Below are 110,172 nucleotides of genomic sequence, written 5' to 3'. Positions count from 1 at the left end.
CGGCTACATGAACGGCACCCCCAAGCACGTCGTCACCACGACCCTGCGCACGGCGGAGTGGCAGAACTCCTCGATCGTGCAGGGCGATGTCCCCGCCGCGCTCAAGGAGCTCAAGGAGCGGCCGGGCAAGGACATCTCGATCACCGGCAGCCCCACGCTGGTGCGCTCGCTGCTGCGCGACGGCCTGCTCGACGAGCTGCGCCTGCTCATCCACCCGGTCGTGGTGGGCTGGGGCGCCAAGCTGTTCACCGACGGTGACCAGGTGCCGCTGCGGCTGCTCTCCGGCCGCACCCTGGAGACCGGCGTCATCCACGCGATCTACGGAAGGGCCTGACCATGCCGACGACCACCAGCACCAAGACCGTCGCCGCCAAGCTCCTGGTCAAGCCCGGCGCCGCCGTCTGGGTCTCCGACCCGGCCCACCGGAGCCTGCTCGAGCCGCTGCCCGAGGGCGCTCGTCACGCCGAGAGCCTCGGCGAGGCGGACGTCGCGGTGGTCTTCGCCGCCGACGCCGCCTCGGCCCGCCGGCTGCTGGACGCGCACCGCGACGCGCTGACCGGCCCCTCCGTGCTGTGGGTGGCCTACCCGAAGGGCAACCGGTCCGACGTCAACCGCGACACGCTGTGGCCGATCGTCGGCGAGTACGGCCTGCGGCCCAACGGGCAGGTGGCCGTGGACGAGGTCTGGTCGGCGCTGCGCTTCCGTCCGCTGAAGGAGGGCGAGGCGCCGTTCACGGGTGGCCGCTGAGCGCTCCGCCCGTACGGCGGAACGCTCGTACGGAGGCGCCGGGTCAGGGCGCGAGGGAGCGCAGACGGGAGCGGATGGCCGTGGCGGTGGCCGAGCCGGCCTCCCAGCTTCCGTCCAGCGGGGTGATGGTCACGTCGCCAGCCGCCAGCAACGTCCGGTCGGCGTCCTGCACCGGGTCGGGGCCGGGGTCGGCGATCGGGACGATGCGGTAGCACAGGGCGCACGCCTCCGGCGCGGGCGTGTAGCCGGCGCCGTACGGCAGCGAGGTGCCCAGGTGGGCGATGCTGACCGTGCCGTTGGGCGTGACGGGGTAGTTGACGTTGAGCGCGGTGCGGGCCGGCAGCACGGGGCCGCCGTTGGCGGTGGCCGCCAGCCGGTTCACCAGTCGTACGGTGAACTCGATCGAGCGGGCGGCGCTGGGCACGGAGCTGCCGTCGCGGGCGACGCTCAGCGCGATGGCGGGGACGCCCGCGACGACGGCGGTGATGGCGGCGCCGACCGTGCCGGAGTAGGTGGCCGCGGCGGCGACGTTCTCGCCCGGGTTCGGGCCCGAGACGACCAGGTCGGGCAGGTCGCCGGCGAAGGGGACGCGGGTGCCGAAGGAGACGGCGTCGCTGGGGCTGCCGCCGACGGCCCAGCCGTCGTCCCGCTTGGCGGCCTCGATCGTGCTGCCGAACCTGGCGTTGATCATGGTGCCGGAGGCGCTGGCGTCGGCCGCCGGGGCGACGACCGTGACCTCGTGCCCGGCGGCCTGCAGGGCCTGCCGGAGCTGGTGGAGGTAGGTGGAGGAGTAGCCGTCATCGTTGGTCAGCAGGATGCGCAGGGGCTGCCGGTGGAGCGCCTGCGCCGGGGCGGTGCCCGTGGCCAGGAGCGCGAGGAGGAGGAGGGGGACGAGGGTGAGGCGTTTGAACACGTGGATCTCCTTGCCGAGCACCGTTGCCAACACGTAGCAGAGCTCGCCTACGTGACGGCTTGGACGGTATGCGCGGCCCACCCCGCCGGACCACCTGCAAACCCCCTCAACCAACCCCAGATGAACCCCCGGTGAACCCCGAGTGAACGCCCGCCGGGTCGCCGCTCAGCCGAGGGCGCGGTCGACGGCCGCGACGTACCGGTAGAAGGCGTCCGTGCGGTTGGCGGGGTCCTCGACCCATGCGCGGTTCAGCTTGCCCTCCTTGAAGAACCGCTCCCGCTGGCCCCGGCTGATCTCCAGTTGCACCCCCATGCCCCTGCGGTTCCGGTTGGCGATGTTGTCGGGGCTGTCGCCGCCGATCTCCTCGGGCACGGCCGCCGAGACGTCGAACCCGGCGGCGCGCAGCTCGGCCTTGACCTTCCGGATCAGCGCGGTGTCCCGGCCGCCGACGTAGGTGGTGGCCTCGGCGCCCGACGCCGCGTGCCAGGAGACGGTGCGCTCGACCCCCGCCACGACCTTCAGCCCGCGGGGTTCGTCGAAGTGCGTGGAGGTGATGTGCAGGGCGCTGTTGCCGGTGGCCTTGATGCCCTCGAACGCGTAATAGGCGTACCGGCGGCCCGCGGCCTGGTCGGCGAGCTGCGACGTCGGCGCCTCGATGGCGCCGCCGTGGATGGCGATGTGCGCCACCTTCGCTCCCCGGGGGACGCGCACGACGCGCCGGTAGTCCGTGCCCTCGACCTCGTGGGCGGAGAGCTCGGCGTAGCCGGCGTAGACGTCACGCGCGCCCGCGGACGACGCCGGCCGCGCGGACACGGCGAGGGCGGCGGGGGCGGCGGGGGCGAGGCCCACCACGAGCACGTTCGCGACGGCGATGGACAGGATTCTCTTCACGGGGGCACCTTTCCGATGATCTTTCCGACCGCCATCATGCCGCCTGCCGCGGCGCGTCGCTCCCCGTCCCGGCAACCTCAGAGGTCCCAGCGCGGCTCGTCGCTCTCCAGCACCGCGCCCACGGCCGTGAAGATCAGATAACGGTCGAAGGCCGCGGCGAACCAGCGGTCGTGGGTGACGGCCAGCACCGTTCCCCGGTAGGCGGCCAGGCCCTCCTGCAGGGCCTCCGCACTGGCCAGGTCGAGGTTGTCGGTGGGCTCGTCGAGCAGCAGCATCGTCGCCCCGGACAGCTCCAGCAGCAGGATCTGCAGCCGGGCCTGCTGGCCGCCCGACAGCGTGGCGAAGTCCTGGCTCCAGGCCGGGGCCAGCTCGTAGCGGGCCAGGGCCGCCATGGCGTCGTTGCGCTCCAGCCGATGGTCGGTCATGACGATCCCGGCGACCGTACGGCCGCGCAGGTCGGGGCGGGTGTGGGTCTGGGCGAACAGTCCGGGCCGCACCCGCGCCCCCAGTGAGACGCGGCCGGTGTGCGCGACCGGCTCGCCGGCCAGCAGTCGCAGGAAGTGCGACTTGCCGGTGCCGTTGAGGCCGAGCACCCCCACCCGCTCGCCGTACCAGACCTCGGCGTCGAAGGCATGCGACAGGCCGGTCAGCCGCAGCCCCGCGCAGGTCAGCGCCCGCTTGCCGGTGCGGCCGCCGCTTAGCCGCATGCGGACGTTCTGCGGCCGGGGCGCGCGCCGCGGCGGCCCGGCCTGCTCGAACCGCTCCAGCCGCGTCCGCGCGGCTTGGTAGGCGCCGGACAGGGCGTCGTTGCGGGCGGCGCGCTGCCGCAGGGTGTGGACGGTGCCGCGCAGCCGGGCCCGTTCCTCCTCCCAGCGGCGACGCAGCTCGCCGAGGCGTTCGGCGCGGTCGCGGCGCGCCTGGGCGTAGCTGGCGAAGCCGCCGCCGTGGACCCACACGCCGCGGTCCTCGACAGTGACGAGCCGGTCGGCGGTCTCGGCCAGCAGCCGGCGGTCGTGCGAGACGAGCAGCACGGTCTTGGTGGTGCCGCGCAGCTCCCGCTCCAGCCACTGCTTGGCCGGCACGTCGAGGTAGTTGTCGGGCTCGTCCAGCAGCAGCACCCGGTCGGGGCCGCGCAGCAGCGCCTGGAGCATGAGCCGCTTCTGCTCGCCGCCGGACAGGGTGTCCAGGGGCCGTTCGCGCACCTGCTCGTACGGCCTGCCGAGGGCGAGCTGCGCGCACACGTCCCAGACCACCTCCAGCTCGTAGCCGCCGGCGTCGGCGTGGTCGGCGATGGCCTGGGCGTAGGCGAGCTGGGTGTCCTCGTCGTCGCGGGCGGCGATGGCGGACTCGGCCCGGGTCAGCGCCGCGGCGGACCGCCGGACCTGCGGGGGCGCCACGGCCAGCAGCAGGTCGGCGACCGTGCCCGGGGCGAGGAACTGCGGCATGACGCCGATGCCGCCCGTGACCGCGACCCGGCCGGAGGCGGGCCGCAGCTCCCCGGAGACCAGCCGCAGCAAGGTGGTCTTCCCCGCGCCGTTCGGCCCGACCAGCGCCGCCTTGGCCCCCGATCCGATCTTGAACGACACGTTCTCCAGGAGCGGGCGGCCGTCGGGCAGCAGGTACGTCAGTTCCCTCACATCGATATGGCTCACCGTTCCATTACTAGACCATCGATCCGGTCGGCGTACAGCGTATTATCGGCGCATGGCGGGAGAGAGTGTGTGGCTGCGGCCACGCAGGCGGGAGCGGCAGACGCTCACCCTGGACCGGATCGTGGCCGAGGCCGTGGCGCTGCTGGACGAGGAGGGGGAGGCCCGGCTCACGATGCGCCGGCTGGCCGAGCGGCTCGACACCGGCTCCACCACCCTGTACTGGCACGTCAAGACCAAGGACGACGTGCTGGACCTGGCGCTGGACGCCGTCTTCGGCGAGGTTCCGCTGCCCGCGCCCGAGGGCGGCTGGCGGGAGCGGGCCGCGGCCCTGGCCGCCGCCTGGCGCGCGGCGCTGCTGCGCCACCCCTGGACGACGGGCCTGCTCGACCGGCCCATGATGGGCCCCAACGCGCTCAGCCGCACCGAGTTCCTGTACGCCACGCTGGCCGAGGCCGGCTTCGGCGCCGCCGACCTGCCGGCCGCGGCCTTCAGCCTGTCCACCTACGTCACCGGCTCGGCCACCATGCAGGCCCGCGCCCAGGACTCCAGCGGGGCGGCGCTGCGCGAGCACCTGCGCGCCCAGCGCGAGGCGTACCCGGTGCTGGCCGCGCACGGGCTCGACCACGACTGGGACGTCACCTTCGCCCGCGGCCTGGCCTACCTCCTCGACGGCATGGCCGACCGCCTAGGCTGAGGCGCGTGATCAGCACGCGTGAGCTCAACCGGGCGACCCTGGCCCGCCAGCTGCTGCTCCGGCGGCACGCCATGCCGGCCCTGGAGGCCGTGGAGCACCTCGTGGGCCTGCAGGCCCAGGCGCCCTTCCCCCCGTACTTCGGCCTGTGGTCGCGCCTGGACGGCTTCACCCCGGACGAGCTGGCCCGGCCGCTGCTGGAGCGGGAGGCGGTGCGCATGGTGCTCATGCGCGGCACCGTCCACCTCGTCACCGCCGCCGACGCCCTGACCTTGCGCCCGCTCACGCAGCCGCTCCTCGACCGCTACCTGAACGCGGCCTTCGGCCGTTCCCTCCAGGGCGTGGACGCCGACCAGCTCGCCAAGGCCGGCCGCGAGGCCCTGGTGGAGCGGCCCCTGACAGCCGCCGAGCTGGGCGCGCACCTGGCCGAGCGCTTCCCCGGCGCCGCGCCGGGAGACCTCGCGCTGGCCGCGCGCTGCCTGGTGCCGCTGGTCCAGGTGCCGCCGCGCGCCGTGTGGGGCAAGGCCGGGCGCACCGCGTACGCGCCGATGGAGGACTGGCTGGAACGGCCGCCGCACCCCGACCCGTCGCCGGAGCGGCTGGTGCTGCGCTACCTGGCCGCCTTCGGGCCGGCCACGGTCGCCGACGCCCAGGCGTGGTCCGGCCTGACCGGGCTGCGGGAGATCGTCGAGCGGCTGCGTCCCCGGCTCGCCGTCTTCCGCGACGAGCAGGGGCGCGAGCTGTTCGACCTGCCGGACGCGCCGCGTCCCGGCGCGGACGTGCCCGCCCCCGTACGGCTGGTCGCGCCGTTCGACAACGTGCTGCTCGGCCACGCCGACCGCACCCGGATCATCTCCGACGAGCACCGCAAGACGGTCATCACGATCAACGGGCAGGTGCTGGGCACGGTGCTGGCCGACGGGTTCGTGCGCGGGGTCTGGAAGCGCGAGGGGCCGGTGGTCACGATCGAGCCGTTCGCGCCGCTGACGCCGGGGCAGGAGGAGGAGGCCAGGGCCGAGGCGCTGGCGCTGCTCGCCTTCGCCGAACCGGCCAAGGCGGACCGGCACGAGGTCAGGGGGATCGGCTCATGAACGGTGCGCCGCGTACGGGCGGGGCCGGGGGACAGGGGTGAGCGGGGCCCGGATGGGAGCGGCCGTACTGGTCGCCGCGCCGCCCGAACGGGTCTTCGCCGTGCTCACCGACTGGCCGCGCCACCACGAGTGGATGGTCCTGACCACCGCCCGGCGCAGCGGGCCCGACCAGGTGGAGGCGTTCACGGGGCTGGGCCGGCTGGGGTTCCTCGACACGATGACGATCACCCGCTGGGAGCCGCCGGGGCTCGTGCGGGTGCGCCACACCGGGCGGCTGGTGCGGGGCGAGGGCGTCTTCCGGGTCCGCCCGTACGGGGGCGGCAGCCGGGTGATCTGGGCGGAGGACCTGGACCTGCCGCTGGGGGCGGTCGGGCGGCTGCTGTGGCCGCTGGCCCGGCCGTTCGCCGACGCGATGGCGCGGCTGTCGCTGCGCCGCCTGGCCCGCCTCGTCGAGTGATCCCGCCCCGCGCCCGGGACGGCCTTCGGCCCCGCTTCCGGCGCGCGTCGAGTGACCCCACACCGCGCTGGAGGCGGCCTTCGACGGCGCCGCGCGCGAGCCGCGCCGCCCCGTCAGGCCGACTTCTCGTGCGGTCCCGCGTCGCGGCCGCCGGGCTCGCGCGGCACCAGGGTCGGGTTGACGTTGCCGAGGACGGTCTCGCGGGTCACCACGACCCGGGCCACGTCGTCGCGTCCCGGCACCTCGTACATGACGTTGAGCAGCACCTCCTCGACGATCGCCCGCACGCCGCGGGCGCCGGTGCGGCGCAGCAGCGCCTGCTCGGCGATCGCCTCGACCGCGCCGCGGGTGAAGTCCAGCTCCACGCCGTCCATCTCCAGCAGCCCGCGGTACTGCCGGAGCAGCGCGTTGCGGGGCTCGGTCAGCACGCGCACCAGCGCCTCGCGATCCAGGGGCTCCAGCGTCGCCGTCACCGGCAGGCGGCCGACGAGCTCGGGGATCAGCCCGTAGGCGACCAGGTCGGACGGCATGACCCCGGCCAGGGAGCCGGCGCCGGGCTCGGCGCGGGCGCGCGGGACGGCGCCGAAACCCGCGCCGCCGTGTCCCGTCCTGGCCTCCACGACCCGCTCCAGCCCGTCGAAGGCGCCGCCGCAGATGAACAGCACCCCGGTCGTGTCGATCCGGACGTGCTCCCGGTCGGTGTGCTTGCGCCCGCCCTGTGACGGCACGCTCACCGTCGTGCCCTCGATGATCTTCAGCAGGGCCTGCTGGACGCCCTCGCCGGAGACGTCGCGGGTGATCGACGGGCCGCCGCCCCTGCGGGCGATCTTGTCGATCTCGTCGATGTAGACGATGCCGGTCTCGGCCCTGGCGACGTCGTGGCCGGCCGCCTGGAGGAGCTTGGCCAGGATGTTCTCGACGTCCTCACCGACGTAGCCGGCCTCGGTGAGGGTGGTGGCGTCGGCGACGGCGAACGGGACGCCCAGCACCCGCGCCAGGGTCTGGGCCAGGTACGTCTTGCCGGAGCCGGTGGGGCCGATCATGAGGATGTTGGCCTTGCCCAGCTCCAGCTCGGCCGACCGGCCGTGCCGGACGCGCTTGACGTGGTTGTGGACGGCCACGGCCAGGGCGGTCTTGGCGGCCGTCTGGCCGATGACGTACTGGTCGAGGAAGGCGTGGATGTCGCGCGGCGCGGGCGGCGGCGCCGCGCCGGCGGCCGTCTCCGCGGCCTCCGCGCGGGCCTCGTCGCGCAGCAGCTCGGTGCATCGCGCGACGCAGCCGTCGCAGATGCAGATCTGCGCGGGCCCAGCGATGAGCTTCCTGACCTCGGCCTGGCTCTTGCCGCAGAACCTGCACGTCAGCCCGGGAGCCATCCGCGCGCCTCCTTGCCTCTCCCTCGGTCTCCAAGATCAGATGATGACATCATCTGAGTGGCGACGGTATCTTGGTTTCCCTACGGGGCGCAAACGCGCGGACGGGGAGGACGATGGCCCGGCTCAGCAGGGCGGAGCTGCAACGGCTCAACCGCTCGAAGGTGCTCGAGGCGGCGCGAGGGGAGTTCGCGGAGCGGGGCTTCGGCGGCGCCACGATCGACGGCATCGCCGAACGGGCGGGGCTGACGCGGGGGGCCGTGTACTCCAACTTCCCCGGCAAGCGGGCCCTGTACTTCACGGTCCTGGCCGAGCTGTCCCGCGCCGCCGAGCCCGTCACCGGCGAGCCCGTCACCGGCGAGCCCGTCACCGGCGAGCCCGTCACCGGCGAGGCCGTTCGGGCGCGCACGGCGAAGGAGGCGCTGGGAGCGTTCGCGCGGGCCTGGGTGACGCGGCTCCCGCTGGCGAGCGGCGACCTGGGCGGCCCCGAGGGGCGCCTGCCGGCGGACCTCATGCCGGAGGTGCTCGCCGACGAGCGCCTGCGGGCCGTGGTGTCGGGGCTGCGCCGGCTCGACGCGCTGCTGCTCGGACTGGCCCTGGAACGCATGGAGGCCCTGGAACGCGGCGGTTTCCCGGAAGCGGCGGCCGGAGCCGGAGGGCACGCCGGAGCCGAGGGGAGCGTCGGGGCTGTCGGGAGCGTCGGGGCCCACGGGAGCGTCGGGGCCCACGGGAGCGTCGGGGCGGCGGGAGGCGGGCGCCGGGTGCGGGTGGCCGAGGCGGCGCTGATGACGTTGAGGGGGGCGAGCGAGCTGGCCGTCGCCGCGCCTGGCTTCGTGGAGCCGTTCGACCTGGTCGTGGTGTGCGAGGAGCTGGCGGGACTGGACCTGGACGACCGGTGGACCTCGCCGCCGGCCTTCCCTCCCGTCCAGCCGGCCGACGCCCCGTGGCCGGCGGGCGCCCCGTGGCCTGCTGACGTCCTCTGGCCTGCTGACGGCTCTTGGCCGGCTGACGGCTCTTGGCCGGTCGGCGCCTCGTGGCCGGGCTCCACGCCGGGCGTGGCGGCGAACGACGGTGCGGCGGCGGCGAACGACGGTGCGGCCGTGGCGGAGGACGGTGTGGTGGCGGTGCTCGGGCCGCTGGAGGCCGGCGCCGCGGAGGAGGCCGTGCGCGCCGCGCCGCCCGGCGTGCCGGTGACCGTGGCCCTGGTCGGCGCGGATCCGGCGGAGCAGGCGCCGCTGGCGCGGCTGATGCTCGCCGGCGTGACCCGTTGCCTGCGCGAGGCCTTCCCGCCCGGGGCGTGGCCCCGGCTGCGCGTGACGTACGACGACACGGGAGCGCTGGCGGCGGCGGCCGGAGTGCCCTCCGTCACGGACGGGACGGTGGCGGCGGTGCGGCTGCGGGACGGCCGGATCGTCGCCCGCGCCGACGGCCCGGGCGCCTGCCACGCGATCGCCTCCAGCGTCCGGCTCGCCGCCGTGTGAGCGGTTCCCCGGGCTCCACCGTCCCGGGGCCCTCCGGCCGGCTGATATGATCTCTTCCATCACTTGAGCCTTCTCGGCCCGGACCACGTCCGCCGAGGAGGCTTTTTTGCGTGTCCGAAACCGGGCGTCCCCGGTCGTGGCCGTGAACCGGCCGCCTTTCCGCGACTCTCGCACCAAGGAGATCCATGCTCGACAGCAACACCGTGTCCGCGGCCGCCGCGGGCACCTGGAAGCTCGGCGACCTGACTGTCAACCGCGTCGGGCTCGGCGCGATGCGCCTGACGGGCAGCGCCCCGTTCGACATGGGAGCGCCGAGCGACCGCGAACGATCCATCCGCGTGCTCCGGCGCGCGGTCGACCTGGGCGTCAACCACATCGACACCGCCGCGTTCTACTTCTCGTCGCTGCGCTCGGCCAACGAGCTCATCAACCGGGCGCTGGCGCCGTACCCGGACGACCTCGTCATCGTCACCAAGGTCTGGCCGGGCCGGAACACCTCGGGCGAATGGTGGTGGGCCACCCCGGAGCAGCTGCGCGGCCAGGTCGAGGAGAACCTGCGCCAGCTCGGCCGCGATCACCTCGACGTCGTGAACCTGCGCGTCCCCCCGAGCCGGCGGTCCGGCTCGATCGCCGAGCACTTCGGCGCCCTGGCCGTCCTGCGCGACGCCGGACTCGTCCGCCACCTGGGAGTCTCCAACGTCACGCCCGAGCAATTGGCCGAGGCCCGCTCCATCGCCCCGGTGGTCTGCGTCCAGAACCCCTACGGCATCGGCGCGTCCGCGGAGGACCAGGAGTTCGTCCGGGCGTGCGGGGAGCAAGGCGTCGCCTTCGTGCCGTTCTTCGCGATCGCGGGCGCGGGGGCCGAGGCGGGCGCGACCGGAACCGACAGCGAGACGGTGCTCGCCGTCGCGCGGGCGCATGACGCGACGCCCGCCCAGATCCGGCTGGCGTGGACCCTGCGGCAGGGACGCCACGTGCTGGCCATCCCCGGAACGAGCGACCCCGACCACCTGGCCGCCAACGTCGCGGCGGGTGCTCTGCGGCTCTCGGACGCCGAACTGGCGCTCCTGTCGACCGGCCGCTGAACCGCGGCGGGCCGCCTGACTTCGTGCGTGCCGTCCGGCCCGCCGGCCTCCGCGGTGCACCGGCTCGGCCCGGGGCCGGTGGCGAGGTGGCCACTCATCGGCCGCCGCCCGGGGCCGGCGGCGAGGTGGCCGCTCGTGGGCCGGTCACGCCTGGCGCGTCGGCAGGACCACGAGCTGGCGGAGGTTGACGTGGCGCGGGCGGCTCGTCGTGTAGGCGATCAGGTCGGCCACGTCGTCCGCCGCCAGCGCGCCGATCGCCGACACCATCCCGTCGAGCTGGCCGCTCAGCTCGGTGTTGTCGATGTGGTCGGCCAGCTCGGTGGAGGTCAGGCCCGGCTCGATGTTGGTGACGCGCACGTCCCGCCCGCCCAGCTCGGTGCGCAGCGTCGCCGACAGGTGCGTGAGCGCCGCCTTGGTCGCCCCGTACACCGCGTAGTTCGGGAAGCTCACGTGGGCGCCGATGGAGGAGACGTTGACCAGGTCGGCGGTCCGGCCGCCGGCCGCCGCGGCCACGAGGTCCGGGACGAAGGCGCGGATCACGCGCAGCGCCCCGCTCAGGTTCGTGTCGATCATGCGGGCCCACTCGTCCTCGCGGCCCTCGGTGATCGGGTTGGGCAGCATGACGCCCGCGGAGTTCACCACCAGGTCCACCGGCCCGTACGCCTCGTGGATCCGGTCCGCGGCGGCGGCGACGCTGCCGGAGTCGGTGACGTCGGCGGTCACCGCCAGCGCCCGCCCGCCCTCGGCGGTGATCTTGGCCGCCAGGTCGTCGAGCCGCTCGGCGCGGCGGGCCAGCAGGGCCACGCGGGCGCCGTGGGCGGCCAGGAGGCGGGCGGTGGCCTCGCCCATGCCGCTGGCGGCCCCGGTGACGACGGCGGTACGGGTGGAAAGAGCGTCGTAGCTCATGATCAGGTGCTCCTCTTCGCAAGGTGTCGCGTCCGCCGGGCCTCGTCGCCGGCCGACGTGACGATCGTGCGGCACCCGCGCCGCCGTACCCAGGGTGAGGCTCATCCTGGGTCTGGCAGTACCAGGTTGGACGCTCCGGAGTTTGCCTAGGCTGTGTCCCATGAGTAGTGATCTGGGCGATTTCCTGCGTTCGCGGCGGGCGCGCATCCAGCCGGAGGAGCTCGGCCTGCAGCCGTACGGGCGCCGCCGCGTGCCCGGGCTGCGGCGCGAGGAGGTCGCGCAGCTGGCGGGGGTGAGCGTCGACTACTACATCCGCCTGGAGCAGGACCGCGGGCAGAGCGTGTCGGACGCGGTGCTCGACGCCGTCGCCCGGGTGCTGCGGCTCGACGAGGTGGAGCAGGCGCACCTGCGCGACCTGGCCCGTCCGCAACGGCAGGACCCGCCCCAGGAGAGCCGCACCCGTACGGGCGGGCAGCGGGTCCGGCCGGCGATGCGGCTGATCGTGGAGTCGGTGAGCGGACCGGCGTTCCTGCTGGGCCGCTACGGGGACGTGCTGGCCTGGAACGCCCTGGGCGACGCCGTGGTGGGCTTCTCCGAGCGCCTGTCCCGCTTCGGTGAACGCGGGCTCAACCAGGTGCGCGATGCCTTCCTCAACCCCGCCACGCGCGAGTTCTACGTGGACTGGCCCGCGGTGGCCGCCGACACCGTGGCCTTCCTGCGGCTGGAGGCGGGGCGGCGGCCGCGCGACAAGCGGCTCGCGGCGCTGGTCGGCGAGCTGTCGCTGGCCAGCGAGGAGTTCGGCCGCCTGTGGGCCGACCACCAGGTGAAGGAGAAGACGTTCGGCGTCAAGCGGATGCTGCACCCGGTCGTGGGCCGGCTCGACCTGGGCTACGAAGCGCTGACGCCGCCCGGCGACCCGGACCAGATGCTGATCGTCTACACGGCCACGCCCGGCTCGGAGGCCGCGGAGAAGCTGGCGGTCCTAGCGAGCTGGTCGGCCGCCCCCTCCCTCCCGGCGCCGTGATCGCCCCGCCCCGGTACGGTGTCCCGGCGAACCCTCTGGACGGAGGACGGCATCGTGAAGGGCGGAAGAGCGTGGGTCGGGACACTGTGACGGCGGGCGGTGACGGCGCCGGAGCGGACGGCGGCGTCGTGCGTGGGGGCCGCGGGCTCGTGAAGGCGGCGGCGTGAGCGCGCACCGGCTGTGGCCGGGAGAGACCGGCGAGCGGATCACCGCGTACCCGGTGCGGTCGGAGCGGCCCGCGCCGGCCGTCGTGGTGCTGCCGGGCGGCGCGTACATGCGCCTGGCGGAGCACGAGGGCGAGCCCGTGGCGCGGTGGCTGAACACGCTGGGCGTGGCCGCGTTCGTGCTGCGCTACCGGGTCGCGCCGCACCGCCACCCGCTGCCGCTGCTGGACGCGGCCCGCGCGGTGCGCTGGGTGCGGGCCCACGCGGCCGACCACGGGGTGGACCCGGAACGGGTCGGCGTGCTGGGCTTCTCGGCCGGCGGGCACCTGGCGGGGCTGCTGGCGACCGAGACGGGACCCGCGCTGGCGGAGGGCCCGCACGACGAGGTGGACGCTCAGGAGGGGCGCCCGGACCTGGCGGTGCTGTGCTACCCGGTCGTCACGCTGACCGGGCCCGCCGCCCACGCCGGGTCGGCGGCGTCCCTGCTCGGGCCCGAGCAGGAGGCCGGGGATCCGGCCGAGCTGTCGATCGAACGGCGGGTGGGGCCGCACACGCCGCCGGTGTTCGTGTGGCACACCGCCGACGACGCCTCGGTGCCGGTGGACAACACCCTGCTGCTGGCGAGCGCGCTGGCCCGCCACGGGGTGCCGGTCGAGGCGCACGTGTACCCGTCGGGCGCGCACGGGCTGGGACTCGCCGGCAGCGACCCGGTGGTGGGTGACTGGACCAGCCGGTGCGCCGTCTTCCTGCGGTCGCGCGGCTTCACGAGCTGAGAGCCGTGACGATGCGGCCGGATGCCCGGTGAGGCCGCAGGCCGAGGGGTCTCGACCCGTCGGCCTGCGGCGACCATGTGGCTGATCAGCGGGCCGGCAGGGCGCGGGTGCGTCCCCGCCGGCCCGCGCTGATCAGCGTCCGGCCGGTGGCGGCGCCTGGTAGCGCAGCACCACCACGCCGCCTTCGCCGTTCTCGTCGGCCCGGGACGCGTCCTCGTCCGCCGGCGAGGTGTCCTCGTCCTGCTGGGACGGGCCGTCGTCGCACAGCTGGAAGCCGGCCTTCTCCAGCACCCGGATCGACGGCGGGTTGGACGGCTCCACGGTGGCGTGGACGCTCCTGACGCCCGGCGCGGCGTACGCGAACGCGGTCAGGGCCTCGACGGCCTCGGTGGCGTAGCCGCGTCCGCGCCGGGACTCCACGATCCCGTACCCGAGCTCCAGCGCGCCGTCGGACGGCGGCCAGAACAGGCCGATGGACCCGACCACCAGACCGCCGTCACGCTCGACGACCTGGCGGTGGCCGTAGGGGCCGAGCCAGGCGGGGTGCCCGGCGAACAGCCCGGCGATCACGTGGTCGCCCTCGGCGGGGAAGTCGGCGGCCCAGTGGGCGAGCCGCTCTCCGCGCAGGACGGCCTCGACCTCGGCCGCGGTCCAGGACCGCAGGATCAGGCGGGCGGTGGTCAGGTCGGGAACCGGCTCGGCGGCGGGCGCGGGGGACTCCCCGGAGGACGCCGCGGACATGGCGGAGGACTGCGTGGATGAAGACATGGTGACACTCCTGGTCGTGATCGAACGACCGGCCCGCGTCCTAGATGCGCGGTGCCGGGATGAGGGCATGCCGACGACGGCCTGTGGCGGCCATATTCATCAACCTCCTCCGTCCCGAAGCGCACGCGTGCCTCGCGCCGCGGCGACCCTAACAGCCTCCGACGATCACGGCAAACCGCCGGCGCGGTGGGCGGCGCCGGGCGGCCTGGGGCTCACGCGGGGCGGTGACGCGCGGGTCAAAGGCCGCGCAAAGCTACGGACCGTAGCCACATCGTCACCCATATGATCCTTACGTGGCCGACGCGGTGAATCACGAGCAGGACACTGACCGACCCCCGTCGGCGTCGCGACGGGTGACGCCCGTGCCGCCCTTCCCGGTGTACGAGCCGGAGCCGCGGCGCGGCATGGACCGGGTCACGGTGGCGACGCTGGCGGTCACGGCCGTGTCCGTCGCTCTGGGGGCCTGGCTGGGGATGTACCCGCCGGGTGCGGGCGCGCCGGACGCGCAGGCGAGGGGCTCGGGTACGGCCACGCTCGCGTCGCCCGCCGTACCGGGGCCCTCGGAGGGTGACGGCGCCGGCCGGGAGGCGTCGGACGGCCGGGCGGGCACACCCGGGGCGCGGGCCGGCGCCGGAGCCCGGCGGCACCACCGGGCGCACGGCCCGGCTCGTGGCCGGGGCCGGCGCGACGCCCGCGCCGGCGGAGGGGACGATCGCGGGCGTGCCGGAACCGACGGCCGTCGGGGAGGCGCCCGTGCCGGAGGGAGCGACGCCCGTGGAGGCGCCCGTGCCGGAAGGAGCGACGCCCATGGAGACGCCCGTGCTGAGGGCGGCGCCACCCGCGGGGCCACCCATGGGGCCGCCCGCGGGGGCGTCCGTGCGGGCGATCACGGGGGTGCTCGTGCCGGCGGGACCGGTGCGCGCCGGAACGGCTCCGCCGATGACGGTGCGGCGCGTGAGGGCGGCCGTGCGAAGGACGTCCGTTCGGGAGACGGGCGCCCCGCCGTCCAGGAGGTGGCACGGGACGGCGGGCGTGGTCGGCGCTCCTTCGTTGCGCGCGGGGTGACGCCGTCGCCCCGGCGGCAGCCTTCCCCCGCTCCCCAGGCCGCCGCGCATGGCGGGACGAGCGCGTCCCCGGGCCAGGGACGCGCGATCGCGCCGTGGGCCCAGGGGGTGACGGCCGCACCCCGGGAGCAAGGAAGCGTCCCCATGCCTCGGAACGCGGGGGAGGATGCCGCGCTCCCGGGGCGGGCGCGCGGCGTCGCGCTCCGCGACCCGGGGAAGGGTGGCGGGCAGCGGCAGGAGCGTGGCGTGCGCGGGGGGAAGGGGGCTGAGCGGCACGGGAGCGGGCGCGGGCGGCGCGCCCGGCGTGACGACGGCGGGATGGCTCACCTGTCCAGGGCGCGGAAGGGACGCCGCGGTCAGGCGTCGCCGTCGGCGTCGCCCTCCGGCGCGTCCGCGCGGCCGGGGGACGTCAGGGAGCTGGCGCGGCGGTGGTGCGACGACAACATGAGCTGGGACGGCGTGCTGTGGCGGTCCTGTCACGCTTATATCGAGCGGCAGACGACAATGTGATCACCTTTCGTCATTGCTCGACTACGCAGCGTGAAGAATGGCGCCAGCGGGTGTCCGGCGACACGCCGGGCGGTAAGTCGAGAATGGCGCCCGACATCCGCCCGGCGATTGTTCGCGGAAGTGTGTCTTCGATGTGACGTGTGGCGGCGCAGTGGCCGCCCTGTCGATCCTCTGAAAACGCGGAACGCCGCATTCTCGCCCCGTCTCCGCGGAACCCTCGGGCGGCCGTGATCGTATCGCCGCTTCGCGGAAAGAGTCCGTTTCATCGGGCGAACAGATCCCGATATATCCACTCATGTACGCAGGTCAGCGGCATGATTGGCGGCACAGCTCAAAACGGCCGGCCATTCCCGTGGAAGAACACATGCCCTTTCGCGTCGATCCGGAAGAAAAGAGGAATGGAATTCGCGTCGGACGCGCGTATCGCCGTCCGCCGTTATCCGCATTTCCTGGACAATGGCCGATCCGGGCTCGTGGCGTGCGGCGGGGCGGGATGCCACACTCGGGCCAGGGAAAAGCTGAACGCCGGGAGGGCAGCGTTATGGCCACATCCACGTCACCGTCCGCCACGTCATCCGCTTCGCCCGCGCGAGACGTCGGCGCCGCCGTCACGGCCGCGCACGCTCGCGGCAGGTTCGCCGCGCGCAGGGGCCGGGGGCGCGCCCCGTCCCGGAGCCGGCGGCGGAGGGAGCGCGCGCCGGGCGAGCAGGCCGTGCCGTGGACGGTGGTGTTCGTCGGCGTGCTCGTCACGTACGTGACGTTCGTGGTGATGCTGCTGCCGCAGGGCTACAGCCTGTGGGTCGTGCTCGGCGCGGCCACCACGACCTGCGTCGTGGCCGGACAGGTGACGCGGGCCGTGCGCCTGGCGCTGGCCGGGGAGCGGGTGGCCGGGGCGGGGGCGCACCGTTCGCTGCTGGGCCGGGCGGTGGCCGCCTGGATCCGCGAGGCCGTCGCCGAGGAGCCGACGGAGCCCGGCGGCCGGACGGACGGCCGGGAGTCCGGCGGTCCGGAGCGCGGTGGCCGGACGGACGGCCGGCAGTCGGGCGACGGAGGGGATGGCGGCCGGGCGGGAAAGCCGGTGCGCGAGCCGGACCCCGTCGACTAGGGCGTGTATCGAAAGTGGATCTTTGACGTGAGACGATCTTGATTCGTGTCGCGTGGAGATCTGACGGATGCACAACGGGCCCGCCTGGAGTTGCTGCTGCCCATAGGCAACAGGCCGGGGCGCCCGCCGAGATGGGCGAAGCGGCAGTGATCGACGGCATACGCTGGCGGACCCGCACCGGGACGCCGTGGCGAGACGTCCCGGAGCGGTACGGGCCCTGGGGCCGGGTGTACGACTTGTTCAGGCGCTGGCAGCGAGACGGCACCTGGCAGCGGCTCTTTATCGACCTGCAGGCCCAGGCGGACGCCAAGAATCTGATCACCTGGGAGATCGACGTCGACTCCACGGTATGCCGGGCCCACCAGCACGCCGCTGGGGCGGGGAAAAGGGGGACCTGCAGAAAGAGCCGCCCGGCGGCCTCACCACCGAACCGGACGACCATGGCCTCGGGCGCTCTCGCGGTGGCCTGACCACCAAGCTGCACCTGGCCGTCGAGCAGGGCCAGAAGCCAGTGTCGATTGTGATCACAGCCGGACAGCGCGGGGATTCCCCGCAGTTCGAGCCCGTCCTGAAGAAGATCCGTGTCCCTCGCCTTGGGCCGGGCAGGCCCCGCACCCGGCCGGACCGCGTCCGCGCCGACAAAGCGTACGCCTCCCGCAACAACCGCGCCTACCTACGCCGTCGCGGGATCCGCGGCACCATCCCGGACAAGGCGGACCAGGTCAGCAACCACAAGAAGCGCGGCTCACGCGGCGGCCGGCCGCCGAAGCTCGACCAGGTCGACTACCGCGAGCGCCACGCGGTGGAGTGCGGGATCAACCGCCTCAAGAGGCACCGGGCGGTAGCCACCCGCTATGAGAAACTCGCCGTCCGGTACGAGGCCACCGTCCTTGTCGCGGCCATCAACGAGTGGCTATGACTTGCGCCGTGGCAGGGCAAGCTCATAGCGGCTGACCCAGGTGAGCGGACCCTCCTCCAGTCGCTGACCAGGAGCACCCCCCACCGGCACGTCTCCGCGGTGGACGAAGCCGTGGGCCTCGTAGTAGGCACGCAGCCGATCATTGGACTTTACGCAGTCCAGCCGCAGAGAGTTGGCGCCCTGCTGCCGTGCGGCATTGGCTGCCCAGTCGAGAATGCGGGCCCCGAGCCCCGCCGCCCATCGACGCACGGCCATGCGGTGCACGTATCCCGCCGCGCCGTCGGCATCCGCCCACAGTGGATCCGACCAGTCCATGGTGACTGTCCCCGCCACCTTGTCCCCGGTGGCCACCAGCCACGTCTCGCCCCGAGAGAGGGCCTCCTCAACCCATGCGGCCTCGAAACGCACAGGCCACTGACCGATCCCACGTGCGTTGAGCCATCCCGCCGCCTCATCGAGCACGCTCAGCACCTCGTCCACACGGTCGACGCCGACACGCTGGAAGACGACCTCCATGCCGTTCCAATCAGCTGTCATGGCCTAGATGTTCCCACCACTTCCGATACACGCCCTAGGGCGCGATCGCCATGCCCCTTCCGGGTGACGGACCAATAACTGCAACGTACTCCAAATTTGGTTTGGACTTCATCGTTGGAGTCCGTTACGCTCCGGTGCCATGACAGAGGGGCTGCGGGAACGCAAGAAGCGGCAGACGCGGCAGCGCATCTCCGAGGTCGCGACCGCGCTGTTCGTGGAGCGCGGGTTCGACCACGTGACGATCGCCGAGGTCGCCGAGGCGGCCGAGGTGTCGGTCAACACCGTCTACAACTACTTCGCCTCCAAGGAGGACCTGGTCCTGCCGCCGGAGGAGGCGTCCCCGCAGCGGCTGGCCGACATGGTGCGGGCCCGCCCTCCGGGGCAGCCGGCCGTACGAGCCGTGCTGGAACACCTGCGTGAGGAGGTGCGCCGGCGCGAGCGGCGGCTGGGGCTGACCGAGGGGTTCGGCCGGGTGCTGGAGATGATGCGGGCCACGCCCACGCTGACGGCGCGCCTGGAGGACCTCGGCCGCGAGATGACCGACGCGCTGGCCGCGTGCCTGGCCGAGGAGACGGGGGCCGCGCCGGACGATCCGCTGCCGCGCGTGGTGGCCTGGCACGTCGGCTGCCTGCACGCGCTGCTGCTGACCGAGATCGCCCGGCGCACCGCCGCCGGTCAGGACACCGGCGAGATCGCCGGGGAAGTGCTGCGGCTGCTGGACGTGGCCGAGGACGTGCTGGGCGAGCGGATGCTCGGCTATGCCGTACGAGAGGGGGAGACATGTTCCGAGTGACGATCTCCGGCGCGTTCGCCGGACTGGACGAGGCGGGCCGGGCCGCGGTGCGGGCGGCGGGCGGGGCGGCGTTCACGGAGGCCGGGACGTTCACGTTCGACGACAGCGTGTCGGCGTTCACCTTCCGCTGCCAGGTGCCGGCGGGGCCGGACGACGGCGAGGCGGAGGCGACGCGCGGCGCGTTCGCGGCGCTGGACGCGCACGGCCACCCCTACCGGGTGCTGCGCACGGCGGTGACCGACATGCGCGACATCAAGATCCGCCGCCGGGGGCGCCCGGCCTGAGGGGCTGGTACGCGCGCCCCACCCATCCCGGGGGTTCGGTGACGAGCCAGGCCTTCTGAGAGGTTCGGCAAGCGAACCCGCCATCCTCTGAGGGGTTCGGTGAGCGAACCCGCCCACCTGGTGAGGGTTCGGTGCGCGAGCCTGTCCGTCCTGTGAGGGTTCGGCGCGCGAGCCCGCCGCGTCCGGGTCGGGAGGCGGCGTCAGGCGGGTTCGTCGGCCCAGTCAGGTGGGGTGACGGTGCCCGCCAGCCAGTCCCGGCGCAGGATCGCGTAGCCGACCGCGTCGCGGCGGGTCCCGTCGGGTGCCGGCCACGCCTCCCGGTAGTGGGCCTCCTTGGCGAACCCGCTTCGGCGCAGGACGGCCCGCATGGCCAGGTTGTCCTGGCGGGTGGTGGCCTCGATCCGCGTCACGCCGGGCAACTCGGTGAACAGGTGGCGGGTGAGCCAGGCGACCGACGCCGTGCCGAGCCCCCGGCCGCGCCAGGCGGCCCGTACGCGCAGGTCGAACATGGGCGTGTCGTCGGCGAGGTCCTGCAGCCTGACCAGCCCGGCGCGCTCGCCGTCGGCGAGCACCCAGAAGGTCCGCGTCTCCTCGTCGTCGTAGCCGCCCTCGGCCGCGCGCCGCCTGACGGCCTCGCGGTCCTGCGTGCCGGCGTGGTACGGCCAGTCCTCGCCCGCCAGGAAGTCGGCGAGCGCGTCCGCGTCACCGGCGGCGATCCGGGCGAACTCGATGCGCATCCACCGAGGATGGTCACCGGCTCGCATCCCGGTCAACCGCTTTTCCGCGCCCGAGGCCGCCGCCGGCCGCCCGCTTCAGCCCGCGGATTCAGACCGCAGCCCCAGGCAGCGGCTTCAGACGGCGGCTTCAGACGGCGGCTTCAGTCCGCGGCGAGGAACTCACGGATCTTCGCTGCGACGCGGGGATATCCGGGGCCGAACCAGATCATGTGACTGTCGGCCCGGCTGTCGACGAGTTCGGCGTTCGGAATCGCCGCGGCCAGGGACTCGGCGTGGGCGAAGGGCACCGACCGGTCGTGCCGGGTGGCGATGACCAGCGCGGGCCGGCTGACCTGCGCGGCGCAGTCCGGTACGGGCAGCAGGTCGGCGACGAAGCCCCGCCCGGAGCGCATCACGGTGAACAGCCCGGCCAGCGTGGCCCGCTCGGCGGCGGACAGGCCCGCGAGGACCTTCCGCGCGGGCAGGACCGAGAGGTCGCGCAGCAGCAGGCGCAGCCCCAGGGACGGCGCGCGCCGGACCAGGAACCGCAGGACCGCCCAGGTGCTGGTCTCCACCCGGGGGCCGAACACCGCCCGGCCGCCCAGCCGGGTCCGCCGGTCGGGCCACGGCAGGAACCCGACCGCGCTCAGCAGGATGACCCGTTCCACCAGGGACGGGTGGCGTGCGGCCATGGTCAGCGCGGTACGCCCGCCGGCTGAGATGCCCACGACCGCGGCGAGGCGCTCGATCCCCAAGGTCCGGCACAGCTCGGCGGCGGCGTCGGCGAACCCGGCCGGCGTGGTGCCCGTGGTCAGCGGCGTACGCCCGTAACCGGGCCGGGAGAGCGCCAGCACCCTGAACCCGGCGTCGGCGTAGACCTCCTCGCCCAGCGCCAGCCCCGCCCGCATGTGACCGCCGTGGAGCACCAGCACCGTCCGGTGGCCGTCGCCCTCCAGCCGGTACTCCACCGCGCCCGAGGGCAGGCGGGCGACGTCGGTGGCGCGCTCGGCGAAGACCGCGGGGGAAGGGGGCATCGTGGTACCTCCTCGCGTGAGGCACCGGAAGCGGTGACCATCGAACGCCTCCGGCCGGGATCAACAGACGATCTTGCCGACCAGACTTCCCGGCGCACCGCGCTCACCCTAACAGCGGCGGTGTCAGGGCGACAGACGTCTCCCGGCGAGTACCAGGAGGATCAACCGTCGCCTCTCTTCCCGCCCCAGGTGAGGTCCATCGCTCTGGATCGCACCCAGGCAAGGGAACTCGGCGCCGGCTGGTGTCACCTGCCGGAGACGGAAGGCCCTGCTTTCGGGCGATGCGCTGTGCCATCAGAACACCTGGCCAGGCGGCCATGGCGGGATCACCGCCTACAGCGGCGTCCTACTTATTGAGACGAGTTGGCGCCGGTCGGTGAGTGTCTGCGATGTGCGCGCGCCCGGGGTCGTGTCCCGGCGACGGTAGAGCTCGGCTCCGTGGTCACCGGGCCCAATCCGCAGTGGCAGCGGAGCGTACAGCTCGCGCGGCCGGCCACTCCGAGCGATCTTGCCGACCTTTCCTACGCCACCCCTCGGATTCGTGCCGCCCTCAGCACGAGAGATCAGCGGTCTCGCGGTTCAGGTGGAGAGCCCCCAAGAGCTCAAGATCCTTATCCGATCATCAGCCCAGGCGGCCCCTGTTCGCGCACGCTCGGGTTCCATGGCAGGACGAGCGGGCCGAAGCTCAACCGCTGCGGCGCAGGTGTCGACGTCTCCACGGGCGTTGGTCTTCTGATGCGTGTGTGGGTCAGACCCAGGTGTAGTTGGCGTCGGTCACCGCTGGCAGCGCCGCGTCGGTGATGGCGGCGTGGGGATGGGGCAGCACGGCCAGTGCGGGCCCGAGCGGCGGGAAGATCGGCAGAGTGGCGGTCTCGCGGTAGTCGATCCACTTGATGATGCCCAACTCGTGGCCACCGCCGGGCTGCTGATCGAACTCGCAGGCGGCCAGCTTGGCCCGTATCTGTGCGCTGATGTGCAGACGGTAGATCAGGTGGAGTTTGCGGGGTGGCGGTGTCGGGCCGGGACGTGAGACGCGCTGGTCGACCATCCACAGCAGTTGCGGCGGGCTGGCGTCGGCCAGGTTGAGCGCGAGCTCCTCGGCCAGCTCGCGGGCCAGCGCTTGATACAGGTCCTCGCCCGGTTCGACGTTGCCGCCGGGTGGGGTGTAGTGCGTCGAGTCGGCTCGGTCCCGGCGGATCAGGGCCACGTCGTTGCCGCAGAAGACCAGGGCACCGGTGCGGATCTTGAGATGGGTGAAGGGGGCGGGACCGGGGTCGGGGATCCTCGTCATGGGCGAAGTATCCCCGGCCGGCGGTCCGGCACCCGAAACCCGGGTCGCACGGGTCGGACGAGGGGTGATGATGGCTGGTCGGCTCTGCTGGAGTCCTCGGAGTTCTCGGAGTCCGAGGAGTCCGGCGCGTAGGCGTGCGGCACGTGCCGGACCGCGAAGCCGTTCGGCCTCGTCAGGGGTGACCCATCGGTGCTCGGCGATGTCGGGATCCGGGGTCGTGAGGTGCGTGGTAGCTGAATCGATGATTCCAAGGTCGAAGAGAAGGGTCTGGGTCGGGTGATCCCAGCCGGGGCTGGGATGCTCGAACCTGGGCGGACGAGGAGGATCCGGCCGGCTTGGTCACGGACGAGGGCGTTGGCACCGACGTGCCGGCGCGGCGGACTGTGCTGCCCCTCATCAACGTCCCGGAGCGGTTTCGGCAGGACGGCCCGGCGGACCAGGCCGAGGGCTTCCTCGCTGACGGCCGACAGGGCGTCCGCGTGCCGCCAGGTGTGGTCGTCGTGGGCAGGCGACAGGACGACGTCCGTCGCGTCCACGCGGGCGGTGAACACGAGCTGCCTGGTGTGCGGCCCGGGCGACGTGGTCGAGCTGTCCCGGGGCATCGCGGTCGGCTCCGACGGTGGACAGGGTGGCATCGGTCCTGAGCCCTTCAAGCGCGATGTCGCAGCGGCATGTGGTCGCCTCGCCACCCCGGCCGCGCATATCAGGCCATGATGGCATTGCTGCCGCCAGTGACGCCGGTGATCTGTGAGCGGCGCGTTATGGTGGAGCGTCGTTCGCAGGCTTCGGCGTTCCTTACCCAGGCCCGCGGCTCGAGTGGCAGGTTCGACCGCGTGAGAACGGATGGTCATCCATGGTGGGTAAGCCGAATCGTCAGGTCGCTGTGTTCGGCGCCGGGTACATCGGGCTGGTGACGGGTGCGTGCCTCGCCGAGCTCGGCCACCGCGTGGTGGTCCGCGACATCAGCGCGGACAAGATCAGTCTCCTGAAGGCCGGTGACGTCCCGATCTACGAGCCGGGCCTGGGCGACATGATCGCCCGGAACAAGGAGCGGTTGACGTTCACGCTGGATCTGCGTGAGGCCCTGGACGGCGCCGAGGTGGCGTATGTGTGCGTGGACACGCCGCCGTCCGCGTCCGGGGACGCGGACCTGTCCAAGGTCTGGTCGGTGGTGAGGTCCCTGGAGGGCGCATCGCATCTCAAGGCGGTGGCGGTGAAGTCGACCGTGCCGGTGGGCACCGGCACTCGCGTGCGGGCGGCCCTGGATGCTGCCGGCCTCGCCCACGTCGGGTACGCCGCGAACCCGGAGTTCACCGCCGAGGGCACGGCGGTGAACGACTTCATGCACCCGGATCGGATCGTCGTCGGCGCTTCCGACGAGGCGACGGCACGCTTGATCGCGGAACTGCACGAAGGCGTCGACGGGCCGGTCGTCGTCATGGACGTCCGCTCGGCCGAGATGGTGAAGCTCGCCTCGAACGCGCTGCTCGCCACGAAGATCAGCTTCATCAACGAGATCGCCACCTTGTGCGAGAAGACCGGCGCCGACGTGGAGGACGTCGCTGGCGCTGTGGGCCTGGACCACCGGCTCGGCCGCCACTTCTTGCGGCCCGGCATCGGCTGGGGCGGCTCCTGCTTTCCCAAGGACTCCGAGGCGCTGCGGCAACTGGCCAACAACACCGGCTATCACCTGCAACTTCTGTCCGCGGTGATCGAGGTCAACAACCTGCAGAAGCGGCGGGCGGTCCAGAAACTGAAGGACGCGCTCGGCGATCTGGCCGGCGCACGGGTTGCGCTGCTCGGGCTGACGTTCAAGCCGGGGACCGACGACATGCGCGAAGCTCCGAGCGCGGTGCTGGCGGCCCGGCTGCTGGCCGAGGGCGCCGAGGTGCGCTGCTGGGATCCGATGGCACGCCCGGCAGAGACGGAGCCGTGGACGTCGACGAGCCGTCACGCGAGTCCGGAAGCGGCCGTGGAGGGCGCGGATGCGGCGATCGTGGTGACGGAATGGCCGCAGCTTCGCGAGGTCGATTGGGCGCAGACCGCCGCGGTGATGCGGCGGCCGGTGATGTTCGACGGCCGGAACATGCTCGACCCGGCCGAGATGCGCGCGGCCGGGTGGACGTACATGAGTGTCGGCCGGCCGTAGCCGCCGCTCAAGCTGCCCCGCACGGCCGGCGTTCTGGACCGTGCGGGGCAGCAGCGCGTTCAGGCGAGGTCAGCGTGGTGAGCGACGATCCTGACGTGCTCGACGTGCTCGACGTGCTCGACGTGCTCGACGCGTTCGACGTGCATCGCGAGCAGGTCGGCAGGTTCGGGGTCGCTGGCGTGCGTGTGCGCCAGAGCGGCCAGGGCCAGCCGAACCGGCTGGGGCCACGGATCGGCCGGCCGGTCGCAGAGGCCAGGCCCTGTCGTCAGGTCAGTGGCATCGCAGCGCGGGCGCGCGGGCGAGCATGCGCGCCCTGCGCACCTCAGGTGTGGTCGATGAACAGCAGCTCAGGCTGCTTGAAGAGGACGCACCCGCCCGGCTCGGGGTCGCCCGGGTTGCGGTGGCAGACCCAGGTCTGCCAGTAGAGCACTCCCCAGGTGTCGGGCTTGCCGACGTTCTTGAGCTTGTTCCAGCCCGCGTCGGGCATGGTGTACTGGCCGTACGCCTTCGTGAAGTTCTTGTACGACGCGTTCGCCGTGTCACTGTCGTACGGCCACGAGGTGTTCTCGTTGCGCAGGGTCTCGTCCCATAACGCCGCCTCCGACGTCGCCCACACGCCCAGGACCTCCAGGTTGATCTCCTGACCGGCCTCGATGGGGGCGAGCTTCTTCGTGGTCATGTTGTAACACATGAGGCGGATGTTGAGGGTGGGCGCCGGGTCGCTGCTGGACATCTCCATCGGCCCGGAGGCGATCGACACCGCGATGCTGCCGGAGGGGCACGGGTTCTGCGGTGTGGCCGTCAGGCTGTCCGCCACGCTCGCGTGCGAGACGGTCGCGGAGGACACCACGGCGGCCGCCGTCAGCAGGGGGAGAAGGAGCTTTCTGGTGATCAACTCTTTTCCTCGCTTCCTGGAGTTGGTCTTCTCGTCGCTTGCATTCACAGGGTGCCGACGAGGTCTTGTCGTCCACTTGGAAGCCAGTGAGTTCGCCTGCGCCAACGGCCTCACGCTCTCGGGTCTGCTCCTCGGCCGCCCAGGTCTCCTCGGCCCGCGCCGGCGTGGCCTCGAGCCGCGCGTACGCCTCGCGGGCCGGACGACGGGGCCCCGGTACGATATGGAGAGCCGCCCCGTTTACGTCACGCGCCGGAGACGACATTGCCCGACGACGACCACGCCGCCGCGCCGCCCGCCCGGCCCCGGCGGGCCGACGCGCGCCGCAACCATGACAGCATCGTGGCCGCGGCCACCACGGCCGTCGCCGAACACGGCGCCGAGGCGTCCCTGGAGGAGATCGCCCGGCGCGCCGGCGTCGGCTCGGCCACCCTGCACCGCCACTTCCCCTCCCGGCAGCGGCTGCTGGAGGCCGTCTTCCGCGGCAAGGTGGAGGCCCTGTGCGCCCACGCCCGCGAGCTGGCCGCCGGCCACGACCCCGGGCCGGCCCTGGTCGCCTGGCTGCGCGCCGTCGCCGCGCATGTGGCCGCCAACCGGGGCCTGGCCGTCTCGCTCCTGCAGGGATCCCAGGACGGCGCCGTGGGAGAGGGGTGCCACGCCATGATCGTGGACGCGGGCCAGGAACTGCTGGACGGCGCCCGCCGGGCCGGCGCCGTCCGGGACGGCGTGGCCATCGCGGACCTGCTGACCCTCGTCAACGCCATCTGCCTGGCCACCGAGCACGAGCCCGACGGGGCGGCCCAGGCCGAGCGGCTGCTGGACCTCGTCCTCGACGGCGTCCGCCCCTCCTCCAACTGACAGCAGCCCGGTCCGGCGCGTACGCCCGCCAGCTCCGGCGCGTACGCCCCCCAGGTCCGGCGCGTACGGCGCCGGACCCTCCCCGTGCCGCGTGAGCTCAGTGTGACGCCACCTGCGGTGTCCGCGTGGTGTCCGAGGAGCGGGCCGCCACGGCCGCGGCGAACGCGGAGATCACCGGGTGCGGGCGGCTGCCGTCGCCGGCCAGCTCCGGCTGGAACAGGGTGCCCAGGAAGAACGGGTGCCCGGGCAGCTCCGCGACCCGGACCGTGCCGTCGTCCCCGGCGTGACCGGAGAAGACCAGCCCGTGCTCGGTCAGGACCCGCTCGTAGCGCTCGTTGAGGCCGTAGGAGCAGTTGTAGGACTCGACGGTCACCGGCGTGCCCATGATCTGCTCGATCAGCGACCCGGGCGCCAGCCGGACCATCGCCTCGTGCCCGGCCAGCGAGCAGCGCAGCGGCATCAGCAGGAAGTCGTCACCGTCGTCGGTCGCCGGTACGTTCTCGGCGTGCGCCACGTCCAGCCCGCACACGTTGCGCGCGTACTCCAGCAGCATGTGCTGGAAACCGCCGCACGTCCCCAGGTACGGGATGCCGTGCTCGCGCGCGGTCCGCGCCGCCTCGACGGCTCCGCTCTCGCTGAGGTACGGGCTGCCGGGCACGACCCAGATGCCGTCGAAGGCGTCCAGGTCGCGGGCGTCGGTGGTGGGGATCCAGTAGGCGTCGAGCGCGACGCCGTCACGTTCGCGCAGTGCCTCCAGCAGCAGCGGGACACGGGTGTGGGCGCGCACGCCCGGGGAACGGTCGCCGACCACGGCGATTCTCAAGCTCGTCATGCCCCCATCGTGGCCCGCGACCCGGCACAAGCGCCAACGATGATGTCTGGACCTGATATAAGCAACACTGATGGACCCTCATCTGCTCCGCACCTTCGTGGCCGTGGCCGAGGCCCGCTCGTTCTCGGCCGCCGCCGAACGCCTCGGCTACACCCAGTCGGCGGTCTCCCAGCAGATCGCCGCCCTGGAGACCGACCTGGGTCTCCCGCTGCTGCGCCGCCGTCCGGTCGAGCCGACCGAGGCGGGCACGCGGCTGCTGGAGCACGCCGGCCCGCTGCTGCTGCGCCTGCGCGCCGCCCGCGCCGACGTGCTGCGCACCGCCGCGCTGCCCGCCCACCGGCTGACCCTCGCCGCCGCTCCGCTCGCCCTCAACCCGGTGCTGTCCGCACGGCTCGCACGGGGACGGGGCGAACAGCCGCGTCTGCGGGTACGGCTGCGCACGACGGACCGTGACCAGGTGGCCGCGCAGGTCGCGGCGGGCGAGGCCGACCTGGGGCTGACGGACGGCATCACCGCTCCCAGCGACCCGCTGCGCCTGCCCGACTCAGGGCCCATGACGCGGATCGGGGTGTCGGAGGAGGAACTGGTGGTGGCGTTGCCGCCGGACCATCCGCTGGCGGGCCGGACGGGGCTGCGGCTGGCCGACCTGGTCGACGCCCGCTGGCTGGCCACGCCGCTGTGTCCGCTGGAGCGGCTGCGCGACCTGGCGGGCGACGGCTTCCGCGCCGGATTGGACCACCAGGGGGAGGACGTGCACACCGTGCGCAACCTGGTGGCCGCCGGGCACGGCCTGACCCTGCTGCCCGCCTCGGCGGGACCCGGCGTGCCGCTGGTGGCCCCCAGGCTGGTGCACCGGGTGGAGCTGCTGCACCCGTCACTGCCGCCGGGCCCGGCCGCCCACCTGGCCGCCGCCCTGTCCCCACCGCCCTCCTGACCGCCACACGCTGATCAGCGTGGCGGGGCGGAAGGGGGTGGGCGGCCGGTCTGGCGCATAGCCCGGTCTGGACCAAATGGTCCGGCCCCACCTGGTGGCTGGTCGGCTGGTCCTCCCTGGACAGCCTCGGTCGTCTGGTGGGTGGGCGGCCGGTTCGGCCGAGCCGGAGGGCCTGCATTGTCGGGTGGCTGGTCGGCTGGTCTCCGTTGTGTAGGGGGTGGGTGGCCGGTTTGGCGGATTCGGATGGCCGGCGTCACCCCGGTGGCTGGTCGGCCGGTCCTGCCTGTTCGGCGGGTCGCCCTCGTCGGGTCGGTGCGGGCGACCCGGCCGGGCGTGCCCGTTGGTTCCGGCCGGGCGGCGGGCGGCGTCCGCTGTCGGTGAACGGGGTCCGCTGTCGGTGAACCCGGCCGGGTGCCGGGCGCCGGAGGTGCTTGGCTGGCGGCATGGAGATCGTGATTCTTGGCGGTACGGCGTGGCTGGGCCGCGAACTGTCCCGGCAGGCGGTGGACCGCGGCCACCGCGTGACCTGCCTGGCCCGCGGCGAGAGCGGACAGGTCGCGGACGGGGCGAGGCTGGTGCCCGCCGACCGGCGTGACCCCTCGGCGTACGAGCCGCTGCTGGATCGCGACTGGGACGCGGTCGTCGAGGTCTCGTGGCAGCCCGGCTTCGTCCGCGAGGCGCTGGACGCGCTGGGCGGCCGGGCCGCGCACTGGGCCTACGTCTCCTCCATCAGCGCCTACGCCTCCCACGCCACCCCCGGCGCGGACGAGTCCGCGGCCCTGCTCCCTCCGACCGACCGGCTGGAGGCCGGCCCGGAGCTGTACGGCGAGGCGAAGGTCGCCTGCGAGCAGGCGTCGGCGGCGGCCGTCGGCGAGCGCCTCCTCATCGCGCGCGCGGGGCTGATCGGCGGGCCGGGCGACCACAGCGACCGCTCCGGCTACTGGGTGGCCCGCGCCGCCCGCGACCCGCGCGGGCCGATGCTGGTGCCCGACGCGCCGGACCTGCCGACCCAGGCGGTCGACGCCCGCGACCTGGCGGCCTGGCTGCTCGACGCCGCGGAGAAGGGCACCACCGGCACCTACGACGCCGTCGGCCCGGTCGTCCCGTTCGGGCAGTGGGTCGAGATGTCGCGTGCCGCAGCCGGGCACACCGGCCCGGTGGTCACCGCGTCGTCGGCGTGGCTGCGCGAGAAGGGCGTGGCCGAGTTCATGGGGCCGGAGTCGCTGCCGCTGTGGGTGGCCGACCCGGACTGGGCGGGGTTCTCGGCGCGCGACGGGTCGGCGGCGCTCGACGCGGGGCTGCGTCACCGGCCCAGGGAGGAGATGCTGGCCGACACGCTGGTCTGGGAGCGCGAGCAGGGCCTCGACCGGGAACGACGCTCCGGCATCGGCGCGCGGCGCGAACGCGAGCTGCTCGACGCCCTCGGCTGATCAGCGGCGTCACGTTCCGGCGGCCCCGGCGAGAACGTCGCTAGTCCTCCCTCGTGCCCCTCGAGGGTCAGGCCCCGCGGCCGGAGAGAGACCTTTCTCGCGCCGGGGGAGTGTCTCGCGGCGTGCCCGGGGAGTTTCCCGCAGTGTGGCCGGGGAGTGTTTCGCGGCGAGCCCGGGGAGTGTGTGGCGGCGAGCCCGGCGAGAGTTCCCGCAGTGTGGCCGGGAAGTGTCTCACGGCATGGCCGGGGAGTTCCCGCCTCGTGTCCGGGGTCTCTCCGGCCTCATGGCCGGAGAGAGGCGGCCTTGCCTGCCCGCGCAAGGCGCGGCCTTGGGGCAGGCAGGGAGGTGGCTTCGCCCGCCCGGCGCCCCTCGACGGGCGCCGGGCGGCGGCGTCTCACTCGGGGGCGTGCTCCCACCCCTCCACCCCGCCCGGCACCGGCGCCTGCGGGTCGTAAGGGGTGCGGGTGAAGACGAAGGTGTTGATGTCGAGGTGGTCGGGCGCCGCCCGCAGCGTCTCGCCCGCGTAGTAGCCCTCCAGCCCCACCCACGTGCCGTCCTCGCGCGGCGCGAACCGCGAGGCCCGGCCGGGGCCGTTCATCGGCGCCAGTGAGAGGACGCGGTCCGGCAGCAGCCGCAGCACGTACGGAGTCGGCCCCCAGTGCCACACGCCGGTCAGCGCCAGCAGCCCGGGGTCGGCCGGGGAGGGACGCCACTGCTCGGGCAGGCGCGGCTCGTGCTCGGCGAGGATGTCGAGCAGGTCCAGCGGCAGCGACCGGCTCACCCCGGAGGTGACGTTGGCCAGGTACAGCACGCCGACCCGTTCGGCCGGGTCGGCCCACACCGTGGCCAGGAACCCGGGCATCGACCCGGTGTGCCCGGCCAGGCGCCGCCCGGCGTGCCGGGTCAGCTGCATGCCCAGGCCGTACCCGCTGGTCCAGGCGTCGCCGTCGTCGACCGTGGCCGGTTCGCGCATCTCGGCGAGGGTGCCGGCCGACAGCACGCCGCCGGTGTCGCCCGCCACGAACGCCGCCCACCGGGCCAGGTCGGCGGCCGACGACCACAGCTGCCCGGCCGGCGCCATCGCCCCGGCGTCGTGCTCCGGCTCCCGCAGCAGCACGTCGGCGTACGGGTGCACGGCGTAGCCGGTGGCGTGGGGCGGCGCAGGCCGGTCGGTGACGGAGCGCATGCCCAGCGGCTGGAGGATCTCCTCGCGCACGGCGCTCAGCCACGGCGCGCCGCGCAGCCGCGCGGCCAGCTCGCCCAGCAGCCCGTAGCCGACGTTGCTGTAGTGGAAGCGGCGGCCGGGCCGGTGCTTGAGGTCGTCGGACGACAGCCGGGCCAGCAGCCCGTCGGCGGGCAGGCCGGGGGTGCGCTCCCACCAGTCGGTGGGCGGCTCGGCGCTCAGCCCGCCGGTGTGCGACAGCAGCTGCGCGACGGTGACCTCGCCGGCGGGCGCCTCGGGCAGGTGCTTGCCGACGGGGTCGAGCAGGTCGAGGCGGCCCTCGTCGCGCAGCCGCATGACCAGCACGGCCACCAGCGACTTGGTGATCGACCCCAGCCGGTAACGGGTGTCGGCCGTGGGCGCCGTGCCGTCGTCGAGGTGGCCCCGCGCGCCGAACCAGGCGAGCCGGCCGTCGCGCACGATGCCCGCCACGATCGACGGCACCCGGTTGCCCGACTGGTCCTCGGCCAGGCGGCGCAGCAGCGCCCGCGCCGCCGCCGGTCCGACCCGCCCTTGCGGGGAGTCGCTGTGGTCGTCCGCCGGGGGGTGGGCCGTGAGGCCGAGCGCATCGTCCATGAGCGCCCACCCTATCGCTCAGAAGGGGGTCAGCTCGGGTCCGATCAGCTCTCCCTGGTGCGGCTGCGGGTGCGCCTGGTCGTGGTAGTAGTGACCGGCGTACCAGACGACGACGTTGACGCCGTCGATGCTCTCGCCGTTCAGCCACCGGTTGATCGCCGCCCGGTCGCGCGGGCCGGGGTTGCCGTCGTCCAGCTCGGCCGGGTGGTGGCGCAGGAACCACAGGTCCGACACCCCGTAGGCGTCGGCCGTCCCGTCGTACGGGCCCGGATGGATGCGGTAGCCGTGGCCGGAGGACTTGTCGCGCACCTGCCAGTACCGTCCCTCGGCCCGCCGCCGCGACGTCTCGCGGATGATCGGCACCGGGTCGGGGCTGATGGGGCCGGGGTCGATCTGCTCCACCACGTCGTCGGCGGCGCCGCCGATGTCGAAGTCGAAGCGCCAGTACGCGTGGTGGCGGTGCACCTTGCACGTCATGGGGTTGGCGGTGGCGGCGAAGCCGAACCTCGGCCGGATGGAGCCGTCGTCGCCGAGCCGCCAGTCGCTGGCGTAGCGGTACCAGCCGGCCGCCAGCTCGCTGACGATGCGCAGCTCCTGCCCGTCGTGGTGGAAGGCCACACCCTGGAAGTTGCCGGAGTCGCTGTCGGTCCGTTCCAGGATCGTGCGCGGCGGTGAGGTGCACAGCCGCCAGCCCCATCCGACCGGGTCGGAGCCGGCGGCGGAGAAGCGGGTCTCGAAGCTCGCGTCGTCGCGGAAGGTCGTGCCCTGCTCGTACTCGACGTTGAGGACGGGCACGTGCGCCTGCCGCAGCGCGAGCCGGCCCCGGTAGCGGACGTTGCGCAGTTCCACGCCGCCGCCCACGCCGGGGTTCTGCGGCGCGGAGGCGCGCGGCCGTACGACCAGCAGGTCCCACAGCACGGTGTCGCCGCGCAGCACCTTGACGTGGACCTGGTCGGGGCCGCCGCGGTCGGCCAGCGCGTCGACGCCCTCGGGCACGGTGTGCTCGCAGTCGTGGTGCATGCGCAGGTCGATGCCGGCCGGCGTCCAGTCGACGGCGCGGTGGGTGAGGTCCACCGCGACGATCCGGTGCCGTACGCCGGTCGGGTCGGAGGGCGTGTAGACGCCGAGGGTGGGGCGGCGCACGGTGGTGCCGTCGGGGTTCTCCAGATCGGCCAGCGGCGGCATCGGCCGGTACACGACGACGTCGTCGCCGCGCGGGAAGGCGGGGTCGGCGCGCAGCACGGCCGCGGCCGCGGTCAGCTCGCCGGAGCCGGGCTGCGGCCGGAACGCGCTGGGCCGCACCTCGGCCTCCTCGGGCCGGTCGAGCGTGCCGCGCAGCTCCACCGCGCGGTTGCCGACCGGGTCGAACACGGTCGCCCGGAACGGCGCCGCCGGTCCGGGATCGTGGCCGAGGGCCGCGGCGTGCGGCACGACCAGCCCTCCGGCGTCGCCCACGCCCAGCTCGGCGAGCACCTGCGGGTGCCCGGCGACGGCCTGGCGTAACCGGTCGGTGCTGAGGCCGGCTCGTGGCACGGCCTCGATCTCGATGCGTACGTCGTCGCTCATGCGCGGTGTTCCCCCGCTTCCGGCTCGAGGTCGGGCCCCCGAGCCTTCATACCGCCTGCCGTGCCCGGCCGGTAGGCCCGATTCGCCCAGGGATCCGGCCTTATCGGGCCGGGGTGGCGTCGAAGGCGTCCAGGATGACCTTGGTCGCGTCGAGGTCGCGGTCGGTGGGGCCCAGGCGGGGCACGCCGGCCGCGCCGGGCCAGGTGTGGCCGGCGCCGCGCAGCGTGTACAGCCGGACGGACGCGCCGCCGCGGCAGCCCGTCCAGCGGTGCAGCCGTACCGTGGCCGCCGGCGCGGAGACGTCGTCCTCGGCGCCGCAGCCGAGCGCCTTGGCCCACGCCCGCGCGCTCCGCTCCACCGGGGGCAGCGTCACGAGCCTGGCCAGAGCGCGCCGCCTGGTGGAGTTCTGGAACGGGTGGCCGCCGCGGTAGGGGACGATCGTGTCGGCTGTGCCGTGGAAGGCCAGGAGGGTGACGGGGGCGGGGTGCTCGCACGGGGGGACGATGTTCAGCCCGGCCACGGCCGCCACCCCGGCCAGCCGCCCGGCGACCGACTCGCCCGTGGTGCCGCCTGTGCCGCTGCCTGTGCTGCTGCCCGTGGTGCTGTCCGTGGCGCAGGCCAGCGCGGCGGACATGCCGGCGCCGAACGACATGCCGGCCGCGAACACCCGGCCGCGGTCCACGCACGCTCCCCGCTCCACCCGCTCCAGCAGCGCCCCGAGGAGACCGGTGTCGTCGGGCCCGTAGGCGCGGGGCAGCGTCCAGCCGAGCCGCCCCTGGGCGACCTGCGGGGTGATGACGACGTAGCCGCGCTCGGCGCCCCGGCGGGGCAGACGGCTGTAGGCGGCCTGGTCAGCGGCGTTGGAGCCCAGGCCGTGCAGGTCGAACAGGACGGGGTGCGGGCCGCGTCCGCGCGGCAGGGCCAGCAGGTAGACGCGGTCGAGCCCGCCGTACCGGATGGTGTTGCGTCCCTCGCGCAGGGTGGGGCCGCCGCCCGTGCACCCGGCGGCCGACACGCCAGGCCCGGGTGACCCGGTACGGCCGCCGGGCTCGGCCGACAGGGACGGGGAGGCGGGCGATGCGGTGGGGGAGGGGGAACGGGGCGCGGGACGGTCCTCGTGCCCGGTGCACCCGGCCGCCACCAGCGCGCAGAGCAACACCACGGCACCCGCCCGCCGCCCGGCCCGCTGCCCAGCCCGCTGCCCGGCCCGCTGCTCGGCCATCGCCCGCTGACCGGCCCGCTGACCGGTTCGTCCGCCCGGCTCTGCGCCCATCACGCCTCCCCTTCCCGTGGTTCTGCCACGCGGACCCGCACCCCACACCCGCGCTCAGCCGTCCGGCTGGATCCACAGCGTGACCGCCAGGACGAGCCCGACGAGGGCCACCAGCGGACGCAGGACCCGGGCGGGCACCCGCCGGGTGACGAGCGGCCCGAGCGTGGAGCCGGCGAACAGCCCCACGCCCAGGGGCACGACCGCCGCCCACTCGATCGGCGTGAAGACGGCGAACGCCGCGGCGGAGACCAGCACCCCGGCGCCGAGCAGCATGTTCTTCAGGGCGTTGGCGGTGGGCAGGCGCGGCTCGGCGGTGATCAGCAGCAGTGCGAGGATCATGACGCCCGACCCGGCGCCGAAGTAGCCGTTGTAGACCGACAGCGCCACCAGCGCCGCGGGCAGCAGCACGCCGCCGTCACCGCGACGGCGAAGGGCGGCCAGGCGCGGCTGGGCGAGCAGCGCCAGCGACCCGGCGGCCACCAGGAACGGCACGACGCGGGCGAACACGCCGGGCGGGGTGGACATCAGCAGCGCCGAGCCGGCCGCGCCGCCGAGCGCCGCGACGGGCACCCAGCGGCGCAGCCACGGCCCTTGCCCGGCCAGCTCGGGCCGCGAGGCCAGGGCCGCGCCGGGCCAGCAGGCGACGGCGGCGACGATGTTGGCGACGTTCGCCGACAGCGCGGGCAGGCCGGCGGCGAGCAGGGCCGGATAGGAGATGAGGGAGGTGATGCCGCCCGCGGTGCCGACCAGGCCGGCGAGCACGCCTGCGGCGCCCAGCAGCAGGGCGTCGCCGACGCCGTTCACGCCGGCCCCCGCTGCCGGCCCGGGATCGAGATGGAGGTCATTGAAGAGATGATGCTTCACGCGCCGGCTCGATGCCTTCCCGGGCTCCCGCGGGTGGCGGGCGTACGAGCTGGTGATCTACTTTGTAAAGGCGGTCGCCCGGTGCGATCCGTGGACGATCACGTCCAGGACCGGTCGAGGAACCCGGCGACAAGGGGAGCGATCTCCGGCAGCTTGTCCTCCAGGGCGAAGTGGCCGGTGTCGAACAGGTGCAGCTCGGCGTCGGGCAGGTCACGCAGGTAGGCGCGGGCGCCGGGCTCGGGGAAGAACGGGTCGTCGCGGCCCCAGACGACGAGCGTGGCCGGCTTGTGGGCGCGCAGCCACGCCTGCCAGGCCGGGTAGCGCTCCACGTTGGAGTGGTAGTCGAAGGCGAGCGCCACCTGGGCCTCCTTGCGCCCGGGCTGGTCGAGGAAGTGCTGGTCGAGGGTCCAGCCGTCGGGCGCGAGCAGGTCGGCGTCGCGCGTGCCGGTCTCGTACTGGCCGCGCGTGCCCTCCAGGGTCAGCAGGCCGCGGATGGTCTCCTCGGCGCCCTCGGTCTCCGGTCGCAGCGCGACGAAGTCGCGGGCTCCCTGGGACAGGCCCTCCTCGTAGGCGTTGCCGTTCTGCACGACCAGACCGGCGATCCACTCGGGGTGGCGCTCGGCCAGCCGGAACCCGACGGGGGCGCCGAAGTCGAAGACGTACATGGCCAAGCGCGACAGTCCGAGCTCGCGCACGAACCCCTCGGTGACGTCGGCCAGCCGGTCGAAGCTGTAGACGAAGTCCTCGGGCGCCCGTGTGTGGCCGAAACCGGGATAGTCGGGCGCGATCAGCCGGTACCGGCTGCCCAGCGCGTCCATCAGCCGGCGGAACTGGTGCGACGCCGACGGGAACCCGTGCAGCAGCAGCAGCACCGGCGCGTCGGACCGCTCCGGCACGGACTCACGGTAGAAGACCTCGACGCCGTCGACGTCGACGCGGCGGTGGACAATGCGGGGAACCAACGGGAACGACATCTCACATGCCTCCTCAGCGGAATGATGCATTAGTTGTAGCGGGAAGCGAGCTAATGTGTCAATCCGTGGATGTACCATTAGGGGCATGAGTGATCTGGTGCCGCTGACCGGCGAGCCGCTGGCTCTGGACCTGGTGAACACCCGTCCTCTGCTGCCGGAGGGCCCGGTCGACCTGCTGGCGACTCCGGCGGGCCTGGCGGGGTGGCTGTCCACGCAGGCCGGTCGGCTGGACGGGGCGGGCGTGCTGGATGCGGGGGTGGACGCGTCGCGCGCCTGGGAGGGGCTCACCGATGACGACGTGGCCGCCGTCCACGCCGTACGCGATCACGTGGCGGTCGCGCTCACCCACGTCCGCCGGGGCGAGCGGCCGCCCGCGGCGGCGTTGGACGGGCTGAACGGGGCGCAGCGGGCCGCGCCCGCGATCCGCGAGCTGACGTGGGAGAGCCAGACGGGGGACGGGGCCGGGGCGATCGCGGTGACCCTCCGGCGTTCCGGCCCGCTGGGCGTCCGGCTGGCCGCCTGGCTCGCCGAGGCCGCCGCCGACCTGCTGGCCGACCCGAAGGTGGGGCGGGTCCGCGCGTGCGAGGCCGACGACTGCGTCATGCTGTTCCTGCCGGCGCACCCGCGCCGCAGGTGGTGCTCGGCGGCCCGCTGCGGCAACCGCGCCCGCGTCGCCCGCTACTACCAGCGGCACAAGGCCACCTGACCCGCCGGGCGCGCGGCGACCGCGGTCACGGCAGCTCCGCCGCGTCCGGCGCCGGCGGCGCGTCGGGTGTCAGCCGAGGGTGGCGGTGTCGATGACGAACCGGTAGCGGACGTCGGAGGCCAGGACCCGCTGGTACGCCTCGTTGATCTGGTCCGCCGAGATCAGCTCGATGTCGGCGCCGAGGCGGTGCTCGGCGCAGAAGTCCAGCATCTCCTGCGTCTCCGCGATGCCGCCGATCATCGACCCGGCGTAGGAGCGCCGGGCGCCGATGAGGGAGAACACGTTGAGGCTCAGCGGCTCGGCGGGGGCTCCGACGTTGACCAGCGTGCCGTCGACGGCCAGCAGGCCGAGGTAGGCGTCCACGTCGATGCGGGCGCTGACGGTGTTGACGATGAGGTCGAACCGGCCGGCGAGCTGCTCGAAGGTGTCCGGGTCGCCGGTGGCGTGGTAGTGGTCGGCGCCGAGCCGCAGGCCGTCCTCCTGCTTCTTCAGCGACTGCGACAGCACGGTGACCTCCGCGCCCATGGCGTGGGCGATCTTGACCGCCATGTGCCCGAGCCCGCCGAGGCCGACGACGGCGACCTTCTTGCCCGGACCGGCGCCCCAGCGGCGCAGCGGCGAGTACGTGGTGATGCCGGCGCACAGCAGCGGCGCCGCCGCCGCCAGGTCGATGCCCTCGGGCACCGAGAGGACGAAGTCCGCGTCGACGACGACGTGCGTGGAGTAGCCGCCCTGCGTGACTGTGCCGTCCCGGTCGGTGCCCCCGTAGGTGGGCACCATCCCGTCCAGGCAGTACTGCTCGTCGCCGTTGCGGCAGTTGGCGCACCGGCCGCAGGAGTTGACCATGCACCCGACGCCGACGCGGTCGCCCACGCGGAGGACGTCGTCGGCGCCGACGGCGCGCCGTTCGACGACCGTGGGCGCCATTTCCCCAGCTCACGGCCGGGCGGGGGGTCTGGTGTACTGGCAGGGCACCCCTGGCCGGCGCAGGAGGCGCGAAGAGCGAGCGGCGCCGTGGCCGAAAAAAGCCGCTCACCTGGACGGTTGCGGCATGCCTCGCGGGAGGGGTACGCTCACATGCTCGATCCAGAACGAGCGGCGCTTCACAGTCCTCCCGTAAGGAGTATACCACGGCATGAGTCAGCGTCAAGATGCTCTCGCGGAAGCCCTGGACAAGGAACAGGCCACTGTTTCGATGCTCTACGGCCGGCTCGACGCGGCCCGGGCCCGCGCGGAGGAGGCGTTGCGGGCGGCGTACCTGAGGTCCGGCGGCACCCGGCAGGCCCGGGTGGAGCGCGAGGTTGTGGCGGCCGAGCAGGCGCGCCGGCTGGCCCGGCTGCGGGCCGTGGAGCGCGGCCTGTGCTTCGGCCGGATCGACGAGGTCTCCGGGCGGACGCTGTACGTGGGCCGGATCGGGCTGCGCGACGACGAGCACGAGTCGGTGCTGATCGACTGGCGCGCCCCGGCCGCCCGGCCCTTCTACGTCGCCACGGCCGGCGACCCCGACGGGCTGGTGCGCCGCCGCCACCTGCACCTGAAGCAGCGCACGGTCGTCGGCCTGGACGACGAGGTGTTCGACCTGGAGCGCATGAGCGACGGCGACCGACGCACGCTCGTCGGCGAGGCGGCGCTGCTGGCCGCGCTGCGCCGGGGCCGCACCGGCCGGATGGGTGACGTCGTGGCCACCATCCAGACCGAGCAGGACCGGGTGATCCGCTCCTCGCTGCAGGGTGCCCTGGTCGTGCAGGGCGGCCCCGGCACGGGCAAGACGGTCGCCGCGCTGCACCGCGCCGCGTACCTGCTCTACACCCACCGTGACACGCTGGAGCGGCGCGGCGTGCTGGTGATCGGCCCGAACGCGATGTTCCTGCGCTACATCGGCCAGGTGCTGCCGTCGCTGGGCGAGACGCAGGTTGTCATGGCGACGCTGGGCGAGCTGTTCCCGGGGGTGCGGGCGACGGCGTCCGACGACCCGGCCGCGGCCGTGGTCAAGGGCGACGTGCGGATGGCGGGCGTGGTGCGGGACGCGGTGCGCGCCCGCCAGCGCGTTCCCCGCGGCGACCTGGAGGTGCCGCTCGACGGGCTGACGCTGCGGGTGCCGCACGAGACCTGTGTGCGGCTGCGCGACCGGGCGCGCGCGGTGCGGCTGAGCCACAACATGGCGCGCAAGCTGTACGTGACCGAGCTGCTCAAGGAGCTGGCCCGGGCCGAGGCGCGGGCGCTGGAGGACTCGCTGCGCCTGGCCGAGATGGAGCTGGAGGACCCCGAGCTGGCCGGGCCGCTCGACCTGGAGGGCGAGCTGGACGAGGTGGACGTCGACCTGGCCGCCCGCCGGCTGTGGCAGGAGCTGCCGGTGCGCGCGGCGATCGACGCGCTGTGGCCCGAGCTGACGCCGCAGCGGCTGATCTCCGAGCTGCTGTCCGACCCCGACACGCTGTGGGAGGTGTGCCCGTCCGGCCTGGACTGGCCCACGCTGGTCCGGCCGGCCTCCGCGCCGTGGACGGTCGGCGACGTCCCGCTGCTGGACGAGGCGGCCGAGCTGCTCGGCGAGGACGACTCGGCCGCCCGCGTCGCCTCCCGCGAGGCCGAGGCCGCGTGGTCGGAGCAGGAGCTCTACGCCCGCGAGGTGCTGGAGTCCACCGGCCTGCTGGAGGAGGGGATCTTCCAGCGGGCCGACGTGCTGGCCGGCCGGCACGCCGGCGACGGCGAGGAGCCGACCACGGCCGAGCGGGCCGCGGCCGACCGCACGTGGGCCTACGGCCACGTGATCGTGGACGAGGCGCAGGAGCTGTCGGCGATGGCCTGGCGGACGGTGATGCGGCGGGTTCCGGCCAAGTCGCTGACGATCGTGGGCGACATCGCGCAGACCGGTTCGGCGGCCGGCGCCCGGTCCTGGGCGCAGGCGCTGGACCCGCACCTGGCGGGCCGCTGGCGGGAGGAGCGGCTGCTGGTCAACTACCGGACGCCGGTGGAGATCATGCGGGTGGCGGCCGACGTGCTGGCGGCGGTGGCGCCGGGGGAGGAGCCGCCCCGGTCGGTGCGCGAGGGCGGGGCCGAGCCGCGGGCGGTGCGGTGCGCGACGGCCGGGCTGCCGGCGCTGGTGGCCGGGGAGCTGGCCGCGGTGGGGGACGGCCGGGTCGGCGTGATCGTCTCGGACGCCCGGCACGCGGAGGTGGCGGCGCTGTTCCCGGGGGAGGACCTGGAGGAGCCGGTGGTGGCGCTGACCGTGACGCAGTCCAAGGGGCTGGAGTTCGACGCGGTCGTGGTGGTGGACCCGGCCGGGATCCTCGCGCAGTCGCCGCAGGGTGGCCAGGACCTGTACGTGGCGGTGACGCGGGCGACGCGCCGGCTGACGGTCGTCCACGAGGGTGACCTGCCGGAGGTGCTGTCACGGCTGCACCGCTGAGATCTACTTTGTAAAGGCGCCGGGCCGGGTCACACCGCGTCGTGCTCCTTGCCGAACAGGTCCTCGGCGACGGCGCGGACGCGGTGGACGACCATGTCGAGGGCGCGCAGCGTGTCGGTGTCGAGGTGTTCGAGGACGCGCCGGTAGTGCTGGATGCCGTCGTCCTGGATCCGCTCGATGAGCGCGGCGCCCTCGGCGGTCAGCTCGACCCGGCGCACGCGCCGGTCGTGGGGGTCCTCGTGCCGGCTGACCAGGCCGTGGGCGACCAGGCGGTCGACGATGCCGGTGACCGTGCCCAGCCCGACGCCGAGATCGTGGGCGAGCTCCTGGCCCGAGGCCGAGCCGTGGACCGCCAGCACCATGACCACCTTGAGCTGACGCATCGTCAGGTTGGAGGTGAACAGGGGTGACTGGTGCCGGGCGAAGGCCCGCCCGAGGTCGCGCTGGATCTGCGTGATCCGGTGGATCAGGTCGTCGCGTTCGTCGTCCACTCTCACCTCTTCGCTTCCTGAGAAGCTTATCAGGAAGCTCGCCTTGTCCTAAATATTCGCATGGGGCGAAGTGTTAGTCTCGGGGCGAACTCTTGGAGGGACCCCTCATGGCCGCATTCGCCCGGTTGAGCCTCGCCAACCGCAGCCTCGTCATCTTGGTCGCGGTCGTGCTCAGCGCATTCGGCGCGTTCACGATCCCGCAGTTGAAACAGCAGTTGCTGCCGTCGCTGGCCTTCCCCGGCGCCTTCGTGATCGCCTCCTACCCGGGGGCGTCGCCGGAGATCGTGGAGGACCAGGTCACCGAGCCGCTGGAGGAAGCCTTCCAGGGGCTCGACGGCATGGAGAAGCTGACCTCGACGTCGAAGGAGGGCCTGGCGCAGCTCCAGGTCTCCTTCGCGTACGGCACGGACGTCGAGGCGTCGGTGAGCAAGATGCAGCAGGCCATCAGCCGGGTGCAGCCCCAGCTCCCGTCGGGGGTGCAGCCGCAGGTCGGCGCGGGCAACACCGACGACATCCCGGTGATGGTGCTGGCGGTGGGCGACGGCGGCGACCCGCGGGCGATGGCCGACAAGCTGCGCGAGATCATGCTGCCGAAGCTGCAGGCCGTCGAGGGGGTACGGGAGGCGACGGTCTCGGGCACCCGCGACGAGGTCGTGACCATCACCCCGGACCTGGGCAAGATGGCCAAGGCCGGGGTGTCGCCGACGCAGATCCCCGAGGTGCTCAAGGCCAACGGCACGCCGGTCCCGGCCGGGACGCTGACCTCCGACGGCAAGTCGCTGACGGTCCAGGTCGGGGCGCGGATCGACAGCGTGGCGAAGCTGAAGGGGCTGTACCTGACGCCCGCCCAGCCGCAGACCTCCGCCCAGGCCGCGCCGACCTCCCAGGCGCAGGCGGGCCGCCCCCAGCCGGGCCAGGCCCAGGCCGGCCGGCCGCAGACGGCGCAGGCCCAGCCGGCCGCGCCCAAGCTCAAGCCGGTCAAGCTGGGCGACGTCGCCACCGTGGAGCGCGGCCTGGCCGACGCCACCTCGATCACCCGCACCAACGGCAGGACCAGCCTCGGCGTGTCGGTCACGATGACGCCCGACGGCAACGCGGTGAGCATCTCCCACGACGTGCGCAAGGAGCTGCCCGACCTGACCAAGGCGCTCGGCGACTCCACCGACACCGCGGTCGAGGTCATCTTCGACCAGGCCCCGTACGTGGAGGAGTCGATCGAGAACCTCACCACCGAGGGCCTGCTGGGCCTGGCGTTCGCGGTGCTCGTCATCCTGGTGTTCCTGCTGTCGGTCCGCTCCACGCTGGTGACCGCGGTCTCGATCCCGCTGTCGGTGGTCATCGCCCTGATCGCGTTGTGGGCCGGTGACTACTCCCTCAACATGCTCACGCTGGGCGCGCTGACCATCGCGGTCGGCCGGGTGGTGGACGACTCGATCGTCGTGCTGGAGAACATCAAGCGCCACCTCGGCTACGGCGAGCCCAAGCTGCGGGCGATCCTGTCGGCGGTGCGCGAGGTGTCGGGCGCGGTGACGGCCTCGACGCTGACGACGGTGGCGGTGTTCGCGCCGATCGCGGTGGTCGGCGGCATGGTGGGCGAGCTGTTCGGGCCGTTCGCGGTCACGGTCGCGGTGGCGCTGATCGCCTCGCTGCTGGTGTCGCTGACGGTGATCCCGGTGCTGGCGTACTGGTTCCTCAAGGCGCCTGAGCTGACCCCCGAGCAGGCCCGCGCCCAGCGCGAGGAGGCCGAGGCCAAGGAGCTGCGCAGCCCGCTGCAGCGCGCCTACCTGCCGGTGCTGCGCTTCGCGACCCGCTTCAAGCTGGTGACGCTGCTCGTCGGGGTCGTCGTCTTCGCCGGCACCATGGGCCTGGCCGGCCGGCTGGAGACCAACTTCCTCGACTCCTCCGGCCAGAACACGATCTCGGTCTCCCAGCGCATGCCGGCCGGCACCGACCTGGCCACCACCGACGCGGCGGCCAAGAAGGTCGAGGCCGTGCTGGAGGACCTGGACGGCGTCGAGTCGTACCAGGTGACGGTGGGCGGCGGCAACGCGCTGCAGGGCGGCTTCGGCGGCGGCGCCGGCGCGGACCGGGCCTCGTACTCCCTGACGCTGGCAGAGGAGGCCGACACGCCGAAGGTGGAGCAGGCGCTGCGTGACCGGCTGGCCGGCATGAGGGACGTCGGAGAGGTCCGCGTCGGCGGCTCGGGCGGCGGCGGGTTCTCCTCCGACACGGTCGACGTGATCGTGCAGGCGCCCGACCCCGCCGCGCTGAACGCGGCGGCCGACCAGGTCAAGGCGGCCATGGGCGAGGTGTCGGGCCTGCGGGACGTCACCTCCAACCTGGAGGCCAGCGCGCCCCGCGTGGACGTGCGGGTGGACCGGGAGAAGGCGGCGGCCAAGGGGCTGACGGAGGCGCAGATCGGCCAGAGCGTGGCCCAGGCCTTCCGCGGCGCGCCCCTGGGGCAGCTCACCCTCGACGGGCGGGCCAGCGACCTGGTGCTGCGGGTCGGCGACGCCCCCGACGACGTCAAGGCGATCGAGAACCTCAAGCTGGCGACGGCGTCCGGCATGGTCAAGCTGTCGTCGGTGGCCGAGGTGGAGCAGGTGGCGGGCCCGACGCAGGTCACCCGCATCGACGGCGACCGCTCGGCCACCCTGTCGGCCAAGAGCACGAGCAGCGACCTGGGCAGCGTCACGCAGGCGCTGAAGACCCGCCTGGACCAGCTGAAGCTGTCCGGCGGCGCCACGTACGTGATCGGCGGCGCCTCGGCCGACCAGCAGCAGGCGTTCTCCGACCTGGGCATGGCGATGCTGGCGGCCATCGCGATCGTCTTCATGATCATGGTGGCGACGTTCCGCAGCTTCGCCCAGCCGCTCATCCTGCTGGTGTCGATCCCGTTCGCCGCGACCGGCGCCGTCGGCCTGCTGGTGGCGACCGGCACCGCGCTGGGCGTGCCGGCGCTGATCGGCATGCTCATGCTCATCGGCATCGTGGTGACGAACGCGATCGTGCTCATCGACCTCATCAACCAGTACCGCGAGCAGGGCCTCGGCATCGTCGAGGCGGTCATCGAGGGCGGCCGGCGCAGGCTGCGCCCGATCCTCATGACCGCGGTGGCCACGATCTGCGCGCTGACGCCGATGGCGCTGGGCGTGACCGGGTCGGGCGGGTTCATCTCGCAGCCGCTGGCGATCGTGGTCATCGGCGGCCTGATCACCAGCACGCTGCTGACGCTGGTGCTCGTGCCCACGCTGTACGTGATGCTGGAGCGGGCCAAGGAGCGGATGCGCCGCCGCCCGGCCGAGCCGAAGCCCGAGGAGCCGAAGGTCCTGGCGCCCACGCCGTGACCTTCCCGCGCCGCGCGCTCCGGCCCCGCCTCCTCCGAGGCGGGGCCGGACGGCCTCACCCTGGAGGCCGTCTGTCACCGGTGACCCCCTGGCGTGCCCGGTCCGGGGCGGCGGGGCCGCGGGCGAAGCGGGTCAGCAGGTTCGTCGTCGCCGTACGGGTGAAGGCGGCGGCCGACTCGGGCACGCCGTGGCCGCAGCGCCGCCCCCGCATGCCGCAGACCCAGCGCATCGTGCCCGAGGCGAACACCCCCGCCCCGCTGGGCGCCGTGTAGTAGGTGCTGTTGGAGACCGTGGCGCGTCCCCCGCAGGAGAAGTGCGACTCGGCCAGCACCTCGACGTCGCGGGGCGAGCCGGGCGAGACCCGGTCGGTCTCCACCCCGGCCATGCCGGGGAAGCTGGTGCCGCGGGTGCCGGCGAAGATCCAGTGGTTCGGGCGGGTGACGGTGTAGACGCCCTCGGCCGGGAAGCAGTCGTACATCTGGCCCACCAGGGCGCTCTCCGGCCGGGTCTCGCGCCACAGCCGGCACCGCTGTTCCTTGTCGCACTCGACGGTCCGCCCGTGCAGGCCGATGCGCCAGTAGACGGCGTTCGCACCGAGGAAGGCGAGGTTCGTCCCCCGGTCCCTGGCGCGGGTGACGCTCTCGCGCATCTGCGGCGACCAGTACTCGTCGTGGCCGAGCGAGATCACCGCGCGGGCCCCGTCGAGCACGCCGGGCTTGAGGTCGAGGCTGGTCAGGTACGCCAGCGGCACGCCGCTGCGCTCGGCGACGGCGAACGCCTCCTGTTCGAAGTCGAGGAAGAGCCGCGCCCCGGACCCGTCGTACGGGCGGTCGAAGGTGACCGCGCGGGAGCGGCCCTCGAACCCGCCCGGCCCCTGGTAGAGGCTGCGCCCGCCCCACAGGTTGTACGCCTGCCAGGTGGTGACGGCGTTGACCATGACGACGCGGCCCTGGGTGGAGGCCGAGCGCACGGTCACCGGCACGTACCGCTGGGCTCCGGTGGAGGCGTCCAGCCTGATCAGGTAGGGGCCCTCGGCCCAGCCGGCGGTGTCCACCGTGAGGGAGGGGCGCCAGTGCGCCGCGGTGACGGTGCCGTCCACGGTCCTGGCCGGCGCCTGCCGCTGCCCCTTGACCTGCGGCGACTTCCACACGGCCGTGGGGTGGGCGCCCATGCGGAAGGCGACGGCGGTGAAGCGGGGCGCGGTGGTCGAGACCCGCAGCCCGAACCGTTCGCCGGGCAGGACGCTGACCCGGTCGGCGTAGCCCTCGATCTCGTGCTCGGCGCCGCGCCTGGCCAGCTGCCAGGAGGCCGGCAGCTTGACCGCGGGCGCGGAGGCGGTGGGCGCCGGGGACGCGGGCGTGGGCGTCCCTGCCGGCCGGGCCGGTGCGGAGGCCGGAGGCGGGGCGGAGCACCCGGCGGCCACGAGGGCGAGAACGATGATCAACTTGCGCACCGGGCCATGGTCACAGGCGGCCCGCACCCGCGCCCGCGACTTGGCGAACTCCTTGCCATCGATGCCGACGCGGCCCGGTCGTGGCGGTTCGCACGCCTACCGGACCGCCGGGGGATCGCCGGAGCGGCCTTCCGCGGCCCCGCCCGCGATGAGGGCGTCGCCGAGCTCCGACCGCAGATACAGGACCGAGCGGCCGTGGCGCGCGCTGGTGAGCAGGCCGACGTCGCGCAGCGCTCGCAGGTGCTGGTTGACGGCCGAGGTGGTGACACCGAGGCGGCCGGCGAGCTCGGTGGACGACGCCGGCGTCTCCAGCGCCGTGAGCAGGCCGGCGCGCGTCGCGCCGAGCAGCTCGGTGAGGGCCGCGGGGGACCGGCGGGGCTCCGCCTGCCAGAGCGTTCCGGCGCCGCGCGTGCCGTACATGATCAGAGGTGGCTCCTCCGGCGAGATCGGGGCGGTCACACCCCTGCTGAACAGCGTCGGCACCAGGGTGAGCCCCTCTCCGCCGGTGGAGCGGCGGTAGCCCGCGTTGCTGACGAGGCGGACGCGTACGACCCCGTTGTCCAGGTGGACCCGCTCGTTGAGGTCGGCGAACATCGCCGCCAGACCGTGCGCGGAGATGACCTGTCCGCGGTAGATGATGTCGGCCTGCAGGACCGTCCGCATCCGCGGCCACCACGGCGCGAAGCAGGTGCGCCAGTACCTCCGCAGTGCCTCCGTGATGCGCGCGCGAACGGCCGCCGGGTCGCCCCGCAACGGCGCGGGCAGCCGCCCGGGATGCAGGGCGCGCAGGTCGTCGAGCATGCGGTGCAGGGGCACGCGCGCGACGGCGGCGAGTTCGTCGTCGATGCGGGTGAGGGGGGCGTGCGGCCGGGGTGTCAGGTAGTCGGGCGACCACAGGGCGTCGTTCGTGAGGGCGCGCAGCACGGGCAGGTCGAGCCCGGATCGCAGGTGCTCCGTGCGCCGCAGCCAGGGCAGGTGCACGGGATAGCGTCCGGGGTCCCGGAACGTGCGCAGTGACAGGGTGAGCTCGTTGATCGGGGAGGCGGCGAAGCGCACGTCGGCGACGTCCATCCCGGCGAGCTCGTACGCGATGACCCCACCGCTGCGGACGGCGACCATGTAGCCATACGCTACATCATTGGTTCGCGTCGCCCGGGTGCGAGAGAAACGGGGCGTGATCCGAACCTTCTTCCCCGAAGACCGTGTCGGCCGCTCCCTGACTCTCAGCACGATGGCGTTCGCGCTGTCCAGCGGCGTCTTCTACACCGTCAGCACGCTGTACTTCACGCTGGTCATCGGACTCGGCGCGACGAAGGTGGGCCTGGGGCTGGGCATCGCGGGCGGCGCCGGCGTGCTGGCCTCGTACGCGTCGGGGCGGCTGGCCGACCGGGTCGGCGCGCATCGCGTCCAGGCGGTGGCGACGGTCCTCAACGGCCTGGCGATGCTCGCCTACCCGCTCGCCTCGGACGCCGTCGTGTTCACCCTGGTCGCCTGCGTGGCCGCGGTGATGCGCTCGGCGAGCGGCACGTCGAAGCAGACGATGCTGGCCCGGTGGTACACCGGCGCGGAACGGGTGGTGGTCCGGGCGCGGATGCGCGTGGTCACGAACGTCTTCATCGGCCTGGGCACTCTGGCCGCCGCCGCGGCGCTCCTGACGGGCACCGCCGTGGCCTACCAGGCCGCGATGACCGCCTCCGGGGTGCTGCTGCTGGCGGCCGCGGTGCCGCTGGCGCGGCTCGGATCCCGGGTGCCGGAGCTTCCGGCCCGGATGGTCGCCCCGGTCGAGGACCGGGCGGCCGGCACCTCAGCGGGGGGACCCTCACCGCTCAAGGACCGTACGTATCTGGCGAGCGTGGCGTGCAACGCCGTCGTGGCCGTGCAGTTCGGCCTGCTGACCGTCGGTGTCCCGCTCTGGGTCGCCACCACCGCCGCCCCCACCGCCGTCGTGTCCGTGCTGCTCGTCCTCAACACCGTGGTCGTGGCGGTGCTCCAGGTGCGGGTCTCGCGCGGCGTCCACGACGTGCGTCGCGCCGGGATCGCCGTCCGGCGCGCGTCGTGGCTGCTGGCGCTCGCATGCGGGCTGTACGCGCTGGCGGGCCACGGCGACGTGGTCACCGCCTGTGTCCTGCTCGTCCTGGCGGGGCTCGCCCACGCCTTCGGCGAGATCCTGGGGGAGGCGGGCGGCTGGAGCATGGCCTTCGAACTGGCCGACCAGCGCAACGCCGGCGCCTACCAGGGCCTCAGCCAGACCGGCTACGCGATCGCCGCCATGGTCTCACCGGTGCTCGTCACCGCCACCGCCATCGAACACGAGACCGTGGGCTGGCTCGCGCTGGCCGCGCTGTTCGTCGCCGGCGGCACCGGCGCGGCGGCGGTCGCCCGGAGGCATCGCCCCGCAGCGGCGTCCGTCCCCGGCGTACCCGTACCGGCCGGCGCGAGCGCGAAGGCGCGCTGACGTCCGGCGGGAACTCGCGCGCGGAAGGTCCGGCGGGAACTCTCGCGCGGGAGATCGCGTCGAAGCACGAGTGAGATCCTTCCTTGGTTTCGTGGCGGCTGCCCTCATCGTCCTGAGCGCCGGGTGCGGCGGCAAAGCGGCGGACGTCCGGCGGGCCGATCCTGCGCCCACCCCTGGCCGGCCTTCCGCGGCGCTGCTCCTCCCGGAACGGCCGGGAGACCTCCACCTGGAGCAACTGGTCACATCGGACGCCGAGCAGGATCCGGTCACGGCGTACGCGGAAGGCGGCACGTCCGTCACCAGGACGCTGGCCGTCCTGGTGACGGAGTCGGAGGACTGGGATCAGCCGTACGGGGGAAAGCCGGTCAAGCTGGACGGACACGGGGCCACCATGGGCGGATCGGGAGAGCACCGCTGGATCACCTGGCCGGCCACGACGAGCGAGGCCTTCGAGTCGTTCGCGGTGCTGGGCCACGGCCTGTCGGACGCCGAGCTGATCCGGGCGGCCGACGGAGTGACAGCGGATCTGCGACGGCCCCGGATCGACGCCGCGCACCTGCCGAAGGGGCTGGAGCTCGTCAGGACCGGCTCGCTGCCGATCACCGGCTGGCAGGCCGAGCTGGGCGGAACGGAGCAGGTCTGGACCAACCGGCGGGCGCGCGCCAGAGTCTCCGTCAGCCAGTTGCCCGGCGACGCCGGCACGGAGATTCTCGCCGGCGCCACGGTCATGGGAGAGCCTCGGGAGATCCGCGGCACCACCGGCCTGGCGGGGGGCGACCTCCTGGACGGCGGATCGCTCAGAGCGGACTGGGCGCACAGGGATCCGGCCCTCATGAGGCCCAAGGTCCGGCTCTGGCGGGAGAACGGGGTGATCGTCAAGGTGTCCGCGCTGGGGCTGGCCGACGAGGTGGTGGACGCGTTCGTACGAGATCTGCGTCCCGCCGGCCCCGAAGCCGTCGAGCGGGCGCGTGACCGGATCCTGGACTACCCTCCCGACCTGCTGTTCCCGCCGGCCGACGAGGAGAACCGCCCGATGCGGGTCGTCACGCACGGCAGGAACGCCGAACGGGCCTGGGCCATGAGCGCCGGACTGCGGAAGGGAACCTTCACGTACGCCGTGCGCGTGCTCTCCCGTCGCGACGAGATCGTGGACGGTGGCGGCGGGAGCTTCGCGTCGTGGAAACCGGCGTACGGCCGGGTGCCGCTGACGATCATGCATGACGTGATGGAGCTCGACCTGCCCAGCGACAACGTCCTCATCGGCTTCGCGGGGACCGGGGTGCGGAAGGTCCGCGTCAGCTACCCGGATGGCACCTCGGCAGAGCTTCCGCTCGGTCCGGCGGGCGGTCCGGGCGGCGTCCGCTGGTTCTCCGCCGAGGTGAGATCCCGCGCGTACAAGCTCTCCGCCGAGATGACGGACGGCACGGTCACCGACGCCGTACGACGCCTCCCCTGAGCGGCCTGCTACGGCGGGGCCCGGCCGGGAGCACGGTCAGGGACCTGGCCACCGAGGCGGTTGCTGATATCTCAGCTCTCTCCTACTGTGATCCCAGATGGCTCAGCCCAAGGAGATCCCGCGATCGTCTGATGGCCGGCGTCGTCATCCTGCCGAGCGCAGGGCACCAGATGGACATACTCGACGGGAGTCTTTCGTGACCACCGCACTCATCATCGGCGACATCCAGCGGGGCATCACCGGCAGTTACCCCTTCGCCCAGCGGGTCGTGCCGCCGCTCAGCGACCTGCTCCCGCGCGCCCGCGCGGCCGGCGCGCTCGTGGTGTTCGTGCACTTCGCCTTCCGGGGCAACGGAGCCGACGTGCCGCCGGGAAGCGCGCTGATGCGCGCGTTCTACGAAGCGGGGGACGCCTTCCACGAGGGGACGGCCGGAACCGAGATCGACCTGCCCGTCACCGAGGAGGACGTGGTGGTGCTCAAGCGCCGCGCCAGCGCGTTCGCCGGCACGGACCTCGACCTCGTGCTCCGCGCGCGCGGCGTCGACACCCTCGCGGTCGCGGGCGTCGCGACCAGCGCGATGGTGGCCGCGACCTGCTACGACGCGGCCGACCGCGGCTACGGGCTGACCGTGCTGCGCGACGGGTGCGCCGACGCCGATCAGGCGATGCACGACTTCTTCATGGACGCCGTCTTCCCCAGCCGCGGGTTCGAGGTCGTGACCTGCGCCGCCTGGCACGGAGGAGCATGACCGTGAACGCCGCGTCGCCGGGTCACGGCGCCGGCATCTCGATGGGCGCCCTGCTGACGGAGACGCTTGTCGCCAGGACCCGGAGCACGTCGTGATGCACGCGCTCGCACCGCCGGCGCATGGCCGCGCGGGCGCCGTCCGGATCGCGGGCGCGCAGCCGCTCGTGGACGGCCTCCAGTTCGCCGGGCGGGCTCGCGGCCTCGGGAGCGATCAAGGCGGCCATCCGCAGGACCCGCTCGAGTTCGTCGAGCACGTCCACGATCGCCTTGCCGAGCCGGCTGTTGCCGCTGGAGTCGGCGATGACGGCCTCGAACTCGATCGCGGCCCGCAGCGACTCCTCCAGCCCCACCTCGCCCGCCGCCAGCGCGAAGGGCACCTTCGCCAGCGCGCCGAGCCGTTCCAGCGCCGGCGCCTCCACGCCCCGGCGCGCGGCGGTGGCGGCGGCCTCGACCGACAGGACCGTCCGCAGGGCGCACAGGTCGTCGGTGTCCTGGAGCGTGATCGGGCTGACCACGTAGCCGGCGCGCGGGAGCGCGTCGACGAGCCCGTCGCGCCTCAGCCGGGCGAGCGCCTCGCGCACCGGCGTCTTGCTGATGCGCCACTGCCGCGCGAGGGACGCCTCGCTGAAGCTGCTGCCGGGCGGCAGCGTCAGGTCGATGATCTGGCGCCTGATCGCCCGGTAGGCCTGGGCGGTGCGGTCGAGGTCGCCCTCTTCCTCGCCGACCAGCAGCAGCGCGGGGACGTGAAGCATCCCGCGGGTGGCGGGCTCGACATCAGGCATCCGCCCAGTATGTCATCCGGCTTCATTGATGGGTTGCTGATATCTCAGTCGTCCTGCGGCTGGACTGGCTGGTCACTTTCGTGGGGGGATAGCGTCCGGTCGCCGACCGCGCCCGGACGCCCTCCTAGAAATCTACAAAGTAAAGGCGCTCAGCGGTCAGAAGACCACTCCGGGGCCAACACCGACCACACCTCGATGTCGTGCCGCTGCCCCCGGTACAGGTAACTGCTGCGCAGCACGCCGTCCTTGGTCATCCCGAGCCGCCGGGCCACCGCGATGCTGGGCTTGTTGCCCGCCGCGACCTGCCACTCCACCCGGTACAGGCCCCGCTCGGCGAAGCCCCAGTCGATGATGGCGCGCGCGGCCCGGGTCACCAGACCCTTGCCGGCGGCCGACGGCTCCAGCCAGCAGCCGGCCTCGGCCGAGCCGTGCTGCAGGTCCATGACGCGGAACATCACGCCGCCCACCAGCTTGCCGTCGGACCAGATGCCGAAGATGCGGCCCTTGTCGTTCATGGCCTTCTCCGCGTACGAGCGCAGGTAGGCGCGGCTGGAGGCGAGGTCCTTGACGACGTCGGGCAGCCCGACGAAGCGGCCGATGAACTCCCGGCCCCGGTCGATGTGGGCGAGGAACTCCTCGGCCTGCCATGGCTCCAGCGGGCGCAGTTCCGCGCCGTCCTCACCCAGCGATGTGGCGAACATCGTCCCCCTCCATGACCTTCCATGCCCGACCGGCGCGAACTGGGAGGGATCTTCTCACAGGGCGGGCGGGTGGGGGGAGCCGGTGGCCGGGCGGGCAGTGCATAGACTTGTCCGACGTGACGTCGAAGCCGCGTATCCCCGATGTTCTGGCCGCCCGCTATGCCTCCGCTGAGCTGGCCCGGTTGTGGTCGCCCGAGTACAAGGTCGTCGCCGAGCGGCGGCTGTGGCTGGCGGTGCTGCGCGCCCAGGCCGAGCTGGGGGTGGCCGTGCCGCAGGAGGCGGCGGCCGACTACGAGAAGGTGCTGGAGCAGGTCGACCTCGACTCGATCGCGGCGCGCGAGCGGGTGACCCGGCACGACGTCAAGGCCCGCATCGAGGAGTTCAACGCGCTGGCCGGCCACGAGCAGGTCCACAAGGGCATGACCTCGCGCGACCTGACCGAGAACGTCGAGCAGCTCCAGATCCGCGACAGCCTGCTGCTGGTGCGTGACCGGGTGGTGGCGCTGCTGGCGCGGCTGGCGGCGCTGGCCGAGGAGCACCGCGAGAGCGTGGTCGCCGGCCGTTCGCACAACGTGGCGGCGCAGGCCACCACGCTGGGCAAGCGCTTCGCCTCGGCCGCCGACGAGCTGCTGGTCGCCTACCGCCGGCTGGAGGAGCTCATCGCCCGCTACCCGCTGCGCGGGATCAAGGGCCCGGTCGGCACCGCCCAGGACATGCTCGACCTGCTCGGCGGCGAGGAGTCGCGGCTGGCCGAGCTGGAGGGACGGGTCGCGGCCCACCTGGGCTTCGAGCACCGGCTGACCAGCGTCGGGCAGGTCTACCCGCGTTCCCTGGACTACGAGGTCGTCTCGACGCTGGTGCAGCTGGCCGCGGCGCCGTCGTCGCTGGCCAAGACGGTCCGGCTGATGGCCGGGCACGAGCTGGTGACCGAGGGCTTCAAGGAGGGCCAGGTCGGCTCCTCGGCGATGCCGCACAAGATGAACACCCGCTCCTGCGAGCGGGTCAACGGCCTGGCCGTGGTGCTGCGCGGCTACGCCTCGATGGTGGGGGAGCTGGCCGGCGACCAGTGGAACGAGGGCGACGTGTCGTGCTCGGTGGTGCGCCGGGTGGCGCTGCCGGACGCGTTCTTCGCCTTCGACGGGCTGGTGGAGACGATGCTGACGGTCCTGGACGAGTTCGGCGCGTTCCCGGCGGTGATCGCCGCCGAGCTGGACCGCTACCTGCCGTTCCTGGCCACGACGAAGATGCTGATGGCGGCGGTGCGCGCCGGGGTGGGCCGCGAGACGGCGCACGAGCTGATCAAGGAGCACGCGGTGGCGTCGGCGCTCGACATGCGTTCGCGCGGTGCCGACAACGAGCTGCTCGACCGGCTCGCCTCCGACGAGCGGTTCCCGCTGGACCGGGCGGCGCTGGAGGCGCTGCTGGCCGACCGGGTGTCGTTCACCGGTGCGGCGGCCGGGCAGGTGGAGGCCGTGGTGCGGCAGGTGGCGGAGGTGGTCTGCGCCCATCCGGAGGCGGCGGCCTACCGTCCTGGCGCCATCTTGTGACGCGGTGGTGCGTGAGCTGAGGTCCGTGGCCGAGGTGCGGGCCGCGTGCGGTGACGACGACCTGCCGGTGTGGGTGGCGCAGGACCTGACGGGTGGCGCGCGGGCGTGGGCGCTGGGGCAGGCCGTGGTGAGCGCCGCGCCGGAGGTGTCGCGGCGCGACCGCATCGGTGTGTGGGGCGATCCGGCCGACGCGGTCGAGCTGGTGCGGCACGCGCTGGCCGAGATGGGGCCGTCGTACCGGCCGTTCGGCGAGGCCGGGTTGATGGCCGAGGTGGCCGCGAAGATCGACGGGCTGGAGGTGGCGGGCGGCTTCTCGTGGATGAGCCTGCCCGGCGGTCCTGGCGCCGCCGGGCAGGCTCCGGCGGGCGATGCGGTGGAGTGGCTGGGCGGCGACGCCGAGGGGGAGGTGTCGGCGCTGCTGGCCGAGCACGCGCCCACCTCGTACGCGGTGCCGGGCGCACCGGGCGTGCGTCGCTGGGCGGGCACGCGGGTGCGGGGCCGGCTGGCGGCGGTGGCGGCCGACGCGTGGAGCGCCCCGTCGGTGGGGCTGCTGGCCGGGGTGGCCACGGCGGCGCCCCTGCGGGGCCGTGGGCTGGCAGAGCGGGTGTGCCGATGGGTGAGCGAACGGCTCGTGGCGGCCCACGGGCGGGCGGCCCTCATGGTGGACGACGACAATCCGGCGGCGATCGGGGTGTACGAGCGGCTCGGCTACCGGCGCATGCGGGTCCTGGCCACTCACGTACGATGAAATCTACAAAGTAAAGGCGGTGGGCCGGGGTGATAACCACCCCACCCACCATCAAAAAACCCATCATCGAACGCGCGGGCGAAAAACCGGGTGAGCCCGCAGCCCGCCGTGAGGCACAGTGTCGGAGTGATGTCCGATTTTGTGCCAGGTATCGAGCTTTCCCGGGCCTTCTACGGTGAGGTCGTCGCGCCGCTCGTCGGCTCGGTGCCGCACAGCGCCGCGCTGATCGGGCCGGGTTCGGAGGTGCTCGCGTTCGACACGGCCCGCTCCGCCGACCACGACTGGGGGCCGCGGGTGCTGGTGTTCGCGGCGGCCGGCGAGGTGGAGGACGTGCGGGCGCGCGTGGTGGCGGGCCTGCCGGAGCGTTTTCGCGGCCTGCCGACGGTGTTCGGCTACCACGGTGTCGTACGGCCCGGCGTGGTGGTGGCCGAGCTGGGGCAGTGGCTGACGGAGCGGCTGGGGTTCGACCCGCGGGGCGGGATGTCGCCGCTGGACTGGTTGTCGTCGCCGTGGCAGGTGCTGGCCGAGGTGACACGCGGTGAGGTGTTCCACGACGGGCTGCCGGACGGGCTGGAGGCGGTGCGGGGGGTGCTGCGGTGGTATCCGCGTGACCTGTGGCGTTATGTGCTGGCCTGTCAGTGGCGGCGCATCGCTCAGGAGGAGCCGTTCCCCGGCCGGTGTGGTGAGGTGGGGGACGAGTTGGGCTCGGCGGTGGTCGGCGCGCGGCTGGCGCGCGAGGTGATGCGGCTGGCGCTGTTGCTGCGCCGCCGGTATCCGCCGTACGCCAAGTGGCTGGGCAGTGCGTTGGCGCGTATGCCGGGGTCGGTGGAGTTGGGGGAGTCGCTGGGGCGGGCGCTGGCGGCGCGGTCGTGGCGGGAGCGGGAGGTGGGGTTGTCGGCGGCGTACGGGAGGGTGGCGGCGACGCAGAACCGGTTGGGGTTGGCGGAGGAGCTGGATGTGCGGGTGCGGGCCTTTCATGACCGGCCGTTCCAGGTGATCGGGGGTGATCGGTTCGCGCGGGCGTTGCTGGAGGCGGTGTCGGATCCGGTGGTGAGGGGGTTGCCGTTGGTGGGATGTGTGGATCAGGTGGCGGACTCGGTGGAGGTGTTGATGTCGCCGTCGCGGGCGCGGGCGGTGGCGGCGGCGGCGCTCGGTCTGGTGGCTTGAGGCGGGAGTCCGCGCGTGGCGGGGCGTCCGATAAGTTCGCTTTGTACTTTCTTTGCTGGAACTTGGGGGACGTTGCTGGTGCGCGGAAAGCTGCTGATCACGGTGGTCGCGTTGGGCCTGTCCGGCTGCGGCGTGGTCCCGGGGCTGGTCCCCCGGCCCGCGGGCCAGCCCGCGCGCACGCCCGCTCCGGCGGCCTCGCGGGCCACATCGCCGTCCCCCTCGCCGGAGGTCTCGCGCTCCGCGACCCGGCCGGCGCTCGGCGCGCCCGAGGCCAGGCAGGCCATGCGGGCGTGGGTGGACAAGTACAACGCGACGCTCAAGCAGCGCAAGTGGTGGCGGAGCAACGACCGGATCGATGCGCTGTTCATGGAGGCGGCGCTGTACGAAGGCGTGCTCGAACGCAACCACGAGGCGTTCGGCTGGAAGCCGGGGCACAAGCCGATCACCTTGTCCGGCGTCCCGGCGGTCTACCTGCCCCGGCCGGAGCGGCAACCCTCGATCGGCGACTGGTTCATCGCGAAGGCGACCTACCGGGACACCAAGGGCCATGCCCGCCCGCACGTGCTGGCCTTCTTCCGCTCCCCCGGCCAGTCCTTCAGGCTGGCCGTCGCGACGCCGATCCACTGGGGTCAGCGGATGCCCGAGCCGCGCCTGGACGCCGACGGCTATGTCACCGACATGGACAACACCATGGCGGGCGCGGTGGCCAAGGAGTACCTGAACTTCTGGAACAACGAGAGGAAGAAGGAAGGCGCCTCCGGCTATCGGCTGGCCAGGAACAGCTACAGCCGCAAGGCGTTCCCCGCGGTGAACAAGGGGTTGTACGTCGCGTTCGCCGGTCATGGCTCGGTGTTCGGTTTCCGGACGGCCGACGGCGGCTCGTTCTTCCTGTTCGCCCTGGTCAACTCGCCGAAGAGCGTCAATCAGGTGCTGAGTGAGGCGCTGCTGGTGCCCAGGGGCAGCAGGACCATCCAGGAGCTCGGCGCCAACTGGTTCTCCTAGGGGGCAGGGACTGGGGTGCGCTTCCGGGTGGCGTCTCGGGACGCAGCCGGTCCGCGGAAAGGGCTCAGCCCACCCGAGTTGCAAGCTGCTGGTCATGGTGCCATTCCTCCTTTTCGGCCGAAGACGCGGACGTCGGGCGTATCCGAAAGGGAGGTCTTCGTGGCCAGCCGTCTGCCTGAGAACCCGAGCCTCGACCACCTGAGGGACGAGGCCAAACAGCTGTTGCGGGCGTACGGGTGGTGTCCGGGAGAGTTGCCGGAGTTGCGCTGGCCGGAGCGCAACTGGCAGTGGCCCGTAAGTACGGGTTCACGAGCTGGCGTACCTGAGGATGGTGGGCGCGTCCGTGCGCCGGCCGCGCGCGGTGGGTCCATCGGCCGACCCGGAGACCGAGTTCCTGCGGCTGGCCTGCCTCGTCTATGGAAGGCCCGTGAGCGCCGAGGCCGCGACGCGGCTGCTGGCGGCCCGTCCTGAGATCGCGGGCGCGTCCGTGTGGACGAGGGCGGCGGTCGGCGACGCCGCGGGGATCGCCCGCGTGATCGCGGTCGATCCGGCGGCGGCCCGGGCGTGCGGCGGCCCTTTCGGCTGGGAGCCGCTGGTGTATCCGGCCTTGTCGCGGGTGGCGCAGGTGGACGCGGTGGGGGTGGCGCGGGTGCTGCTGGCGGCGGGGGCGGACGCCAACGACGGCCGGGTGCTTCACAACCGGGGGGTCGGTGGTGACGACATCGGCTACCTGGAGGTGCTGCTGGGCTTCGGCCTGGGCCGGGGGGACGGCGGGCCGTGGAAGGCCAGGCTGGGCCGTGTTCAGGACTCGCCCGCGCGCATGCTGGCGAACGCGGTGCTGGCGGCCGCGTCGCGGGCTGGAGGCGGTGGAGGCGGCTCGCCGGGAGAGCGCGTGGGGTCTGCGGATGTCTGAAGCGTTCAGCTGTCTGAAGCGTTCAGCGTCCTTGTCGGGTGTAGGCGCGCAGTGACAGCGGGACGAAGATCGCCAGCAGCGTGGCCGACCAGAGCAGGACGGTGGTCACCGGATGTGCGAGTGGCCAGGCCGCAGTTGCGGACGGGGCTCCGGGGTTGCCGAACAGTTCGCGGGTGGCGGCGGTAAGTGCGCTGACGGGGTTCCAGTCGGCGAGCAGGCGCAGCCAGGGCGGCATGCCGCCGGTGGGGACGAACGCGTTGGACAGCATCGTGAACGGCAGGCCCAGTGGCACCAGCGCGTCGGCGATCTGGTCGTTCTTGACGGCCAGGCCGACGTAGACGCCCACCCAGCTCAGTGCGTACCGCAGCAGGATCATCAGCAGGAACGCCTGCGTGGTGGGGATCAGGCCGCGGTGCGGCTGCCAGCCCACCAGCAGGCCGGCGGTGACCATGACGGTCAGCATGAGCAGGCCGGTCAGCAGGTCGGCGCCGGTCTGTCCGAACGGCACCGCCAGGCGCGCCATCGGCATGGAGCGGAAGCGGTCCATCACGCCGCGGGAGGCGTCGGAGGCTGTCCGTGTCATGACGCCCAGCCATGCGGAGAAGGTCACCATGGCGAACAGGCCGGGCATGAGGTATTCGCGGTAGTCGCCGCCGCCGGGTACGCGGATGGCGCTGCCGAAGACGTAGCCGAAGAGCACCACCATGACGGCCGGGAAGAGGAGCGCGGCGACGATCTGCCCGGGCTCTTGCCGGAGCCGGGCCAGTTCGCGGCCGACCAGGGTGAGGCCGTCGGTGAGTGTCCAGCGCAGGCGGTCCAGGGGTGCGGTGAGGGCGGTCATCGGACGGTCTGCTTGCGGTCGGTGAGGCGCAGGAACACCTCGTCGAGGGTGGGGCGGCGCAGTCGTACGTCGGCGGCGGCCACTTCGGCGCGGTCGAGTTCGCGGACGACGTCGGCGAGCTTGAGGCTGCCGCCCGGCAGGGCGACGCTGAGCCGGTCGGCGCCGGTGGTGGTGGGTTCGGTGGTGGTGAGGGCTTTGAGCACGGTTGCCGCCTGGTTGAGGGCGTCGGGGTCTTGGAGGACGACGTCGAGGCGGTCGCCGATGGTGGCTTTGAGTTGGTCGGGTGTGCCGGTGGCGATGACGTGTCCGTGGTCGACGACGGCGATGTCGTCGGCGAGGTGGTCGGCCTCGTCGAGGTATTGCGTGGTGAGCAGCACGGTGGTGCCGTCGGTGACCAGTTCGCGGATGTTGTCCCAGATCTCGCCGCGGCTGCGTGGGTCGAGGCCGGTGGTCGGCTCGTCGAGGAAGAGGACCTGGGGGCGCAGGATGAGGCTGGTGATCAGGTCGAGGCGGCGTCGCATGCCGCCGGAGTAGCCGGCGACTTGGCGGTCGGCGGCGTCCGTGAGGCCGAAGCGTTCGAGGAGTTCGTCGGCTCGCCGGTGTGCCTGGCGCCGGGGCAGGTGGGACAGGCGTGCGAACATGCGCAGGTTGGCTCGGCCGGTGAGCTTGTCGTCCACGGCGGCGTACTGGCCGGCGAGCCCGATCCTGGCGCGGACCTGGCCGGCGTCGCGGACGACGTCGTATCCGGCGATGCGGGCGTGTCCGGCGTCGGGGTCGGACAGGGTGGCCAGGATGCGTACCGCGGTCGTCTTGCCGGCGCCGTTGGGCCCGAGTACGCCGCAGATGGTTCCTTTCGGGATGGTGAGGTCGAGGCCTCGTAGGGCGTGGGTGTCGCCGAAGGACTTGCGCAGTCCTTCGGCGAGCACGATCGGTTCTGGCATGACCCCTCCACTGGGTACTTTGTACGCGGTTACGGCGGTCACGCTAAACCATTGGGTACTATGTACGCAACAAGGAGGTGGGACGGTGACCGACGCCGAGTACGTCAACATCTGGATGCGGCCCGAGCGCCCGGCCCGCGGGCCCAAGCCGGCCTACAGCCGCGCGCAGATCACCGAGGCGGCGGTCCGGATCGCCGACGCCGAAGGGCTGGAGGCCGCCACCATGCGGCGGATCGCCGCCGAGATCGGCGCCGGCGCGATGTCGCTCTACCGGTACGTCCCGAGCCGCGACAACCTGGTCGAGCTCATGGCCGACCGGCTGATGGGCGAGATCGACGTCACGGGCATGCCCTCGGGCGACTGGCGCGCCGACCTGACCCGCTACGCCGAGGGGCTGCGGGCCATGTGGCTGAGGCACCCGTGGATCGCCACCGTGCAGCGGTCACTGCCGAGCTTCGGCCCCAACCAGCTGCTTCTCGTCGAACGGCTGATGGGAGTGCTCGACGCCTTCGTCTCCATCGACGAGAACCTCGGCCTCATGGCCATGCTCAACGGCTACATCGAGGGCACCGTCCGCGAGGAGATCAGCTCGGCGAGGGAATTTCGCCGCAGCGGGCTCAGCGAGGCGGAGTGGATGGCGCGCAGCTACCCGTACATCGACCGGCTGGTGAAGAGCGGCGAGTACCCGATCTTCACCAAGATCGTGATGGAGGCGCGTCAGCCGCACCTGAGCCGCGACGAGCAGTTCCGGTGCGGGCTCCGGCGCGTCCTCGACTGCATCGCCGCGGCCCTCCCGCCGGCGGCCGAGTCGCCGCCGGCCCCTGACGCCGCCCGGCTCGCCTGAGCTGCCCAGGTGCCCGGATTCAGGGCGGGCAAGGCCGTGGTGCGGTGGCGGCCGGGGTGGGGACGACGACGGCCATGACCTCGATCAGCGGCCTTCCTCATCCGGGGTGTCGGCGGGTGGGCGCGTGGCGGGTTCGATCTCCAGCGGTGTGGTGGCCTCGCCGAGGCTCGGGCGCAGCTGGGTGAGGGCGTGGTCGAGCTGCCTGGCCAGACGCGGGATGGTGGCCGGCGGCAGATACGCCTGCGCGCCGGCGTCGAGCAGGCGCCGGACCGGGCCGTAGTAGTCGACTCCGAGCTCGTCGTCCTCGATCTCGGTGACGATGACGCGGGCCTGGGGGAACATCGACCGCAGGGAGGCGATCAGCTGGGGGCTGACCGGCGGCGTCAGCAGCACGTCGGCCGTCGTGGGAGCCGCGTGCATGTCGAGCACGACGTAGTCGGAGCCGAGCTGGGCAGACAGCGACACGCGAGCCGAGGCCGACAGCTTCATCGCGGTGGCGACGACCGTCACGTCGTCGTAGTCGATCGCGGGTGGTTCGTCGGCCTGCTCCGCGGTGACGGGATCGACGACGGTGCCGTGCAGCACGCGAACGGTGCTGGACAGGGCCGCGATCGACTCGCCGTCGCGCGTGATGAGCAGTTCCTCGCCGGGCTCCAGGGCGTCGATGAGCGCGACGAGGTCCTCGGGAAGGTCCGTCACGTCGATCGACCGTGCGGCTCGTGCGGCCCGGGCGGCGCGCTTGCCCGCCATGATCAGAGCCGGAACAGGGACAGGGGGGCGGTGCAGAGGGTCTGCTCGGCGCCGAACTCCTCGAACGTGCTGACGGGGCGGAAGCCGAGGCGGGCGGCGAGTCTCAGGGAGCGCGTGTTCGCGCTCTGGGTCACGAGCACCACCGGCTGGTCGGGGAGTTCGCCGGCCGCGGCACGCAACGCCGCCGTCGCGGCCTCGAACGCCAGCCCCGAGCCCCATGCGGCGCGCCGCAGCACATAGCCGAGCTCCAGTTCTTCGCCGTCTTCGGTGACATGCCCGGGGTTGTCGCGCGAGCGGCGGGCGAGCGTCAACGTCCCGATCACCTGGTTCGTCGTGGTGTCGGCGATGATGTAGCTGCCAGGCCTGGAGGTGGCCCCGGCGGCCAGGACCGCGTCCACGTGCTGTTCGACCTCGCCGCGCGGCCGGGGACCGCCGAGGTGTGCCCGGACCTCGGGATCGGTGGCGAGCTCGATGAGTCCTTCGCGGTCGCTGTCGTGCACGGCCGTGCGCAGCAGGAGTCGTGGCGAGGGGATCTGCGTGGCGGACAGCGTGGGCAGGTGGCTCATAGGCCCGTGATCTTAGAGCACCGCCGGCGGGCCCTGCCGCGCTCCGGCGGCGACGAGCAGGGCGGCCACCTCGCTCTGGCCCTTGGCGGTGGCGTGGGCGAGCGGGGTGACGCCGTCGCGGTCGGGGAGGTCGACGTCGGCTCCGGCGGCGACGAGCAGGCGGACGATCTCCTGGTACGGGCGGCTTCCGTCGCCGAGGATGACGGCCTCCAGCAGGCCGGTCCAGCCCAGGTCGTTGACGTGGTCGACGTCGATGCCGGTGGTGAGCACCTCGCGGACGTAGTCCACGTGACCGCGCTCGCAGGCGGGTATGAGGGATACGCCGCCGTAGCGGTTGCGCATGGTCAGGTCCGGGCCGGCCGGCAGGAGCGTCCTGAGCATCGCGACGCTTCCCGTGACCCCGGTGACCAGCCAGGGGGTGTCGTGCCGGTCGTCGGGGGCGTTCGGGTCGGCGCCGGCGGCGACCAGCGCCTTGGCCACCTCGACGTGGTCGGCCGCCGCGGCCAGCAGCAGGGCGGTGCGGCGCCGCCCGTCGCGGGCCTCGATGTCCGCCCCGGCGGCCAGCGCGTCGCGGACGGCCGCGACGTCGCCTCGCGCGGCAGCGGCCAGCAGTTCGTCGTCGAGCACGGTTTGTCCTCCTCGCGCCGGTCAGCGGAGCCGGCCGGCGCCCGCTACGGGGGCGCCACCGGGGACGAGCGGGACCCCGCCGGCGAGGACGAGCGTAGCGGGGATGCCGGCGACGCCGGTACGGCCGCCGGTGATGGGCGTGCGCGAGGCTCTACTCGACGTGCCAGCGGCCGCCGGTCATCAGGTCACGCTCGTCGAGCTCGTTGACCTCGCGCCACGCCTGGACGCGTTGTGGCCGCACGCGGAAGTACAGGTACGGGCTGGCGAGCTCGCGCGGGTCGAAGCCGGTCTTGGCGGCGAAGGCGTCCCCGGCCTGCGTGGAGAGGTCGGCCATGCGCAGGGTCTCGACGGTGCCCTCGATGAGCACCACGTCGCGGGTGGTGCCGAGGCCGAGCCTGGCCTTGCCGTTCGCCTGGAGGTTGGCGGCGGTGGGGCTGGCGGCGGCGGTGGCGAGCAGGAGGGTGGCGCCGTCCCACAGGAAGGACAGCGGCACCATGTACGGCTCGCCGGTGCCGGGGTCGGCGGTGGCGACCCAGGCGTCGACGTCGTGCTCCAGCCGGTGCAGGGTGTCGTGTTTGCGCTGGTGGGCGGGCCGGGCGGGCGGCGGCGTCATCGGGTCGGCTCCTGGGGCTGGTCGGAAGATCGAGCCGATCGTATAGAGGGCGCCGCTCAGGCGGGGTGGCGGGTGGCGTTGGCGTGAATGGCCAGGCGGAGGTAGGCGGCCAGGCCGGGGGCGTGGCGGTCGAAGGTCGTGGTGTAGCGGGGGTCGGTGACGTACAGGTCGCCGAGGCCCTGGTGGATGTCGGGGGTGCAGGGGTAGAACCAGCGGCTGATGTGGCCGCGGTGGCGTTCGGCGAGGTCCATGGTGTGGTCGCTGTCGGCGGGGACGCCGGCTTTGAAGGCGGCGGTGAGGTCGTCGAGGAGGGCGGCGGCTTCGGCTTTGAGCTGCAGCCAGTCGGCCTGGGTGTAGGTGGCGACGCGGCGGCGGCTTTCGGCGTACTGGGGGGTGGCGCCCCAGCGGCGTTCGACTTCGGGGGTGTGGTCTTCGGGGCGGAAGGCGCCGAAGATCTCGAAGCGTTCCTCGGGGGTGAGGGAGATCTGGAGGGTGTGGGCGTTGAGGGCGCGTTCCACGGCGTTGATCACTTCGTTGAGCCGGTGGGCTTGGCGGGTGAGGAGTTCGTGCTGGCGGCGCAGGTGGGTGAGTTCGTCGGTGTGGGGGGCGTCGAGGATGACGGCGATCTCGTCGAGGGGGAAGCCGAGTTCGCGGTAGAGGAGGATCTGCTGGAGGCGGATGAGGTCGGCGTCGGTGTAGCGGCGGTAGCCGGCGTGGGTGCGTTCGCCGGGGGTGAGCAGGCCGATCTCGTCGTAGTGGTGCAGGGTGCGGACGGTGACGCCGGCGAGTTTGGCGACCTGTCCGACGGAGAGGCTCATGGGCCTACCTTGCACCCTGACGTGGCGTGAGGTTCAAGCCGGTCGGAGCCGGTTGTGGCCGGTCGGCGGGTGTGCCGTCCGGCGGGTGGACTCTCCCATGGGGGGAGAGGCCATGCTGTGGGGCGTGGACGACGAGGAGTTGTTGCCGATCGGGGCGTTCGCGCGGCTGGGCCGGTTGAGCGTCAAGCAGGTGCGGCACTACGGGGAGCTGGGGCTGCTGGCGCCGGCGTGGGTGGACGAGGCGACCGGTTATCGGTATTACCGGGCGTCGCAGGCGCGGGCGGCGTTGTCGATCGGGTTGCTGCGGTCGATGGATGTGCCGTTGGCGGTCATCGCGCAGGTGCTGGACGGGTCTGCTGAGGCGCTGGAGTCGGTGCGCGAGGGGCTGGAGGCGGAGCTGGCGCGGCGGCGTCGCGCGCTGGCGTCGCTGGAGCGGGTCATGGCGCGGGGGTTGCCGTCGGCTGAGGTGCGGGTGGTGGTGGAGCCGGCGCGCTTGGCGGTGGTGGTGCGCGAATGGGCGTCCGGGGAGGCCGACGTGGCGCGGGCGACGTCGGCGGGGATGGCGCGGCTGCTGGAGTTCGTCGGGGCGACGGGTTCTTCCGGGGGTGGATCTTCGGGCGGCGGTGCGGAGCAGGTGGCGCCGGGGGCGGCGGTGCGGCTGGTGGGGTTGTTCCCGCTGGACATGCAGGAGGGGATGGACGTGGCGGCCGCTCTGCTGGTGGAGCGGGCGCCGTCGGGGGCGCTGCCGGCCGGGGGGCGGGTGGAGGTGCTGGCCGGGGGTGCGTTCGCGTGCGCGACGCATGTGGGGCCTTATGACCAGATCGGCTTGACCGCTCATGCGGTGCTGGCGTGGTGCGCGGAGCGGCGCCACGCGGTTCGGGGGCCGGTCCGTGAGGTGTACGTGTCGGATCCGTCCGTCACGGCGCCTGAGGAGCTCGTGACTCATCTGATGATCCCTCTGGAGGAGGAGCCATGCTGGTGGAGCTGAAGACGTACGGTCCGGCGACGTGTCTGAGCGTCACGGGGATGGGGGCGCCGGGCGGCGCTGAGCATCTGGCGGCGATCGGGGCGCTGTTCGCGGTGGCCGGGGGGATGGGCGGGCCGGCGGGCCCGCTGGAGGGGCAGTGGTGGGTGGAGGACCCGCGGCCGGGCCTGGAGGTGGAGCGGGAGCTGTGGCGCTGGCATCTGATGCTGCCGCTGGCGGGCGCGCCGGAGCCGGGGGCGGTGGAGGCGGCGCGGGAGTCGGTGCGTTCGCCGGGTTCGGCGGTGGATCGGGTGCGGGTGGTGACGTACACGGAGGGGTTGTGCGTGGAGGCGTTGCATGAGGGGCCGTTCAGCGAGGAGTACGTGACGTTGAAGGTGATGGAGGAGTTCATGGCGGAGCGTGCTCTGGTGCCGAACGGGCCGCATCATGAGGTGTATCTGACGCCGTTGGACGATCCGCGGCCGCGGACGGTGCTGCGTCAGCCGGTGCGGCTGGGCTGAGGTCGCCGGGTGTCCCGCCGTCGCGATGCGTCAGTGTGGCGGCGGCGGGTGTGCGGTTGCCGGGCGGGCGGCCGCCTGGGCCCGGGAGGTGTGCCGCAGCGCCGGAGCGAGGGTCAGGGCAGGGTGAGGATGCGGGGGCCGTCGTCGGTGATGGCGACGGTGTGTTCGGCGTGGGCGGCGCGGCTTCGGTCGTGGGTGGTCAGGGACCAGCCGTCGGGGGCGGTGCGGTAGCGGTGGGCTCCTCCGGCGATGAACATGGGTTCGAGGGCCAGGACGAGGCCGGGGCGTAGGGGCAGGCCGCGGCCGGGCCGGCCGTGGTTGGCGACGTGGGGGTCTTCGTGCATGTGGCGGCCGATGCCGTGGCCGCCGAAGTCGAGGGGGTAGCCGTAGCCGGCGGCTCGGGCGGTGGTGGCGATGGCGTGGCTGATGTCGCCGATGCGGTTTCCGGGGACGGCGGCGGCGATGGCGTTGTCGAGGGCTCGGGCGGTGGCCTCGATGAGGGTGGCGTCGGCCGGCGACGGGGGTCCGATGGTGATGGTGGTGGCGCTGTCGCCGGCCCATCCGTCGAGGTAGGCGCCGCAGTCGATGCTGAGCACGTCGCCTTCGCGCAGCCGGTAGGCGGTGGGGATGCCGTGGACGATGACGTCGTTGACGGAGGTGCTGATGACCGCCGGGTAGGGCGTGGGGGCGAAGGGCGGGTGGTAGCCGAGGAAGGCGGGGGTGGCGCCGGCTTCGGCGATGACGGTGGCGGCGATTTCGTCGAGTTCGTCGAGGCGTGTGCCGGGTGTGGCGTGGTGGGCGACGGCTTGGATGGCTCGGGCGACGATGCGGCCGGCTTCGCGCATGGCGTCGAGTTCGGCGGCGGTTTTGATCTCAACCATGGCGATAACTATACCGGTATTCTTATACCGCGCTGTAGGATGGAGACATGGTACGGCCACCGCTGACACCCGAGGAGCGGCTGCGCGGCGAGCAGCTCGGCGTGACCCTGCGCCTGGCGCGGGGCGAGCGCAGCATCGTCGAGGTCGCCGCCGCGGCGGGCATGTCGGCCGAGACGCTCCGCAAGATCGAGACGGGTCGCATCGCCACGCCGGCGTTCTTCACCATCGCGGCGCTGGCCGACGTGCTCGGCGTCTCCCTGGACCGGCTGGCCGACCGCGTCACACCCGCCGTACCCGGCTGACCCGCTTCGTGCGTCCCTGCCATGCCCGTGCGCGGGCATGGCAGGGACGCGGCGTTCTCGCTGGGCCGTACGGCCGGGTTCAGGGTTGGGTGTCGAGCCACTCCTGGAAGGTGGGTCCGGCGAGCTTGGCGTGCGGGCCGGGCAGGAAGGCGCCGCCGGCGGCGAGCTCGGCGTCGGGCATGCCGGAGCCGTCGACGCCGACGACCTTGACGCCCCGGCGGGCGCCGAGGAGCCGGGCCGCGCGCGCCATGGTCTCCTCGCGGGGTCCGGCGATCTCGGGGATCGGCGTTCCCGGAGCGGGCGCCTCCGGGTCGAGCGCGAGGCCGACCAGTTCCTCGGCCACGGTGCGGCAGGCCACGAGCTGGGTGGGCAAGGCCGGGATGTGGGCCACGTCGCCCGGCTGCCAGTCCAGGAGCTGGCCGACGAACTCGTGGAACTGCGCGGCCCGCAGGATGCGGACCGGCAGCGGCCCGGCCGAAAGGACCTCTTCGTGCACCTTCTTGGCGGCCAGGAAACCCGTGGTGGCCTTGTCGACGCCGATGATGGACGCCGCGACGATCCGGGCGACTCCCGCCTTGCGGCCCGCCGCGTGCAGGTTGCGGGCCGAGGTGCGGAAGAACTCCGTCGCCGCCTCCTGCTCGGAGGCGTGCCAGGAGGCGACGTCGACGATGACGTCCACGCCGGTGAGCGCCTCGGCCAGGCCGTCGCCGGTGATGACGTCCACGCCGGTGGCCCGCGACATCGGCACCACCCGGTGCCCCCGCTCGGCCAGGACCTCGACGACGTGGCGTCCCAGCCGTCCGGTCGCTCCGGCGACCGCGAACGTGGTGATGGTCATGCTGGGTGCCTTTCTCACGCGCTGTAGTTCTGACCCGGGGGCATGCCGGGGATCGGCTTGGCGATGAGCGCCGCGGGGGTGAAGAAGCCGATGTGGGCGATCGCCATGATGAGCGACCACATCGCCTTGTCGTCGTAGTGCTCGGCCGCCCTGGCATACAGCTCGTCGGGGACGCGTTCCCCGGACGGGTTCGGGGTGAGGACCGCCTCCACGAGCTCCAGCGCGACCCGTTCGGCGGCGGTGAAGCAGGTGGCGTCCCGCCAGGTGGCCACGGCGGTGATGCGCTCCTGCGACTCGCCGATCCCGCGCAGGTTCGCCGTCTCCCGGATGGTGAAGTACGTGCTGCCGAGCAGCTGCCCGGCGCGCAGCTGCAGCAGGGCGATGGTCGTCGCCGGGATCGCACTGTTGCGCAGGGCCTTGTGCAGCCCTTCGCCCACCTCCGCCATCTCGGGCAGGAAGGGCAGCGGGCTGGGCATGCGCGAGCGCGGGCCGGTCGGCGTGGGTGTGGACATGGTGGACATGGTGGAGACTTCCTTGCTCGTGGTGTCGTGCGGTACGGGCAAGAGATCCCGGTGGGCCGCCGCGTGTGACAGCCGGGCCGGTGTGACATAGGCCACCGGCCGCGGGTGTCACACTGCGGCAGGAGCCGGGATCGTATGGGCATGGACCTCGCTCGTGACAGCCGCATGGACCCGGCCACCGAGGCGTTCGTCGCCCACCGCAACCTGCTGTTCACCCTGGCCTACGAGCTGCTCGGCTCGGCCGCCGACGCCGAGGACGTCCTGCAGGAGAGCTGGCTGCGGTGGATGGGCGTCGACCTGGGCCAGGTGCTGGACCAGCGCGCGTACCTGGTCCGGATCGCCACCCGGCAGGCGCTGAAGCGGCTGCGCACGCTCGGCCGGCGCAAGGAGTCCTACGTCGGGCCGTGGCTGCCCGAGCCGCTGCTGACCGCGCCCGACGTGGCCGAGGACGTCGAGCTGGCCGACAGTGTCTCCATGGCGATGCTGCTGGTGCTGGAGACCCTCCAGCCGACCGAGCGGGCGGTGTTCGTGCTGCGCGAGGTGTTCGGCCTGGACTACGAGGAGATCGCCGGGGCCGTCGGCAAGAGCCCGGCCGCGGTCCGCCAGATCGCCCACCGGGCACGCGCGCACGTCGCCGCGCGCCGGCCGCGCGGCCCCGGCTCGCCCGCCGAGCACCGGGCCGCGCTGCGGGCCTTCCAGCGGGCGGTGGAGACCGGCGACCTGCAGAGCCTGCTCGACGTGCTCGCGCCGGACGTGGTCGCCCTCAGCGACGGCGGCGGGATCCGGCACGCGCTGCTGCGGCCCGTGGTGGGGATCGACAACGTGGCTCGCCTGCTGGCGGTGGGCTGGTGGAAGCGGGACGCGCACAGGTCGGTCGAGCTGGTGCAGATCAACGGCGGCCCGGGGCTGCTCGTACGCGTCGACGGGCAGGTCGACGGGGTGGTGGCGGTGCGCGTGGAGAACGGCTACGTCACCGGCGCCTACCACGTGCGCAATCCCGAGAAGCTGTCGCGCGTGGAGCGGGAGACCGCCGTGACCCGCTGAGCCCGGCGTGACCTGCTGAGCCCGACGTGATCCGCTGAGCCCGGTCGTTCAGCCGGATCGCCTCGCGCGGGGTGCGGACGGGTTCAACCGGTCGGTCAGGAAGGCGATGATCTCGTCCCTGGCGTTCAGCGTGGGATGCCCGTCCTGGTCGAGGAGGTGGGCGGTGACGACGCTGTGGGGGGTTTCGACCACGTCGGCGAAGAACGGGGGAGGGCTGGGGTTGGCGGCGCTGTCGGGAAGGACACGGCCGTCGAAGGCGTCGCCGAGCAGCGCCCGGTAGGCGGCGAAGCGCCGGCCGGTGCACCAGCGGTCGCCCTCGAAGCGGTAGGCGAGCACCTTCAGCCCGTCGCGCGCGACCCGCTCGCGGACCGCGCGCGCGTCCTCCTCGCTGAGCTCCAGTCCGGCGGGGTCGTCCAGCGGCAGCGACGGGTGGTTGACCACGGGGGCGATGACAGCGGGCTCCAGCGTCATGGTGAGGGCGAAGTTGCCGGTGAAGCACAGCCCGATCGCGCCGACTCCCGGGCCGCCGCACGCGGCGTGGGCCTGGCGGGCCAGTCCACGCAGCCACGCGGTGACCGGGCTGGTGCCGCCCCCGGCGAACGCGCGGAACTCGGCGCTGACACACGCGCGGCGCACGACCTGCCTGCCGTCCTCAGCCGTGGGATAGGCGCCGTCGGTGCCGAAGAGTGAGGGAACATGGACGGTGAAGCCCGCATCGCGTATCCATCGCGCGAGCCGAAGGACGTCAGGACTGATGCCGGGCATCTCCGGCATCATGACGACGGCCGGCCCGCGGCCGCCGGTGTACACCGTCTTGACCACCCCCTCCACCTCCACGAGCAGGCGCGAGAAGTCCGTGATCATGTCGTCGCGTGGTCCGCGGGCAGCGTTCATGGTGACAGCCTGGACCGGCGGCCCCGCACGCCGTCAGAGGCGGGATCGCCAGGTGTGCGGGTAATCTCGCCACAGGCGACGGGTGGGGGAGGCGAGCTTGTGGGCGCGTTGCGAGTGGGTGTCCTGGCCTATCCGGGCTGCTTCGCCTCCGAGGTGTTCGGCGTCCCCGACCTGCTGACGATGGCCACGCACGTCGCCGGACCCGGCAGCGGCGGGTACGAGGTGTCGATCGTCTCGCCCCGCCGCCGCGTCGCCGCCTCAGGTGGCGCGGCGTTGGACGTCTCACCGCTGCGCGAGGTCGACGTCCTCATCGTGCCGGGCCTGGAGCTCGTTGCGGGCCTGGAGGTGGACGCGAAGCTGGCGCCCCTGGCCTTGGAGATCGCGGCGATCGGCTCGCACGCCGCCGCGGGCGGTGTCGTCGTGTCGATCTGTGTCGGTGCGTTCCTGCTGGCCGAGGCCGGCCTGCTGCGCGGGCGCCGCGCCACGACGGCCTGGCTCCACGCGGACGAGCTGGCTCGGCGCTGCCCCGAGGCCGACGTGCGGCCCGAGTGCCTGGTCGTCACCGACACGGGGGTGACGACGACGGCGGCCTTCAGCGCCATGTACGACTTCGCGCTGGACCTGATCCGCCGGCACAGCGGCGCCGGCGTGGCGCGGGCGACCGCGCGGGTGGCGCTCCTGGACGACGCGCGCTCGTCGCAGGCCCCCTACGTCGACGCGCGCCTGCTCGCGCGGCCGGGAAACGCGTTCTCCCACCAGGTCATGCGGCGCCTCGACCAGGATCTGGCCGCCCGATACGACCTGGCGGCGCTGTCGGACGCCTTCAAGGTCAGCACGCGGACGCTGCTGCGGCGCTTCGCGCGGGAGACCGGGCAGAGCCCGCTCGCGTACCTGCAGGCCGCGCGGGTCCGTCGCGCCCGCCACCTGCTGGAGAGCACGGACCGCACGGTGGCGAGCATCAGCGCCGCGGTCGGGTACGGCGATCCCGGCACCTTCGCCGCCCTGTTCGCCCGGCACACCGGACGACGCCCGAGCCACTACCGCGCCGCCTTCCGGCGGGCCGGCGGACCACGGTGACGGCGGCTGGTGGAGGGGCGGCTCAGCTGAGGTCCGGGCTCGGATCGAGGCCGGTCAGGGCGGCGGTGGCCGTCCACAGGCGCGCCGCGAGTTCGGTGTCGGCCAGGCGGCCGCGGACGGGTTCGAGGGTGGGCAGGCCGCGGATCCCGAACATCCGGGGCCCCCACAGCTGGCCGCCGCGTACCGACGGGTCGAGCACGGCCCGTACGGCGGGCCAGGCGGCGGCCTGCTTGCCCTGCAGGAGCAGGCCGGCCGGCAGGGCGCACAGTCGCCGGCCGGCGTGGCGGCGGTGGACGGGCGGGCGTGCGGGGGTCAGGCAGTCGAGCGCGCCGCCGGGGTGGGTGACCACGCTGCGCGTCGTGCTGCCGGCGGCGCGCAGGCGGCGGTCGAGTTCGAAGCCGAAGAGCATCTGGGCGAGTTTGGAGCGTGCGTAGGTGCGTTTGGGCCGGTAGTCGCGCGTGCTCTGCAGGTCGTCGAGGTCGAGGTCGGCGGACTTCGCGGTGAAGCTGCCGGTGGTGACGACGCGGCTCGCGGGTGTGGCCGTCAGCAGCGGCAGGAGCCGTGAGACCAGCGCGTAGTGGCCCAGATGGTTGGTGGCGAACATCAGCTCGTGGCCGTCGGCGCTCTGGCGCCGTGGCGGCTGGTCGAGCAGCACTCCGGCGTTGCAGACGACCGCGTCCAGGGTGTGCAGTCCCAGGGCGTCGACGGAGGCGTCCAGCGAGGACAGTTCGGCCAGATCCAGGCGGATGTGGCGGACGCGGGCGCCGGGGACGCGGGCGCGGATCGCGTCGTGGGCGGCGCGGGCCTTGGCGGTGTCGCGGCAGCCGAGGACGACGGTGGCGCCGGTGCCGGCGAGTTGTTCGGCGACGAAGTACCCGATGCCGGCGTTGCCGCCGGTGACCAGGACGTTCTTGCCGTCGGCGCGCGGCAGGCGCCGTACGTCCCAGGAGGTGGCAGCGGATGTCATGGCATGTCTCCCCACACAGAGAACCTGAAGTTACTACGAAAATATAGTCATTATGGATTCGTATGCGTTTCAGGTATCGCTACGATGGGGGCATGGCGACGACGATGGGGCGCCGCGAGCGCAAGAAGGCACAGACCCGCCAGGCGCTGTCGCAGGCGGCCCTGCGGCTGTTCGGCGAGCACGGCTACGACCGCGTCACCGTCGCCCAGATCGCCGAGGAGGCCGACGTCTCCGTCGCCACCCTGTTCGCGCACGTACCCGACGGCAAGGAAGCGCTGATCTTCGACGACGGCGCCGAGCGCGGCCTGTGGCTGGTCGCCGCCGTCCGCGAGCGGCCCCCCGGCCAGCCGGTGCTGCAGGCCCTGCGCCGCTGCCTGGCCTCCCGGGGGCCCTTCAGCACCGATCTGCCGCCCGAACTGCGGCGCAAACGCGACCTGATCGTCGCCACACCCGCCCTGCGGGAGTACTCACGCAAGCTGTGGATCGCCGCCGAGGCGGCCCTGGCCGAGGCCATCGCCACCGACAGCGGCCGCGACCCCCGCGACATGACCGTCCGCGCCCTGGCCCGCTACGTCCTGGAGATCCCCGACCTCGCGGGCGCCGAACCCGACCCCCGGGCCGCGCTCGACGCCATCTTCGACCTTCTCGAATCCGGCTGGCCCGCCTCGCCCCGGCCCGCCTGAACCGCCCCATCGTGCGGCCGCCCGGCCGCGGACGTGGCTCCGGCCGGGCGGGGACGGTCACCCGCGCCCGGCCGGAACGGGAGCGCGTCAGTTGCAGGGGCTGGTGGACCAGACGATGTAACCGCTGAGCCGGCCCCAGGTGGAGACCTCGCCGTCGCAGAACTCCGTCTTGACCCCGACGAGGTTGGTGTGGGCGGCGTCGGAGTAGTACTGCGTGTTGCACATGTAGCCGGCTCGGCAGGCGGGGGCGGCCTGCGCGCCGGTCGGCACGGTGGCGAACGCCGCGGTGGTCAGGGCCGCGGCGGCCAGGACGCGACGGATCATGAATCGTCCTTCCTCGAACGGGAACAGCACGAAGATCACGTTGCTCGCATGATCCGTCCCGCGGCGAGGGAACGCAAGAGCCGCTCACCCCCGGCGCTCACGCGACACGCGCCCGCGGCCTGCCGGGGTGCCGCCCATGTGCGGCCGGACATTCCCGCCGAGCCGCCGACCGTCGGCGCGCGCGTGAAGCAGGGCACCGGGGATCACGGAGGGCGGCCCTCATCGGCCCGGTAAAGTGATCATGATGATGGACGCGCGGCTGGCCACCCACGGCCACGTTTCCCGGACCATGGCCCGCTACGACGACCGGCGACTGGCCAGGCTCCTGGAACGCCAGGCCGTGCCCCTCGGCACCGGCATCGGCGGGACCTCCGCACGGCTCGAGGTCGACGGCACCTCGGTCTTCGTCAAACGCGTCCCCCTCACCGAACCCGAACTACGCCACCCGCACTCGACGGCCGACCTGTTCGGGCTGCCGCCGTTCTGCCAGTACGGCATCGGCTCACCCCGCTTCGGCGCCTGGCGCGAACTGGCCGCGCACACCATGACCACCGAGTGGGTGCTGAAGGGCCGCTTCGGCGGCTTCCCGCTGCTGTATCACTGGCGGGTACTGCCCGAGGCCGAGCCCGCCCCGCCGTACACGGACCCGGCCGACGTCGATCAGGCGGTCACCTTCTGGGAGGGCGCGCCCGGCGTACGCCGCCGCCTCGAAGCGCTGGCACAGGCCCCGGCCAGCCTGACACTCTTCCTGGAGTACATTCCCCGCAACCTGAACCAGTGGCTGCAGGAACGCGTGCGCGCGGGCGACGCCGACCGCGCCTGCGCCCTGGCCGACCAGGGAGTGCGTGCGGCCGTGTCCTTCCTCAACACGGGCGGCCTGCTGCACTTCGACGCGCATTTCGACAACATCCTCACCGACGGGCGCCGCGTCTACCTGACCGACTTCGGGCAGGCCACCTCGACCCGGTTCGAGCTGTCGCCGGCCGAACAGCTCTTCTACCACCGGCACCTCACCTTCGACCGCACCTACACGCTGACGTACCTGGTGAACTGGCTCGCCGGCGCCTTCCACGGCGCCGACTGGCCGGGACGCCGCGTCCTGGTGCGGGGCTGGGCGGCGGGGGAGCGGCCGGCCGGCGTGCCGGGCGAGGTCGCGGCCCTGCTGTCGCGGCACAGCCCGCTGGCCACCGTGCTGAACGACTTCTACCACGCCCTGCAGAGGGAGAGCAGGACGACGCCGTACCCGCTGGAGGAGATCCGCCAGGTCGCCGCACGCCACGCCCTGCCACTCCAGTAGCCGGCTTCCTGCGAGCAGGCGCCGCCGGGCCGGTCACGACGGGACATCCCGGACCGACGCCACCACGCCGCGCCCCCCGCTCGGCGCGCGAAGCCGCGACCCCGGCAGGTCAGCCGCCCCGGTTCGGCTCGCGCAGCAGCGGGTGGATGCGCATCGCCACCTCAAGCTCACCCGGCAGCTCGTCACGATAGCGGCCCAGCGTCGACAGGTCACTGTGGCCCAGGACCCGGCGCACGGCGTCCATGTCGACCGCGTCGGCCAGCAGGTGAGTGGCCGTCGTGTGCCGTAAACCGTGCGGAGTGACCGAACGGCGCTGAGCCGGGTCGACGCGGGCCTGCACCCGATCGATCACCCCCTGCACCGCGCCGCGAGCCAGGCGCCGGCCCCGCCACGACAACAGCAACGCCTTGCCGTCGGAACCGACGGCCCGCTCGGCCACCAGCGGCCGGCCACGCTCCAGGTAAGCGTCGAGAGCCTCGGCCACAGCCTGAGGCAGCGGGACGTCGCGCGTGCGGCCCCCCTTGCCGAAGATGCGCCAGTAGCGGACACCGTCGTTGGTGTAGAAGTCCTCGACATTGGCGCGGACCAGCTCGGACACCCGCGGCCCCATCGTGGACAGCAGCAGCACGATGAGCGCGTCACGCGACTCCATACGCTGGTCACGGCGGCCCTGCTGCGGCGCCTCCTCCAAGGTACGGGCGGCGCCGATGAGCCCCTGGGCCTGCTCACGGGTCAACGCGCGCCGCTCGGGCCGCAGCCCGCCACGCTGACGCGCCGTCACGGTGGAGACCGTCATCGGGTCGAGCTGCACCCAACCCGCCAGCAGGGCGTGCTTGAACAGCGCCGACACCGACCGGCGGAAACGGGCCTGGGAGGACGGGGACTGACCCGGCGCCGTGCCGTCGGCGGCCTGGCTGCGCCGGCCGTCGGGCTTACGGGCGAAGGCCAGCAGGATCGCGTCGATGTCCTGACCCGTCAGGTCGTCGAGCACCCGCTCCCCACCGGCCAGGTCCACCAGCGTCGCCACGTCACGGGCGTAGACCTCGGCGGTGGCGGGGGACAGGGCCCCCGTCAGCGTCCGCGCCCGCACCAGTTCCACGTAGCGGTCCGCCGCCTCGGCCACCGTCACCCGTTCGAGCTGCGCAGGCCGCACCGTCCCCCTCCTCCACTCGCGTGGCCGGCCCGCACGACCAGCGAGGCCGTACGGACCAACTCAAGATCCACGAGGGAGACGGTAGCGGCCGCCACCGACAGAAACTCAGATGTCGCGGAAGGTCTCGATGCGCGCGCCGAGCGCGTTGAGCCGTTCGGCGAGATCCTCGTACCCGCGGTTGATCACATACACGTTGCGCAGCACCGAGGTACCCTCGGCGGCCATCATGGCCAGCAGCACCACCACGGCCGGACGCAACGCGGGCGGGCACATCATCTCCGCGCTGCGCCAGCGGGTGGGGCCCTCCACGAGCACACGGTGCGGATCGAGCAGCTTGACCGAGGCGCCCAGCCGCGTCAGCTCCGTCAGGTAGATGGCGCGGTTGTCGTAGACCCAGTCGTGGATCAGCGTGGAACCCTGGGCCGTCGCCGCGATCGCCGCGAAGAACGGGACGTTGTCGATGTTCAGGCCCGGGAACGGCATCGGATGGATCTTGTCGATGGGGGAGACCAGCTTGGAGGGCCGCACCGTCAGGTCCACCAGCCGGGTACGGCCGTTGGCGGCGTGGTACTCGGCGCCCCGGTCGTGGTCCAGGCCCATCTCCTCCAGCACCGCGAGCTCGATCTCCAGGAACTCCACCGGCACGCGGCAGATCGTCAGCTCCGAGGAGGTGACGACGGCCGCGGCCAGCAGGCTCATCGCCTCCACCGGGTCCTCCGACGGGGAGTAGTCGACGTCACGCTCGATCGTGGCCAGCCCGTGCACGGTCAACGTGGTGGTGCCGATGCCCTCCACCCGCACCCCCAGCTCCTCCAGGAAGAAGCACAGGTCCTGCACCATGTAGTTGGAGGAGGCGTTGCGGATGACCGTGACGCCGTCGTGGCGGGCCGCCGCCAGCAGCGCGTTCTCCGTGACGGTGTCACCGCGCTCGGTCAGCACGATCGGACGCCCGGGGGCGGCGCCACGGTCCACGCGGGCGTGGTAGAAGCCGCCGGTCGCGGTGATGTCCAGCCCGAAGTGCTTCAGAGCGGACATGTGCGGCTGCACGGTACGGGTCCCCAGGTCGCAGCCGCCGGCGTAGGGGATCTGGAACTGGTCGGTACGGTGCATCAACGGACCCAGGAACATGATGACACTGCGGGTACGGCGAGCCGCCTCGGTGTCCATGGCCTCCAGCTCCAGGCGAGCCGGAGGAATGATCTCCAGGTCGTTGCCCTCGTTGATCCACCGGGCGCGCACACCGATGGAGGCCAGCACCTCCAGGATGCGGTAGACCTCCTCGATGCGAGCCACCTTGCGCAGGATGGTGCGGCCGGAGTTGAGCAGGGACGCGCACAGCAGGGCCACGCACGCGTTCTTGGAGGTCTTGACGTCGATGCTGCCCGACAGGCGGCGGCCCCCGACCACGCGCAGGTGCATCGGGCCGGCGTAGCCCAAAGAGACGATCTCGCTGTCGAGCGCCTCGCCGATGCGGGCGATCATCTCAAGACTGATGTTCTGGTTGCCGCGCTCGATGCGGTTGACCGCGCTCTGGCTGGTGGCCAGGGCATCGGCCAGCTGAAGCTGGGTCCAACCGCGGTGCTGGCGCGCGTCCCGAATCAACCGGCCGATCCGCACAAGGTAGTCATCTGTCACAAGAGCCGAGAATATCTCACATATGAGATGGCGCCACGCCAGCCCCTGCCGACGCGCCGGACCACTCCCGATGCGCCGCCAGATGCGCCGGCGTCACCTCCGGCTTGCGCTTGCCCACGAACGCCGCACGGGCAGCGGCGAAACCATGCCGATCATCGAACATGTCCCGGCTCATCTCCGCCAGCTCCTCCACCCGATACGCCTCCAACGGCTTGCGCCGCTCGTCCTCCTCACGCTGAGCGCGCCGCGCCGCCAGCAACCGCCCATACCCCGGCTCGTGCGCCAACCGCTCGGCGTAGTCGAGCACCGCCCGCTCGAACTCCAGCCGCGAACCCGGCAGCACCTCATCCGCCAGCCCCACCGCCACCGCCTCGGCAGCCCCCACCGGCAACGCCTCCTGCGTCAGCCGCTGCGCCTCCGCGGCCCCCACCCGGCGCGGCAACGTGTACGTCCACAGCTCCGAACCGAACAACCCCATCGTGCGATAGTGCGGATTGAGCACCACCGACTGACGCACCAGCACCCGATCGGCGCCCAGCCCCATCATCACGCCACCCGCGCCGGCGTTGCCACCGATCGAGGTCACCACCAACTGCCCCGTACAGGACACGATCTCCCGGCACACCTGGTTGATGGCGTTGATGTTCACCCACGCCTCCATCTGCGGATGACGCGCCGAGTCGATCACATTCAGATGGATGCCGTTGGAGAACACCTCACCACCCCGCACCACCAGCACCCGCGTGTCCTGCGCCACGGCATAACGCAACGCCGAGGCCAGCCGGCGACACTGCTCACTGGACATCGCGCCGTTGTAGAAGTCGAAGCTCACCACACCGACACTGTCACTGCGGTCATAGGTGATCTCGCTGTAACCCGAACGCTCCTCTACCAGCGCCGCCTGCTCACCCAGCACGCTCACCGCGGGCAGCTTGACGGCACCCGGCTCGTCACGGCGCAGATGCCCCACCCACACCGACCCGTCACCCGTGTGCACCAGCAGAGCACCCTCACGCCGCCCCGCCACCGTCCCGGGCCGGCCCGACAGAGCCGGCCCCCGATACACGTCGAAGACCCGCACAGCCGTGCCCGCCAGCGACGCGCGCCCACCCGGCGCACCGTCGGCCGCCCGCACCCGGCGCAACACCGCGTCGGTCGACTCCTCCCAGGAGAACTCGCGATCCGCGTGACGCATCGCCGGACGCAGCCGCCCCACGACCTCCGGCCGCCGGTAGTCCAGCGGCGCCGGGACGAACGAGGGGTCGGCGGCCTTGGCCGCGACCTCGGCCACCAGCTCCACGGCCGCGTCGGCGACCGGCCCGTTGTAGAGGGCGGACTTGCGCGGCGGCTCGGCCGGCATGGGGAAGGTCCGATAGCCCCAGATGGGGCCGGCGTCCATCTCCTCCACCGCCTGCAGCGCCGTGACACCCCAGGTCGGCTCGCCGTCGAGGATGGCCCAGTCCAGCGAGGACGGGCCCCGGTCGCCGGGCGGGCCGGGGTGGATGATGATCGTGCGCTGGGTCTGCCACAGCCGCGTGGGCACCTTCTCCTTCAGGAACGGGCAGATGACCAGATCGGGTTTGGCCAGCTGGGCGGCCTCCAGCATCACCTGCTCCGACAGGGCCAGCTCGACGGTGACGTCATGGCCGGCCCGGCGCAGCTCCAGCCAGGCGCGCTGGGTCAGGCCGTTGAACGAGGAGCACAGCAGCAGGATACGCAACGGGGGACTTCCTTCGGATCTTCGTCGCAAGCGTGGGGGAGAGGGCCGGCCGGGGCGGGCCCACGATGGCGCACGGGCGGCGGCGGTCTTCAGCGGGGCGGGCGGGAGACGCCGTCCCACCGGTCCCGCTCGTTTAAGACAGCCACATATGTCCCGCGCATGCACTGATGCTTACATGCCGGGGCAAGTAGTACTGACATAACCCCGCAAAAAGCCGCCCCATGCCGCACCAATCGTCCACAATTGCCGGAATTTTCGGCGGGTGCGGACCCACCTCCGACCGCGACGCACCACCCACCGCCACGACCGAAACCCCCCACGATCCGTACGCCACCCGCCTCCACCGCGTCACCACCCCCAGCCCCCGCAGCCACCCCCGCCCCACCCCGTAGGTTGACCCCATGAACATCTGCGTCTTCCTGTCCGCCGCCGACCTCGCCGACACCTACACCCGACCGGCCCGCACCCTCGCCCGCCTCATCGGCGAAGGCGGCCACACCCTGGTATGGGGCGGCTCCGACGTCGGCCTCATGAAGGTCGTCGCCGACGGCGTCCACGAAAACGGCGGCCGGCTCATGGGCGTGTCCGTGCACTTCCTCGTCGACAAGGTCAGAACCGGCGTCGACGACATGGTCATCGCCCGCGACCTCGCCGAACGCAAACGCCTCCTGCTCGACAAGGCCGACGCCGTGGTCATCATGGTCGGCGGCACCGGAACCCTCGACGAGGCCACCGACATCCTGGAACTCAAGAAGCACGGCCACACCGACAAGCCCGTCGTCCTGCTCAACACGGCCGGCTTCTACGACGGCCTCAAGCAGCAGTTCCGGCGCATGGAGGAGGAGGGCTTCCTGCCTCGCCCCCTGTCCGAACTGGTGTACTTCGCCGAGGAGCCCGACGAGGTCATGGCCTACCTGCAGCAGCACCTCGCCGCCCGCTGATGGAGGCCGACCGCGAACGCCTGATCACCCTGGCGGGGGGAGGGGTGGCGGCTTCGAGACGTGTTGCGGCGCGGTCTGCCCGCGTGGCCTGCGCAGGGCGGTGCCGGGTCGATCGGGCTGATCTCGGCGAGCCCGTTCGCCGGATCGCGTTCTGAGTTCAGGCCGGGCTCAGCGCGCACCGATGCCCGGCGCGGTCGCCGGTTCGCGCACCGATGTCATACCGAACAGAACCCACCTTCTGTCCGGTATGGGATATTTCATGCCGGTCTGGGGTGGTCAGAGGCGGTTCACGAAGCGGGTGGCGGCGCGATGACTCATCCCGGTCTCGCCGCGTACGAGGAAGACGGCTTCCTGGAGCTGACCCATGGCCTTGAGCTCACGGGCCTGGTCGACCAGGTCGTCGCTGGGGGTGAGGCGGTTGCGGGGCCGCTGGGTCAGCCGGACCGCCAGGATGATCAGGTAGATGATCGCGATGGTGACGACGGCCGTCAGCGCGATGAGGCCCGGGGTGGAGATCGCCAGGCTGAGCATGAACTGATCGTAACCCGTCGGCGCCGCGCGCGTCAGGGCGCGGTCTCGGTCCCGGGGTGCTCGCGGACGCTGCCGACGAAGGCGGTGGCCTCGTCGTGGTCCATGCCGGTCTCGCCGCGTACGAGGAAGACGGCCTGTTCGGTGCGGCCGTCGCACTTGAGGGCGCGCACGCGGGAGGCCAGGTCGGCGCTGTGGCCGGTGGGCGGTGCGACGGGTCGCGGGGTGGGGTGGGGCTGCAGGGCGGGGTGGCGGATGGGGCGGCCGTGGGCCAGGCCGTCGACGGCGTCCTTGGCTTCCTTCAGGCCCATGCCGGTGTGCTGGCGCAGCAGTTTGATGGCGTGGATGGCCTGCCCGTTGGCGGCCAGGTGGCGTACGCGGGCGTCGAGCTCCTGCGGGCCGGCCGGAGGCGGCATGCGGGACGGCGGTGTGCCGCCTCGGGTGGCGCGGGTGACGGTGACGGCGACGATGGCGGCTAACAGGACGACGAAGCCGAACGGGACGATGATCCATGACGCGCCGAGGTTCATGGTTGTCATCGTAGGCGGCGCATTCCGGGCGTGATCACGACATTCCCGATTGCTCGATAATGAACGTTATGTCAAGTAAGACCGGTCGTGACGGTGCGTGACCATGACGGAACGCTTGACCATCGGTGAATTCCCTGTCCCCCGGCGCCTGTGGCGTTTAGGGTGGGAAGCCTGCTATCGCGCCGCGAGAGGAGCAGCACGTGGGGACCGAATCTGTTTTATGTCCGGTGTGCCAGGGGGTTCTGCCCGCCTCCGGCCGGGAATCGTACACCGCTCTGCGGGGCCGGTTGATCGTGACGAACGGTTACTGCGCAGGTGGGTGTGAGGAGCGGCGGGCCGCGACGGAGCCGATCCGGCGGATGCCGCGTCAGGTTCCCGCTGTGCCCGGCGCGGTGAGCGGTGGTGTGGCGCCGCTCCCCCAGGCGCAGGCGGTGCCGGGGCACGGTGGTCCGGTGCGGGGCGGGGCTTACGAGCAGCCGTACGAGCAGTCCTATGAGCAGCAGGTGGCCGAGGCGCGGTTGGCTCCGGTCGTGCGGATCTCGGGCTGAGGCTGCGATCGGCCCGGTCTCGGGTGGGTCTCCCCTCCCCTGTGGTGGGGTGGGTTTTTCGGCTGGTGTGTGCTCCCGTGGTGGTGCGGGGGTTGTGCCGTGTCAGTGGTGGCCTTCGGTGGTGTGCCAGTAGTCGCGGGTTCGTACGGCTTGGCCGTGTTCGTTGAAGTGGGCGAAGACGCAGCCGGCGAGGGTGACGGGTGTGCCGTTGTCGTGGGCGTGGACGCGGAATTCGATGGCGGCTCGGTCGCCGTCGACGACGGGGGTGGCGAAGGTGACGTGGGGGTCGGTTTCGCCGGTGAAGGACCAGCGGATGTAGTCGGCGATGGCTCCTCTCCCCCGGTGGGGTGGGCGGAAGGGCATGGAGGTGTGCTCGGCGTCGTCGGCGTAGAGGGTGATGAGGGCCTCGACGTCGTGGTGGGTCCAGGCGTGTTGCCAGGTGTCGGCGAAGCGTTGTGCGGCGGTTCGCGGGTCCATGGGGTCATTGTGGCGGTTGGTGTGGGGCGGCGGGTGGCGTTCGGTGGGGCCCCGGGGTGCTCCTCCCCCGGCGTGGCTTGCGGCGCCCGGTGCGGTCGTCGCTGGGCCAGGGCTGGTTCGATGTCGGCTGTTGATCTTCGCGGATGGTGAGTGGTAGAGGTGTTCTTGGTGCGATTCCAAGGTGCGGCGGTGACAGCCCGCCGGTCCCGCCCGTAGGCGGCGGGACGACCCGGTGTGATCCCGGGGCCACGCGGTGACACCCCGCCACCTCTCGGGCCTGCTGACGGCCTCTGATCTTCGTGCGGTGAGGAGCGTCCTCCCGCTGTCGAGAGGTGGTGTGGCGTGTTCACGGGGCACATCCATGAAGTCGGTACGGTGGTGGCCGTCGAGGAGGCCCGTATCGCGGTCCAGGCGCTCAGGACGCCGCGGGTGCGCCGGGTTCGATCTGCCTGAACGGGGTCGGGCTGATGGTCGTGCGGCGCGATGAGGACAGCGGTGTGCTGGAGGCCGGGCTGACGGCGGAGACCCGGCGCAGATCGACGCTCGCGGAGCTGGAGCCGGGCATGCGGGTCAATGTGGAGGTGCCGCTGGCGCTGGGTGATCCGCTGGGTGGTCATCTGGTGCAGGGACGCGGCGGAGCGCATCGCCAGGGCGTAGACCGCCCGCAGGTCCTCGGCCGGGAGGGGCGGGGCCGTGGACGCCGTGGGCAAGGTGGTGCGGGTCGATGACGACGGCGCCGCGCGGCGGGTGTGGATCAAGCCGCCGGAGCGGTTGCTCGGGCTGGTCGTGGCGAAGGGGCAGATCGCGGTCGACGGCGTGAGCCTGACGGTGGCGGAGGTGTCGCGTGACCGGTTCTGCGTGGCGTTGATCCCGGTGACGTTGGGGAGCACGGCGCTGGCGGGGCTGGCCGCCGGTGATCGGGTGAACTTGGAGTCGGATCTGGTGGTCCGGTTGGTGCGGCGCTGGCCGTCGGAGGCGGGGCCGGCGGTGAGCGAGGCGGCGCTGCCGTGGGCGGGGCGGGTGGCGTGCAGAAGGCGCTGGCGCAGCTGGCCTCCGGAGGCGTTCACGTTCCTGCTGACCCAGGTCTGCGGTCATCCGACGGTGCCGTGCGCGCCCGAGGTGCTGGAGCGGCTGGAGCTCGGGCCGGTGCCGGGGCCGGGTGATCGGCATGGGACGCGGCCGCATGTCCTGGTGGATCTGGTGGCCGGGACGGGGACCGGGGTGTCGGCGGCGGAGCGGGCGGCGGCTGGCGCGTGCCGGGGCGGGGTGATCTGTGGGTGTGGGAGGTGGTGTGGTGATCGAGGTCGAGGTGGTGGACGGCGTCGGGGTGGTGCGGCTGGCGCATGGCCGGGTCAATGCCCTGGATGTGGAGCTGTGCCGGGAGATCGAGCGGGTGATGCGCGTTCTGGACGGCCCTGAGAGTGGGGTGCGGGCCGTGGTGGTGACCGGGGTCGGGCGGGTTTTCTCGGCGGGGGTCGATCTGCGGCGGGTCGTGGAGGGTGGGGCCGCGTACGTGGCGGAGTTCCTGCCGGCACTCAGTGGTGCTTTCCGGGCGGTGTTCGATGTCGGCAAGCCGGTGGTGGCGGCGGTGAGCGGGCATGCGACGGGCGGATCCGGGCGTTCATGGAGCGGACGGTGGGGATGCGGCGCGGCTGAGTGGCGGCGCTCGGTGGTGACGGCGCTCGGTGGTTGTCAGCATGACGAGGGGTCTGTCGCCGTCTGCTCGGTGCAGGCCGCGGCGAGCAGGGTCGAGCGCAGGGCCGTCAGGCTCGGCGGGGTGGTGCCGGCCGGTTCGGTGTCGCCCGCGGGGACCGAGGTGGCCGTGGCCGAGGGCTTGCTCGTCGGCGTGTAGCAGGGGTCGAGGTCGTCGCAGGCGGGGGTGGGGGTCGGTTCGCTCTCGCCGTCGTCGGAGACGTAGGTGTAGCCGAGGAGTTGCGCCGCGCGCGGGCCGTCCATGAGGGGTGCGAGGACGGGGCTGCCCGCTGATTCCTCGATGAACAGGCCCTCGCCGATCGGGGTGTGGACGGACTGGGCGTAGGTGAGCTGGGCGGGGTCGGTGACGGGGCGGCCGAGGAGTTGTTGCCGTTCGGCGAGGTTGTGGACGAACATCAGGCCTGTGCCGGCCGTGCCGATGGACTGTTGGAGTTCGGCGAGGGTGGTGGTGGCCGGTTGCTCGACCTGGATGCGGATCCTGCCGTCGGTGTATCCCTGGCCGAGTCGTCCGGCGAGGATCTTGTCGACGCGTACGACGAGGCTGGCGTATCGCATGGCGGCGTCCTGGCTGTCGTAGGCGACGACGCGTGAGCCGCTCTCCCCGTCGTCGGAGGCGTAGGCGATGCCGGGTTCGATGTCGACGACGGTGCCCTGGACGAGTGCCGCGGCGGCTTTGAAGGCGCCGGAGTCGGGTGCTCCGGGGACGATGTCGGCCAGGGAGTCGAACAGGTATTCCCCGTCGGAGGCGCTGGCGCCGTAGCGGAGTTGTGCCCAGAAGGAGGGGTGGGGGTGGTTGAGGAGTGTGCCGGCGAGGGTGCCGGTGGTGAGGGCGGCGATGAGGGTGAGGATCAGTGGGAGGCGCTTGGTCATGGTCACCACTGTCCGTTGATGTGGGAGCGGTCGTGGCTGCTGTAGGTCTGGGTGGTGGAGGTGCCCTGTTTCATGCAGGAGGTCAGGTTGGTGTGGCCGAGGCCGATGGCGTGTCCGATCTCGTGGCAGGCCGTCTTCTTGCGGATGGTGGTGGTGGTCATGTCGGCCAGGTCGAAGCGGAGTTCGGCGCGGTCGCAGGTGTACTCGCCGCCGATCTGGGCGAGCACTCTGACGCATTTGGTGGCGCCGGTGATGTTGACGCCGGTGCTGGAGCCGTCCCAGTCCTTGCCCCAGTAGTCGACATAGTGGGCGTCGAACATGACCAGGTCGGTGTGGGTGCCGGCGGTGCTGTCGTAGCCGCCGATGCGCAGGTCGGTCTGGTAGTCCAGGTTGGCCATGCCGTAGTCGGCGGCGGTGATCATGTTGCTGGTGAGGGTGGAGCCGTTCCAGTAGACATCGCGGTTGTCGGTTTTGGGGCAGCACCAGGTGGGGTGGTAGACGAAGAAGCCGAACGTGTTGGCGAGCGCCGGGGTGGCGGCCGTGAGTCCGGCGGACAGGGCCGCCACGATGGCGAACACCAGGGCGAGTGCTGACATGCGCATGGCTGATCAATCTAGGCACGGGCCGGGGTGGCCAAAAGATCAGAAAGGCGAAGTCGGTGCCAACGGGGTGTGGACGGCGGTTGTCGGGCGGCCCTGTCGGCTCTTTCCGGCGTAGGTGGTCCGCTCCCCCGCAAGGCGGCTGGGGGTTTGCGGCCGTTCGTCTGGCATGCGGGTATAGGTCTGAGCCGGGTGGCCGGGGGTAGGGCCTGGGCATGGGGAGCAGCCGGTCGGCGCGCGAGGCCGTCATCGTGGTGGGAGCGGGGATGGCGGGGCTGGCCTGCGCGGTGCGGCTGCACGAGGCCGGCATGGCGGTGCGGGTGCTGGAGGCGGCTGACGGTGTCGGTGGGCGGGTGCGCACGGACGTCGTCGGGGGTTTTCGGCTGGATCGTGGTTATCAGGTGTTCAACACCGCCTATCCCGAGGCTCGCCGGGTGCTCGACATCGACGCGCTCGACGTGCGGCCCTTCGCCTCGGGGCTGATCGTCCAGGGAAGCAGCGCCCGGGCCAGGCTGATGCTGCCGTGGCGGCATCCCCGGCACGCGCTGAGCGGGCTGCTGGCCGGCCTGGGTACGCCGCGCGACTACGCGGTGCTCGCCGCGATCACCGCGCGGGACCTTGCCTGGCCTGGTTCCCGGCTGCGGGGCGGGGTTGACCGGCGTACCGACGAGGAGCTGCGTGCCTGGGGCATGTCCCCGAAGATGATCGACTGCCTGATGCGTCCGTTCCTGGCGGGTGTGCTGCTGGAACGTGGTCTGGAGACCTCCGGCCGGGTGTTCCACCTGTTGTGGCGGTCGTTCGCGCGCGGCACGATCGGTGTGCCGGCGCTGGGCATGGGGCAGGTCCCGCGTCAGTTGGCCGACCGGCTGCCGCCGGGCACCGTCACCCTGGGCGCCCGGGTGGTCGAGGTTGTGGACGGCGGGGTGCGGCTGGCGGGCGGCGCCACGGTCGAGGGTCGTGCCGTGGTGGTGGCCGCCGACCCCGTCTCGGCGGGTGGCCTGCTGAGCGGGATCGAGGTGCCGGTGATGCGGGCGGTGACGACGTTCTATCACGCCGCTCCGCGCTCGCCTCTGCGGGAGCCGATCCAGGTCGTCGACGTGACCGGGGCCATCACCGACACGCTGGTCGTGACGGAGGCGGCCCCGGAGTACTCCGGCGACGGTCGGGCGTTGGTGTCCACGTCGGTCCTGGGCCTGGACGTCGACGAGCGGCGGGTCCGCCGGCGGCTGGGCGAGATCTACGGTGGCACTTCCGGGTGGGAGCATCTGGCCACCTATCCGATCGCGGCGGCGTTGCCCGCGATGGCGCCGCCGTATCCGCTGCGCAAGCCGGTGCGTCTGCGGGCCGGGCTGTATGTGTGCGGTGACCATCGTGACACCGGCTCTCTCCAGGGTGCTCTGGTGTCGGGGCGGCGTGCGGCTGCGGCCGTGCTGGCCGATTTCGTGCCCCGTCTGGCGGGCGACCGCCCTTCGCCCGGTGCGGACCATGGACGGGATTTGAGACCACGAGCTGCCCATGGCAGGCTCATGCCGCGTGATCGATGAATTCGCGAAAGGCCATCTGCACGGGAGACTGCGGCGGGACCGCAAGGCGCTGCTGTGGAAACTCGACGGCTTGTCCGAGTACGACGCCCGCCGACCTTTGACGGCGACCGGGACGAACCTTCTCGGCCTGGTCAAACACGTGGCCACCGTCGAGGCCAGGTACTTCGGTGAGGTCTTCGGCCGTCCTTCCCCGGAACCGCTGCCCCGGTGGCAGGACTCCGACGGCGGCGATCTGTGGGCGGCCGAGGGCGAGACCCGCGATCAGATCATCGGGTTCTACCGGCGCACGTGGGAACACTCGGACGCGACGATCAACGAGCTTCCTCTCGACGCTCCCGGCCATGTGCCGTGGTGGCCGGAGCCTCATGCCGACACGAACCTGTTCGCCGTCATGGTCCATGTCCTCGGCGAGTCCATCCGGCATGCCGGGCACGCCGACATCCTGCGCGAGGGCCTCGACGGCCGGACCGGGCTGCGTCCCGAACACGAGCAGTCGATCGACGAGGAAGCCCGTGCGGCGTACTGCGCGAAGATCGAGCAGGCCGCCAGGTCGGCCGCCACGGCTTAGTGCGACAGCTAGGCAGCCTGTCACCCGATGTGGGCGTTGAGTCCACGTCTTGGTCGTGCTCGTCCAGCTCGGGCGCGTCTGGGTGCGCAGCGGGTGCAGGGCGCCGGCGGCCGGGGTCGAGGCGGTGAGCACACGTCCCGGGCCGGCTTGTGGCGCGATTCCTGGACGGTGAGCTGCCGGTTCAGCGGCTCGTGGCCGGGTCGGTGAAGGGCAGGGGGCAGTCGGGGCAGGTGCAGTGGGTCAGGTCGGCCACCTCGTCCAGGGTGAAGCCGAGCCGCTGGGCGGCTTTGATCACTGTGAGCAGGGTGACGGTCTGGGGTGGGTAGGCGCGGTGTCCGCCGGGGCTGCGTGCGGGTTCGGCGATCAGTCCGCGGCGTTCGTAGTGGCGCAGGGTCTGCGGGTTGACTCCGGCCTGCCGGGCCGCCTGTCCGCTGCGCAGGTACGGTCGGCCGATGTCCTGTCTCACGCCGGCCGCCACCACCTCGGTGGGGTCCCCGTGGTCGATGCGGTGCATCGTCAGCCTCTCCCCCGGCTGAGGGCGCCCGCGCGGGACTGCAGCGCGTCGAGCACGTCGGCGTGCTCGGCCGGCACCGTCACCTCCAGTGCCAGGCCGCCGTGGGCGAGGGTGAGGGTGAAGGTGAAGAAGGAGCAGCAGCCGTTCTCGCGGGCCGTCAGTTCGGCGGCCCGGGCGGCGTGGTCCGGGCCGACCAGCAACTCCAGGCGCAGCCGGGTGTGCTCCGGCCGCGCCACGCCGCGCACCGCGTCGGCGCACAGGGCGCCGAACTCGGCCACGCGCAGCGGCTGCTCGGCGGTCGGCAGGGTGCAGGCGGAGGGCGCCCATCCTGGGTCGAGGGCGATGTCGTGGGTCATGCCTCGACGGTAGGTCTGTACGTGGGTACCGGATGCAAGGCGGGGTGCGTTCAGCTGGGCGGCTGGTAGGGGCGGGTGGCGGTGACGGCGGTGAGCGGGAGCGGGCCGTACAGGTGGGGGAAGCCGTTCTCGACGCGGACGTCGAGGCCGGTGGGGTCGATCTCCAGGACGAGCAGCGGCTCGGTGACGGCGCTGTAGAAGGCGTCGTGGACGCCGTGGAGCTGGGCGGGGTCGCGGCTGCAGTGGATGAAGCCTTCGTCGTCCAGGGTGCGGCCGAGGGTGGAGACGCGGTAGTCGCCGGTGTGCTGGGCGGCCTGCCAGTCGGTGGCCAGGGCGAGGTGGAGGATCGTCATGGCGTCCACTCGGTGGCGAGCATGGCGTAGATGACCTCGTCGGTCCATTCGCCTTTGACGTGCTCGTTGTGGATGAGGTGGGCTTCGCGGCGCATGCCGAGTTTCTCCAGGACGCGGGCGGAGGCGGTGTTGCGGCCGTCGAGGCGGCCGACGATGCGGTGCAGGTGGAGTTCTTCGAAGCCGAGGCGGAGCATCTGGCGGGCGGCTTCGGTGGCGAAGCCGTGGCCGTGGTGGTCGGGGTGGAGGATGTAGCCGATCTCGCCCTGGAGGTGTTGCCGGCTGGTCCAGACGAGGAGGGCCAGGCCGATGAGGTGGCCGGTGTCGCGGCGGACGACGGCGAGGTTGAGGGCGTCGCCTTCGTCGGCGATGGCGGTGCGGCTGATCTTGGTGTCGAGGCCGGCGCGGGTGGCGTCGAGGTCGCGGGTTTCCCAGTAGAGGTAGCGCGTGACGTCGGGGCGCGATTCGAAGGCGTGGACGGCGTCGAGGTCGTCGGGGGTGAAGGGGCGCAGGGTCAGGCGCGGGGTGGTGAGGGGGTAGTCGGGTTTGAGCACGTGGGCAGTGTAGGGGGGTGGGTGGGGGGTGGCGAGCCGTTTTCCGGCGGGGGTTCGGCCGGGGTTTTCGGCGGGGGTGGGGGTGGACGGCTGTGCGTCCACTCCCCTGCCGTGGGTGGGTCGCGGGTGGTCAGTAGGGGTGGTTGTCGGGTTTGCTGGTCCAGGCGTTGTAGGCTTCGGCGCCGAGTTCGGGGTGGATCTGTTCGATGCGGATCCTGCGCTGGTCGAGGGGTTTGCGGAAGTCCTCGTACTGGAAGGCGTCGTCGAAGCCGATCTTGCGGGTGGCTTCGAGGTCGGCGCCGAAGTAGACGGTGTCGATTCTTGACCAGTAGATGGCGCTCATGCACATGGGGCAGGGGGCGCCGCTGGTGTAGAGGGTGCAGCCCATGAGCATGCGGGCGCGTTCGGGCAGCGGGTCGGGTGATCCTTCGGGGCGTGGGACGAGTTCGAGGGTGGAGGCGTTGTTGTTGTCCTGCGCGATGGAGGGGGCGTGGGGGTTGAGGATCTGGATGGCTTTGCGGATGGCTTCGACTTCGCCGTGTGCGGTGGGGTCGCCGGTGAGCAGGACGCGGTTCTGTCCTCGGGCGAGGATGTCGCCGTTCATGGTGATGACGGTGCCGAAGGGGCCGCCCCAGCCGTTTTCGACGGATTCGGTGGCGAGTCGTACGGCTTCTGCCATGAATTCTTTGTGTCCCATGGTGTGGCCTCCGGTGCGTAAAATTCGCCTGGCTTTTTGATTTAATACAATGATTTGTCGGGTTTGTCGCCGTATTTCTTCCCCTGTTCTTCTGCATTACACTTGACCAGGTGAAACGTCATGCCATTCCCGGCAGCGGGGGTGACGGCGCCACCGTCGTGATCTCCTCGAAGGTCCGCGAGGGCGGCGAGGAGGATTATCGGCGCTGGCAGCGGAGAATGACCGAGGCCATGCACGGATTCGCGGGTTTCGAAGGCGCGGACATTTATCCCCCCATTCCCGGCGAACAGGGCTCGTGGGTGGTCGTGTGCCGTTTCTCCAGCGCCGGCCGGCTGACCGGCTGGCTGGACTCGGAGCTGCGGGCCAGGCTGCTGGAGGAGGTCCGGCCGCTGCTGGAGGAGCCGTCGGCGCTGGAGCTCCTGGCGGGGCGCGGCCCGGCCGGCGACGCGGTGACGGCCGTCATCTCCCACCAGGTACGCCCCGGCCGCGAACGCGAGTTCCTGCGCTGGCAGGAGGCGATGCGCAAGGCCCAGGAGCGCTTCCCCGGCTTCCTGGGCGTCGAGACGTTCGAACCGGTGCCGGGCGTCCAGGAGCACTGGGTCGTGCTGCTGCGCTACGACACCCGCGAGCACCTCGACGGGTGGATGGACTCGGCCGCGCGCGGCCGGCTCCTGCGCGACGGGCAGGGCTGCGTGCTCGACTTCGACGTGCGCACGGTCAGGTCGGCCTTCGCCGGCTGGTTCGGCTCCGACGGCGGGGCGGGGCAGGCGCCGCCGGAGTGGAAGCAGGCCATGGCGGTGCTGCTGGCCCTGTATCCGACGGTGATGATCCTGGACCTGACGGTGGGCCGGGTGCTGCGGGCGGCACGGTGGCCGATGTATCTGGTGCTGTTCGCCGGCAACGTGGCGAGCGTCGCGCTGCTGACGTGGGCGCTGATGCCGCTGGTCAACCGGGCCCTGGCGTGGTGGCTGCGGCCCGGCGCGCCCGCGCGGGCCGGCGCGGCCGGTGCGCTGGTGGTGGTGGCGGGGTATGCGGCCTGCGTCGCCGTCTTCGGGCTGATGGCCCGCTAGCAGGGCCGCGCCGCGCGGCCGGGAAGGAATGCGATGTCCGCAGGTGGACCGGCCGGCCGGCTGGAGCTGGTACGGCGGGGCGAGCCCGGCTTCGAGGAGGTCCGCGCGGCCATGGTGTGGAACGCCCGGAAACCGGCGCGCTCCCCCGAGGTGATCGTGCGGGCCGCCGACGAGCGGGACGTGGCGCGCGCCGTGCGGCTGGCCGGGTCGGCCGGCATGCCGGTGGCCGTGCGGGCGGGCGGGCACAACTGGATCGGCTCGTGCCTGCGCGAGGGGGGCATGCTGATCGACCTGTCGCGGCTGGACGGGTGCGCGGTGGACGCCGCCTCGGCCACGGCCGTGGTGGGTCCGGCGGTCACCGGCCGCGAGCTGGCGGCGGCGCTGGCCGGGCGGAACCTGGCCTTCCCGGTGGGGCACTGCGGGTCGGTGGCGGTGGGCGGCTACCTGACCAGCGGCGGTCTGGGCTGGAACCCCGGGGTGTGGGGGCCGGCCTGCGGCGCCGTCGTCGGGGTCGAGGCGGTGACGGCGGACGGTGAGCTGGTGCGCTGCGACGAGCGCGACAACGCCGATCTGTTCTGGGCGGCGCGGGGGGCGGGGGCCGGCCTGTTCGCCGTGGTGACGCGTTTCCGGCTGGCGCTGCGCCGCCTGCCGGCGGTGATCGTGCGCGACACGTACGTCTTCGCGCTGGAGGAGGTCGAGCGGGTGGCCTCATGGGTGGATGAGGTCGCGGCGGTGCTGCCGGCGCGGGTGGAGCTGAGCGTGATCCTGGGCACGCAGGCGGACGGGACGGGACGCAAGGTGGTCTCGGTGACGGCCACGTGCTTCGCCGGCTCGCGCGAGCAGGCGCAGCGGTCGCTGGAGGCGTTCGGCGCGTGCCCGTGGGCGGGGCGGGCGCTGGAGCGGACGCGGGAGGGGCCGGTGGGGTTCGGCGCGCTGCTGGACGCCTCGGACGGGGTGTGGCGGCGGGGTGATCGCTGCGCGGCCGACACGTTGTGGTCGGCGCGGGAGCTGGCGGTGGTGCTGCCGCCGCTGGCGCGGGAGGTGGAGCGGGCGCCGTCGGGCAGGTCGCTGGTGCTGGCCTCGCCGGCGCCGGCCGGGCCGGGGCGCGGGCCGGCGGACATGGCGTTCTCGATCCTGGGCTCCAGCTATGTCGTGGGGTACGCGATCTGGGACGATCCGGCGGACGACGCGGCCAACACCGGCTGGTTGCGCGCGGCGATGGACCGGGTCGGCCCGCTGGGGTCGGGGCACTACATCGCCGAGACGGACCTGCTGGCGGGGCCGGAGCGGGTGCGGCGCTCGTTCGCGCCGCAGGCGTGGCGGCGGCTGGCGGAGCTGCGGGCGCGCTGGGATCCGGACGGGGTCTTCGCGCCGTTTCCGCGCGACGCCTGGCGTCGCGGTTGACGTTCCGGTTGAAAAGGGAGTCGAATGCGTGTTCCACTGGGTGGTGTGGGCTGGGACGCGCTTTCGCTGGTGGACGCGGTTGATGATCGTCCGCTGATCGAGCGGCGGGCGGTGCTGCGGGGCGGGTTCTACGAGATGCAGGCCCGCACGGTGATCGAGCGGCTGCCGGCGACGGCCGGGGTGTCCCAGCAGTGGGGCGTCTCCCCCTACCGCGGGTGCGCGCACGCGTGCCGGGGGTGCGGGGCGCGGGGCGGGCATCGCCGGCTGGGGCTGGACGCGGGGCGTGACTTCGACACGCGGATCGTGGTGCGGCCGAACGTGGTGGAGCGGCTGCGGGCCGAGCTTGCGCGCTGGGACGGCGAGCCGCTGGCGGTCGGCGCCGGGGGCGACTGCTATCAGGAGGCGGAGGCGACCTACCGGTTGATGCCGGGGGTGGTGCGGGCGCTGGGCGAGGCCGGGGTGCCGTTCACCGTGTACACCAAGAGCCCGCTGGTGCTGCGTGACGCGCCGCTGCTGGCGCGGGCGGGGGCGCGGGTGGCGGTGTCGATCGCGTTCGTGGACGAGCGGATCCGGCGGGCGGTGGAGCCGGGCGCGGTGGGGGCGCAGGCGCGGCTGGAGCTGGTCTCGGCGCTGGTGGAGGCGGGGGTGGAGTGCCGGGTGCTGATGGCGCCGGTGCTGCCGCTGCTCAGCGACGCGGCCGACCAGCTGGCGGCCACGGTACGGCGGATCGCGGCGGCGGGCGCGGCGGCGGTGGAGCCGGTGGTGCTGCGGCTGCCGGCCGGGACACGGTCGTGGTATCTGGAGTGGCTGGAGCAGGCGCATCCGGCCCTGGTGGCCCGCTATGAGGAGCTGTACGACGGGGCGGGGCTGCCGTCGCCGGAGTACGAGCGGCGCATCACGGGGCAGATCGAGCAGTTGTGCCGGGTGTACGGGATGGCGTGCGGCGCGGGCGAGCCGGTCGGCAGGCGCCGCGGCGGCGGGGAGCAGCTGGCGCTGGTGTGACCGGGGCGGCAGCCGCGCCGGGGCCTGTTCTTCGGCGGGTCCGGTCCTTCGCCGTGTCATGTCCTTCCGGCGAAGGCCACGACGAGCTCCAGCCCGCCACCCGGGTTGGGGTCGGCTCGCACGTCGGCCCCGTGAGCCTTGGCGATCGCCGCGACGATCGACAACCCGAGACCGGCGCCCTGTCCACGGGTGGTGTGCAGCCGCCGGAAGGGCTCGAAGAGATCACCGAAGCGTTCGCGGGGCACGTGCGGGCCGGTGTTGCGGACCGTGAGGACTCCGCCCGAGAGCGTCACCTCGACGGTTCCGCCGCGATGGTTGTGGCGGACGGCGTTGTCGAGGAGGTTGGTGAGGAGCCGGTTCAGCAGGACGGGGTCTCCCTCGACGACGAACGGCTCCACCCGCTGCGTCACGGTGACGCCGTCCGGGTCCGCTTCGGCCAGGACGAGCCGTACCACCTGGTCCAGGGCCACCGGGCGCTTGCTGTCCAGGCCGTGTTCCGCCTGGGCCAGGACCAGCAGGGCGTCGATGAGGTGCTCCGCGCGGCGGTTGTGGAGCAGGAGCGTGTCGCGGATCGCGCCGACGTCCTCGGGGAGCCCGATCTCGATCGCGGCCCGCTGGACGGCCAGCGGGGTGCGCAGCTCGTGGGAGGCGTTGGCGATGAAGCGCTGCTGGGCCTGCACCGAGCGTTCGAGCCGGTCGAGCATCGCGTCGAAGGTGTCGGCCAGTTCCTTCAGCTCGTCCTTCGGCCCGGTGAGCGCGATCCGCTCGTGCAGAGTCGACAGGGACAGCCGCTGCGCGGTGGCGGTGATCCGGTGGACGGGCCGCAGGATCCGCCCGGCGACCAGCCATCCGACGGCCAGCGAGACCAGCGTCAAGATCCCCACCGTGAAGGTGGTCGTCTCCCACTGGTAGCCGATCACGTCGTTCACCAGCTCGGGCAGGTGCGGCGCCGGCGGCTGCGGCGCTGCCGCCGCGCCGGGCAGCCGGGCGACCCGCGTCTTGAGGGCCTGGCGCAGCAGGAGGTTGACCGTGACCAGCAACGCGATCGAGGTCAGCAGGAACAGCCCGGAGTAGATGAGCGTGAGCCGGAGGCGGATCGTCGTCACAGCAGGTATCCCGCCCCGTGGGATCGTGTGGATGCACGGCGGGTCGCCCAGCTTGGCCCGCAGGCGGCTGATCAGGACCCGCACCACCGTGGTGAACGGATCGGCGTTCTCGTCCCAGGCCTCTTCGAGCAGCCGTTCGGAGCTCACGACGGTGCCGTCCGCCCTCATCAGCACCTCCAGGACGGCGAACTCCTTGCGCGACAGGTGCAGGTGCCGCCCGTCGCGCGAGGCCTGCAGGCGGTGGGGGTCGAGCACGATCCCGTGCCGGGTCAGGACCGGCGGCACCGCCGACCGGCTGCGTCGTCCCAGCGCCTGCACCCGGGCGACCAGCTCGGCGTAGTCGAACGGTTTGGGCAGGTAGTCGTCGGCCCCCATCCCCAGGCCCGCGACTCGCTCCGGCACCGACGCCGCCGCCGTCATCATCAGGATCCGGGTACGGCCGCCGCGCGCCACCACCTCGTGGCACACCAGGTCGCCGTGCAGCTCGGGCAGGTCGCGGTCCAGCACGAGAACGTCGTAGTCGTGCACCGCCAGTCGCTGCGCCGCGGCGGCCCCGTCGTACACCACGTCGACGGCCATGGCATGGCGGAGCAGTCCCACCGCGACGAGATCGGCCAGGTCTCGTTCGTCTTCGGCCACCAGAATCCGCACCTGACCTTCCTACGCGAACGGGGGTTTCACCGGCGTTAACGGATCCGGTCACGGCCGTGTAACCGGTTTCAGGTCACGCTTGCGGCCATGATCAGAGCCTTCTGCGCGGCCGTCCTGGTGGCGGCCTGCTCCATGTCCGCACCCGTGTCCTCGCCGGCCACCGCCTCGGGCGGGCGCTGCTCCCCCGCCACCGCGCCGCCTGCGCGATCGGCGCCGCCGACCTCGGTGAGCACGCTCCGGCAGGCGTACTTCTGCGTGCTGGACCACTACTACGGCGGTCCGGCCATGGATCCGGCGGCCCTGCTGAAGAGCGCCTTCGCCGCCTACACCCAGGATCTGATGCGGCGCGACGCCGACCGGAGCGACCTGCGCCTGCCCGAACTGACCGGCGACCGCGACAGCGACTGGGCCGCCTTCGCCGAGGTCCTCGGCGCCGGTGACGTGTCCGCGCTGCGCGCCGCGATCACCGCGATGGTCGCCGGACTGCACGACGACCACGCCCGCGCGGTCAGGCCGGCCCTCCAGCCGGAAGGCGGGCCGGCCGGAACGGGCATCGTGGGCCTGTCGGCCCAGCAGGGCGAGCAGCTCGACCCGGCGGCCAAGCCGCCGTTGTTCATCACCAGCGTCCTGCCCGGCAGCCCCGCCGCCAAGGCCGGCATCAGAGCCGGAGACATCATCGTCAAGGCCGGCGGCGTGCCCGCGTTCATCGGCAACACCGTCAACCAGAGCATCGTCGCCGCCTTCGCCGCCGACCCGGTGAAGCTCACGCTCAAGCGCCCCACGACGGGACGGACCCGCGCCGTCTCCCTCAAGGAGGCGCCCCTCACCAGGCGGCCTGCGGCGGTGACAGCGAAGCCGCTTCCCGGCGGCGCGCTCCACGTCCGGCTGCCCGGATTCTTCGAGGGCGCCGCCGACCAGGTCATCGCCCAGCTGAAGGGCAAGCCGAAGGCGGTGGTCCTGGACCTGCGCGGCAACGGCGGCGGGTCGCCCCGCGAGGTGAGGCGGCTGCTCGGCGCGTTCGCGCACGGCATGGTCACCAGTTACTTCTGCCCGCTCAAGGGCGAGTGCGTGCCCAACCGGAGCGACGACGGCGTCGCGCTGCTCGGCTCGCGCCTGATCGTCCTGACCGACCGCGGGTGCGCCTCGGCGTGCGAGGACTTCAGCGCGGCCGTCAAGGACAACGGCCTGGGCACGCTCGTCGGGACCCGCACCGCGGGAGCCGTCTCCGGCCCCGCCGAAGGCTACCTCCTCGACGACGGCAGCCTTCTGCTGCTGCCCAAGGTCCGCCACCTCGGGCCCGCCCGCGAAACCCTCGACACGATCGGCGTGCCGGTCGACCACTACGCCCCCATGACCGCGCTCGACCTGGCCACCGGACGCGACCCGGCCGTGGCCAGGGCGCTGGCGCTTGTGTGACGCAGGACCCGTGAGCACAACCGGACCCGTCGAAGGAGTGGATCATGAACGATGCCGCCGGCACGCCCGTACTGAGCGCCCGCGGGCTGCGCAAGGAGCACGGCACAGGACCAGGACTGGTACGCGCCGTCGACGGCGTCGATCTCGACGTCGGCGCGGGAGAGACCGTGGCGATCACGGGGCCGAGCGGCTGCGGGAAGTCGACGCTGCTGCATCTGCTCGGCGGGCTGGAGCGGCCCTCGGGCGGCGAGGTGTCGCTGAACGGCCGGCGCGTCGACGGCCTCAGCGAGAAGGCGCTGGCCCGGATGCGGCGCAGCGAGGTCAGTTACGTCTTCCAGTCCTTCCACCTGATGGAGGAGCTCACCGCCGTGGAGAACGTCGAGCTGCCGGCGCTGCTGGCCGGACGCTCGCCCCGGGCCGCCCGGCGGCGAGCGCAGGAGCTGCTGGATCGGCTCGGGCTCGCCGGCCGATCGGGGTTCCTGCCCTGCGCGCTGTCGGGCGGCCAGCGGCAGCGGGTCGCGATCGCCCGGACGCTGAGCAACGAGCCGCTGGTCGTCCTCGCTGACGAACCGACCGGAAACCTGGACAGCGCCGCCACCCTGGACGTCCTGCAGCTGTTCGAGGAGCTGCGCGCTGCCGGGCAGACGCTGGTCATCGTCACCCACGACGCGCGGATCGCGGCCAGCGCGGACCGGACGTTGTCGATGCGCGACGGCGCGCTCGTGGACGAGCCGTGGCCGCCCGGCGGCGCCACCGGACACCGTGGCGCGCTCGCCGGGCTGGAGGGCTGAGCGCATGGGCCGCATCCTCCTGGTGCTCCGTCTGGCCGTGCGCGACCTTCGGCGGCGTCGCGCCGAGGCCGCGCTGCTGCTGATCGCCGTCCTGGCCGCCACCACGACGCTGACGCTCGGGCTCGTCCTGCGCGACGCGGCCGGCGACCCCTACCAGAGCACGCGCGCGGCGACCGTGGGACCCGACGTGGTCGCCGGCAGCGGCCGGGCCGCCGGCCTCGCCCGGCTCGCGGGCCTGGCCACCGCCTCCGGCGTCACCGAGCACAGCGGACCGTACCCCGTCATCGCCGGGAAGCTGGCGGCGCCCGGCCGGACGTCGGACGCGCAGATCGTAGGGCGCGACACCACTGTGGCGGCGGTCGACCAGCCCAAGGTGACGCGGGGCAGGTGGGTCAGCGGCGGCGGCGCGGTGCTCGAGGCGGCCTTCGCCGACTGGCTCGACGTGGGCGTCGGTGACGCGGTCACCTTGGGCGGCAGGTCGTTCGAGGTCGTCGGCGTCGCGGTCACCGCCGCCATGCCGCCCTATCCCGGGGCGTCCTGCATCGTCTCGGCCGGCTGCGTGCATGGCGCCGTCCCCGACGGCCGGGACCTGCCGGCGGGGTTGCTGCGCAATCCCGGGCTGGTCTGGCTCACCCAGGCGGATGTGCGGAGCCTGGCCCCGGCTCCCGACTCGCTGTCTCATGTGCTGAACCTGAAGCTGGCCGACCCGCGGGAGGCGCAGGCATTCGTCGAGCGGAACGGCGGTGAGCACGGCGGCGCCGTGACGATGCAGACCTGGCAGAGCATCCTGGCCGAGGCCACCGACCTGGCCAAGGACTCCCAGATCCTGCTGCTGATCGGCGCCTGGCTGCTCGGCCTGCTCGCCGTGGCCACTCTGGCGGTGCTGGTCGGCGGCCGGATGGCCGATCAGAGCCGGCGCGTGGGACTGCTCAAGGCGGTCGGCGGCACCCCGGGCCTGGTCGCCGCCGTGCTGCTGGCGGAGTATCTGCTGGTGGCCGTCGTCGCGGCGGCGGGCGGGCTGACGATCGGAGCGCTGAGCGCTCCGTCGCTCACCGAGTCCAGTGCCGGCCTCGTCGGCGGCGCGGGGACGGCGTCGTTGACCTGGCCCACGATCGCTGTGGTGACCGCCGTGGCCCTCGGCGTCGCGATCGTGGTGACCGCTGTCCCGGCCGTGCGCGCGGCCCGCTCCAGCACCGTCGGCGCGCTGGCCGACGCGGCACGCCCACCCCGCCGCACCGGTTGGCTGATCAGCCTGTCGGCGCGGCTGCCCGTCCCGCTGCTGCTCGCTGTGCGGGTCGCCGCCCGCCGGCCGCGACGGGTGGCCCTGGGCGTGGCCGGCATCGCGGTCACGGTCAGCGGCATCCACGTCCTGCTGGTGCTCGACGCCTTCCTGGGCGGCCAGACAGGCACCGGCGCCTACACCGACGCTCAGGTGGCGGTGCTGCGGCACGTCCTGCTGCTGTGGACGGTGATCCTGCTGTGCCTGGCGGCGGTCAACGCCGTCGTCATCACCTGGGCGACGGTGCTGGACAACCGGCACGTCTCGGCGCTGACCCGCGCCCTGGGCGCCACCCCGCGGGACGTGACCGTCGCCCTGGCGAGCGCGCAGGTGCTGCCCGCGTTCCTGGGCGCCGTCATGGGGGCGGTGCCGGGAGGCTGGGCGCTGCTGGCCGCCATCAGCACGATCACCGGCGGCGACGGCGACAAGGCCACGCCTCCCGGCCCCTGGCAGCAGAGCGGGCTGGTGCTCGTCACCGTGCTCGTGGTGGCGACGCTCACCGCTGTCCCCGCCCACCTGGGCGGCCGTCGTCCCGTGACGGCGGCTCTTTGAGCGGGCCACCCTGCGGAAAGGTTGACCGGCAGTCTCGCTATTGGTCACTTTTTGCCGTTATGGTGGCAGCCTCAAGCTGGATGATCTTCGTTCAGGAGGCTGAATCCCCGTGTCTGGCTTAACCTCGAAGACCTGCGCCGCCTCCAGGGCCGTGGGCGCCGCGGCGGCGGCGCTGACGGTCGTGATCGCCGGAGCGGGGGCCGCCGTGGCCTCCGCCTCCGCCGCGCGGGCCGCGGCGGCCCCCGTCTACTACCTCGACAGCGTCGCCGGCGACGACGCGGCCGCGGGCACCTCGGCGGCCACGGCGTGGAAGACGCTGGCCAAGGCGTCGGCGGCGCCGCTGGAGCCGGGGTCGAAGCTGCTGCTCAAGCGGGGCGGCTCGTGGTCGGGGCAGCTGGCGGTCAGCCGTTCGGGCACGGCGTCCGCGCCGATCGTCGTCGACGCCTACGGCACGGGCGCCGCGCCGATCGTGATGGGCGACGACGAGGCGTGCGTGGACCTGGCGGGCAACCACATCGAGGTCTACCACCTGCAGGTGGGGGTGGCCCGGGACGCGGGCCGCTGCTCGTGGGCGGGGATCAAGGTGGGCGGCGACGACAACGTCGTGGAGAGGAACCTCATCACCGGCGCGGCGGCGGGGGTCTACATCGAGACGACGGCCCGCTACACGGCGGTGACCAGCAACGACTTCGTCGACAACAACCACATGAGCACGCTGACGCCGAAGGAGGAGAACGCCAACGACGACTCCGGGGCGTTCGCGGTGCTGGTGCAGGGCGACGACTCCAACATCGGGTGGAACACCATCAGCGGGTCGGTGGCCTTCAGCTACGACTACGGCTTCGACGGCGCGGCGGTGGAGATCTTCATGGGGTCGCGCAACCGGGTGCACCACAACCTCGCCTTCGACGTGGACACGTTCACCGAACTGGGCACGAGCCGCAATGACGACGGCACGAGCAACGACCCGGACGGCACGTCGGGCAACGTGTTCGAGTACAACGGCATCTACGGGCCGCGCTCGCGCTCGGGTCTGGTGACGCGCGGCCCGGTGCACGACGACGGGCGGATCGAGACCAACGGGCCGGTGCTGGGCACGGTGTTCCGCAACAACACGATGCACCTGCCCAACGCCGACGCCGAGGGCGTGGTGTGTGACGCGAGCTGCACCAACGCGCATCTGACGTTGTCGCAGAACATCGTGGTGGCGGCCAAGAAGATCGCCTACGCCGGCGCGGCGTTCACCGCCCATGACCACAACGTCTTCTACGGCGGGCAGTTCCAGATGTCGGCGGGGACGGCGAACGTGCGCAAGGACCCGAAGTTCGACGCCAACCGGCCGCTGCACCTGCTGAGCACCAGCCCGGCGATCGGGCTGGGGGTGACGAGGTTCAACGACGTCGACCTGGACGGGGTGGCGGTCGGTCAGGACGGGCGGATCGAGGCGGGCGCGTACGAGTACGTGGCCGCGGGCTGATCTCGCCGTAGGGTGTTCCGCCCGCTCCTGGAATGGTCCCTGGGGGGATGGTCGCGGGAGCGGGCGGGACGCACCCGACACATCCGCATAAAAGCGGTATGTGTCCAGAAAAAATGGGTGGACGGCGCTGCTAGCGTGCCGCCCATGAGGGTGATCGATGTGGAGCGGTTCGTCGCCGACGGGTTCGCCAAGGTGGAGGGCGTGGCGCCGCGCGAGGTGGGCGACCGGGCGCGGGCCCTGCTGTGGGAGCGCATGGGGCTCTCCCCCGACGACCGCTCGGGCTGGACGCAGCCGGTGGTGTGGACGGCCGATCTGACCGGTGAGGGGCCGTTCGGGACGCTGATCCGCGGTGAGCGGCTGCGGCAGGCGCTGGACGCGGTGGCCGGGCCGGGCGCCTGGGTGCCGCGCGGCAGCCTGGGCAACATCCCGGTGCGTTTCCCCGACGTGGCGCCCGCCGACGACCGGGGCTGGCACATCGACGCCAACACGCCGGGGGCGGACGGCGCGTGGCACGTGAGCGGGCGGCCGCACACGTTGCTGCTGCTGGTGCTGCTGTCGGAGGTGGGCGAGCACGACGCGCCGACCCGGATCCGGGTGGGCTCGCACCGCGACGCCCCGGCGGTGCTGGGCCAGGGCGAGCCGATGGACTTCAGGGTGGCCGGGCCGCTGCTGGAGCAGGCCAGCCGGGGCCGGGAGGAGGCGCCGGCCACGGGGGTGCCCGGCGACATGTACGTGGTGCATCCGTTCACGGTGCACGCGGCGCAGGAGCATCGGGGCACCCGGCCGCGGTTCATGGCGCAGGCGCCGGTGATGCTGCGCGAGCCGCTGTCCCCCGCTGATGACTGCGTGCTGGCGCGGGCCGCGTGGGGTGCGGCGTGAGCGGGGTGCGGATCCGGCCGGGCGACGGCGGTGACGTGGCGGCGGTGCTGGCGATGTTCGACAGCGCGGTGGCGTGGCTGGTGAGCCGCGGCATCACCGGTCAGTGGGGCGAGCGGCCCTTCACCGGCGACGCCAGGCGCACCGAACAGGTCGAGCGGTGGGCGGGCGGCGGCGGGCTGCGGATCGCCGAGGTCGACGGCGAGCCGGCCGGCTGCGTGAGCGTGGGCTCCCCCGCCGCGTACGTGCAGCCGGCCGAGGTCGCGGAGCTGTATGTGCAGGCGCTGGTGGTCGACCGGCGGTTCTCCGGGCTCGGCGTGGGGGGCGCGCTGCTGGACCGGGCGCTGGCCGAGGCCGGCGAGCGCGGGGCCGAGGTGCTGCGCGTGGACTGCTACGCCGGTGGGGATGGGCGGCTGGTGCGCTGGTACGAGGCGTGGGGGTTCGAGCGGGAGGCTCCGTTCACGGTCGGCGACTGGCCGGGGATGGTGCTGCGCCGCGCTGTGCGGCCGTGACTACGAGGGCCTCCCCGGGCGGGGAGGCCCTCGTCAGGTCACTGCAGGCGCCACAGCTGGGCGTCGTTGGGGCTGGTGCAGGTGAAGACCTTGGCCAGCTGCCCGAGGGTGTCCAGGCACATCGAGGGGTCCAGGGCCGACCTGAACGGGCCGAAACCCACGCCCGTGGGCGGGATCTCGCCCTGGTGCAGCCAGCGCTCGCCGGCCAGGCGGCTCGGGTCGCAGGTGTGCTGCACCACTTGCGCGCCGAACGCCGCGACCTCGTTCCTGACCTCGACGCACTTGCCGCTGCCCCGGTTGGACAACTGGTAGACGAAGGTGCCGGAACCGTCGCTCGACAGCAGGGTCGGCTGCCACAGCTGGGCGTCGTTGCCCTTGCAGGTGATGCGCTGCAGCAGGGCGTTCTCGGCGGTGGAGGCGTCCTTGACGTCCAGGCACCTGCTCTGCTCGGCCTCCTGGACCTGGAAGAAGCCGCCCAGGGCCAGCGGCCCCGGGCCCGGCGGGGGCGCCACCGGTCCTCCGGTCGGCTGCGCCGAGATCGGCGCCGGGGCGGGCTGGTCGGCGGGGTGGGTGGTGGCATAGGTGGTGGCGTGGTCGGCCGCGTGGGCGGCGGCCGGCACGAGGCAGGCGGCCGTGGAGAGCGCCGCGGCCAGCAGCAGCTTGTTCATGGGCGTCTTCTCGCTTCCTGTCGGGGTTTCGAGCGGTCGGGTGAGGGCGCTGCGGCGGGTCAGCTGCCTTCCTGCACCTGGAAGATCTGGTCGGCCACCAGCCCGTGGGCCTCGCGGTGCACCGCGGCGGCCGCCTCCGCCGACGGCGCCTCGACCAGGCAGAAGATCGTGCCCTGGGTCTCGTCGACCCAGTAGCGCAGGTAGCTGACGTCGTGGCGGCCCTGAAGCTGCAGGTCCGCCTTGTGCGCCTGGGCGACGTCGGCCATCGCGACGCCCTCGGCGACGGTGTGGACGTCCATGTAGAGCGGCATACCGGCCTCCCGTTGCGTGGTGAGTCCCGCCAACCGTAGGGACGGGGGCCCGGGGGCCGGATCGGGAGCGGTTCCCTATGTTGCGCCGCGCGTTGCCCGGATTTCCTGCGGGGCCGGGGCCGGGGAAGCCAGAGGGCATCGGCGAAGTCGCCTTCATCACCGGGGCCGGTCGCGCCATCGGCGCCGCTGCGGCGCGGCTGTTCGCCCGGAAGGGCGCCTGGCTGCTGCTCGCGGCCCGCACCGAGGACCAGCTCAAGGCGGTGACCGAGGAGATCCGGGCGGCCGGCGGCCCGGCGAGGTCGCCGCCATCACCCACGGCCCCGAGGGCATCCGGGTCAACGCCATCGCTCCCGGCACCACACTGACCGAGATGGCGCGCGCGTGGAACGACCGCTTGACCGCGCCTCGTACGTCACCGGAGCGGTCCTCCCGGTCGACGGCGGCATGCAGGCATGAACGGCGGGCGCATCAGCGCGCCACGCGGTAGCGCAGGTAGACGACTCTTGAGCTGAAGGTGCGGGTCTCGACGAGATCGAGGTCCACCCGGCGCTCGTGCCGGGCGAAGAACGGGATGCCACCGCCCACCAGTACCGGGTACACCATCGCCCGGTACTCGTCGATCAGATCCAGCGCGGCCGCCTCGGCGGCGAGAGTCGCGCCGCCGATCGCGATCTCGCCCTCCCCGGGCTCGGCTCGCAACCGCTCGATCTCCTCCGCCAGGCCGCCGGAGGCCAGGCGGGCATGGCCCTGCACCGCCGACAGCGTGGTGGAGAACACCACCTTCGGCAGCGGCTTCCAGAGCGCGGTCCACTCGAGCTCCGAGTCGTCGAGCGATGCATCCTGGTCGGCGCTCTCCCAGTACAGCATCGTCTCGTACAGCCGCCGCCCCAGCAGGTGGACGCCGACGCCGCGTATTTCGTCGATCCAGAAGCGGAAGACGTCCTTCCCGGGCACCGTCCAGTCGAAGCCGCCGTCCGGCCCGACGATGTAGCCGTCAAGTGAGACGCTCATCGCATAGGTGACGCTGCGCATCAGAAGTCCTCCTCGGTCATGGCTTCGACCGTAAGACTTCCGGACGCCGCGAAACTCATCGCTTTTGCGCCCATCCCCCACCGTCATGTTTACACCGCACTGTTGCGATACACCGTCTCACATCAATACAGTGTATCGACATGAGACATCGCATCGCAGTGGTCGGAGGCGGTCCCGCCGGCCTGACCTTCGCCCGCGTCCTGCACCGCCACGACCACCCCGTCACCATCCTCGAACGCGATCCCGCCCCCGACGCCCGCCCCCCGGGCGGCACGCTCGACCTGCACCAAGGGCTGGGCCAGCTCGCGCTGGACAAGGCCGGGCTGACGGCGGAGTTCGAGGCGCTGTCACGTCCGGAGGGCCAGGCCATGCGCATCCTGGACACGGCCGGGACCGTACTGCGCGACTGGCGACCCCACCCGGACGAGCGGGCCAATCCCGAGATCGACCGCGGGCACCTCCGTGACCTGCTGCTCGGCCCTCTCGACGTCCAGTGGGGGCGGGGCGTGACCCAGGTGGTGCCGGGGACCCGGGAGGGCGCACGGGTCCATTTCGCGGACGGGCGGCAGGAGACGTTCGACCTCGTGATCGGCGCGGACGGCGCCTGGTCCCGGGTCCGCCCCGCGGTCTCGCCGGTGACGCCGCACTACACCGGCATCACCGTGGTCGAGACCTCCCTGGACGACGTCGACACCCGCCACCCCGGCCTCGCCCGGTTGATCGGCGACGGCTCCGTGGCCGTGTACGGCGTGAACCGGACTCTCGTCGCCCAGCGCAACAGCGGTGGCCATGTCAAGGTGTACGCCCGGTTCCGCGCGCCGCTGGACTGGCACGAGAACCTGGACCTGGCCGACGCCGAGGCCGTGCGATCACGTCTGCTGGTGCTGTTCGACGGCTGGGCCGCTCCCGTCCTCGACCTCCTCCGCCACGGCACCGCCTTCGTCCACCGCCCCCTGTACGTCCTGCCCGTGAACCACACCTGGACCCACGTCCCCAGGGTGACGCTCCTGGGCGACGCCGCCCACCTGATGCCGCCCTTGGGGGTGGGCGCGAACCTCGCGATGCTCGAAGGCGCCGAACTCGCCGAGACCATCGCCGCCGGCCCCGCTGATCTGGACAAGGCCGTGCGCGCCTTCGAGGAACAGATGTGGGTACGAGCCGGCAGATGGGCGAAGATCACAGCGGCTGGTCTGGAACGCCTCGTGAGCCCGGACCCCGCCGAAGCCGTCGCCCACTTCGACCAGGTCCAGCCCTCCTGACCGTCGACGCGAGCCCGCGACATACGGGCGCCGTCGCGGCCCCTTCCGGCATCCCCCGCCCTACGAACCCCCGGGTCATCGACGACCAGGCGCCGCCCTGCGACCCGGCCGCGGCGGCGGGCCGCCACCAGACCGTGACGCTCTCCTCAGCTGTCGGGATGCACCATGAGAAGGATGCCGCGGTTGTGGGCGGCGTGGCCCTGGTACTGGTGCGGGCGGGCGGCGTCGAACCGGATGGAGTCGCCTTCGCCCAGGTCGGCGAGGGAGTCGCCGGGTCCGACGGTGACGTGTCCGCAGGTGAGCACGAGGCACTCCTCCACGCCCGGCAGGTGGGCGTCGGAGTGCTGGGTGTTCTGGCCGACGGCGATGTCGTAGACCTCCACGGTGCCGCGCAGCCTGATGCGGTGGAGCAGGCGCGCGCTCACCGCGTCGCCCTCGACCTGCGGCCGGCTGTCACCGGCGCGTACCACCTCGACCGTCGTGGCAGCCGTTTCCAGCAGGTCGCCGAGGGAGGCCTTCAGCGCGGTGGCCAGGGCCCACAGCGTGCTCAGGGTCGGGTTGCCCTGGCCCTGCTCGATGCCGTGCAGCGTGGTCTTGCTGATGCCGCTGGCGGAGGCCAGGTCGGCCAGTGAGGTCCCGGCCGCCGTACGGAGCCGGTGCACGTTCTGCCCCACCACTTGCGTAAGGTCCATGCGTATCAGCATAGTGATATGCACGTACCAGTAAAAGTATCTTACTGTGGAGGCGGCATGACGGTGACGCGGTTGCGCGACATCCCGGGCATCGGTGTGGACGCCGTCGGCGACGCGGCCGACGCCGCGGGCGACCCGGAGTTCCTGCGGCTGGAGAATCTCGACACCGACCTGCGTCCGCCCGCCGTCGCCCTCGCCGCCACGCATGCCGCCGTCGACGCCGACTCCGCCAACAGCTATCTGCCGTTCCCCGGGCACCGCTCGCTCCGCGCGGCCGCCGCGGCGCACGTCGGCCGCCTGTCCGGGCGCGCCTACGACGCCGACACCCAGTGCGTCGGCGTGGCCGGCGGGCTCAACGGCATCCTCAACACGCTGCTCGCCACCGTGGAGGGCGGGCAGGAGGTCGTGCTGTGCGACCCCGTCTACGCCGGCCTGGTCAACCGGGTCCGGCTCGCGGGCGGCGTCCCCCGCTTCGTCCCCGCGCAGCCGACCGCGAACGGGTGGACCATCGACCCCGAACGACTCGCCGACGCCGTCGGGCCTGATACGGCAGCCGTCCTGATGATGGGACCGGCGATGCCGACCGGTCTCGTCCTGGACGAACGCCACTGGTCCGCCCTCGCCGACGCCTGCGAACGCCACGACGCCTGGTTGATCTACGACGCGGCCATGGAACGCATCCGCTTCGACGGCCGCCCTCCCAGCCACCCGGCCGCCCACGACGGACTGGCCGGGCGCACCATCACCGTCGGCTCGGCCTCCAAAGAGCTGCGGCTCATCGGCTGGCGCGTCGGCTGGGTCGTCGGGCCCGCCCCCATCATGGCCGACATCCGCCTCGTCGGTCTGACCAACGTCGTCTGCCAGGTCGGCCTGGCCCAGCAGGCCGTGGCCGCCGCGCTGGACGCGCCCGACGCCGAGGCCGACGTCGCCGCCGCCACCGCCGAATGGCGGCGGCGCTGCGAGACGGTCCTGGACCAGCTTGCCGCCTACCCGGTCATCCGGCCGCACGGCGGCTGGTCACTCCTCCTCGACACCAGGCCCCTGGACCTGGCGGCCTCCGAACTGTCCCAGCGCCTGTTCGACCGGGCGAAGGTCGCAGCCACCCCCATGGACGGCTGGGGCCCGAGCGGAAGGCACTACCTGCGGATGGTCTTCGCCAACGAACCCGTCGAACGCCTCGCCGGCCTCGGCGACCGCTTCCGCCTGGCCATCTGACGACCGGCCGCGAACGCCGGGGGTTGCCCTGACCCCACCCCTCCGATATCCGACAAATGAGGACATGATGACAGCGGTAAGGTTCGACGATCTTCTGATCCCTGACACCCAAGCCTGCCGCGGCGCCCTGGAGGTGGCGACGGCGTACCACACGCCTTCTCTGCTCAACCACTCCATCCGCGCCTACCTCTGGGCGGCGGCCCACGCGCGGCACAACGGCATCGCGTTCGACGCCGAACTGCTGTACGTGTCGGCCCTGCTGCACGACATCGGCCTGGTGGCGGAGTTCGACAGCCACACCGTGCCCTTCGAGGAGGCGGGCGGCCACGTGGCCTGGGTCTTCGGCGCCGGCGCGGGCTGGCCCCCGCAGCGCCGGACACGGGCGTCGCAGATCATCATCCGGCACATGTGGCCCGAGGTCGAGGCGGAGGAGGACCCGGAGGGCCATCTGCTGGAGCTGTCCACCGCCATGGACATCTCCGGCCGCCACATCGACCGGATCCCCGCCGAACTGCGTCGCGAGGTGCTCGAGCGCCACCCGCGTCTGCACCTGGCCAAGGAGTTCATGGCCTGCTTCAACGAACAGGCGGCGCGCAAGCCTGGCAGCACCGCCGCGCAGTCCGTGGCCGGCGGCGTGGCCGACCGCATCGCCCGCAACCCGCTCGACACCTGACGATGACGACGGCGCGCTCACCTCACGAGCTCGGCGTCACCCCCGAGACCTGCGGCTCCGCCCGGACGCGGGCTTCAGCCGCCGCGAGCACAGACGATCCCCCAGCTGATCGCCGCCAGGACCTTCCAGGGCATCGGCGCCGGAGCGCTGTTCGTGCTGCCCACGATCGCGCTGTCGGAGCTGTACCCGGCCCGTCTGCGCAGCCGGGTCCAGGGCTTCACCGGCGGCGTCTTCGCGCTAACCAGCGTGGGCGGCCCGCTCGCCGGCGGCGCGATCACCGACGCGTGGGGCTGGCGCTGGATCTTCTCCATCAACCTGCCCCTCGGGCTGCTGGCCATGGCGCTCACCGCGTTCGCGCTGCGGCTGCCCAGGCCAGGCGGGGACGGCCAGGTCGACCTGCCCGGGGCCGCGCTGATCGCCGGCGCCACGGTGAGACTGCTGCTGGCGGCCGAATGGGGCGGCCGCACGTACGCCTGGACGTCCGGCGTGATCCTGGCGCTGATCGGCGCGGTGGCGGTTCTGGCGGCTGTGTTCGTGTGGTGGGAACGCCGGGCGGCCAACCCGCTGCTGCCGCCGCGGCTGTTCGCCGACCGCACCCTGCGCGTCGCCCTCCCCGCCACGGCGCTGCTCGGTGCGCTGCTCGGCGGCTCGATCGTCTACCTGCCCACCTATCTGCAAGCCGCGTACGGCATGGGGCCACCCAGGCGGGACTGGCGCTCAACCCGTACGTGCTGACGTTCATGGCGGTCTCCTCGCTCGCCGGCGCCCGCATCGGTGCGAGCGGCCGGTTCAAGCCCTACCTGCCGGCCGGCTCGGCGGTCGCGGTGCTGGGATTCGCACTGCTGAGCCGGCTCACCCCCGACACCCCGTACGCCGTGCTGGCCGTGGAGATCGCGGTGCTGGGGGTCGGGTTCGGGCTCCTGATGCAGAACCTGGTGGTCGTCGCGCAGAACGCGGCCTCCCCCGCGGACCTGGCCGCCACCACCTCCGCCGCGGTGTCCGTCCGCGGCCTGGGCCTGGCGCTCGGCGTGGCGATCCCCAGCACCCTCCTCACCCGGGAGCTCCAGGGCCGGCCCCCGAGCCCGGCGGCGACCGCCGCCGCCATCCCCGACGTCCTGTTCTGGGGCGCCCCGGCCGCCGCCGTCCTGGTGGCGCCGATGGCCCTGCTGCCCCGCAAGGCCCGGCACCCCGCCTCAGGAGAGGCGACGGCGTGGACACCGGCAGACGAACCAGCATGATCGACGGATACGGCGCCGTACGCGTGCTGCTGGCCCGCGAGCAGAGGCCTGCGTAGCGCCTCGTTCGCCACGACCAGCACGATGCCGTTCAGGGCTGATGACCTATTTCTTTCTTGATCGCCTTGCCGGCGGTGAGGTATGGACCTTGCCCTTGGGTGAAGGCGCAGCATCGTGGTGCCGGTCGTGCCGGCCGGTACGAGGAGGGTTGATGTGGGGTTGCTGACGATCGGGACGTTCGCCCGGGCCGCGCGATTGTCGCCGAAGGCGTTGCGGCTGTACGACGAACTCGGGTTGCTCCGGCCGGCTGCGGTGGACGGCGAGTCGGGGTACCGCTTCTATGATCCGACGCAGGTGGAGCGGGCCCGGTTGATCGCGTGGTTACGGCGTCTGGGCATGCCGCTGGCCCGTATCCGCCAGGTGTGCGACCTCGACCCGAAGGCGGCGGCCGAGCAGGTTGCCGACTACTGGGCGCAGGTCATGGCCGACACCGCCGTACGCGAGCAACTCGCCACTTTCCTCGTCGATTACCTGTCTGGAAGGGGTAGCGCCGTGGAAGACGCCGAAACCATGATCGGGATCCGCTATGCGGCACGGTCGGAGTTGGGACTGGTGCGTACGAGCAACGACGACGTCGCCTACGCCGGCGCCCGGTTGCTGGCGGTGGCCGATGGAGGCGGGCCGGGCGGGAATCTGGCGAGCGTGGCGGCCGTCGACGCGCTGAAGCCGTTGGAGACGAAGGCCATCCCCGCCGGCGACCTTCTCGGTGCGCTCGCCGACGCGGTGGGCCAAGCCGACCTGGCGATCCAGGACATAACCGGGTCGGCACCCTCCAGTGAGGCGATCACGACGCTCACCGCGATGCTGTGGTCGGGCTCCCAGCTGGCGCTGGTGCACATCGGTGACACGCGGGCGTATCTGTTGCGCGATGGCGAGATCTTCCAGATCACCCACGACCACACCTACGTGCAGTCGCTGGTCGACCAAGGCCGCCTGAGCGAGGAGGAGGCCGTCTCGCATCCGCAACGCGCCTTGCTGGTCCGCGCGCTCACGGGCATGGGTCAGTCCCAGCCGGACCTGTCACTGCATACGGCCCTGGCCGGCGACCGCTACCTGCTGTGCTCCGACGGACTGTCCGCCGTCGTTGCGGCAGAGCCCCTGCGCGGTGTGCTGAGCGGCACGGGAGACCCTGAGCAGGTCCTCGATGAGTTGGTCAGGCTGGCCTACGACGCGGGGGCCCCGGACAACATCGCTTGCGTGGTGGCTGACGTGGTGACGCTGTGACCGGTCGCTTGAGGGCGTCGGCTGTACGTTCGTTGGGCGCGTACACGCTCCTACGCGATGCTGTGGGCGCAGACGTCACTGGGAAGCCGTTCTGTCGCCGTCCTGCTGGCGTTGGTGGCATGCCAAGGGCTGACCTTCGGGGCGATCATGGTGACGATGGGCGCCACGGTGCCCCGCCTCGTACCCGTCGACCTGCTGCCCGCGGCGAACGGTCTCAGCTCGGTCGTCCGCCACACCGGGTCGATCATGGGCCCGATACTGGCGGGCCTGCTGATGCCGGTGGTCGGACTGGGCACGCTCTACCTGCTCGACGCCGTCGCGCTGCTGACCGTCGTGTGGGCGGTCGCCACGTTACCGCCGATCTTGCCCGGCCCGTACCAGGTGCAACGTGACGGATCGCCGGACGCGAGCTCAAAGGCACCGTCCGACGATGCGCCGGCACGGCATGAACGGCATCCTTCCGCGCTGGGACAGGTGCTCACCGGGTTCCGCTACCTGCTTGCCCACCGGGTGCTCGTGGCCGTGCTGGCGGTGGACCTCGCCGCGATGGTTCTCGGGATGCCGGTGGCGCTTCTTCCGGAGCTGGCGCAACACACCTATGGCGGGCCCGCTGGAGGAGGTCTGGAGCTGGGGCTGCTCTACGCCGCCTACCCTGCCGGTGTTCTCGCGGCAGGGCTGATGTCGGGGACGTTCACACGCGCCCGTCACCACGGTGCTCTGATGGCATCGGCTGCCGCCGCCTGGGGAGGAACCGTCGTGATCCTCGGGTCGGCTCGCCAGCTGTGGCTCGCCCTGGGGGCGCTCATGCTCGGCGGCGCGGTGAATTTCGTGCTGAGCACCTTCCGCAACGCGATCTCACAGGCGTACACCGACGACGCCATGCGTGGCCGGATCCAGGGCTCACTCACCGTCGTTCTGATCGGAGGCCCGCAGCTCGCCAACCTGCTGCATGGGACGGCCGCGGCCGTGTACGGCCCTCAAGTGACGATCCGCATGGGCGGATTGCTCGCCGTGACAACCGTCGCCGCGATCGTGTGGGTGGTGCCTCAGCTGTGGCACTACGCCGCCCCCGAGAGCAGATCGCTGACAGAAACCGGCCCGGATGCTGTCAACGGATGAGCACCGGGCCGGGTACCGCTGGTGGAAGATCCGCCGGGCCAGGGCGTGGGCCGGCTATCCGAGCACCGGGTAGTTCGCGCGGAACACGTTGTGCGGGTCGCGGGCCCGCTTGATCTCCCGCAGCCGCGCGAGCGTGCCGGCGGAGAAGGACTTCGCCGCCGTCTCGCCGGGGGACAGCACG

At 72.8% G+C, this 110,172-nt stretch carries 111 protein-coding genes and 4 pseudogenes (1 of these 115 only partly in view); 59 read left to right on the top strand and 56 right to left on the bottom strand.

What is annotated here, in order from left to right; translation table 11 throughout:
* Positions 1-334: the 3' portion of a dihydrofolate reductase family protein gene (locus tag HT134_RS00570; protein ID WP_175598274.1), read on the top strand. It extends 209 nt beyond the left edge of the window; 334 of the gene's 543 nt are visible here — the last part of the coding sequence; the start codon falls outside the window, past its left edge; it ends in the stop codon at positions 332-334.
* Between the two features lie 2 nt (positions 335-336).
* Positions 337-747 (top strand): hypothetical protein, encoded by a 411-nt coding sequence (locus HT134_RS00565; RefSeq protein ID WP_175598273.1) that lies wholly within the window; start codon positions 337-339, stop codon positions 745-747.
* 43 nt (positions 748-790) lie between these two features.
* Here HT134_RS00565 and surE read toward each other — a convergent pair whose 3' ends face one another.
* From surE to HT134_RS00550, 3 genes are all read right to left on the bottom strand, one after another.
* Entirely contained in the window at positions 791-1,660 is an 870-nt protein-coding gene (gene surE, locus HT134_RS00560; protein ID WP_175598272.1) for a 5'/3'-nucleotidase SurE, read from the bottom strand.
* A 165-nt stretch (positions 1,661-1,825) separates the two neighbouring features.
* Positions 1,826-2,551: a poly-gamma-glutamate hydrolase family protein gene (locus tag HT134_RS00555; protein ID WP_175598271.1), complete on the bottom strand. Its 726-nt coding sequence runs from the start codon at positions 2,549-2,551 to the stop codon at positions 1,826-1,828.
* Between the two features lie 77 nt (positions 2,552-2,628).
* Positions 2,629-4,203, bottom strand: coding sequence for an ABC-F family ATP-binding cassette domain-containing protein (locus tag HT134_RS00550; RefSeq protein ID WP_175598270.1), 1,575 nt, complete (start codon positions 4,201-4,203; stop codon positions 2,629-2,631).
* Positions 4,204-4,255: 52 nt separating this feature from the next.
* Here HT134_RS00550 and HT134_RS00545 point away from each other — a divergent pair, with 52 nt between their 5' ends.
* From HT134_RS00545 to HT134_RS00535, 3 genes are read left to right on the top strand one after another with little or no spacing between them, the layout of a single operon-like run.
* Positions 4,256-4,897, top strand: a complete 642-nt coding sequence (locus HT134_RS00545; protein ID WP_175598269.1) for a TetR/AcrR family transcriptional regulator — start codon at positions 4,256-4,258, stop codon at positions 4,895-4,897.
* A 5-nt stretch (positions 4,898-4,902) separates the two neighbouring features.
* Positions 4,903-5,985 carry a winged helix DNA-binding domain-containing protein gene (locus HT134_RS00540; RefSeq protein WP_312887902.1) on the top strand — a complete coding sequence of 361 codons (1,083 nt, stop codon included), beginning with the start codon at positions 4,903-4,905 and terminating at the stop codon, positions 5,983-5,985.
* Positions 5,986-6,037: 52 nt separating this feature from the next.
* Positions 6,038-6,442, top strand: coding sequence for an SRPBCC family protein (locus HT134_RS00535; protein ID WP_175598268.1), 405 nt, complete (start codon positions 6,038-6,040; stop codon positions 6,440-6,442).
* Between the two features lie 113 nt (positions 6,443-6,555).
* Here the strand turns inward: HT134_RS00535 and clpX are convergent, their stop codons facing one another.
* The gene (gene clpX / locus HT134_RS00530; protein WP_175598267.1) at positions 6,556-7,815 is read right to left on the bottom strand and encodes an ATP-dependent Clp protease ATP-binding subunit ClpX; all 1,260 of its coding nucleotides are present in this window, start codon (positions 7,813-7,815) and stop codon (positions 6,556-6,558) included.
* A gap of 113 nt (positions 7,816-7,928) precedes the next feature.
* Between clpX and HT134_RS45130 the strand changes: the two genes are divergently transcribed.
* Positions 7,929-9,293 (top strand): TetR/AcrR family transcriptional regulator, encoded by a 1,365-nt coding sequence (locus HT134_RS45130; protein ID WP_246363503.1) that lies wholly within the window; start codon positions 7,929-7,931, stop codon positions 9,291-9,293.
* Between the two features lie 185 nt (positions 9,294-9,478).
* Positions 9,479-10,378, top strand: coding sequence for an oxidoreductase (locus tag HT134_RS00520; RefSeq protein WP_175598266.1), 900 nt, complete (start codon positions 9,479-9,481; stop codon positions 10,376-10,378).
* A gap of 144 nt (positions 10,379-10,522) precedes the next feature.
* Here the strand turns inward: HT134_RS00520 and HT134_RS00515 are convergent, their stop codons facing one another.
* Complete coding sequence (locus HT134_RS00515; RefSeq protein ID WP_175598265.1) at positions 10,523-11,284, bottom strand: SDR family oxidoreductase; 762 nt, start codon at positions 11,282-11,284, stop codon at positions 10,523-10,525.
* A 160-nt stretch (positions 11,285-11,444) separates the two neighbouring features.
* Here HT134_RS00515 and HT134_RS00510 point away from each other — a divergent pair, with 160 nt between their 5' ends.
* A complete protein-coding gene (locus tag HT134_RS00510) occupies positions 11,445-12,308 on the top strand; it encodes a helix-turn-helix transcriptional regulator (protein ID WP_175598264.1) in 864 nt (287 codons plus the stop codon).
* Between the two features lie 163 nt (positions 12,309-12,471).
* On the top strand, positions 12,472-13,245 hold the full coding sequence (locus HT134_RS00505; protein ID WP_217707116.1) for an alpha/beta hydrolase: 774 nt from the start codon (positions 12,472-12,474) through the stop codon (positions 13,243-13,245).
* Between the two features lie 132 nt (positions 13,246-13,377).
* Here HT134_RS00505 and HT134_RS00500 read toward each other — a convergent pair whose 3' ends face one another.
* Complete coding sequence (locus HT134_RS00500; protein ID WP_175598263.1) at positions 13,378-14,013, bottom strand: GNAT family N-acetyltransferase; 636 nt, start codon at positions 14,011-14,013, stop codon at positions 13,378-13,380.
* 2,286 nt (positions 14,014-16,299) lie between these two features.
* Between HT134_RS00500 and HT134_RS00495 the strand changes: the two genes are divergently transcribed.
* The gene (locus HT134_RS00495; RefSeq protein WP_175598262.1) at positions 16,300-16,692 is read left to right on the top strand and encodes a hypothetical protein; all 393 of its coding nucleotides are present in this window, start codon (positions 16,300-16,302) and stop codon (positions 16,690-16,692) included.
* A gap of 45 nt (positions 16,693-16,737) precedes the next feature.
* Positions 16,738-17,611 (top strand): annotated as a pseudogene (locus HT134_RS00490) (IS5 family transposase).
* Here HT134_RS00490 and HT134_RS00485 read toward each other — a convergent pair.
* Complete coding sequence (locus tag HT134_RS00485) at positions 17,606-18,148, bottom strand: GNAT family N-acetyltransferase (RefSeq protein ID WP_175598261.1); 543 nt, start codon at positions 18,146-18,148, stop codon at positions 17,606-17,608. The pseudogene HT134_RS00490 and the gene HT134_RS00485 overlap by 6 nt on opposite strands.
* Before the next feature lie 139 nt (positions 18,149-18,287).
* Here HT134_RS00485 and HT134_RS00480 point away from each other — a divergent pair, with 139 nt between their 5' ends.
* Positions 18,288-18,941 (top strand): TetR/AcrR family transcriptional regulator, encoded by a 654-nt coding sequence (locus tag HT134_RS00480; RefSeq protein ID WP_175598260.1) that lies wholly within the window; start codon positions 18,288-18,290, stop codon positions 18,939-18,941.
* Complete coding sequence (locus tag HT134_RS00475) at positions 18,929-19,225, top strand: DUF6204 family protein (RefSeq protein ID WP_175598259.1); 297 nt, start codon at positions 18,929-18,931, stop codon at positions 19,223-19,225. Before HT134_RS00480 ends, HT134_RS00475 begins: the two co-directional genes overlap by 13 nt.
* A 200-nt stretch (positions 19,226-19,425) precedes the next feature.
* Here HT134_RS00475 and HT134_RS00470 read toward each other — a convergent pair whose 3' ends face one another.
* The 3 genes from HT134_RS00470 to HT134_RS00460 form a co-directional block, all read right to left on the bottom strand.
* On the bottom strand, positions 19,426-19,962 hold the full coding sequence (locus tag HT134_RS00470) for a GNAT family N-acetyltransferase (RefSeq protein ID WP_175598258.1): 537 nt from the start codon (positions 19,960-19,962) through the stop codon (positions 19,426-19,428).
* A 140-nt stretch (positions 19,963-20,102) separates the two neighbouring features.
* Positions 20,103-20,975 carry an alpha/beta fold hydrolase gene (locus HT134_RS00465; protein WP_175598257.1) on the bottom strand — a complete coding sequence of 291 codons (873 nt, stop codon included), beginning with the start codon at positions 20,973-20,975 and terminating at the stop codon, positions 20,103-20,105.
* 748 nt (positions 20,976-21,723) lie between these two features.
* A complete protein-coding gene (locus HT134_RS00460; protein ID WP_175598256.1) occupies positions 21,724-22,266 on the bottom strand; it encodes an NUDIX hydrolase in 543 nt (180 codons plus the stop codon).
* A gap of 853 nt (positions 22,267-23,119) precedes the next feature.
* On the opposite strand from HT134_RS00460, the gene HT134_RS00455 reads away from it, so the two are divergent.
* On the top strand, positions 23,120-24,415 hold the full coding sequence (locus HT134_RS00455; RefSeq protein WP_175598255.1) for a UDP-glucose dehydrogenase family protein: 1,296 nt from the start codon (positions 23,120-23,122) through the stop codon (positions 24,413-24,415).
* Between the two features lie 322 nt (positions 24,416-24,737).
* Here HT134_RS00455 and HT134_RS00450 read toward each other — a convergent pair whose 3' ends face one another.
* Entirely contained in the window at positions 24,738-25,310 is a 573-nt protein-coding gene (locus HT134_RS00450) for a hypothetical protein (RefSeq protein WP_175598254.1), read from the bottom strand.
* Between the two features lie 261 nt (positions 25,311-25,571).
* Here HT134_RS00450 and HT134_RS00445 point away from each other — a divergent pair, with 261 nt between their 5' ends.
* On the top strand, positions 25,572-26,165 hold the full coding sequence (locus HT134_RS00445; RefSeq protein ID WP_175598253.1) for a TetR/AcrR family transcriptional regulator: 594 nt from the start codon (positions 25,572-25,574) through the stop codon (positions 26,163-26,165).
* A 97-nt stretch (positions 26,166-26,262) separates the two neighbouring features.
* Here the strand turns inward: HT134_RS00445 and HT134_RS00440 are convergent, their stop codons facing one another.
* Positions 26,263-26,997 (bottom strand): CTP synthase C-terminal region-related (seleno)protein, encoded by a 735-nt coding sequence (locus HT134_RS00440; protein WP_175598252.1) that lies wholly within the window; start codon positions 26,995-26,997, stop codon positions 26,263-26,265.
* Positions 26,998-27,067: 70 nt separating this feature from the next.
* Here HT134_RS00440 and HT134_RS00435 point away from each other — a divergent pair, with 70 nt between their 5' ends.
* Complete coding sequence (locus HT134_RS00435) at positions 27,068-27,931, top strand: LysR family transcriptional regulator (protein ID WP_175598251.1); 864 nt, start codon at positions 27,068-27,070, stop codon at positions 27,929-27,931.
* 443 nt (positions 27,932-28,374) lie between these two features.
* Positions 28,375-29,361, top strand: a complete 987-nt coding sequence (locus tag HT134_RS00430) for an NAD-dependent epimerase/dehydratase family protein (protein WP_175598250.1) — start codon at positions 28,375-28,377, stop codon at positions 29,359-29,361.
* Positions 29,362-29,755: 394 nt separating this feature from the next.
* Here the strand turns inward: HT134_RS00430 and HT134_RS00425 are convergent, their stop codons facing one another.
* The 5 genes from HT134_RS00425 to HT134_RS00405 form a co-directional block, all read right to left on the bottom strand.
* On the bottom strand, positions 29,756-31,159 hold the full coding sequence (locus HT134_RS00425; protein WP_175598249.1) for a serine hydrolase domain-containing protein: 1,404 nt from the start codon (positions 31,157-31,159) through the stop codon (positions 29,756-29,758).
* An 18-nt stretch (positions 31,160-31,177) separates the two neighbouring features.
* A complete protein-coding gene (locus tag HT134_RS00420) occupies positions 31,178-32,725 on the bottom strand; it encodes a hypothetical protein (RefSeq protein WP_175598248.1) in 1,548 nt (515 codons plus the stop codon).
* Positions 32,726-32,825: 100 nt separating this feature from the next.
* Positions 32,826-33,998: a CE1 family esterase gene (locus HT134_RS00415; protein WP_175598247.1), complete on the bottom strand. Its 1,173-nt coding sequence runs from the start codon at positions 33,996-33,998 to the stop codon at positions 32,826-32,828.
* A gap of 54 nt (positions 33,999-34,052) precedes the next feature.
* Complete coding sequence (locus HT134_RS00410; RefSeq protein WP_175598246.1) at positions 34,053-34,802, bottom strand: sulfite exporter TauE/SafE family protein; 750 nt, start codon at positions 34,800-34,802, stop codon at positions 34,053-34,055.
* A gap of 158 nt (positions 34,803-34,960) precedes the next feature.
* Entirely contained in the window at positions 34,961-35,836 is an 876-nt protein-coding gene (locus HT134_RS00405; protein WP_175598245.1) for an alpha/beta fold hydrolase, read from the bottom strand.
* An 85-nt stretch (positions 35,837-35,921) separates the two neighbouring features.
* Here HT134_RS00405 and HT134_RS00400 point away from each other — a divergent pair, with 85 nt between their 5' ends.
* Entirely contained in the window at positions 35,922-36,542 is a 621-nt protein-coding gene (locus HT134_RS00400) for a CGNR zinc finger domain-containing protein (protein ID WP_175598244.1), read from the top strand.
* A 69-nt stretch (positions 36,543-36,611) separates the two neighbouring features.
* On the opposite strand, the gene HT134_RS00395 is transcribed toward HT134_RS00400, so the two are convergent.
* Positions 36,612-37,469: an NAD(P)-dependent alcohol dehydrogenase gene (locus HT134_RS00395; protein ID WP_175598243.1), complete on the bottom strand. Its 858-nt coding sequence runs from the start codon at positions 37,467-37,469 to the stop codon at positions 36,612-36,614.
* Between the two features lie 208 nt (positions 37,470-37,677).
* On the opposite strand from HT134_RS00395, the gene HT134_RS00390 reads away from it, so the two are divergent.
* Positions 37,678-39,948 carry a HelD family protein gene (locus HT134_RS00390; RefSeq protein ID WP_175598242.1) on the top strand — a complete coding sequence of 757 codons (2,271 nt, stop codon included), beginning with the start codon at positions 37,678-37,680 and terminating at the stop codon, positions 39,946-39,948.
* A gap of 29 nt (positions 39,949-39,977) precedes the next feature.
* On the opposite strand, the gene HT134_RS00385 is transcribed toward HT134_RS00390, so the two are convergent.
* Entirely contained in the window at positions 39,978-40,445 is a 468-nt protein-coding gene (locus tag HT134_RS00385; protein WP_312887901.1) for a MarR family winged helix-turn-helix transcriptional regulator, read from the bottom strand.
* Positions 40,446-40,546: 101 nt separating this feature from the next.
* Here HT134_RS00385 and HT134_RS00380 point away from each other — a divergent pair, with 101 nt between their 5' ends.
* Complete coding sequence (locus HT134_RS00380; RefSeq protein ID WP_175598241.1) at positions 40,547-43,786, top strand: efflux RND transporter permease subunit; 3,240 nt, start codon at positions 40,547-40,549, stop codon at positions 43,784-43,786.
* 55 nt (positions 43,787-43,841) lie between these two features.
* On the opposite strand, the gene HT134_RS00375 is transcribed toward HT134_RS00380, so the two are convergent.
* Together HT134_RS00375 and HT134_RS00370 are read right to left on the bottom strand one after the other, a co-directional pair.
* Positions 43,842-45,239 carry a N,N-dimethylformamidase beta subunit family domain-containing protein gene (locus tag HT134_RS00375; RefSeq protein ID WP_175598240.1) on the bottom strand — a complete coding sequence of 466 codons (1,398 nt, stop codon included), beginning with the start codon at positions 45,237-45,239 and terminating at the stop codon, positions 43,842-43,844.
* 96 nt (positions 45,240-45,335) lie between these two features.
* On the bottom strand, positions 45,336-46,358 hold the full coding sequence (locus HT134_RS00370; protein WP_175598239.1) for an ArsR/SmtB family transcription factor: 1,023 nt from the start codon (positions 46,356-46,358) through the stop codon (positions 45,336-45,338).
* Between the two features lie 55 nt (positions 46,359-46,413).
* Between HT134_RS00370 and HT134_RS00365 the strand changes: the two genes are divergently transcribed.
* From HT134_RS00365 to HT134_RS00355, 3 genes are all read left to right on the top strand, one after another.
* The gene (locus HT134_RS00365) at positions 46,414-47,694 is read left to right on the top strand and encodes an MFS transporter (RefSeq protein WP_217707114.1); all 1,281 of its coding nucleotides are present in this window, start codon (positions 46,414-46,416) and stop codon (positions 47,692-47,694) included.
* A 91-nt stretch (positions 47,695-47,785) separates the two neighbouring features.
* Positions 47,786-49,150, top strand: coding sequence for a hypothetical protein (locus HT134_RS00360; RefSeq protein ID WP_175598238.1), 1,365 nt, complete (start codon positions 47,786-47,788; stop codon positions 49,148-49,150).
* A 196-nt stretch (positions 49,151-49,346) separates the two neighbouring features.
* A complete protein-coding gene (locus HT134_RS00355) occupies positions 49,347-49,898 on the top strand; it encodes a cysteine hydrolase family protein (protein ID WP_175598237.1) in 552 nt (183 codons plus the stop codon).
* Positions 49,899-49,920: 22 nt separating this feature from the next.
* Here the strand turns inward: HT134_RS00355 and HT134_RS00350 are convergent, their stop codons facing one another.
* Together HT134_RS00350 and HT134_RS00345 are read right to left on the bottom strand one after the other, a co-directional pair.
* Positions 49,921-50,679 (bottom strand): GntR family transcriptional regulator, encoded by a 759-nt coding sequence (locus tag HT134_RS00350; RefSeq protein ID WP_175598236.1) that lies wholly within the window; start codon positions 50,677-50,679, stop codon positions 49,921-49,923.
* A gap of 149 nt (positions 50,680-50,828) precedes the next feature.
* Entirely contained in the window at positions 50,829-51,380 is a 552-nt protein-coding gene (locus tag HT134_RS00345; RefSeq protein ID WP_175598235.1) for a GNAT family N-acetyltransferase, read from the bottom strand.
* Between the two features lie 116 nt (positions 51,381-51,496).
* Between HT134_RS00345 and purB the strand changes: the two genes are divergently transcribed.
* The 5 genes from purB (at position 51,497) to HT134_RS00320 (ending at position 56,757) form a co-directional block, all read left to right on the top strand.
* Positions 51,497-52,927 carry an adenylosuccinate lyase gene (purB, locus tag HT134_RS00340; RefSeq protein WP_175598234.1) on the top strand — a complete coding sequence of 477 codons (1,431 nt, stop codon included), beginning with the start codon at positions 51,497-51,499 and terminating at the stop codon, positions 52,925-52,927.
* A gap of 4 nt (positions 52,928-52,931) precedes the next feature.
* Positions 52,932-53,675, top strand: a complete 744-nt coding sequence (locus HT134_RS47460; protein ID WP_217707111.1) for a GNAT family N-acetyltransferase — start codon at positions 52,932-52,934, stop codon at positions 53,673-53,675.
* A 129-nt stretch (positions 53,676-53,804) separates the two neighbouring features.
* Positions 53,805-54,842, top strand: coding sequence for a DUF4037 domain-containing protein (locus HT134_RS00330; RefSeq protein WP_175598233.1), 1,038 nt, complete (start codon positions 53,805-53,807; stop codon positions 54,840-54,842).
* A 78-nt stretch (positions 54,843-54,920) separates the two neighbouring features.
* The gene (locus HT134_RS00325; protein WP_175598232.1) at positions 54,921-55,844 is read left to right on the top strand and encodes a DUF8094 domain-containing protein; all 924 of its coding nucleotides are present in this window, start codon (positions 54,921-54,923) and stop codon (positions 55,842-55,844) included.
* Between the two features lie 328 nt (positions 55,845-56,172).
* Positions 56,173-56,757: a hypothetical protein gene (locus HT134_RS00320; RefSeq protein ID WP_175598231.1), complete on the top strand. Its 585-nt coding sequence runs from the start codon at positions 56,173-56,175 to the stop codon at positions 56,755-56,757.
* 22 nt (positions 56,758-56,779) lie between these two features.
* Here the strand turns inward: HT134_RS00320 and HT134_RS00315 are convergent, their stop codons facing one another.
* Complete coding sequence (locus HT134_RS00315; protein WP_175598230.1) at positions 56,780-57,598, bottom strand: ABC transporter permease; 819 nt, start codon at positions 57,596-57,598, stop codon at positions 56,780-56,782.
* Positions 57,595-58,539, bottom strand: a complete 945-nt coding sequence (locus tag HT134_RS00310) for an ATP-binding cassette domain-containing protein (protein ID WP_175598229.1) — start codon at positions 58,537-58,539, stop codon at positions 57,595-57,597. The genes HT134_RS00315 and HT134_RS00310 overlap by 4 nt, the downstream gene beginning before the upstream one ends.
* An 85-nt stretch (positions 58,540-58,624) precedes the next feature.
* Between HT134_RS00310 and HT134_RS00305 the strand changes: the two genes are divergently transcribed.
* The gene (locus HT134_RS00305; RefSeq protein WP_175598228.1) at positions 58,625-59,383 is read left to right on the top strand and encodes a TetR/AcrR family transcriptional regulator; all 759 of its coding nucleotides are present in this window, start codon (positions 58,625-58,627) and stop codon (positions 59,381-59,383) included.
* 84 nt (positions 59,384-59,467) lie between these two features.
* On the opposite strand, the gene HT134_RS00300 is transcribed toward HT134_RS00305, so the two are convergent.
* The 5 genes from HT134_RS00300 to HT134_RS00280 form a co-directional block, all read right to left on the bottom strand.
* Positions 59,468-60,082: a hypothetical protein gene (locus HT134_RS00300; protein WP_217707110.1), complete on the bottom strand. Its 615-nt coding sequence runs from the start codon at positions 60,080-60,082 to the stop codon at positions 59,468-59,470.
* A gap of 53 nt (positions 60,083-60,135) precedes the next feature.
* Positions 60,136-60,699 (bottom strand): GNAT family N-acetyltransferase, encoded by a 564-nt coding sequence (locus HT134_RS00295; RefSeq protein ID WP_175598226.1) that lies wholly within the window; start codon positions 60,697-60,699, stop codon positions 60,136-60,138.
* Between the two features lie 12 nt (positions 60,700-60,711).
* On the bottom strand, positions 60,712-61,326 hold the full coding sequence (locus HT134_RS00290) for an ankyrin repeat domain-containing protein (protein ID WP_175598225.1): 615 nt from the start codon (positions 61,324-61,326) through the stop codon (positions 60,712-60,714).
* Between the two features lie 151 nt (positions 61,327-61,477).
* Positions 61,478-61,939, bottom strand: coding sequence for a pyridoxamine 5'-phosphate oxidase family protein (locus HT134_RS00285; protein WP_175598224.1), 462 nt, complete (start codon positions 61,937-61,939; stop codon positions 61,478-61,480).
* Between the two features lie 56 nt (positions 61,940-61,995).
* Positions 61,996-62,757 (bottom strand): MerR family transcriptional regulator, encoded by a 762-nt coding sequence (locus HT134_RS00280; protein ID WP_175598223.1) that lies wholly within the window; start codon positions 62,755-62,757, stop codon positions 61,996-61,998.
* An 85-nt stretch (positions 62,758-62,842) separates the two neighbouring features.
* Between HT134_RS00280 and HT134_RS46660 the strand changes: the two genes are divergently transcribed.
* Positions 62,843-63,745 (top strand): MerR family transcriptional regulator, encoded by a 903-nt coding sequence (locus HT134_RS46660; protein WP_312887900.1) that lies wholly within the window; start codon positions 62,843-62,845, stop codon positions 63,743-63,745.
* Positions 63,730-64,242, top strand: coding sequence for a hypothetical protein (locus tag HT134_RS00270; protein WP_175598222.1), 513 nt, complete (start codon positions 63,730-63,732; stop codon positions 64,240-64,242). The genes HT134_RS46660 and HT134_RS00270 overlap by 16 nt, the downstream gene beginning before the upstream one ends.
* A 113-nt stretch (positions 64,243-64,355) precedes the next feature.
* On the opposite strand, the gene map is transcribed toward HT134_RS00270, so the two are convergent.
* Complete coding sequence (gene map, locus HT134_RS00265) at positions 64,356-65,123, bottom strand: type I methionyl aminopeptidase (protein WP_175598221.1); 768 nt, start codon at positions 65,121-65,123, stop codon at positions 64,356-64,358.
* Between the two features lie 47 nt (positions 65,124-65,170).
* Here map and HT134_RS00260 point away from each other — a divergent pair, with 47 nt between their 5' ends.
* Positions 65,171-65,425 (top strand): helix-turn-helix domain-containing protein, encoded by a 255-nt coding sequence (locus tag HT134_RS00260; RefSeq protein WP_175598220.1) that lies wholly within the window; start codon positions 65,171-65,173, stop codon positions 65,423-65,425.
* A gap of 79 nt (positions 65,426-65,504) precedes the next feature.
* Here the strand turns inward: HT134_RS00260 and HT134_RS00255 are convergent, their stop codons facing one another.
* Together HT134_RS00255 and HT134_RS00250 are read right to left on the bottom strand one after the other, a co-directional pair.
* Positions 65,505-66,263: an SDR family oxidoreductase gene (locus HT134_RS00255; RefSeq protein ID WP_175598219.1), complete on the bottom strand. Its 759-nt coding sequence runs from the start codon at positions 66,261-66,263 to the stop codon at positions 65,505-65,507.
* A gap of 14 nt (positions 66,264-66,277) precedes the next feature.
* Positions 66,278-66,775, bottom strand: a complete 498-nt coding sequence (locus tag HT134_RS00250; RefSeq protein ID WP_246363502.1) for a carboxymuconolactone decarboxylase family protein — start codon at positions 66,773-66,775, stop codon at positions 66,278-66,280.
* Between the two features lie 150 nt (positions 66,776-66,925).
* Between HT134_RS00250 and HT134_RS00245 the strand changes: the two genes are divergently transcribed.
* Positions 66,926-67,828, top strand: a complete 903-nt coding sequence (locus tag HT134_RS00245) for an RNA polymerase sigma-70 factor (RefSeq protein WP_217707109.1) — start codon at positions 66,926-66,928, stop codon at positions 67,826-67,828.
* Positions 67,829-67,876: 48 nt separating this feature from the next.
* On the opposite strand, the gene HT134_RS00240 is transcribed toward HT134_RS00245, so the two are convergent.
* Positions 67,877-68,722: a dienelactone hydrolase family protein gene (locus HT134_RS00240; protein WP_175598216.1), complete on the bottom strand. Its 846-nt coding sequence runs from the start codon at positions 68,720-68,722 to the stop codon at positions 67,877-67,879.
* Positions 68,723-68,821: 99 nt separating this feature from the next.
* Between HT134_RS00240 and HT134_RS00235 the strand changes: the two genes are divergently transcribed.
* Positions 68,822-69,799 (top strand): GlxA family transcriptional regulator, encoded by a 978-nt coding sequence (locus HT134_RS00235; RefSeq protein ID WP_175598215.1) that lies wholly within the window; start codon positions 68,822-68,824, stop codon positions 69,797-69,799.
* 22 nt (positions 69,800-69,821) lie between these two features.
* On the opposite strand, the gene HT134_RS00230 is transcribed toward HT134_RS00235, so the two are convergent.
* Complete coding sequence (locus tag HT134_RS00230) at positions 69,822-70,766, bottom strand: SDR family NAD(P)-dependent oxidoreductase (protein WP_175598214.1); 945 nt, start codon at positions 70,764-70,766, stop codon at positions 69,822-69,824.
* A 92-nt stretch (positions 70,767-70,858) separates the two neighbouring features.
* On the opposite strand from HT134_RS00230, the gene HT134_RS00225 reads away from it, so the two are divergent.
* Entirely contained in the window at positions 70,859-71,449 is a 591-nt protein-coding gene (locus HT134_RS00225) for a TetR/AcrR family transcriptional regulator (RefSeq protein WP_175598213.1), read from the top strand.
* 87 nt (positions 71,450-71,536) lie between these two features.
* Here HT134_RS00225 and HT134_RS00220 read toward each other — a convergent pair whose 3' ends face one another.
* Positions 71,537-71,773, bottom strand: coding sequence for a DUF6289 family protein (locus HT134_RS00220; RefSeq protein WP_175598212.1), 237 nt, complete (start codon positions 71,771-71,773; stop codon positions 71,537-71,539).
* A gap of 244 nt (positions 71,774-72,017) precedes the next feature.
* On the opposite strand from HT134_RS00220, the gene HT134_RS00215 reads away from it, so the two are divergent.
* A complete protein-coding gene (locus HT134_RS00215; RefSeq protein WP_246363501.1) occupies positions 72,018-73,070 on the top strand; it encodes a BUD32 family EKC/KEOPS complex subunit in 1,053 nt (350 codons plus the stop codon).
* A 109-nt stretch (positions 73,071-73,179) separates the two neighbouring features.
* Here the strand turns inward: HT134_RS00215 and HT134_RS00210 are convergent, their stop codons facing one another.
* From HT134_RS00210 to HT134_RS00200, 3 genes are all read right to left on the bottom strand, one after another.
* A complete protein-coding gene (locus HT134_RS00210) occupies positions 73,180-74,223 on the bottom strand; it encodes a tyrosine-type recombinase/integrase (RefSeq protein WP_175598210.1) in 1,044 nt (347 codons plus the stop codon).
* A gap of 105 nt (positions 74,224-74,328) precedes the next feature.
* The gene (locus HT134_RS00205; protein ID WP_175598209.1) at positions 74,329-75,858 is read right to left on the bottom strand and encodes a helix-turn-helix domain-containing protein; all 1,530 of its coding nucleotides are present in this window, start codon (positions 75,856-75,858) and stop codon (positions 74,329-74,331) included.
* Positions 75,859-75,874: 16 nt separating this feature from the next.
* Positions 75,875-77,578 carry an enoyl-CoA hydratase-related protein gene (locus tag HT134_RS00200; protein WP_175598208.1) on the bottom strand — a complete coding sequence of 568 codons (1,704 nt, stop codon included), beginning with the start codon at positions 77,576-77,578 and terminating at the stop codon, positions 75,875-75,877.
* Positions 77,579-77,979: 401 nt separating this feature from the next.
* On the opposite strand from HT134_RS00200, the gene HT134_RS00195 reads away from it, so the two are divergent.
* Positions 77,980-78,519: an LOG family protein gene (locus HT134_RS00195; protein ID WP_175598207.1), complete on the top strand. Its 540-nt coding sequence runs from the start codon at positions 77,980-77,982 to the stop codon at positions 78,517-78,519.
* Positions 78,520-78,795: 276 nt separating this feature from the next.
* On the opposite strand, the gene HT134_RS00190 is transcribed toward HT134_RS00195, so the two are convergent.
* The 3 genes from HT134_RS00190 to HT134_RS00175 all read right to left on the bottom strand — a co-directional run bounded on the left by HT134_RS00190 (position 78,796) and on the right by HT134_RS00175 (position 80,602).
* Positions 78,796-79,050 (bottom strand): hypothetical protein, encoded by a 255-nt coding sequence (locus HT134_RS00190; RefSeq protein ID WP_175590661.1) that lies wholly within the window; start codon positions 79,048-79,050, stop codon positions 78,796-78,798.
* A 32-nt stretch (positions 79,051-79,082) separates the two neighbouring features.
* A complete protein-coding gene (locus HT134_RS46655) occupies positions 79,083-79,577 on the bottom strand; it encodes a ribosomal protein L7/L12 (protein ID WP_217707108.1) in 495 nt (164 codons plus the stop codon).
* 650 nt (positions 79,578-80,227) lie between these two features.
* A complete protein-coding gene (locus tag HT134_RS00175; protein ID WP_175598204.1) occupies positions 80,228-80,602 on the bottom strand; it encodes a nuclear transport factor 2 family protein in 375 nt (124 codons plus the stop codon).
* 443 nt (positions 80,603-81,045) lie between these two features.
* Here HT134_RS00175 and HT134_RS47995 point away from each other — a divergent pair, with 443 nt between their 5' ends.
* The 3 genes and pseudogenes from HT134_RS47995 to HT134_RS47990 form a co-directional block, all read left to right on the top strand.
* Positions 81,046-81,330, top strand: coding sequence for a riboflavin synthase family protein (locus tag HT134_RS47995; RefSeq protein ID WP_376768082.1), 285 nt, complete (start codon positions 81,046-81,048; stop codon positions 81,328-81,330).
* Entirely contained in the window at positions 81,296-82,021 is a 726-nt protein-coding gene (locus HT134_RS45105) for a 3,4-dihydroxy-2-butanone-4-phosphate synthase (RefSeq protein WP_312887899.1), read from the top strand. Before HT134_RS47995 ends, HT134_RS45105 begins: the two co-directional genes overlap by 35 nt.
* Positions 81,912-82,154 (top strand): annotated as a pseudogene (locus HT134_RS47990) (enoyl-CoA hydratase/isomerase family protein); the annotation flags it as partial. The gene HT134_RS45105 and the pseudogene HT134_RS47990, both read left to right, overlap by 110 nt.
* A gap of 140 nt (positions 82,155-82,294) precedes the next feature.
* Here the strand turns inward: HT134_RS47990 and HT134_RS45100 are convergent.
* On the bottom strand, positions 82,295-83,185 hold the full coding sequence (locus tag HT134_RS45100; protein WP_246363500.1) for a hypothetical protein: 891 nt from the start codon (positions 83,183-83,185) through the stop codon (positions 82,295-82,297).
* 2 nt (positions 83,186-83,187) lie between these two features.
* Positions 83,188-83,787, bottom strand: a complete 600-nt coding sequence (locus HT134_RS00160; RefSeq protein ID WP_175598201.1) for a hypothetical protein — start codon at positions 83,785-83,787, stop codon at positions 83,188-83,190.
* A gap of 212 nt (positions 83,788-83,999) precedes the next feature.
* On the opposite strand from HT134_RS00160, the gene HT134_RS00155 reads away from it, so the two are divergent.
* Together HT134_RS00155 and HT134_RS00150 are read left to right on the top strand one after the other, a co-directional pair.
* Positions 84,000-85,328 carry an NAD(P)/FAD-dependent oxidoreductase gene (locus HT134_RS00155; protein ID WP_175598200.1) on the top strand — a complete coding sequence of 443 codons (1,329 nt, stop codon included), beginning with the start codon at positions 84,000-84,002 and terminating at the stop codon, positions 85,326-85,328.
* Positions 85,318-85,896, top strand: coding sequence for a DinB family protein (locus HT134_RS00150; protein ID WP_175598199.1), 579 nt, complete (start codon positions 85,318-85,320; stop codon positions 85,894-85,896). Before HT134_RS00155 ends, HT134_RS00150 begins: the two co-directional genes overlap by 11 nt.
* Before the next feature lie 181 nt (positions 85,897-86,077).
* Here the strand turns inward: HT134_RS00150 and HT134_RS00145 are convergent, their stop codons facing one another.
* The 5 genes from HT134_RS00145 to HT134_RS00125 all read right to left on the bottom strand — a co-directional run bounded on the left by HT134_RS00145 (position 86,078) and on the right by HT134_RS00125 (position 88,349).
* Positions 86,078-86,410, bottom strand: coding sequence for a MerR family transcriptional regulator (locus HT134_RS00145; protein WP_175598198.1), 333 nt, complete (start codon positions 86,408-86,410; stop codon positions 86,078-86,080).
* A 2-nt stretch (positions 86,411-86,412) separates the two neighbouring features.
* Positions 86,413-86,766: a hypothetical protein gene (locus tag HT134_RS00140; protein ID WP_175598197.1), complete on the bottom strand. Its 354-nt coding sequence runs from the start codon at positions 86,764-86,766 to the stop codon at positions 86,413-86,415.
* Between the two features lie 50 nt (positions 86,767-86,816).
* Entirely contained in the window at positions 86,817-87,119 is a 303-nt protein-coding gene (locus HT134_RS00135; protein WP_175598196.1) for a DUF952 domain-containing protein, read from the bottom strand.
* A complete protein-coding gene (locus HT134_RS00130; RefSeq protein ID WP_175598195.1) occupies positions 87,116-87,670 on the bottom strand; it encodes a GNAT family N-acetyltransferase in 555 nt (184 codons plus the stop codon). Before HT134_RS00130 ends, HT134_RS00135 begins: the two co-directional genes overlap by 4 nt.
* Before the next feature lie 130 nt (positions 87,671-87,800).
* Complete coding sequence (locus tag HT134_RS00125; protein ID WP_246363498.1) at positions 87,801-88,349, bottom strand: nucleoside deaminase; 549 nt, start codon at positions 88,347-88,349, stop codon at positions 87,801-87,803.
* A gap of 128 nt (positions 88,350-88,477) precedes the next feature.
* On the opposite strand from HT134_RS00125, the gene HT134_RS00120 reads away from it, so the two are divergent.
* Genes HT134_RS00120 through HT134_RS00110 form a run of 3 tightly spaced genes read left to right on the top strand, consistent with a single transcriptional unit; the run spans position 88,478 to position 91,843 of the window.
* The gene (locus HT134_RS00120) at positions 88,478-89,437 is read left to right on the top strand and encodes an antibiotic biosynthesis monooxygenase (protein ID WP_312887898.1); all 960 of its coding nucleotides are present in this window, start codon (positions 88,478-88,480) and stop codon (positions 89,435-89,437) included.
* Between the two features lie 33 nt (positions 89,438-89,470).
* Positions 89,471-90,841, top strand: a complete 1,371-nt coding sequence (locus tag HT134_RS00115) for an FAD-binding oxidoreductase (protein WP_175598193.1) — start codon at positions 89,471-89,473, stop codon at positions 90,839-90,841.
* A 24-nt stretch (positions 90,842-90,865) separates the two neighbouring features.
* Complete coding sequence (locus tag HT134_RS00110) at positions 90,866-91,843, top strand: radical SAM protein (RefSeq protein ID WP_217707106.1); 978 nt, start codon at positions 90,866-90,868, stop codon at positions 91,841-91,843.
* Positions 91,844-91,899: 56 nt separating this feature from the next.
* Here the strand turns inward: HT134_RS00110 and HT134_RS00105 are convergent.
* Positions 91,900-92,676: pseudogene (locus HT134_RS00105) on the bottom strand (sensor histidine kinase); the annotation flags it as partial.
* Between the two features lie 269 nt (positions 92,677-92,945).
* Positions 92,946-93,600: pseudogene (locus tag HT134_RS45095) on the bottom strand (response regulator transcription factor).
* Positions 93,601-93,687: 87 nt separating this feature from the next.
* Between HT134_RS45095 and HT134_RS00095 the strand changes: the two are divergent.
* The 6 genes from HT134_RS00095 to HT134_RS00070 all read left to right on the top strand — a co-directional run bounded on the left by HT134_RS00095 (position 93,688) and on the right by HT134_RS00070 (position 100,503).
* The gene (locus tag HT134_RS00095; protein WP_175598192.1) at positions 93,688-95,016 is read left to right on the top strand and encodes a S41 family peptidase; all 1,329 of its coding nucleotides are present in this window, start codon (positions 93,688-93,690) and stop codon (positions 95,014-95,016) included.
* A gap of 44 nt (positions 95,017-95,060) precedes the next feature.
* Entirely contained in the window at positions 95,061-95,807 is a 747-nt protein-coding gene (locus HT134_RS00090) for an ABC transporter ATP-binding protein (RefSeq protein WP_175598191.1), read from the top strand.
* 4 nt (positions 95,808-95,811) lie between these two features.
* Positions 95,812-97,638, top strand: a complete 1,827-nt coding sequence (locus HT134_RS00085) for an ABC transporter permease (RefSeq protein ID WP_175598190.1) — start codon at positions 95,812-95,814, stop codon at positions 97,636-97,638.
* A 109-nt stretch (positions 97,639-97,747) separates the two neighbouring features.
* The gene (locus HT134_RS00080) at positions 97,748-99,115 is read left to right on the top strand and encodes a right-handed parallel beta-helix repeat-containing protein (protein WP_175598189.1); all 1,368 of its coding nucleotides are present in this window, start codon (positions 97,748-97,750) and stop codon (positions 99,113-99,115) included.
* A 144-nt stretch (positions 99,116-99,259) separates the two neighbouring features.
* A complete protein-coding gene (locus tag HT134_RS00075; RefSeq protein ID WP_175598188.1) occupies positions 99,260-99,994 on the top strand; it encodes a phytanoyl-CoA dioxygenase family protein in 735 nt (244 codons plus the stop codon).
* Positions 99,991-100,503 carry a GNAT family N-acetyltransferase gene (locus HT134_RS00070; protein ID WP_312887897.1) on the top strand — a complete coding sequence of 171 codons (513 nt, stop codon included), beginning with the start codon at positions 99,991-99,993 and terminating at the stop codon, positions 100,501-100,503. The genes HT134_RS00075 and HT134_RS00070 overlap by 4 nt, the downstream gene beginning before the upstream one ends.
* A 38-nt stretch (positions 100,504-100,541) precedes the next feature.
* Here HT134_RS00070 and HT134_RS00065 read toward each other — a convergent pair whose 3' ends face one another.
* Together HT134_RS00065 and HT134_RS00060 are read right to left on the bottom strand one after the other, a co-directional pair.
* A complete protein-coding gene (locus HT134_RS00065) occupies positions 100,542-101,171 on the bottom strand; it encodes an RICIN domain-containing protein (RefSeq protein WP_175598187.1) in 630 nt (209 codons plus the stop codon).
* A 59-nt stretch (positions 101,172-101,230) separates the two neighbouring features.
* A complete protein-coding gene (locus tag HT134_RS00060; RefSeq protein WP_175598186.1) occupies positions 101,231-101,482 on the bottom strand; it encodes a DUF4242 domain-containing protein in 252 nt (83 codons plus the stop codon).
* A 77-nt stretch (positions 101,483-101,559) separates the two neighbouring features.
* On the opposite strand from HT134_RS00060, the gene HT134_RS00055 reads away from it, so the two are divergent.
* Positions 101,560-101,847: an SDR family NAD(P)-dependent oxidoreductase gene (locus HT134_RS00055; RefSeq protein WP_246363497.1), complete on the top strand. Its 288-nt coding sequence runs from the start codon at positions 101,560-101,562 to the stop codon at positions 101,845-101,847.
* 103 nt (positions 101,848-101,950) lie between these two features.
* On the opposite strand, the gene HT134_RS00050 is transcribed toward HT134_RS00055, so the two are convergent.
* Positions 101,951-102,514: a dihydrofolate reductase family protein gene (locus tag HT134_RS00050; protein ID WP_175598185.1), complete on the bottom strand. Its 564-nt coding sequence runs from the start codon at positions 102,512-102,514 to the stop codon at positions 101,951-101,953.
* Positions 102,515-102,654: 140 nt separating this feature from the next.
* Between HT134_RS00050 and HT134_RS00045 the strand changes: the two genes are divergently transcribed.
* Positions 102,655-103,773, top strand: a complete 1,119-nt coding sequence (locus HT134_RS00045; protein WP_175598184.1) for an FAD-dependent oxidoreductase — start codon at positions 102,655-102,657, stop codon at positions 103,771-103,773.
* 146 nt (positions 103,774-103,919) lie between these two features.
* On the opposite strand, the gene HT134_RS00040 is transcribed toward HT134_RS00045, so the two are convergent.
* A complete protein-coding gene (locus HT134_RS00040; protein WP_175598183.1) occupies positions 103,920-104,465 on the bottom strand; it encodes a helix-turn-helix domain-containing protein in 546 nt (181 codons plus the stop codon).
* 57 nt (positions 104,466-104,522) lie between these two features.
* Between HT134_RS00040 and HT134_RS00035 the strand changes: the two genes are divergently transcribed.
* From HT134_RS00035 to HT134_RS00010, 6 genes are all read left to right on the top strand, one after another.
* Complete coding sequence (locus HT134_RS00035) at positions 104,523-105,680, top strand: pyridoxal phosphate-dependent aminotransferase (RefSeq protein WP_175598182.1); 1,158 nt, start codon at positions 104,523-104,525, stop codon at positions 105,678-105,680.
* A 64-nt stretch (positions 105,681-105,744) separates the two neighbouring features.
* The gene (locus tag HT134_RS00030) at positions 105,745-106,353 is read left to right on the top strand and encodes an HD domain-containing protein (protein ID WP_246363496.1); all 609 of its coding nucleotides are present in this window, start codon (positions 105,745-105,747) and stop codon (positions 106,351-106,353) included.
* Between the two features lie 96 nt (positions 106,354-106,449).
* Entirely contained in the window at positions 106,450-107,088 is a 639-nt protein-coding gene (locus tag HT134_RS00025; protein WP_175600014.1) for an MFS transporter, read from the top strand.
* Entirely contained in the window at positions 107,082-107,591 is a 510-nt protein-coding gene (locus HT134_RS00020) for an MFS transporter (RefSeq protein ID WP_175598181.1), read from the top strand. Before HT134_RS00025 ends, HT134_RS00020 begins: the two co-directional genes overlap by 7 nt.
* A 210-nt stretch (positions 107,592-107,801) precedes the next feature.
* Positions 107,802-108,872, top strand: a complete 1,071-nt coding sequence (locus HT134_RS00015; RefSeq protein ID WP_175598180.1) for a MerR family transcriptional regulator — start codon at positions 107,802-107,804, stop codon at positions 108,870-108,872.
* A 57-nt stretch (positions 108,873-108,929) separates the two neighbouring features.
* A complete protein-coding gene (locus HT134_RS00010) occupies positions 108,930-109,991 on the top strand; it encodes an MFS transporter (protein ID WP_175598179.1) in 1,062 nt (353 codons plus the stop codon).
* 54 nt (positions 109,992-110,045) lie between these two features.
* On the opposite strand, the gene HT134_RS46650 is transcribed toward HT134_RS00010, so the two are convergent.
* Positions 110,046-110,171 (bottom strand): BBE domain-containing protein, encoded by a 126-nt coding sequence (locus HT134_RS46650; RefSeq protein WP_312888071.1) that lies wholly within the window; start codon positions 110,169-110,171, stop codon positions 110,046-110,048.
* Between the last annotated feature and the right edge of the window lies 1 nt (position 110,172).

The sequence above is a fragment of the Nonomuraea rhodomycinica genome (assembly GCF_013363995.1).
GTDB lineage: Bacteria > Actinomycetota > Actinomycetes > Streptosporangiales > Streptosporangiaceae > Nonomuraea > Nonomuraea rhodomycinica.
The sequence above is the reverse complement of the archived record's forward strand: the minus strand, read 5'-3'. Positions and strand labels throughout refer to the sequence as shown.

Coding starts and splice junctions, on each gene's coding strand:
- HT134_RS00135 (WP_175598196.1), bottom strand. CDS start 87,119: ATGACGATCCTCCACCTCGCCCTGGCCACCGACTGGCAGGCCGCCCAG.
- HT134_RS00535 (WP_175598268.1), top strand. CDS start 6,038: ATGGGAGCGGCCGTACTGGTCGCCGCGCCGCCCGAACGGGTCTTCGCC.
- HT134_RS00480 (WP_175598260.1), top strand. CDS start 18,288: ATGACAGAGGGGCTGCGGGAACGCAAGAAGCGGCAGACGCGGCAGCGC.
- HT134_RS00160 (WP_175598201.1), bottom strand. CDS start 83,787: ATGCGCATGTCAGCACTCGCCCTGGTGTTCGCCATCGTGGCGGCCCTG.
- HT134_RS00055 (WP_246363497.1), top strand. CDS start 101,560: ATGTTGCGCCGCGCGTTGCCCGGATTTCCTGCGGGGCCGGGGCCGGGG.
- HT134_RS00215 (WP_246363501.1), top strand. CDS start 72,018: ATGATGGACGCGCGGCTGGCCACCCACGGCCACGTTTCCCGGACCATG.
- HT134_RS00010 (WP_175598179.1), top strand. CDS start 108,930: ATGCTGTGGGCGCAGACGTCACTGGGAAGCCGTTCTGTCGCCGTCCTG.
- map (WP_175598221.1), bottom strand. CDS start 65,123: ATGGTTGAGATCAAAACCGCCGCCGAACTCGACGCCATGCGCGAAGCC.
- HT134_RS00050 (WP_175598185.1), bottom strand. CDS start 102,514: ATGCGCAGCGTCACCTATGCGATGAGCGTCTCACTTGACGGCTACATC.
- HT134_RS00465 (WP_175598257.1), bottom strand. CDS start 20,975: ATGCCCCCTTCCCCCGCGGTCTTCGCCGAGCGCGCCACCGACGTCGCC.
- HT134_RS00090 (WP_175598191.1), top strand. CDS start 95,061: ATGAACGATGCCGCCGGCACGCCCGTACTGAGCGCCCGCGGGCTGCGC.
- HT134_RS00350 (WP_175598236.1), bottom strand. CDS start 50,679: ATGCCTGATGTCGAGCCCGCCACCCGCGGGATGCTTCACGTCCCCGCG.
- HT134_RS00330 (WP_175598233.1), top strand. CDS start 53,805: ATGTCCGATTTTGTGCCAGGTATCGAGCTTTCCCGGGCCTTCTACGGT.
- HT134_RS00415 (WP_175598247.1), bottom strand. CDS start 33,998: ATGGGCGCAGAGCCGGGCGGACGAACCGGTCAGCGGGCCGGTCAGCGG.
- HT134_RS46655 (WP_217707108.1), bottom strand. CDS start 79,577: ATGAACCTCGGCGCGTCATGGATCATCGTCCCGTTCGGCTTCGTCGTC.
- HT134_RS00395 (WP_175598243.1), bottom strand. CDS start 37,469: ATGGCGCCCACGGTCGTCGAACGGCGCGCCGTCGGCGCCGACGACGTC.
- HT134_RS00520 (WP_175598266.1), top strand. CDS start 9,479: ATGCTCGACAGCAACACCGTGTCCGCGGCCGCCGCGGGCACCTGGAAG.
- HT134_RS00065 (WP_175598187.1), bottom strand. CDS start 101,171: ATGAACAAGCTGCTGCTGGCCGCGGCGCTCTCCACGGCCGCCTGCCTC.
- HT134_RS45100 (WP_246363500.1), bottom strand. CDS start 83,185: ATGACCAAGCGCCTCCCACTGATCCTCACCCTCATCGCCGCCCTCACC.
- HT134_RS00475 (WP_175598259.1), top strand. CDS start 18,929: ATGTTCCGAGTGACGATCTCCGGCGCGTTCGCCGGACTGGACGAGGCG.
- HT134_RS00440 (WP_175598252.1), bottom strand. CDS start 26,997: ATGACGAGCTTGAGAATCGCCGTGGTCGGCGACCGTTCCCCGGGCGTG.
- HT134_RS00110 (WP_217707106.1), top strand. CDS start 90,866: ATGCGTGTTCCACTGGGTGGTGTGGGCTGGGACGCGCTTTCGCTGGTG.
- HT134_RS00470 (WP_175598258.1), bottom strand. CDS start 19,962: ATGCGCATCGAGTTCGCCCGGATCGCCGCCGGTGACGCGGACGCGCTC.
- HT134_RS45130 (WP_246363503.1), top strand. CDS start 7,929: ATGGCCCGGCTCAGCAGGGCGGAGCTGCAACGGCTCAACCGCTCGAAG.
- HT134_RS00380 (WP_175598241.1), top strand. CDS start 40,547: ATGGCCGCATTCGCCCGGTTGAGCCTCGCCAACCGCAGCCTCGTCATC.
- HT134_RS00230 (WP_175598214.1), bottom strand. CDS start 70,766: ATGACATCCGCTGCCACCTCCTGGGACGTACGGCGCCTGCCGCGCGCC.
- HT134_RS00460 (WP_175598256.1), bottom strand. CDS start 22,266: ATGACGAGGATCCCCGACCCCGGTCCCGCCCCCTTCACCCATCTCAAG.
- HT134_RS00270 (WP_175598222.1), top strand. CDS start 63,730: ATGCTGGTGGAGCTGAAGACGTACGGTCCGGCGACGTGTCTGAGCGTC.
- HT134_RS00515 (WP_175598265.1), bottom strand. CDS start 11,284: ATGAGCTACGACGCTCTTTCCACCCGTACCGCCGTCGTCACCGGGGCC.
- HT134_RS00285 (WP_175598224.1), bottom strand. CDS start 61,939: ATGACGCCGCCGCCCGCCCGGCCCGCCCACCAGCGCAAACACGACACC.
- HT134_RS00035 (WP_175598182.1), top strand. CDS start 104,523: ATGACGGTGACGCGGTTGCGCGACATCCCGGGCATCGGTGTGGACGCC.
- clpX (WP_175598267.1), bottom strand. CDS start 7,815: ATGGCTCCCGGGCTGACGTGCAGGTTCTGCGGCAAGAGCCAGGCCGAG.
- HT134_RS00455 (WP_175598255.1), top strand. CDS start 23,120: ATGGTGGGTAAGCCGAATCGTCAGGTCGCTGTGTTCGGCGCCGGGTAC.
- HT134_RS00260 (WP_175598220.1), top strand. CDS start 65,171: ATGGTACGGCCACCGCTGACACCCGAGGAGCGGCTGCGCGGCGAGCAG.
- HT134_RS00195 (WP_175598207.1), top strand. CDS start 77,980: ATGAACATCTGCGTCTTCCTGTCCGCCGCCGACCTCGCCGACACCTAC.
- HT134_RS00220 (WP_175598212.1), bottom strand. CDS start 71,773: ATGATCCGTCGCGTCCTGGCCGCCGCGGCCCTGACCACCGCGGCGTTC.
- HT134_RS00420 (WP_175598248.1), bottom strand. CDS start 32,725: ATGAGCGACGACGTACGCATCGAGATCGAGGCCGTGCCACGAGCCGGC.
- HT134_RS00060 (WP_175598186.1), bottom strand. CDS start 101,482: ATGCCGCTCTACATGGACGTCCACACCGTCGCCGAGGGCGTCGCGATG.
- HT134_RS00565 (WP_175598273.1), top strand. CDS start 337: ATGCCGACGACCACCAGCACCAAGACCGTCGCCGCCAAGCTCCTGGTC.
- HT134_RS00295 (WP_175598226.1), bottom strand. CDS start 60,699: ATGAGCCACCTGCCCACGCTGTCCGCCACGCAGATCCCCTCGCCACGA.
- HT134_RS00390 (WP_175598242.1), top strand. CDS start 37,678: ATGAGTCAGCGTCAAGATGCTCTCGCGGAAGCCCTGGACAAGGAACAG.
- HT134_RS00435 (WP_175598251.1), top strand. CDS start 27,068: ATGGACCCTCATCTGCTCCGCACCTTCGTGGCCGTGGCCGAGGCCCGC.
- HT134_RS00310 (WP_175598229.1), bottom strand. CDS start 58,539: ATGCCAGAACCGATCGTGCTCGCCGAAGGACTGCGCAAGTCCTTCGGC.
- HT134_RS00140 (WP_175598197.1), bottom strand. CDS start 86,766: ATGACCCACGACATCGCCCTCGACCCAGGATGGGCGCCCTCCGCCTGC.
- HT134_RS00095 (WP_175598192.1), top strand. CDS start 93,688: ATGATCAGAGCCTTCTGCGCGGCCGTCCTGGTGGCGGCCTGCTCCATG.
- HT134_RS00155 (WP_175598200.1), top strand. CDS start 84,000: ATGGGGAGCAGCCGGTCGGCGCGCGAGGCCGTCATCGTGGTGGGAGCG.
- HT134_RS00175 (WP_175598204.1), bottom strand. CDS start 80,602: ATGGACCCGCGAACCGCCGCACAACGCTTCGCCGACACCTGGCAACAC.
- HT134_RS00190 (WP_175590661.1), bottom strand. CDS start 79,050: ATGCTCAGCCTGGCGATCTCCACCCCGGGCCTCATCGCGCTGACGGCC.
- HT134_RS00245 (WP_217707109.1), top strand. CDS start 66,926: ATGGACCTCGCTCGTGACAGCCGCATGGACCCGGCCACCGAGGCGTTC.
- HT134_RS00115 (WP_175598193.1), top strand. CDS start 89,471: ATGTCCGCAGGTGGACCGGCCGGCCGGCTGGAGCTGGTACGGCGGGGC.
- HT134_RS00345 (WP_175598235.1), bottom strand. CDS start 51,380: ATGTTCGCCACATCGCTGGGTGAGGACGGCGCGGAACTGCGCCCGCTG.
- HT134_RS00400 (WP_175598244.1), top strand. CDS start 35,922: ATGAGTGATCTGGTGCCGCTGACCGGCGAGCCGCTGGCTCTGGACCTG.
- HT134_RS00255 (WP_175598219.1), bottom strand. CDS start 66,263: ATGACCATCACCACGTTCGCGGTCGCCGGAGCGACCGGACGGCTGGGA.
- HT134_RS00045 (WP_175598184.1), top strand. CDS start 102,655: ATGAGACATCGCATCGCAGTGGTCGGAGGCGGTCCCGCCGGCCTGACC.
- HT134_RS00040 (WP_175598183.1), bottom strand. CDS start 104,465: ATGGACCTTACGCAAGTGGTGGGGCAGAACGTGCACCGGCTCCGTACG.
- HT134_RS00250 (WP_246363502.1), bottom strand. CDS start 66,775: ATGTCCACACCCACGCCGACCGGCCCGCGCTCGCGCATGCCCAGCCCG.
- HT134_RS00225 (WP_175598213.1), top strand. CDS start 70,859: ATGGCGACGACGATGGGGCGCCGCGAGCGCAAGAAGGCACAGACCCGC.
- HT134_RS00510 (WP_175598264.1), top strand. CDS start 11,445: ATGAGTAGTGATCTGGGCGATTTCCTGCGTTCGCGGCGGGCGCGCATC.
- HT134_RS00485 (WP_175598261.1), bottom strand. CDS start 18,148: ATGACAGCTGATTGGAACGGCATGGAGGTCGTCTTCCAGCGTGTCGGC.
- HT134_RS00320 (WP_175598231.1), top strand. CDS start 56,173: ATGGTGGGCGCGTCCGTGCGCCGGCCGCGCGCGGTGGGTCCATCGGCC.
- HT134_RS00405 (WP_175598245.1), bottom strand. CDS start 35,836: ATGTCGTTCCCGTTGGTTCCCCGCATTGTCCACCGCCGCGTCGACGTC.
- HT134_RS00545 (WP_175598269.1), top strand. CDS start 4,256: ATGGCGGGAGAGAGTGTGTGGCTGCGGCCACGCAGGCGGGAGCGGCAG.
- HT134_RS00030 (WP_246363496.1), top strand. CDS start 105,745: ATGATGACAGCGGTAAGGTTCGACGATCTTCTGATCCCTGACACCCAA.
- HT134_RS00430 (WP_175598250.1), top strand. CDS start 28,375: ATGGAGATCGTGATTCTTGGCGGTACGGCGTGGCTGGGCCGCGAACTG.
- HT134_RS00240 (WP_175598216.1), bottom strand. CDS start 68,722: ATGAACGCTGCCCGCGGACCACGCGACGACATGATCACGGACTTCTCG.
- HT134_RS00075 (WP_175598188.1), top strand. CDS start 99,260: ATGAGGGTGATCGATGTGGAGCGGTTCGTCGCCGACGGGTTCGCCAAG.
- HT134_RS00315 (WP_175598230.1), bottom strand. CDS start 57,598: ATGACCGCCCTCACCGCACCCCTGGACCGCCTGCGCTGGACACTCACC.
- HT134_RS00500 (WP_175598263.1), bottom strand. CDS start 14,013: ATGTCTTCATCCACGCAGTCCTCCGCCATGTCCGCGGCGTCCTCCGGG.
- HT134_RS00280 (WP_175598223.1), bottom strand. CDS start 62,757: ATGAGCCTCTCCGTCGGACAGGTCGCCAAACTCGCCGGCGTCACCGTC.
- HT134_RS00145 (WP_175598198.1), bottom strand. CDS start 86,410: ATGCACCGCATCGACCACGGGGACCCCACCGAGGTGGTGGCGGCCGGC.
- HT134_RS00370 (WP_175598239.1), bottom strand. CDS start 46,358: ATGGTCGCCGTCCGCAGCGGTGGGGTCATCGCGTACGAGCTCGCCGGG.
- HT134_RS00085 (WP_175598190.1), top strand. CDS start 95,812: ATGGGCCGCATCCTCCTGGTGCTCCGTCTGGCCGTGCGCGACCTTCGG.
- HT134_RS00125 (WP_246363498.1), bottom strand. CDS start 88,349: ATGGCAGAAGCCGTACGACTCGCCACCGAATCCGTCGAAAACGGCTGG.
- HT134_RS00425 (WP_175598249.1), bottom strand. CDS start 31,159: ATGGACGATGCGCTCGGCCTCACGGCCCACCCCCCGGCGGACGACCAC.